The organism is Azospirillum sp. A29, from assembly GCF_042604625.1.
GTDB lineage: Bacteria > Pseudomonadota > Alphaproteobacteria > Azospirillales > Azospirillaceae > Azospirillum > Azospirillum palustre.
This window is the reverse complement of sequence record NZ_CP170467.1, coordinates 563,120-675,067: the sequence shown is the minus strand read 5'-3', so window position 1 is coordinate 675,067 and position 111,948 is coordinate 563,120. Positions and strand designations below refer to the sequence as shown.

Here is a 111,948-nt window from a genome sequence, read left to right as displayed (position 1 = left end):
GCGGTGACGGTATAGGGCCGAGATGACGACGCGCCCCGACCCGATTTACACCGGCTACCGGTTCCCCGCCGAGGTGATCAGCCACGCGGTGTACCTTTACTTCCGCTTTGCGGTGAGCTTGCGCATGGTCGAGGAGATGCTGGCGCTGCGCGGTATCACGGTGAGCCAAGAAACGGTGCGCCAGTGGGGCCTGAAGTTCGGACGCGCGATCGCCACCCGCATCCGCCAGCGGCGCCTTGCTCTGGGTGACAAGTGGTACTTGGACGAGGTGGTGATCAGCATCGCCGGCCAGAAGCACTACCGGTGGCGCGCGGTAGACCAAGCCGGCTTCGTGCTCGACGTGCTCGTCCAGAGCCGGCGCGACACGAAAGCCGCCAAGCGCCTGCTGCGCAAGCTGCTGAAAAAGCAGGGCCGAGCGCCGCGTGTGATGATCACGGATAGCTGAAGTCCTACGCGGCAGCCAAAAAGGATCTGAAGCTGCGTTGCGAGCACCGCCAGCACAAGCGCCTGAACAACGGGGCTGAGAACTCGCATCAGCCAACCCGACGACGCGAGCGGCAGATGAAGCGCTTCAAGTCGGCCCGTCAGGCGCAGCGTTTCCTATCAATCCACGAGCCGATCCATAACCTCTTCCATCTTCGCCGCGATCACCTCACCGCCTCCGAGTTCCGAGCCGCCCGCGTCCAGGCCTTCGCTGCCTGGGCCGACGTGGCCGGCGCGCCCTTGGCCGCGTAAGCACTCGGTCCATCGGCTATTTCCGGTCAAACCGCGCCGTCCCTCATCACCGCTGACAACGAGTTGACGGTGCCCTTCCGCCGCAAGTCCCGTTCACGCCGTCCTGACAGGCATATGCGGATATAGACGGTCGCAGCTCCCTGCTCTCTTTGATAGGTTATCAAAGCCGATCGCACCCGAAAGTTACGAATGCGATGAATGTAGCTGTCTAGTCACAGTAAGTAGCGACGGAAGAGCGAATTATGGCCGGAAAACATACCCATGAGGCCCAAGTTGTCGATCGAGATGACGAAGGTACTGATTTTGGCTGCTACCGGATTTTTCCGCGCTTACGAATTCTCATGCGTAACGGGAATAAAATCGAGATCGGCCCACGCGCAATTGATATTCTGTGGCTCCTCGTTAAGGCGAATGGGGAGCTTGTCACAAAAGACTATATCCTTGAGACCGTATGGTCTGGGTCCATCGTTGAAGAAAATAACTTGCAAGCACAAATGTCCGCCATAAGGCGTGCTTTACGTTCTGATCGAGACATGATTCGGACAGAGTTCGGACTTGGATATCGACTTGTCTGCAAGCAGCGCGACAATGCTGCCTCGGACCAGGTGCTCGGCAAGTCGGCAGCGCGAAGGCTTCCTATTCCGCTGACACCACTGCTCGGCCGCGACACGGAGTTGCTGGAACTTGGAAACTTGTTTGAAAAGTCCCGCCTTCTGACGATCGTAGGTGCTGGGGGTGTTGGAAAGACCAGATGTGCATTTGAATTCACCAAGCGTCTAGCTGAGCAATATGGACATGATGTGCGGCTGGTTGAGATGGCCAAAATCTCCGACGCCCCACTGGTCGAGCCATCGATCGCAAGCGCACTTCAAATCCCTAGTCTCGACATGTACCATGTCCAGCAGATCCTTGGGGGTGTCCAGACAAGCCAAATCATACTCGTTATCGACAACTGTGAACATTTATCCAACGCAATTGCCGAAGTAATTGAAGCGTTGCTGACGAATGCTCCGCAGATGAAGATCTTGACTACCAGCCAGGAACCACTGGGGCTCGGCGGGGAGCAGGTCTACCGGCTTGGTCCACTAGCCGTCCCACCGCAAAATATCGCCGATATAGAAACTGCTCTACGGTTTCCAGCCTTCGAGCTTTTTGTGGAACGCGCTTCGGCCAATGCCCACAATTTTCAAATCGATTTAGAGCTTGCCAACGCCATTTGCCATCGCCTTGACGGATTGCCGTTGGCTCTGGAACTGGCGGCAGCGCGCGTTGCAACGCTCGGGCTGAGCGGCGTCCTGGCAGCGTTGAATGACCGGTTCAACCTGCTGACGGCCGGGCGTAGGACCGCCCTTGCCAAGCACAGAACGCTCAGAGCGACCATCGATTGGAGTTATCATCTGCTCGATCAGGAAAAGAGATTGATGCTTAGACGCATATCGGTTTTTTCCTCTCCCTTTGATATCAGCGCCGTCCGTGCGGTGGCAGCGCCGAAAAATAACGATCCCTGGTATGCGGTTGACATCCTGGGGGCGCTCGTTAGCAAGTCACTATTATTGCTCGATTTGAGCCAGACAAAACCTCAGTACCGATTTCTCGAGTCCATCCGCTTTTACGCACTTGAGAAGCTGGCGGACGATGTAGAGTTGAAATGCGTCATGGAACGATATGCGGAGCACGTCCTTACTGCGGTCCGACAAGCGAACGAAGACTGGAAAACGCTATCGACAGATGAGTGGCGATCATCCCACGCCGACATTATCGATGACATCCGTGGCGCGCTTGACTGGGCATTTTCTGCCAATGGCAACGTGCAGGTTGGAACCAGTATTCTTGCGTGCGCGACACCATATTGGGTGCAGCTATCACTTCATGACGAATGCCGAAATCGCATTTCGCAGGCGCTGAAGCGGTTTGCAGGGTCTATGGCACCTAGCGAGGAGATGTCTCTTCAGGCAGCATTGGGAACTGCACTTAGCTGGGCTGTGGGGCCTGTAGCAGAGGCAGATGGCGCGTGGCAAAGAGCGCTATCTTTGGCGCAAATCCATGCAGTTACTGAGATCGAACTCCAGGCGAGGTATGGGCTGTGGCTTGTCAGTCTTAAATCCGGTCGATTTCGGGATTCGCTGTACCATTCGCAAGAAATGCTACAGTGTTCACTCGATGCCGATGATACCGAAGCGGTGGTGGTCGCCGAACGCATCGAGGGAGTTGCACAGCATTTTTTAGGCAATCATGATCTCGCGCTCGAGCTTCTTGAAAGAAGCCTTCGTTGGTTCGAGGTAAACTTACCGGCACAGAGGTTCAGGTTCGGGCTCGACCAAAACGTCGCCGGAAAATCGTTTCTTGCGCGGACGCTATGGGTTCTGGGTCGTGTCGACGAGGCAAAAGACTTGGCTGCTCGCTCCGTGTCGGAAGCGATGCAACTCGACCATGCCAATACTCTATGCTGCGCGCTTGCAGAAGGTGAATGTACGGTCCATGGCCTCGAAGGCGACGTCGAGGCGGTGAAGAGCGCAGCCGCTTCTCTTCGGCATGCGGCCCGCCAGCATGGATTGGGATTTTGGGACACCTACGGTGCGGTATTCGAAACCTGGGCGACCTTGGAGAGTGGGAAAGCCGTTCCTCTGACTGAACTCTCATCCTTGGTTCAGGCGGTCACCAGAGCCGGACTCCATCCGAAATACTCAACTCTTTTCAGTGACATTCTTCTCGCCACTCAGCGAAATGAATGGGACCATGCTCCTCTTGTGCCTATAGAAGATTTGCTCATGAAGGAAAAAGACACCGAGCGGTGTTGGGCGGATGTCGAATTCCGCCGTGCTGCAGTCCAATTGGTCGATCTTCCATCGGTGATAGAGGTCGATCTTTGGGAGGAATTAGAGAAGGCCTGCAACCAAAATGCCTCGTCATGGGCGCTCAAGATTGGCATTGATCTTGTATCCCGTGAAGCTTCAGGCGGGCCTCCTCATAAGGCGCTTCGTGTGCTCTCTGAATTGATTGAGCGACTGCCTGATAGTCCCAGCAGTCGGTACGTCAGCATTGCGCGTTCGATCTGCAAAGATCAGCTACGCGGTGCATAAATCCAATAATTTCCGCCATAGCCTGGTCTGAGCGCCAAGTGCGGTAACCTCGGTCGAGCCACCTTACATCATTTTTATGGGTTCGGTCGACGAGCCCATACGCCTCCCGGGGGTGTGCGGCCAGATGGCCATAAGGTCCATCTGCCATTCAAAATTCAGACGTCTGAAAATCAGCATCATAGTCCCTGATCCGACCAGGCAATACCTTCACCCTGTCGACCCGGCAGTTTCAGCGGTCAGGCACTTGATCGCACGACAGAGGAGATGAAGGCAGTGGCTGAACTTGTCGCAGTGTATGCCGTCCCCCACACACCAAGCTTTGTAGCAGACGCCCAGCTCAACGGAGAAAAATCGGAGGCAACGCGGTACTTTGCGGAAATTCGAAACCATCTCGAGGCCGCCAAGCCGGACGTTATCGTTACGGTAAACAACGATCATTTCAACACGTTCTTCTTTGACAATTGGCCGACATTTGCTATCGGCACTGCCGAGATGACGGCTGGACCGAACGATCACACTCCCGGCATGCCTTGGTACGATGTCCGCGTCGAGGCGACCGCCGCGAAACATATGTTGTCGAGGTTGATTGGCGCAGGATTCGATTTCTCCTCCACGGTCGATTTCGAAATCGATCACGGCGCGCTTGTGCCTCTCCATTTCCTTACCCCGGATATGCATCTACCGATCGTACCGATCTTCGTGAACTGCGTCGTGCCGCCATTGCCCGCCGCGTCAAGATGCCTTGCCCTGGGTCGTTCGCTTGGGGAGGCCATACGGTCTTGGGATAACGACGCCCGTGTTGCGGTTATCACAAGCGGATTTCTCAGCTTAGAAATCGGTGGACCGAGAGTTATGGTCGACAAGACTTTCGGTGTTCCGGACCCTTCTTGGGCGGCCTGGATTCTCCAGGAAATCAAGACCGGACATTATGACGATCTGATCTCACAGGCAACCGAAGGCCGCATGCTCGAAGCTGGCAATGTCGCCGGCGAGCTTCTCAATTGGATTGTCGCTTTAGGCCTCGTCGAGGATAGAACCCCAACAATACTGATGGATCAGCCACACTTGGGCAACGCCTTCGCTGCCTGGGATATAAGGAGTGCGCTATGAATATTTACCTCATTCACACTCTCTGCCGTCGCGTTCTTCACGACATGGAATTTCGTAAGCTTATCCTGGCATCGCCGGAGTCTGCCTTACAGACGATGCCTTTCTCCGAGGAAGAGCGGGACGCGCTTCTATCGGGCGATGTCGGCCGCTTGAACCGCGCGGGTGCATCCGGCTTCCTGCTGTTGATCCTGTCCCGGTTCGAGGTGTTCGGTTTGGCATTGCCGATATTCAATCGCCGGATGCGCACCGGGAAGCTGGAATAGCTGCCTCGATTCAATCCGGGGACATCTCAAAGAAAAAAGACAGGCGGAAGAAGCAGCTTCTTGTGGAGGAGGAGCTGGAGGAAGTCCTGTCGTCTGTAAGTTCAATAGGGAGGGTAAAATGAGCGAAGGTGAAGTTCAGGAAATAGGTCCCATCCAACGTCGAACACTCGGCAGCAGTTTTATCGGTTGGATGTTCGACGGATTTGAAACCAGCACCCTGATTTTGGTTGGCGGTATTGCCGCGATGTCTCTGCTGGTCAATCCAACGCCCGACGAAGTCAGGGTTGCCGTTGGTTATGCGATCGGCGCAACCCTTCTAGGGTGGGCTGTCGGTGGCACGATCGGAAGCATCATGGCGGATCGGATCGGCCGCAAGCTGATGCTGATGATTTCGATTGCCGGATACTCTGTACTGACGGCGCTGACCGCATTCAGCCACACATGGACGATCCTGATTGTTCTGCGCTTCCTCACGGGGGTGTTTTTGGGATCTGAGTGGAGCACCGGAACCGCACTGGTGGCCGAAACCTGGCCAGATCGGGCACGCGCCAAAGCCCTTGGCATCATGCAGTCCGGCTATGGTTTCGGCTTTTTTCTCGCTGCCGGTCTTTGGCTCTTTATCCAACCGAATTTTGGGCCGGACGGATGGCGCTTGATGTTCCTCATTGGCGTGCTGCCCGCATTCGTCCTCCTATACATCCGCCGAAAGGTTCCGGAGTCAAAGGTTTGGTTGGAGGCGGTCAAGGAACACGAGCTCGATGAGACGATTAAAGTTCAAAACGGTTCCCGCTTGTCGATGCTGTTCGGTGACCCGGAAGGATTGAAGCGCGCGGTTGCCACCTTGGTGATTGCAGGTGTGACCGTATCCGTATTCTACGGGATATCCGCGCTTATCGGCCCCTACATCGGCGGCCTTGCGGCAAAAGAGGGTCTGAATGCAAGTTCTTGGGCGGCAATCAGCGCGCTCGTATACAACGGCGGCGCCATTGTCGGCTACATAAGTGCAGGTTTCATCGCCGATCGCATTGGCCGTAAACCATACATGTTTGCCATGTTCGGTGGTGCAATTTGCGCAGGCGTAATCCAGGCCTACGTGCCTGAAACGCTGACATGGGCGTTGGTGTCGGTCTTCATTCTTGGGATGTTCACGCTCGGCGTTTTCTCCTGGATGCCGATTTATCTGCCCGAGCTTTTCAAGACGAAAGTCCGGTCAACCGCGTCGGGCATCGTCTTCAATCTCGCCCGATTGGTCTCATTCCCTCTTCCGATCATGACCGCCTTCCTGTTTTCAACTTTGGGAGGATTTCATACGACAGTCCTCTCAATGGTCTTTCTTTATGTCGTGGCGATTCTTGCACTCTCGTTCCTGCCGGAAACCCGCGGCAAGCCTCTTCCCAGATAACAATCGAAAATTCCAATAAGGAGACGTGAAATGAACCTCGAAATCGAAGACAAGGTCGCCATCGTGACCGGAGCAAGCGCCGGAATCGGCTTTGCCGTTGCGGAAGAGCTTTTCACCAATGGCGCACGCGTGCTGGTCGTCGCGAGAGACGAGGGGCGGCTGGCGGACGCTGCCAATAAGCTGGCATCGGCGGCCGCTGGTCGCTCCGGCGACGTCGTGGCCCTGGCCGCAGACGTCGCCAAGCCGGAATCGGCTCAGTTGATCGTCGATCGAGCCCTCGAAGCATTCGGCGGGATTGATATCCTCGTCAACAACGCGGGGCGCGCTCATGCTGGCGGGCTGCTGACCTCCACGGATCAAGATTGGGAGGAGATGACTGGCGTCAAACTGACATCCATGAGGCGGCTTTGCAAGGCGGCGATTCCCCACATGCAGAGAGGCGGATGGGGCCGCATCGTCAATATGTCCTCCATCGGAGGTATCCACCCCAATCCAAAGCTTTTCGTATCTCACGTACTGAGTGCAGCCATCAACAATCTGACAAAATGCCTCGCGCTGGAAGTCGCAAAAGACGGTATTCTCGTGAACGCTATCGGAATTGGCGCGGTGGCAACCGACAACTGGGCGAATAACATGGTGCCGGCGGTTCGCCGTTCGCGCCCCGAGTTTGCCGATCTGTCGGATGACGAAGTAATCGCTCGCATATCCGCCGAATGCACGCCGATCGGACGAGCGGGGACAGCCCGCGAAATCGCGGCGATCGCGGCATTCCTGAGTTCCGGCAGGAACGGCTTCGTGACCGGCGACACGATCGAGGCGTCCGGCGGCGCCGACCGCTTCATGTAATTCGATAGGCCGTTCTGACCTCGAAACGGCGAGGGAGCAGTTTGTATTGCCGACGTGCCCGGCCATCGGCCGGGCACCGAGGACGCCGTTTCGGATCACCATTCAATTCTTCGGAGTGCTGCGATGATCAAAATCAATGTCACCGCGGATGAGGCGCTTGTCTACCATCACGAACCCAGCCCTGGCAAATACCAGATTGTTGCTTCCAAGCCGTTGAGGACGCCACGCGACCTATCGCTGGCCTACAGCCCCGGCGTGGCGCACCCGGTTCGAGCCATCGGGAAATGTGCTGACGCTGCCTACGACTATACTGTGAAAGGGAATATGGTCGCGGTTATCTCCAACGGCACGGCAATTCTGGGTCTTGGCAATCTGGGTGCACTGGCGTCAAAACCCGTGATGGAGGGCAAAGCAGCTCTCTTCAAGCTCTTCGCGAATATCAATGCCGTCGATATCGAGTTGTACTCGGAAAATGTCGATGAATTGGTCAAGGCGATCCACATGATGCAGCCGACATTTGGTGGCATCAATCTGGAAGATATCAAGGCTCCTGAATGCTTCCTGATCGAAGAGCAACTCAAGATGTTGATGGATATTCCCGTATTTCACGACGACCAGCATGGAACAGCGGTCATCGTGGCCGCCGGTTTGATCAATGCGCTGACGCTTGCACACAAAACGATTGACAACACAAAAATTGTGCTCAATGGCGCGGGTGCGGCCGGAATTGCATGTTTGAAGCTTTTGCATGCGATAGGTGCCCGTCCGGAAAATACGATTTTGTGCGACTCGCAGGGAACCGTCTGGTCCGGTCGCGGCAATGGCATGAACCGCTGGAAGTCCGAACTGGCAGTCGACACCCCCGCAAGGACATTGGCTGAAGCACTCGTCAGCGCCGACGTGTTTATTGGAGTATCGGTCAAGGGCGCCCTGACAGGCCAGATGCTCCGATCGATGGCCGATGATCCGATTATCTTTGCATTGTCCAATCCTGATCCCGAAATTACCCCAGAGGAAGCTCTTGCCGCTCGCAGCGATGCGATTATTGCGACCGGCCGGTCCGACTATCCCAATCAGGTGAACAATGTGCTTTGCTTCCCATATATCTTCCGAGGAGCGCTCGACGCACGAGCAAGAGAAATCAACGACGAGATGAAAATTGCCTGCGCGTTCGCCCTCGCCGAACTGGCTCGCACGGCGGTACCGGAAAGCGTCAAGGTCCTTCACGGCAAAGATCTGGCATTTGGTCGAGATTATATTATTCCATCACCATTCGATCCGCGGTTATTGAGTGTGGTTGCGCCTGCCGTAGTTCGCGCAGCTGTTGAAACCGGAACGTCGCGGCATGCAATAGACCTTAAAGAATATCAAAAAGCCCTGAGTACCTGTGCGGCGACCGCCTATTAGCCCGGATCATTCATCAGGGTTTTGGAACGGCTGCCCGAAGGCGCGTCGATAGGTGGCACCAATGGCGGTTCCGTTGCAAAGTTTGACGGCGGATGCGGTGAGCCGCGGTATCGACACCGTCAGCCGACTGCTCCGAACAAGCTGGCGACGAAGGCCGCCTGGGTCGGCATGTCGTTGGCCGGAAGGGCGGCGACCTGCCCCTTGCGTACCATCGCCAGGATCTCGTAGCCGGCGAGCGTCCGGCGCGCGGTGTGAAAGCCCTGGAACCCGAGCCCCGGCCGGACCAGCGGCTTGATCCGTCGTTGATCCTGTTCAACAATATTATTGAGGTACTTGACCTGACGCAGCTTGGTGAAGCGCCGCAGCTCGCCGGCCTCCTTCATCGTCTTGGTCGCGCTCCGTAGGCAGCGTTCTTGTCCACGGTGAGGGTGCGTGGGTTCACCGTATGCGCCTGCTTCAGCGCCTTGCGGAAGAAGCACAGGGCGGCGGCCGCATCACGCTTGGCGCTGAGTAGGAAGTCTATTTACCCGCTCGTTCTACCGGCCGCCACCACCCTGGCCCTTTTTGCACCAACGCCCATCGGCTCCCGGCTGGCAGCATCAGGGGCTCTGTTGCGAACCCCTTGCTGTATGCGCGTAATAATGGCCACCGGCATCACTGCCGATGCTACGCTGCCTGGAGTGACGTGAACCCGCCGCACGGGATCGTTCACCCTGCCGAGAGATCGGGCAAAGCGAACTCCTGCAGGTGGCCTGATGGGTTCGCGTCCGTTCCCGGGTCTTCAGGCAGTTCGACCTTGAAGTGACGCCGCAGGACGTCGGCGACGAGCTCGTAGCACGATCCGATCCTGACAACCTCGAGCTCGGGGAAGCGTATGATCGTGGCAGAGCGCTTGTATGTATGGTACTTGCGAATACCGTAATCGACGGTGATGTCGGCGATTTCTCGAATCGCCGGCTGGATGTCGTCCACGCGGAATTTCGGCCCGGTCCCCGTCAGGTTGGCGGAGGATCCGAAGATCGGGTGCAGGTTATCCCGACTGAGCCGACAGAGTATCGCGGAACAAGGGACCGGCGTTCAGCAGCATCGCGAGGGTTCCGTTGGCGGTGCTGGTGGCCAGGAGACCAGGCGGCACGTTCCGCAGCATCGGATGTCCGGGGTCGAACGGCGCCACGGCCCCCAGCGGCAGATCGTAGTCGGACGTGATCGCCTCGATCATCTCCCGTGAACGCGTATCAAGGACGTGCAATTCACGTTGCGTGTCCAATCCGCACAGGAATGCGTTCCGCTTGTGTCCCCCCCGTCCCTTGGCCGAGTTGATTCTTTTCACCGCATCTTCGGAGCCGCCCATCAACGCGTAGCCCACGTCGTTCGGGAATATCGCGATGCCTCCATCCTTGAGAACGTCGAACACTCGCTCTGCGTCCCTACGCACGTCGATGATTGCCATGTGATGATCCTCCAACTTTCTGTGAGTGTTTTCAGTTCACGACCTGGGCTGCGATCCGCCCTTGCTGTCTGGCCTTGATCGGGACCAGCGCGAGAGCGCACACGGCCGCGATGCACAAAGAGGCGCTCATGAATGCGAATCCGGCGCCGAAGCTGCCGGTGGCTTTCACCAAGTAACCGATGGCCGTGGGGGCCAGGGTGCCCCCGATCTGGCCGGCCGTGCTGACGACTCCGGCATACGCTGCCCGCGCGCGGCCGGGAGCGAGGTCGAGCACCACAGCGCCGTAGGTGGCCAGTCCGGCGTACATGAAGAGGCCGGCGATCGAGAGGGACGCCACCGAGAGAGCGAGCGTCGCCGAGATGAAAGCTCCGAACAGTGCCAAGCACGCCAGCAGATAGACGGTCGCCAGGAAGTAGGGGCGCCCGCGACTTCCGATCCTGGCCCCCGCCCAGCCCGCCGCGAGTCCGCCGCAAAGCCCGAACAGGTAGGGGAGACCGCCGAGAATGCCGGCGCCTTTGATATCGATGTGGCGTTCCAAAGCCAGATAACTTGGCATCCAGCCCAGGAAGCCCCAGTATGCGATGCTCCAGAAGCCGTAGGCACCGCAGATGAGCCAAAGCGACGGCTCGCTGAGCACACTGCGGAAGCCGGCGTCGGTGGCCCGGTTCTCTTCGTTCTGCGCTTGTGGACTGACCGACGGCACCAGCGCGAAGTTGACCGCCGCCACTGCCAGTGCAGGGATTGCCAGCAGCAGAAACACCTCATGCCAGCCGAACGACGTCAGCAGCATGCCCACGACGGGTCCCGTCAGCGCAGGCGCGATGGCGAGCGCAGTCACCCATATCGACATGGCTCTTGGGCGGTCCTCCGCGGCGAAGTTGTCGCCAATCAGCTTGTAGGTCGCTGCGTTCGACAATCCCTCGGAAACGCCGAACAACAACCGCGCCGCGATCAGTGCAGCGACCGTCGACACAAAGCCGGTCAGACCCGTGAAAAGCGCCCAGAAGAGTGGACCGATGATCACGACGGCGCGGGAACCCCATTTGTCGGCTATGATTCCCCCGGGTATTTGCGACAGCAGGTACCCCAGGGAGAAAGAGGACAGCACAATCCCGAAGGTATCGGTGTCGATGCTGAGGGACTTCATCATTGATGGGCCGGCGAAACTCACCACCACCCGGTCGGCGTAATTCACGAATTGCATGACCCAGATGGCGATCAGAAGCTTGGCGTTTCCACTCATGGCATGCCCTCCTAAAGTTTGTTTCTGAGCTGCTTTGTTCGTTGCAACGGATGTCCGGCCTGCTCTCCTGTAAGGGCGCGGTAGGAAGCCGGCCTGGACAGGCCCGAAGCAGCCCGCGAGCGCGCCGCGGCGAAGCGGCATCGTCAAGTTGTCGGGCGTGAGCCAAGGGTCAGGCGCGATTGACAGCGAACAGGACAGGTGCGGGCCAAGCGGATTGCTCGATGCCGCAGACGTCGCACCACGTGTCGACGGTGTGGACTCGCTCAGCGCGGCAGTCGTTTGGCCGTCATGCCGGCCTCATACCCAGCCCGCGCCTCTCAGGCAAACCCACCCAGCCGCCAACTTGACGATGCCCTGTGAATGATCCCAATCACGCCACCGGATCACAACCATTCTGCCGTGGAGGCGCAATTCATCAGCCGACCGTCACACGGGAGGATGGTTTGCCGTAAAGTTCCCGGATTTTTGCTTTGAGCAGCTTTCCCGTCGCGGTGTGCGGCAATTCGTCGACGAAAATCGCGTGATCGGGAATCCACCACCGTGCCACCTTACCCTGGTAATGTGCCAGGATTTCCCGTTCCGTCAGCGTTGAACCCGGGCGACGCACGACCACCAGCAGCGGACGCTCGCTCCACCGCTCGTCGGGATGGGCGACCACCGCCGCTTCCTGCACCGCGGGGTGGGCCATGGCGATGCTTTCCAGGTCAATCGAGCTGATCCACTCGCCGCCTGACTTGATGACATCCTTGGAACGGTCGACGATTTGGACGTAGCCGTCGGCATCCATCGTCACCACGTCGCCGGTCTCGAACCAGTCAGGCGTGGCCTGAGGGGCCTCGCTCTCTCCGCGGAAATAGCCGGCGGCCACCCAGGGTCCGCGCACCTGCATGTTGCCGAACGCAATGCCGTCATGGGCAATCTCGGTTCCGTCACCGCCGACCACTCGGAACTCCATGCCGAACAGTGGGCGTCCCTGCTTGGCAGAGAAGGCGGTCTCCTGCGCGGACGTCAATATCGGCCGGTTCGGCTTCGGGCTGTTGGCAAGGCCGACGGGGCTGGTTTCGGTCATCCCCCAGGCATGCAGCACCTCGACCTTGTGGTCGCGAAACCGTGCGAACATCGCGGGCGGACAGGCGGAACCGCCGACAGCGACGCGCTTCAATGGCCCGAAGGACTTGTCGTTGGCCGCCGCCCAGTCCAGCAGTGCCATCCATATGGTCGGCACGCCGGCGGTGAAGCTCACTTCTTCATCGATGATCAGCTCGTGCAGGCTCGCCCCGTCCAGCTTCGGTCCGGGCAGGACCAGCTTGGCCCCGACCAGCGCCGCGGCATAGGGCAGGCCCCAGGCGTTGACATGGAACATCGGCACCACCGGCATCGCAACCGAGCCTGCGCCCAGCGCGAACACGTCCGGCATGCACACCGCCATCGCATGCAGCACGATGGAGCGGTGGCTGTAGAGCACCCCCTTGGGATCACCCGTGGTGCCTGAGGTGTAGCACATCGCAGCCGCTTCGTTCTCGTCGAACTGCGGCCAGTCGAACCTGTCCGGTTGGACGGCCAGCAGATCCTCGTAGCAGAGCAGGGCCGGAAGCCTGCGGGGTGTCGGCATGTGGGCGGCGTCAGTCATCACGACGATCACCTCGACCCCGGTCAGCCGGTCGGCAATCGATTCCAGCATCTCGACGAAGCTCAGCTCGACGAACAGCATCCGGTCGCCCGCATGGTTGACGATGTAGGCGATCTGGTCGGGGAACAGGCGCGGGTTGATGGTGTGGCAGACATGGCCTGCTCCCGACGCCCCGTAGTAGATTTCCAGATGCCGGTAGCCGTTCCACGCCAGCGTCCCGACCCGGTCACCGCGTCCCAATCCAAGCGCAGCCAGCGCATTGGCGAGCTGCTGGCTGCGCGTCCAGGTCTTGGCATAGGTCGTGCGATGGAGCGGCCCCTCGACCGTGCGCGAAACGATTTCGGTATCGCCATGATTGAGCGCGGCATGGCGCAGGATCGAGGAAACCATCAGCGGCACGTTCATCATGGTCGAGCGCATCGTTCACTCCCTTATTTGATGATCTTGCTGTGCGCCGGCTGCACCGCCCGATGGCTGACGCTGCCGGATCCGGTGACGCCGATCTTCTTTCCCGTCAGGGCACGGAAGCGGTAGCGCTTGCGATGCCGCCGGACAGTTGCGAGACGTAGGAGGTACCGAACCCTTCAGAGCGGATCGGCGAAGCCGTCACAACGTTTTCGGAGCGGAGCCGGACCCCGCGTGCCGGTGGCTGCGGGGGCGCACCTATGGACGTTTCCGGCTTTGGCCGGGGCATCATTGAACGTCATTCCCGCTGTTGCGGAACCCTGCTCCATTGCCGGCGAGATTCATGCTTCCCTCCCATCGGTTGTTCCGGAAAGCTGCAAGGTCACTGCGGTCGCGCCCCGCCCCCTAAGGACAAGACGCTCTTCATCCGGGCCCTCCATTGTTCGCTGGGTATAGCATTTATCATCACAACATGCAACATCATATTATACTATGTTGGATGCCTGCCCAACCTCTGCTCCGGCCGCAGCGTCGCGAGCCTTCCGCACCATCTCCTCCCCCGGGATCAGCGACTTGTCGTATATGTGGCAACAACGCGTCGGAGACTTCTGGTCGTCGATGTTGGGTCCGGCCGCTCCGGCGGGCTCCATCCGGCGAACGATATGGAAGGTGCTCAGCGCATTGCCGCAGCCGGTGTCGGCGTCGGCCCTAACCGGAATCGAGACGGCGTTGGCGAGCGACTGCGCCGCGTTGGCTTGGTCGTGCATCTACAGGATGCCGACCTTTTCGATCAGAAGCTTGCCGAACGCGTCATGGATGTTCGGAACCGGCGGCGCATTTCGCGCCTGGATCACGTCAAATAGCCGCTTACTCTTGGACCTCCGCCCCTCCGGCAGATTGGTTCACCTCGACTGCCTCGTAACGTCAGGCCGCAGCCGTTCCAAATCTCCAGGCGGGATCGATTCGTCAATTCAATCACTTCCAAACATGGATATGCCCTCGCGCGCCCCTGCTGTGATCAGGCACCAGGAACAATGCATCACGACATTTTGATTGTCGGTATTATGCCCTGAGCGGCACCTCACTCGATCTGCCCGGCCGCCTCGAATTCCAGCATCCGCCCGTTGCCGAGCTTGGTAGAGGAGATGCGGTAGCGGAAGGAATCCCAACGGAAGGTGGCGATCATCCGCTGGATCGGCCGTCCGCTTCCATCGCGCACCAGCCGGTCCAGGATGAAGACCGGCGCACCCGGCTCCAGCCCAAGCAGGGCCGCCACTTCCCCATCGCACGGGGCGGCGCGCATCTCCTGCTCGACGCTGCCGGGCTGGATGCCACGGGTGGATAGAAGGTCGAGCATCGTCGTTTTGACCAGCGCCTCGCGCGGAAGCATCGCACCGATGGCCGCCGGCACATGGGCCAGCGTATGAAGGATGGCTTGACCCCGCCGGCGCCGCACGCGCTCCACCTGAAGAACCGGCTCGTCGGCGGGAGCCTCCAGCGCCTCGGCCACCTGTGCGGTGGGCATGCGCCAAGCGTAGGACAGCACCTCCGCCTCCATGCCGCGGCCGATCTGCAGGATGGAGGCCAGTTCCTCCTCGATCCGGGTGTTAACGGCGGCAGTCAGCATGGCGGCAACACGCGCCTGCCGGCCGCGGCCACGCTCTATCAAGCCCTCGCGTTCCAACTCTTCCAGGGCACGGCGGACGGTGATCCGGCTGACCTTGTGCTCGTCCTCCAGTTCCTTCTCGCTGGGCAACAGCGAACCGGGGGCAAAGATACCGGCCCTGATGGCATCGCGCAGGGTCTGCTGCACCCGCATATAGAGCGGCTTGGCATCGGCAGCGGCCTCGTCGGAACGACTAGTCATAATATCTCCTTGAAACTTATCATGCTATATGATACGTAGGGCCAGCATGTTTCGGATAAGTCATAACATGTGATGGTTCAAGTCCGATACAGGGAACAGAACTTATGACAATGGCTCACACCCTCAGGGCACAGCTTCGCGATGGCGGGCTCCTCGTCGCTCCCGGCGTTTACGACGGCATCACCGCCCGGCTGGCAGTCCAGGCCGGGTTCGAGACCGTCTATATGACGGGCGCCTGCGTGTCGGCCGCCCGCGGCTATCCGGATTACGGCCTGCTGACCCTGACGGAAATGGCCGAAGCGGCCGGCGTTATCGCGGCCGCGGCCGGCGTGCCGGTCATCGCCGATGCCGACACCGGCTACGGCAACGAGCTGAACGCCACCCGGACTGTGCGCGAATACGAGATGCGCGGCGTTGCGGCGCTCCACATCGAAGATCAGGTGATGCCCAAGCGCTGCGGCCATCTGGACGGCAAGGAGGTGATCGGCCGCGAGGAATTCGCCGCCAAGATCGCCGCCGCCGCCGCGGCACGGCGGTCGCCGGACTTCGTGGTGATCGCGCGGACCGACGCCCGCGCCGTCGCCGGCCTGGACGAGGCGGTCGCCCGCGCCAATCTGGCGCTGGCCGCCGGGGCCGACCTCGCCTTCGTCGAGGCGCCCCAGTCATTGGAGGAGGTCGCCGCGATCCCGCAATTGGTCAAGGGTCCCTGCCTGCTGAACGTCGTCCCCGGCGGACGGACCCCCGACGTGACGATGGCCCAGGCGGCGGAGATGGGGTTCCGGGTCGCAATCCTGCCCGGCCTGCTGATCACCGCCGCCATCGGCGCCTTCGACGCGGCACTTGCCGCCTTCGCGGAATCGGAGTTCGTCCATTCCAGCACCGGGCCGAACGTCCGTGAACTGTTCGGCCGGCTCGGCGCGCCGGAATGGGACCGCCTGCGCCGCCGGTACGCCCAGGCTGAGGAGTGACGGCAATGCCCCGCACCCTGTTCGACCGCATCTGGGACAGCCATGTCGTTGCCGACCTGGGCGACGGCTGGGCCCTCCTCCACATCGACCGTCATCTTCTGCACGATCTGTCGGGAACCGGAGGACTGCAGGAGGTCGAGGCCCGCGGTCTGACGGTCCGCCGTCCCGACCTCTGCTTCGCCACGGCCGATCACGCGGTCAGCAGCGCCCCGGGCCGCACCGGAACGAGCTATGACCGGGGGGCTGCACTCTACACCGGCCTGAAGGAGCGGAGCGGGCAACTCGGCATCCCCTTCTTCGACATTGGGCGGGACGGGCAAGGCATCGTCCATGCGATGGCCCCCGAACTCGGCATCACCCTGCCCGGCACGATCCTGGTCTGCGGCGACAGCCATACCTGCACTAACGGCGGGCTGGGGGCGATCGCCTTTGGCATTGGTTCGTCGGAGCTGGTCCATGTCCTGGCGACCCAAACTCTGCGGCAGCGCAAACCCCGGCAGATGCGCATCACCCATCACGGCTCCCTGGCGCCGGGGGTTACGGCGAAGGATCTGGCTCTGCACGTCATCGCCACGCTCGGGGCCTCGGCCGGCACCGGCTTTGCCATCGAGCATGCCGGGCCGGGCATCGCCGACCTGCCGGTCGAGGGTCGGATGACGCTGTGCAACTTGTCGGTCGAGTTGGGTGCCAAGATCGCTCTGTGCTCCCCCGACGACAGGACCATTGAGTATGTCCGCGGCCGGCGCTTCGCCCCCGCCGGCGATGCATGGGAGGCGGCGCTGGCCGACTGGCGCCGGCTGCGGTCAGATGACGATGCGGTGTTCGACGCCGAGGTTCGCTTCGAGCTGGCAGAGGTGCCGCCGACCGTCACCTGGGGAACCTCGCCCGATCAGGCGGTGGCGGTGACCGGCAGCGTACCGGACCCTGCACACGCGCCCGACCCGACCAGAGGTGCTGCCTGGCAGGCCGCGCTCGACTACATGGGACTGCAGCCGGGCCAGCGGCTGGAGGGGACAAGGATCGACTGGGTTTTTATCGGCTCCTGCGCCAACTCCCGGCTGTCCGATCTCAGGGACGCCGCGCGCATCGCCCGCGGGCGCCGGGTCGCCCCCACCGTCCGCGCCTGGGTGGTGCCCGGCTCCGAAGCGGTGCGGCGGGCGGCCGAGGCGGAAGGGCTGGACGAGGTCTTCCGCGCCGCCGGGTTCGAATGGCGGGAGCCGGGGTGCAGCATGTGCGTGGCGGCCAACGGCGAGCAGGTGCCGCCGGGCGCCCGGTCGGTCAGCACCTCCAACCGCAACTTCGTCGGCCGTCAGGGACCGGGCGCGCGCACCCATCTGGCAAGCCCGGCCATGGCCGCCGCCGCAGCCGTCACCGGAGCGATTTCCGATGTCCGGAGGTTTTGAAGCAATGCAGCCGTTCAAAAGAGTCACCGGCCCCGCAGCCCCACTGATGCGCCGCGACATCGATACCGACGTGATCATCCGGATCGACCGATTGACCCAGTACACCCGCGGTCAGCTCGGCCCCTTCGCGCTGGAGGCGCTGCACGGCGACGATTTCGTGTTGTCTCGACCGCAGTTCAGCAGCGCGCCGATCCTGCTCGCCGGAGCGAACTTCGGCTGCGGCTCCTCCCGGGAGGCCGCGGTCTGGGCGCTGCAGGAGGCCGGGCTACGCTGCGTGGTCGCCGCGTCGTTCGGCGACATCTTCTTCTCCAACTGCATCCAGAACGGCGTACTCCCGGTCGTGCTTCCCGAAGCGACGGTGGAAGCGCTCGCCATGCAGGCCGCCGACGGCGCCCCGCTGACGGTCGATCTGGAGACCTGCACCGTCACCGCTCCCGACGGAACGGGGCACACCTTCACGCTCGACAAGATGCAGCGGGAAACCCTGCTGGAGGGGCTCGACGAGCTGGGCCTGACTTTGCGCTGCGTCGACGACATCGCCGCCTGGGAGCGTGCCGACGCCCTGCGTCGCCCCTGGGCGGTCCCAACCATCCGGAAGAACGCCGCATGAGTTCGGTTCACGAAATCCGATCCGACCGCGCCGCCACCGATCCCGCCGGCCCGACCGGGCGCCTCGCCACTTGGCTCGCCGGCCTGCGGCTGGCGGATGTGCCGGAGCGTGTCCGCTGGCGGGCGATCCATCTTCTGCTCGACGGGATCGGCTGCGCCTCGGTCGGCGCCCAGCTGCCCTGGTCGCGCCGTGTGGTGGAGTCTCTCTGCCGCCTGGAGGGGAGGGGACCTGCCCAGCTGATCGGCTGGAACCGCGGGGCGCCCCCGATCGTCCTGAAGCTTGCCGCTTCCTGACGCCTTGGCCAAGCGCCATAGGGCGTCTGTGCGCAGCAAGCCAACGTCAACCTTCTGGAGGCCATTATGACTGTGACGCAACTCGATTCCAGAACGGCGCTGCTTGTCATAGATCTACAGAAAATCATGGCATCGATGCCCGTCGCTCATCCCTTTACGAACGTGTTGGAGAGCGCCGCCCGTTTGGCCGGCATCTTCCGCCAACACGATCTTCCCGTGGTCCTGGTCAACGTCGTGGGGGCGGCGCCCGGCCGGACGGACCAGAGCCATTTCAGCGGCGCACTCCCGCCTGACTGGTCCGAACTGCTGCCGGAATTGAATCGGCAGCCGCAGGATCACCTTGTGTCCAAGAGAACATGGGGAGCGTTTACCGAAACCGACCTTGAGGAATACCTCAAATCCGCCGGAGTCACCCAGGTTGTGGTTTGCGGCGTAGCGACGAGTATCGGCGTCGAATCAACCGCACGCCAAGCCCATGAACTCGGCTTCAACGTTACCCTCGCCATTGACGCCATGACCGATCTCAGTGCCGAAGCGCACGCCAACAGCCTCGATCGAATTTTTCCCAGACTCGGCGAAACCGGCACAACACATGATATTGTCAATCTCCTGTCCGAGCGAACAACCTGAACTGTATGCGCCTACAGTGTATCGGCCGCGGGCGTTACAGCCCGATCGAGAACACCCCATCCATCGGTCGGCCCAGGCGTGGCGCGGCATCTGACGGAGCCGTTCATTTCGGCCGATTTTTGAGCCAGACCAGCAGCTCGCCGACGATGCCGCGGCGGAAGACCAGCACGCAGACGACGAAGATGCAGCCGATCACCACCGGCACCGGCAGGCTGGTGGAGGCGAGATAGCTTTCCAGCGTCACCACCAGCCCGGCGCCGACCACAGGCCCGAACAAAGTGCCCATGCCGCCCAAGAGCGTCATCAGCACCACCTCGCCCGACATCTGCCACGTCACGTCGGTCAGGCTGGCGAGCTGGAACACCAGCGCCTTGGTGCCGCCGGCCAGTCCGGCGAGAGAGGCCGACAGCACAAAGGCCACCAGCTTGTAGCGGTCGGTGCGGTAGCCGAGCGACACCGCACGCGGCTCGTTCTCGCGGATCGCCTTCAGCACCTGCCCGAAGGGCGAATGCACCGTGCGCCAGATCAGGGCGAAGCCGGCGACGAAGATGGCCAGCACGGTGTAGTACATGGTCAGCGGCTGGCTGAGGTCGAACAGCCCGAACAGGGTGCCGCGCGGCACGCCCTGGATGCCGTCCTCGCCATGGGTGAAGGGAAGCTGGAGCGCCAGGAAGAACACCATCTGGCTCAGCGCCAAGGTGATCATGGCGAAATAGATGCCCTGGCGGCGGATGGCGATCAGCCCGAAGACCAGACCCATCAGGCCGGCGACCGCGGTGGCGGCGATCAGCCCGAATTCCGGCGCCCAGCCCCAGACCTTCACCACATGCGCGGCGATGTAGGCGGCCCCGCCGAAGAAGGCGGCATGGCCGAAGCTAAGCAAGCCGGCGAAGCCGATCAGCAGGTTAAAGGCGCAGGCGAACAGCGCGAAGCACAGCACCTTCATCAGGAAGACGGGGTAGAGCATGAAGGGTGCGGCGACGGCGATCAGCAGCAGGACGGCGGCGATCACCGCCGTTCCGGCGCCGCGGGCAGGGCCGCGCAGGGCGACGTGGGTGGAATTGCTGGCGACGCTCATGGATCAGCGCTCCCGTCCAAAGAGGCCCGCGGGCTGGATGAGAAGAACGATCGCCATCACGACGAACACGACGATGTTGGAGGCCTCCGGGTAAAAGACCTTGGTCAGCCCCTCCAGCAACCCCAGCCCCAGCCCGGTGACGATGGCGCCCAGGATCGAGCCCATGCCGCCGATCACCACCACGGCGAAGACGATGATGATCAGGTTGGTCCCCATCAGCGGCGACACCTGATAGATCGGCGCCGCCAGCACGCCGGCCAGCCCGGCCAGAGCCACGCCGAAGCCGTAGGTCAGCGACACCATCACCGGCACATTGATGCCGAAGGCCTGCACCAGCGTCGGGTTCTCCGTCGCCGCGCGCAGATAGGCGCCCAGCTTCGTCCGCTCAATGGCGAACCAGGTGCCGAAGCAGATGGTGAGGGAGGCGACGACGACCCAGGCGCGGTAGTTGGGCAGGAACATGAAGCCAAGATTCTGCCCGCCCTTCAGCGCGTCCGGGATCGGATAGGGCTGGCCCGACACGCCGTACTGGTGGCGGAACGCCCCCTCCAGGATCAGCGCCAGACCGAAGGTCAGCAGCAGGCCATAGAGGTGGTCGAGCTTGTAGAGCCGCGACAGCATCGACTTTTCCAGCGCGATGCCGAGCAGCCCGACCACCAGCGGCGCCACGATAAGCGCCCCCCAGTATCCGATCCCGGCATAGGTCAGCAGCAGCCACGCCACGAAGGCGCCGACCATGTAGAGCGCGCCATGGGCGAAGTTGATGACGTTCAACATGCCGAAGATCACCGCCAGCCCCAGGCTGAGCAGCGCATAGAAGGAACCATTGATCAGTCCGAGCAGAAGCTGCCCGAACAACACTTGGGGCGGAACGCCGAGGAACTGGAACATGAGAGGCTCTCCCGCTCACACGCCGAGATAGGTGTGGAGCTTGTCCATGTTGGCGTTGAGCTGGTCGTTGGGGATCATGTCCACCACATGGCCTTCCTCCATCACGTAATGGCGGTCGGCGATGGTGGCGGCGAAGCGGAAGTTCTGCTCCACCAGCACGATGGTGAAGCCGCACTGTTTCAAGGCTCGCACCGCGACGCCGATCTGCTCGATGATGACGGGAGCCAACCCCTCGGTCGGCTCGTCCAGCAGGATCAGGGTGGCGCCGGTGCGCAGGATGCGGGCGATGGCCAGCATCTGCTGCTCGCCGCCCGACAGCCGCGTACCCTGGGTCGAGCCGCGGCCCTTCAGATTGGGGAACAGCTCGTGGATTTGCGGGACCGTCATCCCGCCTTCCTTCACCACCGGCGGCAGCGTCAGGTTCTCGTCCACGCTGAGGCTGGAGAAGATGCCGCGCTCCTCCGGCACATAGCCGATGCCGAGGCGCGGAATTTTGTGCTGCGCCATGCCGATCAGCTGCTGCCCCTGGAAGCGGATCGAGCCGGTGCGCTTGCCCATGATGCCCATGATGGCGCGCATGGTCGAGGTCTTGCCGGCGCCGTTGCGGCCCAGCAGCGTCACCACCTCGCCCTGCCGCACCTCCAGCGAGACGCCGTGAAGCACATGGCTCTCGCCGTAGAAGCCGTGCAGGTCGGCGATCTTCAGCATGGCCGTCCTGGTGTTCATCCCGTCAGGCATGTCCGGTCCCCCCCGTGCCCATATATGCTTCCATCACCTGCGGGTTCTTCGACACGACCTCGTAGGGCCCCTCCGCCAGGATCTCGCCGCGGCGCAGAACGGTGATGGTGTCCGACAGGTGGGCGACGACCGACAAATTGTGCTCCACCATCAGCACGGTGCGGTCGGCGGCAACGCGCTTGATCAGCGCCGCGGTGCCCTCGATGTCCTCATGGCCCATGCCGGCCAGCGGCTCGTCGAGCAGCATCACCTCCGGGTCAAGCGCCAGGGTGGTGGCGATCTCCAGCGCGCGCTTGCGGCCATAGGGCAGCTCGGCGGCGGTGTGGCCGGCCCAGGGGGTGAGATTGACCGCCTCGATCAACTCCAGCGCCCGGTCGTGCAGGTCGTGGAGCGACGATTCGGACTTCCAGAAGTGGAAGCTGGTGCCGAGCGGCCGTTGCAGCGCGACGCGGACATTCTCCAGCACGCTCAGGTGCGGGAAGACGGCCGAGATTTGGAAGGAGCGGACCAGCCCCATCAGCGCAATGTCGGCCGGCTTGGTGCGGGTGATGTCGCGGCCCTTGTAGAGGATTTGGCCGCGGGTGGGCGTCAGGAACTTGGTCAGCAGGTTAAACACCGTGCTCTTGCCGGCGCCGTTCGGGCCGATCAGCGCGTGGATGGTGCCGCGGCGAACCTGGAGGTTTACCTCCTTCACCGCCACGAACCCCTTGAACTCCTTCGTCAGGTTGCGCGCTTCCAGGATGATGTCGTCACTCATCGGCACCTCCGTCACCTCCCTCCCGTTCCCGCACCGTGCTGGCAGCCGGCACGGCGCCATCGATCCGCCATCCTCAGCCCTTGATCAGGGGGCACTTGCTTTCGGACAGAGGCAGGAAGGCGTCGTCGCCGGGGATGGTGCTGAGGATTTTGTAATAGTCCCACCGGCCCTTGGACTCGGCGGGGCTCTTGACCTCGACGAGATGCATGTCGTGGACCATGCGACCGTCGGCGCGGACCTTGCCGTTGCGAGCAAACATGTCCTCGATGGGCATGCTCTTCAGTTGGTTGACGACCGTCAGACCCTTGTCGGTGCCGGCGGCATCAATAGCCTTCAGGTAGTTCAGCACCGCCGAATAGACGCCGGCCTGGGCCATGGTCGGCATCTTGCCCTCGTGCCGCTGGCCGAAGCGTCGGGCGAACTCCCGTGTCCGCTCGTCGGTGTCCCAATACCAGCCGGTGGTGATGACCATCCCCTTGGTCACCTCGAGGCCGAGGCTGTCGATGTCGGTCAGAAAGACGAGCATGCCGACCATCTTCTGGCCGCCCTGGCTCAACCCGAACTCGTTGGCCTGCTTCACCGCATTCACGAAGTCACCCCCGGCGTTGGCGAGCGCCACCACCTGCGCGCCCGACGCCTGCGCCTGAAGCAGGAAAGACGAGAAGTCCGGCGTCGCGACCGGCGCCCGCACCGCGCCCAGAACCGCGCCACCGGCCTTCTCGACCGCGTTCGCGGTGTTGGTCTCCAGACTGCGGCCGAAGGTGTAGTCGGCGGTGATGAAGAACCATGATTTGTTGCCCTGCTGTGTCAGGGCGCGGCCGGCGCCGTTGGCGAGGGCGTAGGTGTCATAGGTCCAATGTACGCCGGTCGGCGAGCATTTCTCGTTGGTAAGTTCGGTGCTGCCGGCGGTGGAGTTCAGATGGACCCGGCCGGTCTCGCGCGTCACCTCCTGCACCGCCAGCGCCGCGGCGGAGTTGCCGACATCGACGATCACGTCGACCTGTTCCCGGTCGATCCACTGGCGGGAAATGCTGGCGGCAATGTCGGCCTTGTTCTGATGGTCGGCATGGACGACCTCGACCGGTGCACCTTTGACCTTGCCGCCGAAATCCTCGACGGCCATCTGCGCGGCGACCACTGAACCGCGCCCGGCGAGGTCCGCGTAAATGCCGGTCATGTCGTCGAGCACGGCGATCTTCACGACATTGTCGGAAACCTGCGCGTGGGCCGTGCCGATCGGTATGCCTGCCAGGGTGACGGTGGCCATGCCCGCGAGCAGGGCCGTCTTGAGCGACTTCATGCGATTATCCTCCCTATTCTTCTGCTGTTTCGAAAAAAGCTCAGGCCTCGGCGGCGTCGCGCAGCAGGCGGCCGAGCAGGAACTGGTCGCTGTCGCCATGGGCCAGACGCGTCTGGTCGGTCTGGGCGTCAATGGCGCGCTTGGTCATGCGCAAGATCAGCGGAGGGACCGTTGCCGCGTCACGGGCCAGCCGCAGGCTGTCCGCGACCACGGCGCCGTCCTCGGCGACGAGGTCGGCGAGGCCCCAGTCGAGCGCCAGCCCCGCGTCGACGCGCAAATTGGTGAACAGCATCCGCTTAGCCCGCGCCGGGCCGACCAACGATACCAGACGCGGGAGGCCGCCCCAGGCGAGGGCGAAGCCGAGCCGGGCTTCCGGCAGGCGCAGATGTGCGCCGCGCCCGAAAACCCGCCAGTCCAACGCCATCGCCAGCACCCCGCCGCCGCCGATCGTCGGCCCTTCGACGGCGGCGATGGTGAGTTGAGGCAACGTCGCCCAGGCGTCGCACAAGATCCGGCCGCGCTCGATGGCGGCATGCTGCTCCAGGACATCCCCGTCGGTCGGCCAGAGCTGTGGGTCGGACAGGTCGATGCCGCCTGAAAATACCGTGGCGGTGCCGGTCAGCACCACCACCCGTACGGTGGTGTCGGTGCACAGGTGGCGGGCCGCGTCCGTCAGCTCCGTAATCGCCGCCGCGCTCAAGGCATTGGCCCGTCCCCCACGGTCGTAGCGGACCAGCGCCACCCCGTCCGACTGCTCAACCGAAACGAAGCTCATCCCAATTGTCCCCTTCATCCCAAACCGACGGTCATCCCAGCCGGCCTTCATGACCTAACATTCTACCGAGTATGTTGCAATCTCTTGATTGGTGATGCAAACATATGGATGGCCGCCGCTGACGGGCGGTGGGCGGCCCAACGGCTAGACATCGTGGTTGGAAGAAGAGGGAGGGTTTTCGGCGATGCACGGAGATGATCGGGGGCGGATCCCCACGGCGGACGAGTGCGTCTTGCGCAATCTTCTGGAAAGACAGGCCGCGCTGCAGCCCGACGCGGTGTTCGTCGCTTTCTGGCGGGGCGAGACCTGGACCTACCGGAAGACGCTGGAGCGTGTCCGCCGCCGCGCCGCGGCCCTGCGCGCGCAAGGCGTGCGCCAGGGCGACCATGTGCTGTGCTGGATGGGGAACGGGCCCGATTTGCTAACCTCATGGTTTGCCGTCAATTACCTCGGGGCGGTCTATGTGCCGCTCAACACGGCGAGCCGGGGACGCCCGCTGGAGCACATGCTGGAGAACGCCGGCGCCGCAGTCCTCATCGCCCACACGGCGTTGGTCGGCCGCTTGGCGGAGATCGACCGGGGGGCTCTGGCTACGGTCCTCACCGTCGGCGCGGCGGAATTTGACCCGCCCGAGTTGCCCGGCGTCACCATCGCGCCGCTGGTCGACGCGCCCGCCGACGCCGGACTTGACCTGGACCTCGACCGGCCGATCCAGCCCTGGGACCCCCATGCGATCATGTATTCATCGGGCACGACCGGGGCGGCCAAGGGGGTCGTGACGTCCTACGTGCAGATTTACACGATGGGGCCGGACGCCTTCGACAGCATCACGGCGGACGACCGCTGCATGATCTGCGGGCCGATTTTCCATTGCGGCAGCACGCTCTACGTCTATTGCATGCTGGGCAAGGGCGGCTCCATGGCGATGGTTCCGGAGTTCCGGACGTCGGAGTTCTGGGACTCGATCTGCGACACCGGCAGCACGGTGGTCCTGCTTCTTGGTGTCATGGCGAGCTTCCTGCTGAAGGCCCCGCCGGGGCCGGACGACCGCGACCATACCCTGAAGAAGGTTTTCATCGTCCCCTTCGGCGACGACGCACCGCGCTTCGGCGCACGCTTCGGCGTCGAACTCCACACCGTCTACAACATGACCGAGATCGCCAGCCCCCTGACGGCAGGGCCGGAGGGGATGGTGCCGGGCCTGTGCGGCCGCGTGCGACCCTGCTTCGAGTTGCGCGTGGTCGACGGCAACGACGCGGAGCTGCCACCGGGCACGGTCGGCGAGTTGATCATCCGCTCCCATCGCCCTTGGGCCCTCGGCTCCGGCTATTACCGAAACCCGGAGGCAACACTGGCGGCCATGCGCAACGGTTGGTTCCACACCGGCGACGCCTTCCGCATGGAAGTGGACGGCCGCTTCTTCTTCGTCGACCGCTTGAAGGACGTGATCCGCCGCCGCGGCGAAAACATCTCCTCCTTCGAGCTGGAGGCGGAGATTGGCGCCCATCCGGCGGTGCGCGAGGCGGTGACGGTCGCGGTGCCCAGTTCGGTCGGCGAGGACGAGGTGCTGGCGGTCGTCGCCCCGGTTCCCGGCGCGTCAGTCGATCCGGCGGAACTGGTCGGTTTCCTGGCCGCGCGGGTGGCGCACTACATGGTGCCCCGCTACGTGCGCGTGGTGAAGGAGTTGCCGAAGACGGCCAGCGGCAAGCTCCAGAAGCACACGCTGCGCGCCGAAGGGCTGACGGAGGAGTGCTGGGACCGCGAGGCGGCAGGCATCCGCTTCAAGCGGGAAACTCTCGCCTGACAAGCCCGCGGCCTCCCAAGAACCTCGAAGCCCTTGTCCCAACGCGGGATGAGGGCTTCTCCATGTCAATGCGGCGCGTTCAGCCCCTGCATGATCGAGTCGACGATCTTGTCGGCCAGGATTTCGCGGTCGTCGCGGGTCTCGGCCGGGCGGGGGCGATACCAGATCGACAGCCAATTGATGGCGCCCAGTGCCACCTTGACCGCCACCGACACGTCGCTGGTGCGGATCGAGCCGTCCTCGACGCCTTCGTAGGCGACCCGCTTGAACAGGCTCTCGAAGTCGTTGCGCACGGTCATCAGCTCGGCCAGCGTCCGGCGCTGCTCGGGCGTCGTGGCGCCGAAGCGGTGCATCTCCACGCCCTGAACCACCACCGCTTCCAGGGCGAGATTCTCCATCATCGAGAGAGCGTGCTGGCGGAACATCGCGGCGAGGCGCCGCGCCGCCGGCTCCGGTCCCTTCATCACCGGGGTGACGGCTTCGAAGTTGCGTCTCATCCCCTCGCGGTGGACGTCGAAGAACAACTCCGTCTTCGAACGATAATAATGATAGATGCGGCCTTTCGTGGCGCCTAGACGCCGGGCCACATCGTCGATGCTCGTCGCGTGGTATCCCTGCTCCATGAAGCATTCGGCGGCGGCGGTCAGGATGTCGATGTTCCCGGTCTTGTCTATGCGGGGCGACAGCGGGTTCTTTTCACTGCACATCATCCAGTTCCAACTCAATATGTTCGTCGACGACCAACCCGTTTCGCCCGCACCGACCCGCCGCGAGGTCGCGGCGTCGGTCGGTTCGGCGAAGCTAGGACCAATCCATGCCTCAAGCAACATTTCTGCCTGGACAGGACCGGGATGCTCACATACTACTTGGTATGTTTTTTGTGCGCGGCGCAAGCAAACTTTGCGGCGACCGCATCCGATCAACGGCCAAACGGACACGGGAAGACCCTCAATGATCGAACCTGTTTCCCCTGGGGACCTGGAACGGCGCGTCGGCGGCGAGATTGGCGCGTCGCGTTGGTTCACGATCCCCCAGGAGCGCATCGACGCCTTCGCCGACGTCATCGACGACCATCAGTTCATCCATGTCGACCCCGAGCGGGCGAGCCGCGACACCCCCTTCGGCGGCACCATTGCCCACGGCTTCCTGTCGCTGTCGCTGTTGACCGCGATGGGCGCGGGCGTGCTGCCGGTGATCGCCGGAGAAGCGATGGTCATCAATTACGGCTTCGACCGCGTCCGCTTCCTGGCGCCGGTCAGGTCAGGCGCGCGGGTCCGCGCCCGCTTCGTGCTGAGCGAAGCGACCCGCCGGTCGGATCGGGAACTGGTCGCACGCTATGCGGTGACGGTGGAGATCGAAGGCGGCGGCAAGCCGGCGCTGGCGGCAGACTGGATCATCCTGACCCTCTTGAAAGAACAGGTGGACGCGGCATGAGCATTCAATCCGACGGAATCCGTTTCGACGGGCGCGTCGCCATTGTCACCGGGGCGGGGAACGGCCTGGGGCGTGGCTATGCGCTGGAACTGGCAGCACGCGGCGCCAGGGTGGTGGTCAACGACCTGGGCGGCGGGCGCGACGGCCGCGGCGCCTCGGGCGCCGCCGAAACCGTGGTTGCGGAGATCCGCGACCGCGGCGGCGAGGCCATCGCCGACGGCGCCAACGTCACCGACCCGGCGCAGGTCGCTGCCATGGTCGAGCGCACCCACGGCCTGTGGGGCCGTATCGACGTGCTGATCAACAACGCCGGCATCCTGCGCGACAAGAGCTTCGCCAAGATGGATTGGATGATTTCCGCTCGGTCGTCGACGTGCATCTGATGGGAGCGGCCAACGTCACCCACGCGGTCTGGCCGATCATGCGGGCGCAGGGTTACGGCCGCGTACTGATGACGACCTCGACCTCGGGCGTCTACGGCAATTTCGGCCAATCGAACTACGGCGCCGCGAAGGCCGGTCTGGTCGGGCTGATGAACGTCCTGCATCTGGAGGGCGTGCGCAACGGCATCCACGTCAACGCGGTCGCTCCGACGGCGGCGACCCGCATGACGTCCGACATCCTCGACGAGACGGCATTGGCCCGGCTGAACCCCGACTTCGTCACCCCGGCGGCTCTGTTCTTGGTGTCGGAGCAGGCGCCAAGCCGCACCGTGATCCTTGCCGGCGCCGGTACCTATGCCCGGCTCGTCATCGTCGAATCGGACGGCGTCTTTCTGCCGGAGGGCGAGCGCACGCCGGAAGCCGTGGCCGCCCGCTTCGCCGAGATCGCGTCGCTCGACCGCCAGCACGAGATCGACGCCGGCCTGAGCCACGTCGACCGCATCCTGAAGCGCGCGGCGGATGCCGCCGGTCCGAACGCGGACCGCGGCCAAGGAGAAGACCGGTGAGAGAAGCCGTCATCGTATCGACCGCCCGCACCCCGATCGGCAAGGCCTACCGGGGTGCCTTCAACGATACCCAGGCGCAGGCCCTGGGCGGGCACGCCATCGCCCATGCCGTCGCCCGCGCCGGGATCGATCCCGCCGAGATCGACGACGTGGTGATGGGGGCGGCGCTGCAGCAGGGCGCCACCCACATGAACTTTGCCCGCCAGTGCGCACTGCGCGCCGGGCTGCCGACCTCGGTGGCGGCACAGTCGGTGGACCGGCAATGCGCCTCCGGCCTGATGGCCATCGCCATCGCCGCCAAGCAGATCGTCGCCGACGGCATGACCGTGGCGGTCGGCGGCGGGCTGGAATCGCTGTCGCTGGTGCAGACCGAGCGCATCAACGTCGACCGCTGGCGCGATCCCTGGCTGGTCGAGCACCGCCCCGACATTTACATGGCGATGATCGAGACGGCGGAGATCGTATCGGCGCGCTACGGCGTGCCGCGCGAGGCGCAGGACGCCTACGCCGCCCGTTCCCAGGCCCGCACCGCCGAGGCGCAGGACGCCGGGCGCTTCGACGCGGAGATCGTGCCGGTCACCACCACCATGACCCGTCTCGACAAGGCGACCGGCGAGACCACCCGCCACGCGGTGACGCTGGACCGCGACGAGAGCAACCGGCCGGACACCACACTGGCCGGGCTGTCGGCGCTGAAGCCGGTGTTCCGCGACGGCCAGCAAATCCAGGAAGGGCGCTTCATCACCGCCGGCAACGCCTCGCAACTGTCGGACGGCGCATCGGCCAGCGTGTTGATGGAGGCGGGGGAGGCCGAACGGCGGGGCCTGCACCCGCTCGGCATCTACCGGGGCATCGCCGTTGCCGGCTGCGACCCGGACGAGATGGGGATCGGTCCGGTCTTCGCCGTGCCGAAGCTGTTGAAGCAGCACGGCCTGACTGTCGACGACATCGGGCTGTGGGAGTTGAACGAGGCCTTCGCGGCACAGGTGATCCATTGCCGCGACCGGCTCGGCATCCCCGACGAGCGGCTGAACGTCAACGGCGGGGCCATCGCCATTGGTCATCCCTACGGCATGTCGGGCGCCCGTCTGGTCGCCCACGCCCTGATCGAGGGCAAGCGCCGGGGGGTGCGCCATGTCGTCGTCACCATGTGTGTCGGTGGCGGCATGGGCGCCGCCGGCCTGTTCGACGTCGCCTGAGTCCCCAAGATCAAACGCGAGACAGAGAGGAACCCGAATGGACCGCAAGCACGACACCCGCGCCACCTACCCCCATTTCCAGACCATCCCGACCCGGTGGATGGACAACGACGCCTACGGCCACGTCAACAATGTGGTCTATTACAGCTACTTCGACACGGTGGTGAACCAGTACCTGATCGAGAACGGTGCGCTCGACATTGAAACCAGCCCGGTGATCGGACTGGTGGTGGACACCGGCTGCAGCTATTACGCGCCGGTCAGCTTCCCCGATCGGGTCGAGGCCGGGCTGCGCGTGGCGCGGCTGGGCACCAGCAGCGTCCGCTACGAAGTGGGACTGTTCCGCAACGACGATCCGACCCCGGCGGCCTGCGGCCATTTCGTGCATGTCTACGTCGATCGCGAGACGCGCCGCCCAGCGGCGCTGCCGGAGAAACTTCGCGCAGTGCTCGAACGGCTGGTCGCGCCGGCTGCTACCGCCTGACGCCCCTTTCCGGTGAGGATCGAGACATGACGGACTTCGTGTTCGAAACCACGCGCAAGCTGGTGTGCGAGGCGGGGGCGGCGACCCGGCTGGGCGAGATGGCAAAGGGACTGGGGATCCACTGCGTGCTGATCGTCACAGACGCCGGTCTGGTCGCAGCCGGGCTGCTGGAGCCGGTCCAGGCCGGTTTCAGGACTGCCGGGACGGTCTGCACCCTGTTCTCCGACGTCGTTGCCGACCCGCCCGAGCAGTCGGTCGCGCTGGCGGTGCAGGCGGCCCGCGACGCCGGGGCCGACGGCGTGATCGGGGTCGGTGGCGGCAGCTCGCTGGACACGGCGAAACTGGTCGCCCTGCTGACCGGTACGCCGCAGGAACTGCCGGACATCTACGGCATCGGTCTGGCCAAGGGGCCGCGCCTGCCGCTGATCCAGGTGCCGACCACCGCAGGCACCGGGTCTGAGGTGACGCCGATCGCCATCGTGACCACGCCCACCAGCGAAAAGAAGGGGGTGGTCTCCAGCCTGCTTTATCCCGATCTGGCGGTGCTGGACGCTCACCTGACGCTGGGGCTTCCGCCGCGCGTCACGGCGATGACCGGCATCGATGCGATGGTCCACGCCATCGAAGCCTACACCACCCGCCACAAGAAGAACCCACTGTCCGACAGCCTCGCACTGCGGGCGCTGATCCTGCTGGGCGGCAACATCCGCACCGTCATCGCCGACGGACGCAACGTCGCCGCGCGCGCGGCCATGCTCCAGGGCTCGCTGCTCGCCGGCATCGCCTTCGCCAACGCGCCGGTCGGGGCCGTCCACGCTCTAGCCTACCCGTTGGGCGGTCATTTCCATGTGCCGCACGGGCTGAGCAACGCACTCATGCTCGGACCGGTGCTGGAGTTCAACCGGCCGGCCGCCCAGGAACTCTATGCCGAACTCGCCCCGGCGATCCTGCCCAGCCGCTCCTTCGCCACCCCGGTCAAGGCGGCGGACGCTTTCCTCGGCGCCATGCGCGATCTGGTCGCCGCCATGCCGATGGAGCAGCGGCTGGAGCAGGTCGGCGTGCGGCGCGACGATTTGCCGATGCTGGCCACCGACGCCATGAAGGTGCAGAGGCTCCTGATCAACAATCCGCGCGAGGTCTCCTATGACGATGCCTTGGCCCTATACAGCCAAGCGTACTGACTCCAGCTCCGCAAAGCCGAGGCTCTCGTCGGTGATCTTGCCCCGGTTGGGTGGACACGAGTTCATGCAGCTCTTAGCTCGGCCTGTTCGGGGGTGATGTATCCGATGTCCGAGTGGGCGCGTGGCGATTGTAGTAGGTTTCGATGTAGGCGAACATCTCCCGGCGCCCCTGGTCGCGGGTTTTGAAACGAGTGCGGTGGACCAACTCGACCTTGAGAGTGTGGAAGAAGCTCTCCATGGGAGCATTGTCGTTGCAGCAGCCCTTGCGCGACATGGACTGCCGCATCCCGGCCGCCTGCAACAGGTCGCGGTAGTCCCGGGAGGCATACTGACTGCCGCGATCGGAATGCCGGATGAGGCACACAGGTGGCCGCTGGCGCTGGATGGCCATGTCCGGGGCCGAGGCGGCGAGTTCGGCGCGCATATGGTCGCGCATCGCCCATGGATGGCAGCAGGCGAGACCGGCTTCCGGCCATGCCTGCCATGTCGAACGATTGCCCGCGTCCTGGCGGTGCTTCCTGCCGGGGCGAGCCTGCCTCGTCGGAGCGAATGCCGCAGTCGGAGGGTTTGCCAAGCATGCGGTCTTTATGCTTCAAGGATGAACAACGCTGGGTGTTGCGGCTGTTGCCCTCCTGAATCCGTCGGGGCGGTATCGGCCCGGATGGCCGGCCGTCGGATCGGGAGGGAGCAGGGTTCATGAGCAAGCGTAACGGCACGGAGTTTCTTGCAGCCGATGTCCACGCGCGGCTCCGCACCAAAATCCTGACCTTCGAGATCAAGCCGGGCACGCGTCTGGTTGAGGACGAGATCTCGGCCAGCCTGGAGGTGGGCCGGACGCCGGTGCGCGAGGCGCTGCTGCGCCTCCAGGGCGAGGGGCTGGTCAGCCGGGAGAAGGGATGGGTGGTGGAGAGCACCGACCCCTCCCACATGCAGGCCATCTTCGAAAGCCGCATCGCCATCGAAGGCTATGCCACCCGGCTCGCCGCCACGCGGGTGACGGATGGGCATGTCCAGGAACTCGGCCAGTTGGTTGAGGAAATGGACCGCTTCGAACAGATGCCCCGCGCGCAGCTGAACCAGTTGAACCGCAGCTTCCATCGCCGCATCATCGAGTTGTCGGGCAACCAGTTCTTCGCGGATATGCATGAGAAGACCCTGTTCCACTATTGGAACATGCGTCTGCCCATCATCTTCACGAAGGAGCAGACGCAAGTCGCCAACGACCAGCACAGGCTGATCCTGGGTGCGCTGGCCGAACACCGCGAAGACGCGGCCGAGGAGGCCGCGCGGCAGCATGTCCGGACTACCTACGACATCGTCAGGGACACACTGGACGGCTTTTAAACCCGGTCAGCGGGCCGACTTGCGGATTTCCAGCACCACGCCGGCATCCCGGCGGGTGTCGAAATAGCAGAAGCCGGTGCCGTCGGCGCGGCGGCCGCGAGCGATGACGCCCAAGCCCTTCGCACGGCCCTCCGCTTCGGCGGCATCGCGGTCCGGCACTTCGAAGCCGAGGTGGTAGACGCCTTCGCCATGCTCCTCCAGGAAGCGGCGTTGCGGTGAATCCAGTTCGCCCGGATCGCACAACTGGATCTGCATGTTGGCGAGATCGACACATTTGTAGCGCATCGCCTTTGAGGCGGCTTCGTTGGGCACCTCGAACTCCAGGTACGGCCCGCCCTTGGGGTAATCGTACCAGGGGCCGACACCCAGCGATTCATAGCAGGCGACCGCCTTGTCGAGATCGCGGACGACGATGCAGACGTGGTGCAGCGTGTTGAAAAGGGACGGCATGCCGGTCTTGGCTCCTTTGATGTGTATGACTTCAACGGGCGGGAGGTTACGCCCCGTGCCGCCGCAGCGGGGCGGCCGGGCGGCGCAGCGCCGCCAGCAGGCCGCCGGACAGGATCAGGGCGGAACCGAGGAAGGCGGGGGCGTCGGGCAGTTCTGCGAATACAGCGTAGCCGAGGATCACAGACCACACGACCTGCGAATAGGAGAAGGGCGCCAGTTGTCACGCCGGATGGCTGCGGTAGGCCAGTACGATGCAGAAATGCGCCGCCGTCCAGGTCGCCGCCATGCCAGCTGCGGCAAGGGCCTGCGCGGCATCCAGCATGGTGGCGTGGAAGGGTAGGGCGATACTCGCCGCGGCGAGGCCGACGGCCACCGACCAGAGCAACGTGGTCACCGGCGAATCCCCATCGCCGATGCGGCGCGTGCACAGCATCCCGATCGCCCAGAACAGCGAGGACAGGATTGGCAGCATGACCGCCACGGTCATCCCGTCCAGCCCCGGCCGCACGACCACCGTCACCCCGGCCAGTCCGATACCGACCGCTGCCCAATGGGCCCCCGAAACCCGGTCGCCGAACAGCAGCGCCGAAAGCCCGGTCAGGATGAACGGCGACATGAACACCAGCATCGTCGCCTCGGCCAGCCCGAGATGGCGCAGGGCCGCGACCAGCAACGTCGTCGACGCCAACAGACAGAGCCCGCGGGTCACCTGGACATGCGGGCGCACGCTGCGCAGCAGGTTCGGCCGGGCGACCACGACCGGCAGCATCAGAATCACCGCACCCAGGCAGCGTAGCCACGCGATCTCGACGGGATGGACGCTCTGTGCCAGCCGCTTCGCCAGCACGTCCGACAGGCTGAACAGCAGCATTGATCCGACGATCAGCCCGATTCCACAGGCAAGCGAACTGTGCGGGGGCTGCTTCATGGAACTGGCTTTCCAAGGAGGATGAGAAGGGCGGCGGTCACGCGGGCGGGCACATCGACCGCACACGCAAGGACGGCGGCGTCACGGTCCGGTCGAACACGACGATCCAGCATTTGGACGAGATGGTCGTGCCACGCCCGGTCCGATGAGCGTCCACCGCAAGCAGCCACTCAATGACGCCGCGGGGGCTCAGCGTTCCGGCCGCGGCCGTGCCATCGGTGAACAGGATCAGGCAGGAGGTCGGCCGCTGCTCCCGCTGCGACGGCGGAGGCCCGTCCCGCACCGTTCCCCGGGCACCCGGGTAGAGGTGGGTGCCGGTGGTTTCCAGCGTGATCGTCATCCGTCCAGCGCGTCGCGGACGATCCGATGCGTCGTCGCGACATGCTCGCGCGCATGGCGTTCCGCCGCGTTGGCGTCACCGCAGGACAGGGCACTGAGGATCAGCCGGTGCTGTTCGTTCGTCACCATCGCCTGCTCCCGTGTGAAGAGGACGGGAAGGCGCATATTCCAGTAATGGAATTGGGTGCGTTCATGCATCTCCACGAAGAAAGGATTCCCGGATAGGGCGACGATGCGTTGGTGAAAGTGGCGGTTGAGCTGGTTGAGTGCTGCGCGGCTCATCGTTTCGAAACCGTCCATCTCCTCCACCAGGGCTATCAGTTCGCGGAGGTCGGCGGGAGCGGTGCGCAGCGCGGCGAGCCGTGTCGCGTAGCCTTCGATGGCGACGCGGCTTTCGAACACGCGGTCGATGCTGGCGGCGTCGGTGCTCTCCACCACCCATCCCTTCTCCCGGCTGACCAGCCCTTCGCCCTGGAGGCGCAGCAGCGCTTCGCGCACCGGCGTGCGGCCCACCTCCAGGCTGGCCGAGATCTTGTCCTCCACCAGTCGCGTGCCCGGCTTGATCTCGAAGGTCAGGATCCGGCTGCGAAGACGCGCGTGGACATCGGCCGCCAGCAGCTCGGTGCCGGCGCGCTTGCGCGCGGGATCCCGATCCGGGAGGCCTTCGGTGGTTTTGCGGTCGAGGGGGGCTGGCATGACAATATCCTTCGATCGGCCGTTCAGCCGGCATGCCGGGCGACGAACTGCCGGCTGCGTTCGTGGCGGGGCGAGGTGAAGAAGCTGCGCGCCGGCACATCCTCCACCACCTCGCCATGCACCATGAAGATCACGCGGTCGGCGAAATCCCGGGCGATGGCCATCTCGTGCGTGGCGATGAGCATGGTGTAGCCCTGCTCCGCCAGACTGCGGATGGTTGCGACCACTTCCTGCGACAATTCGGGATCAAGTGCGCTGGTCGGCTCGTCGAACAGCATGACGCTGGGGGCCAGCGCCAGGGTGCGGGCGATGGCGACGCGCTGCTGCTGACCGCCCGACAGTTCGGACGGGTAGCGGCCGGCCTTGTCGGGCAGGCCCACCTTCGCCAGCAGGTCGCGGGCCAGCGCCTCGGCCTCCGCCTTCGGCGTGCGCAGCACATGGATCGGCCCGCTCATGACGTTCTGCAGCACCGTCATGTGGCGAAACAGGTTGAAGCTCTGGAACACCATGCCGATGGAGCGGCGCTGGGCGTCGATCTCGCGGTCGGACAGCTCGTGCAGGGTGTGGCCGGCCTCGCGATAGCCGATGAGCTTGCCATGCACATAGATGCGGCCGGCGCTGATCGTCTCCAGGTGGTTGATGCAGCGCAGCAGGGTGGACTTTCCGGCTCCCGACGGGCCGAGGAGGGTAACCACCTCCCCCGGCGCGATGGAGACCGAGACGTTCTTCAGGATCTCGACCGGTCCGTAGGATTTCGAGACGCAGTCGAGCACCACGGCCGCAGCCTTGAGGGAGGTGTCCATGTCGTCCTCTTGGGGCTACCGCTGGGGGAAGGTCTTTTCGAGCACGGTCTGGATGGCGGTGGCGAAGGCCGTCATCATCAGGTACCAGAAGGCGGCGACCGCCAGCAGTTCGATGACCATGAAGTTGGACGAGTAGATGTCCGTGGCGATGCGCAGCAGCTCCAGGAAGCCGATGGCGGATGCCAGCGACGTCGATTTCAGCAGCATGATGTACTGGTTGCCGCCGGCCGGGATGATGATGCGGGCCGCCTGCGGGATGACGACGTGGCGTAGCACCTGCGCTTCGGTCATGCCGATGGCGCGAGCGGCGGCGCGCTGGCCCTTGTCGACCGCCAGGATGCCGGCGCGGATGATCTCGGCCATGTAGGCACCTTCGGCAAGGCCGAGCCCGGCAAGTGCCGCGACGAACGGCGTCACCACCGTGGTGGTCGGCGCATCGAGCAGGACGATGTCGGTGAAGGGGACCGTCAGGTAGAGGCGCTGGAACATGGTGGGCAGCGCGTTGAACCAGAACAGCAGCTGGATCAGCATCGGCGTGCCGCGGAAGAAATAGACGTAGGTAGCCGACAGACCGGCCAGGATGGGGTTGCCGCTGACCCGCATCAGGGCGACGACGAGGCCGATCACACTGGCCAGCGCCAGCGCCAAAGTTCCGAGAACGAGGGCGTTGCGGGCGCCAAGGAGTACCTGTTCGCTCGTGAGGTAGGTTAGGAATACCTCCGGGTTCATGATCTTCGCACGGATTGCCGCGACGAGGAGCATGCCCGTCACCAGAAGGACGACGGTGCTGAGGAGCCAGGCTCCCCAGCGCACGCGGTGCTTCACGCGGACGGCCCGTGGTTCGGCCATTGCGCAGCTGGCGGCCACGGTCATTTCCTCTTGCTGGCGGGCAGGTTGACGGTGATCTCCTGCAAGGCGGCGCCCTCCATCTCCCACTTGGAAAGAATGGCCTTGTAGGTACCGTCGGTCAGCATGCTCTGCGCGGCCTTCTGTACGGCGTCCTTCAGCTGCGAGGTCTTCTGGAAGCCCCAGGAGGTGATGTATGGGGTCAGGATATGGTTGCCGCCGGCGATGGCGTATTTGCCTGGCACCTGCGCCTTCATGTAGACGAGCGCCGGGAAGTCGCCGAGATAGCCGTCGACCCTCCCAAGGTCGAGCTGCATGCGGGCATCGGGTGCGGCGGGCAGCTGGTTGGCGGCGATCGGCGGTCTGCCTCCGGCGACGCAGGTCTCCGACGCCTTTTCCACCGCCGCCATGATGACGCGGCTGCCCAGCAGGGTGGCCACCGACTTCCCGCAGAAGTCCGCGAGGCTCCTGAGCTTGTCCGCTTCGCCGGCGCGAACCAGGATGCTGCCGCCGGACATCAGGTAATTGACGAAATCGACCTTCTGCTCGCGCTCTTCGGTGTCGCTGATGCCGCCCGAGGCGACATCGAAGCGGCCGGCCTCCAGTCCGGGGATCAGTGCGGCGTATTCACCATGCACGAAGGTTATGGTGAGGCCGATGCGCTTGCCCACCTCATTCAGCAGATCGACGCTGACGCCCGTCGGCTCGGTCTTGCCGTCCTGGCGGAATTCAACAGGCGGGAAGGTCTGCTGCGACCCGACGCGCAGGGTGCCGGCATCGCGGATCGGCTTCGGCACGAGGGCCGCGGCCTCGCTGACGATCTGGGCGTGCGCGGGGGCGTGCAGCGACATCGAGATCAGGCAGGCGACCACCGCCGCGATCGAAGCCGGCATGGTCCGACTGGAAGTGGCCGAAGGGGGCAGACGCATCGAAGTTTCTCCTCTGTTCCTGTTGTTCTTTGTTTGGTGTCTTTTGTCGGCGGCGATGGCGCCCCTCCGCCGGACCGCATTCTGTGGCGGCCGTTCGGTGGAGGGGCGCATGTCATCAACGCGTTTCTGCCGAGCGGCCGGGAACGGTGGACGGGTTCGGGCGGTCGGCCCGCGGGCAGGCTGCGGCCTCCTCGTACATCGCCAGCACGGAGCGGACATACTCGTCCGGGAAGCCCCAATGCTTCATGCCTTCGGGGATATGGTTCCAATAGAAGTTGGGCGGACGCATCGCCGAACCCGGCGCCGACATGCGGTAGGTCCAGCAGTCGTAGACCTTGCCATCGTCGCCGCGAACGCTGACGAAGCAGCGTTCGAAGTCGTCATAATCCTCTTCGAAATGATGGTCCGGGTGTTCGACGACGATGCCCAGCACGTTGTTGCCCCAGGCCCGGCCGGTATTGGACAGATGACACCATCCGCGATCTGCGCGGCCGGCTGCCGCGTGGAACTCCAGCTTGTGGTTCGCGACGTAGCCTTTGGTGACCACCTTCGCCTCCGGGAAGTACCGGTGCAGTTCCGGCGGATTCAACCACGTGCAGTACCCGAAATAATACATCTCAAACCCTCGCTGTGGATTTTGCGGTTCCGCAAGGCGGTCGAACGCGCCCGCCAGAACATATACATGAACGTATACGACAAAATATATCCTAACAACCGCTAATCTGCCGATGTGGACGAACACGCTGTTGAATGCTTCCGATGGCCAGGAACGCCTCGGCGGCGCCAACCCGATGGACCTCGTCGAACTGACGGTGGTCGACGTTCGGCGGCGCCGGGCTGTTGCCGGGGCCGCGCAACAGCCGCTTGCCGACAGGCTGACCGAAGACGACGCTGTTGTTCGGGGTCGCCGCTTGACGACGCTGCCCCGGGGGGCTCTGCGCCCGCTGGAAAACCTTGCAACGGAACCGAGCCGCGCGACGCTTCTCCTTATGCTGCAGGCAACGTCACGCCGGAGATTTCGGTGCAGAGGGCGGTCAGCCGGTCCTGAAGACGGGGATCCAGCGCCTGCGGGTTCGGGGACATGCGCTTCATGTGATAGAAATATTCTCCCGTCACATCCGCCCTGGGATCGTCTCCCGCGGCAAGCCACGCCTGGGTCAGATGCGCCTGATCCATGTCGTCGGGCGCGCTGGGGCCGCCCATCCTGGTCGGCACCCAGCCCGGCTCCAAGGAATTGCAGAAGGCCTCCGGCCAGCGGCGGGCAATGGCGAAGGCCAGCATCGCGTCGTGCAGCTTGCTCTCGGCGTAGGCTTGCGAGCCGTTCCAGCGCCGCTTCTTCCACAGGATGTCGTCGAGATTGGCGTCGACATGGTGATGCATGCCTGACGACAGATAGACGAGCCGCTGCGGACGGTCGATCAGGGCCGTCAGGATGTAAGCCGACAACGTGTTGATCGCGAAGACATGCGGCAGGCCGTCGGCCGTCAGACGGTGCGCCTCACGATAGCCGACAGCGGCATTGTGGATGATGGCGTCGAACCTGCCGAGTGCATTGACCTGGGCGGCGACCTCCTTGCTGCCGGCGATGGTCGAAACGTCGCCGATCACGACCGCCTCGGCCCGTGGCAAGGCTTTGCGGGCGTCCTCGGCCCGGTCGGCGTTGCGGGCATGCAGGACTACCTGATGGCCCTTTTTGATGAGCAGCTCGGCTGTCATGAGGCCGAGCCCGGTCGATGAGCCGGAAATGAAGATGCGGGACATGGAGAACTCCTTCCGATGGAGAATTTTCAGGATTGTGCGCCACGCGCGGCGCCGGCCAGGGCCGCGCCGGCCAGTGCGCAGGCCGCGCCGAACAGATACACGGCGGCATAACCGAACTGCCCGGCGATCACGCCCGCCACCGGACCCGAAACACCATAAGCGATGTCGAGGAAGGCGACGAAGGCGCCCATGGCGCTGCCGCGATTGGCGGGTGGCACCCGCTTCAAGGCTTCCACGCCGAGCGCCGGAAAGACCAGGGCGCAACCGAGGCCCGTCACCAGGGCACCGGCGAGCGCCATGACATCGGTCGGTGCCGACCAGATCATCGCCTGCCCGACGGCCTCGATCGCGAGTGACCACTGCGCGACCCGATAGCCGCCCGTCTTGTCGGGCAGGCTGCCGAAAACGACGCGCACCGCGATGAAACCGACGCCGAAGGCGGTCATGACCAGACCGGCACTGTTCCAGTGACGTGCCGCGAAATAGAGCGAGGCGAAGGCCGTCAGCCCTGACAGGCCGACCCCCTGCAGCGTCAGGCCGAGCCCCTCGCGCCAGATTTGGCCGACCACCTTGTGGAATGGCAGCCGGGGACCGGCCGGCGTGGCATAGGAGGTCCGGCGCAAGGCGATGGCGATGGAGGCGAGCGGCGCGACGATGCAGGCGACCATCGCCACCGCGAGACCATAGCCCTGGTAAAGCAGCATGCCGACCGGTGCACCGATGGCGAGCGCGGCGAACATGGCGATGCCGGTCCAGGACATCGACATACCGGCCCTCTGCGGTCCGACCGAGGCGATCGACCAGGAAACGCAACCGGTGACGAACTGGCTTTCGCCAAGACCGGCCGCCAGTCGGCCCACCACTAGGAGCGTCAGGCTAAGCCCGGGCGAAAGCCCCGGCAGGGATGCGACGAGATAGAGCAGGCCGGCGAGTGCGCCGATCGCAGCCCCCTGAAGCGCCGAGCGTTTGCCGCCATGCTGGTCGGTGACACGGCCGGCATAGCCGCGCGTCAGCACGGTCGCCAGGAACTGGATGCCGATCACCAGTCCAACGACCAAGGTGCTGAAGCCCAGCTTGTCGTGGATGAAGAGCGGGAGCACCGGCAGTGGCAGCCCGACGGCGAGATAGCCGCAGAACAGCGCCGCGATGATGCCCGGCGCGGGGCGGGAAAGGAATTGCGGCACGGTATCGGACTGTTGCGCATCCTTGACGGCAAGTGCCGGCATGGCAGCCTCCGTGTAGGTTCTCTGATGTGGAGGAAGACACCGCCCGCAAAGAGGCGGCGTCACCTTCTCTTGGGTCCCGTTCGCTCAGGCGGCCTTGGCGCCCGCGCCGGAGCGCCCCGGCCGGTAACCGCTGGCCTGGAGCAGGTGGCCGAGCGAACCGTTCACCTCGGCCTGCAGCTTGGGCAGATCGACGCCGATGAGCCTGCCCGCGCGCTTTCGGATGCCGCCCGCCACCATGACCGTGTCGACGTTGGAGCGTTCCACCGCATGGACGATGGTCCCGACCGCGTCGGTGACCGGAAAGACGGCGACGTCGTCGGTGCGCACCATGATGATGTCGGCCTGACGGCCGACCGCCAGCACGCCGATCCTGTCCTGGAGGCCGGCGGCACGCGCGCCGTTGACGGTGGCGGACTGGAGCACCGCTTCGGAGGAGATCGGCGCGGGCGCGGTCTCCTCGCCCCGGAACCGGCGATAGCGCATGGCCGAGCGCTGCTGGCCGAACAACGCATGCATCTCGCCGAACAGGTCGCTGCCGAAGGCGGTGTCGAGATCGATGCCGAGCGCAGGCGCCAGTCCGTGATCGACCGCCTGCTGCCAGGCGAAGCCCTCGTCGTCGAAACCGAAGAGAGCGTCGGAGCGCGGATTGACGGTCACATTGACCCCGGCGGCGGCGAGACGCTTCCAGGTTTCTTCCGGCAGGCGCGTGCAGTGATTGAAGATGTTGTGGCTGCCCAGCAGGCCCGGCTCGTCGAACGCCGGTCCCAGCGTCGCCAGATCGCCGATGAACTCGGTGAGGATGCGCATGTCGAGCGCACGGGCGGCCCGCCACCAGTCGATGTTGAACTGGCCGAACAGCCCGACCCGCACCAGCCCGTCACCCTGGTTCCAATTGTCGGCCAGACGCTTCAGATCGGCGGGGATATGCGCGCCCGATGCTCCCTTGTCCATCGCGGCGCCGACCATGTGAAGGGCGCGGATGCCGCTATCGTCGAGGGCGTCCAGCGCCGCGTCGGTATGTTCGGGGCTGCGCGCGCTGTGACAGGCATCGATGACCGTGGTGATGCCGGCGTCGAGGCAGGCGAGCGCCGTCAGTCTGGTGCTCAGATACATGTCGAGTGGGCGATAATGCGTGCCCAGCGTCTCGGCGACGACGTCGATATAGGCGAAGAGATCATCGACATCCGGCATCATCCGCCGCATCACGCCGAGCCACATGTGGTGGTGGGCATCGATCAGGCCGGGCAGAAGGATGCTGCCGGTGGCGTCGATCACCTGGGCGTCCGCGGCGGACAGGTCCGCCCCGATGGCAGCGATCCGGTCACCCTCGACCAGTATGTCGCCGACCGGCGGCGCGGCGGTCTCCCTGTTCATCGCGACGATCGTGCCGCCTTTGAAAAGCGTGCGGGAATTGCTGTGCGTCATGGTCCAGTCCTCATGGTCGCTTGGCGCCTTGGCTTGTGGGGCCTCGGTACCTCGCAACCGATATCGCCCGGAACCACTCTTGAATTAAGTGAGATTGTGTCAGATCATTCCTGACTGAAAATCAGGTTCCGGCAAAAGGTGGAGCGGCGCATGGCATTCGATGGACGGATTCTGTCCGGGGTCAGCGTGCTGGCGGCCGTGGTCGAAGCGGGTAGCTTCGTCAAAGCCGCCGAACTGATCGGACTCACCGACTCCGGCGTCAGCCGGTCAGTCGGTCGGCTGGAAGCGCGCTTGGGCGTTCGCCTGCTCGACCGCACGACCCGCTCGGTCTCCCTGACCGACGAAGGCCGGCGCTTCTACGAGGAGGCGAAACCTCATCTCGATGCCATCGAGGACGCCGCGGTGTCGGCCGCCGGTGCCGCCTCGGCGGTTCGGGGGCGTCTGCGGGTCGATATCGACCCCTTCTTCCTGCCGCTGGTGCTTGCCGGACGGCTCGGCACGTTCTGCGAACGCCACCCCGATCTGATCATCGAGTTCGTGACGCGCAACCATTTCGGCGATCTGGTGGCGGACGGCATCGATCTCGCCATCCGCTTCGGCCAGCCACGCGGGGCGACCGTGATTTCGCGCAAACTGATCGAGGCGCCAATCCTCACCGTGGCGTCACCCGCTTATCTCAGCCGCTACGGCAAGCCCGCGCATCCAGCGGAACTTGCGGGGCATCGCTGCCTGCAGTTCATCGACCCCTCCTCGGGGCGTCCCTTCGGCTGGGAGTTCATCCGCGGCGACGAAGCGGTCGAGGTGCCGACGACCGGGCCACTGACCTTCACCGATCCCAAATCGTTGCTGGAGGAATGTCTCGCTGGTACCGGAATTGCGCAGGTGATCGGGTGGGGCGTCGGTGCGCGGCTGGTGTCGGGCGCGCTGATCGACCTGTTCCCCGACTGGCATGGCGAACGCTTTCCGCTTTTCGTCTACCATCCCTCGCGCCAGCATCCGCCGGCCAAGGTCCGGGCATTCATCGATTATTGCGATGGGATCGTTCAAAGTCTCTAGTCTTCACCCGCTCATCGATCTCCTCGCACAACCGGCTGACCTGGCTCTTGGAGATGCCCGACATTCCCATGGCCTGAACCAGACCGTCCACCGAACGGGTCGAGATGCCCTGGATATAGGCCTCCTGGATCACCGTCATCAGCGCCTTCCCGGCCATCCGCCGCGGCTCCAGGAAGCCGGGGAAGTAGCGGTCCTTGCGCAGCTTGGGGATGCGCAGTTCGACGGTGCCGGCGCGGGTTTCCCAGTCGCGATCCCGATAGCCGTTGCGCTGGACCAGCCGCCCGGCCGACCGTTCACCATGACTGGCGCCGGTCAAACCCTGAACCTCCAGTTCCATCAGCCGCTCGGCGGCAAAGCCGATCATCTCGCGCAGAACATCCGCATCCGCGCCCTTCTCAAGCATCGCGCGAAGCGCCATCATCTCGTCGGTGATCGTGGTCATCATCGGTCGAGGTTGTGTTGTGGTGACCAGACTCTATCGAAGAACCACGATGACCGCCCCGCTATGGATAACCGGCCCGCCTGCGCCAGCCATCGAAGGGCGATGCGGAGGGCCGGCTCCCCACAGCTCCTATACCACACCGTGGGGCACGACCCAGTCCGCTATTCGTTAAGTCACATAAGCACTTCGGAACCGGGCGCTCATCCGCGGCATAAATGGCGCCTGTCGCCGCTCAGGCTGCAATGAGCCCTGAGCTTCGGTAGCTTTCGATCAGTGCATCGAACACTGAGATGTCCGATCGGCTTCGAGCAAGCAGTTGGGCTCTGTTGCAAAGTTTACCGGCAGGCGCGAGATGATGGTCACAGGCATCACCGCCGACGCTATGCGTCCTGGCGCTCGAACTGCTGGGTGATAAACTGCACGGCCTCGGCGAGCGCGCCGGTTCCAACGCTGAAGGCGCGTTCGACGAGGCGCGCCTCGCCCCGCATGTCGCGGGTGATGTTGAAGCTGGACGCTCGGCCTTTGCGGAGCGCCCGCATCACCTCAAAGCCCTTGATCGTTGCGTAGGCCGCTTTCAGGGTCTTGAAACCTCGCACCGGACGGATCAACTGCTTCAGCTTGCCATGGTCGGCCTCCACCACATTGTTCAGATATTTGACCTGTCGGTGCTCGGTCTCCTCGGGACATTTGCCCTCGGCCTTCAGCTCCGCCAAGGCCGGTCCGTAAGTTGGCGCCTTGTCGGTGTTGATGACCGTCGGCGTCTCCCACGCCTTCAGACCGTTGAGCGCCTTGGACAGGAAGCGCTTGGCGGCGGCGGTATTTCGCGTGGGAGAGAGGTAGAAGTCGATGGTGTTGCCATGCCTGTCGACGGCCCGGTACAGGTAGGCTCACTTGCCACCAACCTTCACGGAGGTCTCGTCGACCCGCCAACTGGTCGACCGCGGACAGCGCCACCGCCAGCGAAGCCGCTTCTCAATCTCCGGCGCGTAGTTCTGAACCCAGCGGTAGATTGTTGAATGATCGACCGTGACGCCGCGCTCGGCCATCATCTGCTCGAGATCACGGTGGCTGATGCCGTATCGGCAGTACCAGCGCACCGTCCAGAGTACGATCTCACCCTCGAAGTGGCGCCCCTTGAAGTCCGACACGGCTTGGCTCCCTCCAACGTCCAGCCATGCCTCCGCCTGCCGGCAAACTTTGCAACAGAGCCAAATAGAGAGCCATCACACTGCCGTACGTCTCATCTCGCCAGAATTTCAGACACGAACTCGATAAACGCTCTTACTTTCGGTGAAAGCTGCCTCGCCGAAGGGAACAGCACGGAGACGGGCGGCCCATCGACGGCATAGGCATCGAGCACCTGGACCAGTGTGCCCGACTTCAGATGTGGTTCGGCCATGTAGGTATGAAGTTGGACCAGCCCCGCGCCGGCCAGCCCGGCCTCGACAACCGCATCGTTGTTGCTGAAGGTCATTGTGCCGGTCACCGGCCGTTGGAAGGCCTCGCCGTTCTCTGCACTGCGGAACCACCAGGACGCGACACAATCGCCCTCCTGCGGCAGGCGCTGGATGCAATTATGCTGGTCTAAGTCTTCAAGGCTTTGCGGCACGCCGTGCGCGGCGATGTAGGCAGGAGCGGCACAGACGATATACCGCACGGTTCCGACCCGCCTTACCATCATCCTTTCATCGCGTGGGAAACCGATGCGCACAACGGCATCGAGCCTGGCGGCGATCGGATCGGTCAACGTATCGGCAAAGGTTGCCGTGATCCGCAGTTCCGGATGGCGGGCGGTCAGTCTGCCAAGCTCCGGCACGATCTTCAGACGGCCAAGCGCGGTCGGCATTTCGATCCTAAGCAAGCCGCTTGGCTTGGCGGCACGCTCGCGCATCTCACGTTCAGCCTGGTCTATGTCGGCCAGGATCGTGCTGCACCGCGCTAGGAATGTCTCGCCATCCTCTGTCAGCGACAGCGAGCGGGTCGTTCGCTGAAACAGGCGCACGCCAAGCCGATCTTCCAGCCTCAAGACACTCTTGCTGACGGCCGAAGGAGAAATCCGCAGTGCCCGACCAGCCGCGGCAAAGCTGCCCTGTTCGGCGACCTTTACGAAAGCGGCGATGCTGCCAAGCCGGTCCAGTCCCATAGCTCATCCACACCTTTCGGCCCCAGATTGACGAATTTCGGGAACGAAAGCGAGGACATTGACGCGCCTTATGCCACCAACCGCAATCGGCCATTTTCTGGTGATCGACACCAAGCAAAGGACTGGATCCCATGCAAATTGACCTGACCGGCAAGCGCGCAGTCGTCACCGGGTCCACCGCCGGCATCGGCCTCGCCATCGCCACCGGCCTCGCCCAGGCCGGCGCGGAGGTCGTCGTGAACGGCCGGACCGAGGAGCGCGTCCAGAGCGCCATCGCGACGATCCGCAAAGCTGCTCCCGCCGCGATCCTGTCCGGCATCGCGTCCGACCTGGGGACGGCCGAAGGCGCCGCCAGGCTCGCCGCCGGCGCCGCCGAGACCGACATTCTCGTCAACAGCGTGGGCGCCGCCCTGTTCAAGCCGTTCGACGAGTTGACCGACGAGGACTGGCTGTTCATGTACCAGCTCAACGTCCTGAGCGGCGTCCGCCTGACGAAACACTACCTGCCCGGCATGATCGGGCGTGGCTGGGGACGCATCGTCTTCATCAGCAGCGAATCGGCGCTCAACCCGCCCAAGGAGATGATCGATTACGGAATGACCAAGGCCGCCCAGCTCGCCGTCGCTCGTGGCGTTGCCGAACTGGCGGCGAAGACCGGCGTCACGGTCAACTCCGTCCTGCCGGGGCCGACGCGCTCGGAAGGGTTCGGCGCCGTGCTGGAGGGCATCGCCCGGCAGACCGGCCAGAGCATCGAGCAGGTCGAGAAGGGATTCCTCGATCAGAACCGACCAACGTCGTTGCTCGGCCGCTTCTCCACCACGGAGGAGATCGCCAACATGGTCGTCTATGTCTGCTCGCAGCAGGCCTCCGCGACCAACGGCTCCGCGCTGCGCGTCGATGGCGGCGTGGTCCGCTCGATCGCCTGATCGCGTCGACGGCGGCCGGCATGAAACCTGCCGCCGTCCCCGTTCTCCTTCCAATCCGGATGGGACACTTGAGGAGTTATCCATGATCGTCGATCTTAAGAATGCTCGCGTGCTGGTGGTCGGCGCATCCGGCGGCATCGGCAGCGCCACCGCCGATGCCTTTGAAGCCGCCGGCGCGCGCGTGGAGCGTCCCGGACACAACGCGCTCGACATTACCGACGACGCATCGGTGGAGGCGTTCTTCGCCGCGCGCGGACCATTCGACCACGTCGTGGTCGCCGCAGCGCGAACCAGGACGGGTTCGGTCGGAACGCTCGCGGTGGCGGATGCGCAAGCCTCGATGAACAGCAAGTTTTTCGGCGCCTATCGCGTTGCAAGGGCGGCACGCATCAACGACGGCGGATCGCTCACACTCGTTTCCGGCTTCCTGTCACGGCGGCCCAGCGCCAGCTCCGTGTTGCAGGGTGCGATCAATGCGGGCCTTGAGGCGCTGGTGCGTGGCCTTGCGCTGGAACGCGCGCCGGTGCGGGTCAACGCCGTTTCCCCCGGCCTCATCGATACGCCGCTCCACGCCGGCATGACGGAGGCGGACCGGCAGGCGATGTTTGACAGGGTTGCCGCGCACGTGCCGGCCCGCCGTGTCGGAAAAGCGGAGGATGTCGCGCACGCCATCCTGTTTGTCTCCACCAATCCCTTCGTCACCGGATCGACCGTGACCGTGGACGGCGGAGGCACGATTGCGGCATGAGCCGTGGCTCCCCAGGCCCGCATCGGACGGACGCCCCATCATCTGAAAAAATAATCGACGTTGCCCGGAATAATCGTGTGGCCCGCCAGTCCACCCCGTCAAGACCGCGACGAGACAGACCGAAGAGCCTCCCATGCGATATCCGATATTGGCAGCCGTCGCCCTCGCCCTGACCACGGGAATAGCGGCGTCGACGCCTGCCGGTGCCCAAACGGCCCACACGCACTCGGCCGGGCCTACCGCGGCATCGGTCTTCGAGGAAGAAGCGCCGTTCCTGGCGGAAAACAATGCCGCCATGGACAGGATGATGTCCGGTATGGCGGTGAAGCCGACGGGCGACGTCGATGCCGACTTCACGGTGATGATGATTCCCCATCATCAGGGCGCGATCGACATGGCGCTCGCCGAATTGCGGTACGGCAAGAACGAGCAGCTTCGCCGCATCGCGCAAGAGATCATCGTCGACCAGCAGCAGGAGATCGCCGCCATGCGCATGGCCCTGGGCCAGCCGCTGCCGCCGTCCGTGCCGGTGCCGACCCAGGTCTCACCGCCCCAATCCCCGTCTCAAGCACCCGCCTCGCAGACCCCTCCGTCTCCGATGCACATGCACATGAATGAGGGTCAGTCCAAATGAAGATTCGCCTGCTTCCCACCCTGGCGATGATCGCCGGCTCGATGCTTGTCGGACATCTTCCCGCCTATGCCGGGCAAGCGCCCTACGCCAGCACGGCGCCGGAATTTCCGATCAGCCACCGCGATCGCGTCTACGCGGCCGAGCAGTTCTCGAACACGGTTTCGGTCATCGATCCCGTGGACAACAAGCTGCTCGGCGTCATTCGCCTGGGAGACGCACAGCCGGCGAACTTCAGCCCGCTCTACAAAGGGCAGGTCCTGGTCCACGGCATGGGCTTCTCCCCCGACCGCAAGACCATCGCGGTGGTATCGATCGGCTCCAACTCGGTCAGCTTCATCGACACGGCCACCAATGCGGTCAAGCACGTCACCTATGTCGGGCGCTCGCCTCACGAGGCGTTCTACACACAGGACGGCAGCGAGGTCTGGGTGACGGTGCGGGGCGAGGACTACATCGCCGTCCTCGATGCCAAGACCTTCGAAGAGAAGACCCGCATCAAGACGCCCAATGGTCCCGGCATGCAGATCTTCTCGCCGGACGGTAAATACGGCTACATCTGCTCCTCGTTCAACCCGGAGACGGACGTCGTCAGCGTGGCGAATCACCAGATCGTCGCCCGCATCCAGCAGGCCAGCCCCTTCTGTCCCAACATCGCGGCGACCCCGGATGGCCGGCAGGTCTGGTTCACCCTGAAGGATGTCGGCAAGACGCAGGTCTTCAATGCCCAGCCGCCCTTCGACCTGATCAGGACGCTGGATACCGGCCCGATCACCAACCACGTCAATTTCGCGCACAACGCCAATGGGACATTCGCCTACCTCACCATCGGCGGTCTGAACGAGGTCAAGGTGTTCCGCACCGACAGCTTCGAGCAGGTCGCAACCATTCCCGTCGGCAACCTGCCACACGGCGTCTGGCCGTCGGGTGACGGCAGCCGCGTCTATGTCGGGCTGGAGAATGCGGACGGTATGGCTGCGATTGACACCATGACGAACAAGGTGATCGCGACGGTGCCGATCGGCCAGGCGCCGCAGGCGATCACCTATGTGCCCGAGGCCGTGCCTGAAGGTGCGGGAACCGACAACCTGATCCCGCTCGGGGTGGCCGGGCAGGCGACGCATCTCGACCTCGCGGTCTCGGCGAACGGAAAGCCCGGCAAAGCCGTCACGACGGTGTCGCTGTTCGACCAGGGGCTGATCCAGATTCTCCAGGCCTCCGTGACGAACCTCGAACCCAAGAAGCCCTACGTGCTGGCACTGGCCGAAACCGAAAACGGCCACGGCGCGCTGCAGCCGCTGGCCGGGTTCATGACGAATCCGGCAGGATCGGCGATCGTCAATGCGTCGGGGCCGATCCGGCAGATCGTGCAGAATACCGCGAAAGCCGAGAAGCGATATCTGGTCGTAGCCGAGGGCACGGCGGCACAGCCCGGTGCCGTCGTCCAAATCCAAGCGCGGTGACATTCGGCCGGCCCGCCCTCAAATTGGAGGCGGGCCGGCTCACGCCCCAGTATTCATGGTCGCACGATGTCCGATGATGATCGAACTGCTTGAACCCCTCATCCCGGCGCTTCGCCGATACGCGCGGTCGCTGCTTCGCGATCGCACGGCGGCCGACGATCTGGTTCAGGACTGCCTGGAACGGGCCATCGCCCACTGGAACCAGCGCCGGGTCGACGGCGACACCCGCAGATGGGTCTTCACCATCCTGCACAACCTCGCCATGACGGAACTGAAGCGCCGGTCCACGCGATCTTCGGACATCGACGTTGAGTCCGCCGAGAATTGGCTGTCGACGCCTCCGTCGCAGGAGGATGGCCTGCATCACCAAGCCCTGTTGCGTGCGCTCGAAGCACTTCCCGAGGACCAGCGCGCGGTCATTCTTCTTGTCAGCATAGAAGACCTCTCCTATGCGGATGCAGCCAGGGTTCTGGATGTGCCGATAGGGACCGTCATGTCGCGACTGGCGCGTGCGCGCGAAAAGCTGCTGAAGAGCATTAAGGAGATGCCGGCCGAACCTGCCGGACGGCCTTATTTGCGGAGGGTGAAATGATCAGCCGGCCGATCACCGAGGACGATCTCAACGCCTTCGTCGACCAGCGCCTCGATCCCGTCCGGCAGGCCGAGGTGGCGGCCTATCTGGAGGCCCATCCCGACGTAGCGGAGCGGGTTTCGGGCTATGCCGCCCAACGTGACGATCTCAGGGCCCTCCTCTTGCCGATCGCCGACGAACCGGTTCCCGCGGCGCTCAACGTCAGACACATCGCGGAACGCCAAGGGCGCCGATCCCGCTTGCCGTGGTGGGCCGCCGCGGCGGCCGCCCTATTGATAGGCTTCGGCGGAGCCGGCGGCTGGACGCTGCGGGGGGTGTCCGATCCGCCCCTGCAAGGCGTCGCCTCACTCGGCCAGGAGGCTGCGGACAATTACGTCGTCTACAGCCCCGACCGCCTCCGTCCCGTCGAACTGCGTGCCGACGCCGGCACCGAACTCGCCGATTGGATTTCCACCCGCCTGGGACGGCAGGTCGGGGTTCCGAACCTCGAAGCGTCGGGCTACCGCTTCATGGGCGGGCGTGTCGTCGCGACCCCGCACGGACCGGCGGCGCTCTTCATGTATGACGACGACCATGGCATGCGTCTGGTCATGCTGAGCCGCCCCATGACGGTCGATCGCGACGTCCCGATGCAGCCCTTGAGCCGGCCGGCTGCCAGCGGCTTTTCATGGGCGGTCAAGGGCATGGGCTACAGCTTGGTCGGTCCCGCCGATACACAGGGGCTCCTGCATCCCATCGCCGACGAGGTGCGGCGCCAGATCGGCAAAGGTGCGTAGGACAGGAGGATAACACCGAACGGTGTTGTCAACTTGGCTAGAGCAGATTCCGATCAATCCGGTTCGTAACCGCCGGCGGTGAAGAAGGCTTTGCTGTCGGTTGGTGTTCCGGTGCTGACCCAAGAGGGTCAGGCCGAAAAGGAGGATGCCGGCGAGCGTGAGGCCGAAGCCAGCCCAGGCGGGTGACAGAAGGCCGAACCCGGCGTCAATGGTCAGCCCGCCCACCCAGGCGCCCAGGGCATTGGCGGCGTTGAGCGAAGCGAGATTCATCGCCCCCATCAGGCTCGGCGCTTCCGGTGCAAAACGGGTGAGGCGCACCTGGATCGTTGGGATCGCCACCATCATCGTCGCCCCTACGCCGAACAGGGCGGGGAAGAGCAGCCAGGGATTGGCCCCACCAAAGCCAAGCCCAGCCAATATGACGAGGGCGCTGCCGTAACCCACAACGATGCCTCGCGCGGGATAGCGATCCGCCAGTTGGCCACCAATAAGATTGCCTGTGGTCATCCCCATGCCGAAAACGGTAAGTGCGATGGGGATCATGGTGGCGGAAAGATGCGTGGCATCCGTCACGATCAGGCCGATGAAGGTGTAGACGGCGAAGATGCTGCCGACGCCGACCGCGGCGACCAGCATGACGCCCCAAACGGATCCCTTGCGCAGTGCCGACAACTCCTGAACCACCGGCACGCCATTCAACGCATCGGTCTGCGGCACCCACCGATAGATCGATGCGAACGCGAAAGCCGCAAGGACAGCGACGGCGACATAGGTTTCGCGCCATCCCAGGGTTTGGCCCATGAAAGTGGCGAGCGGCGAGCCGAAGATCGTCGCGACCGTGAGGCCCGTCATGACGATCGCAAAAGCCTTGCCGGCATGCCCCTGTCCAACCACATGGGACGCAACCACGGCGCCGGCCCCGAAATAGGCACCCTGCGGCATGCCGCTGATGAAGCGGGCAACCATCAGCCATCCGAGATTGCCCGCCATGGCCGAGAGCAGATTGCCGACGACGAAGAGGGCCATGAGCATCAGCAGGAGCGTGCGCCGGTTGAGCCAGGCGGCCGCCAACGTCACCAGCGGTGCGCCGATCACGACGCCGGAAGCATAGGCGGTGATTGCGTTGGTGGCCTCCGGCACGGTGAGGCCAAGGCTCTCTGAAAAGAGCTGGATGATCCCCATGCTCGCGAACTCGGATGTGCCGATGACGAAACTGCCCAGAGCGAGTGCCAGAAGCGGCAGGGTCTTGTTCCGGACGATGGATGACGGGTGGTCGGGCGTATGGGCCGATGCCCCGGCGGGGCGATGAAGGCGTGGGTCGTCCAGCGCCAGCGATGCTGACTTGCTCATTTCAACCTCCATGACTGTATGGTGTGCCCGGCGCGATGCCCGGACATCGACGCGCTCAGTCGGCCAGACTTGCGAAGTCGGTGTATCCTTCGGCCTCGCCGCCGTAATAGGCGCTGGGCGGGGCATCGAAGAGCGGCGCATTGCGACCCAGTCGCTCGACCAGATCGGGATTGCCGATGAAAGCGCGGCCGAACGAGATCATGTCGGCATGGCCGGACATGATGGCGTTCATGGCCATTTGCCGATCATAGCCGTTGTTGGCGATGTAGCTGCCGCCGAACGCCTTGTGCAGGGCTTTGAAATCGAGCGCCGAAGACGCGTTTTCTTCGCGCAACTGACCTTCGACACAGTGAAGATAAGCAAGGCCGAGGGTGCCGATTTGCCGCACGAAATAGCCATAGGTGGCCTGCGGATCGCTGTCGAGCGGCGTCTCGCCAATCGCTGTGGAGAGCGGCGACAGCCGGACGCCCACCCGATCTCCGCCCCAGATTCCGGCGACGGCCTTCACGACCTCAATCGGAAAACGCGCACGGTTTTCGATCGAACCGCCATAGATGTCCGTGCGCACATTGGTGCTGTCGCGCAGGAACTGGTCGAGCAGATAGCCATTGGCGGCATGCACCTCGACGCCATCGAACCCGGCCTCCATAGCCAGTCGGGCGGCATGCCGATAATCCTCGATCAGGCCGGGTATTTCGTCGGTCTCCAGCGCGCGCGGCATGGAGGGGACATCGTCGCCGGCCAGCGTGTAGACCCGGCCGCTACCGCGAATTGCCGATGGCGCGACCGGCGCGGCATCATTCTCCTGCAAGCTGCTGTGCGACACGCGGCCGACGTGCCAGAGCTGGAGCACGATCTTGCCGCCTTCCCCATGCACCGCCTCGGTCACCGCGCGCCAGGCCTCGACGTGGGCTTCGGTATAGATCCCCGGTGTATAGGCGTAACCGCGGCCTTGGCGTGAAATGTTGGTGGCTTCGGTGATGATGAGACCCGCGGAGGCGCGCTGACGGTAATAATCGACGGCGAGCAGGCTATGCACGCCATCCATTCCAGTGCGCGAACGCGTCAGCGGCGCCATGGCGATGCGGTTAGAAACCGCGATGGCGCCAATGGATGTCGGTGCGAACAGGTCGGTGGCTTGCGTATCGGACATGGCGACATTCCTTTCGTGCTGACCCTGCGGACCTCTTTGGGTTGGCCTGTCGCCGATACAGATCGCATGCCTCCGCAGGATTGATTAGACAGCCGCTTTTCACCGGATTTGATATTCTGGTTCACAGATCGGGCGACATTGCGGCGCCGGCCATGCTATAAGGATTGCCGTTTCGGGAAATCGTGTCACAGGCGGGACATGGACAACCGCGCAGGCGAAATGATGGTGTTCGTTCGGGTCGTCGAGGCGGGCAGCTTTTCCGAAGCCGCTCGACTGATGCTGATGACGCCCTCAACCGTGTCCAAGCTGATCGCCCGACTGGAAGCCCGGCTTGGAGTGCGGCTCATCGAGCGCTCGACGCGCAGGTTGGCGCTGACCGAGGAGGGGCAATTCTATTATGAGCGAAGCCAGAAACTGCTCGGCCAGCTTGATGAGACGGAACAGCAGATCGCGCATGGCGGCGCGGAGGCCGAGGGCGTCGTCCGCGTCACCTCGTCGGTAAGCTTCGGCACGACAGCACTCGAAGCGCTGCTGCCCGCCTTTTTCGAGGCTTATCCGAAGGTGATCGTCGATCTTTCGCTCTCGGACGAGGTGGTCGATCTCTATCTCGACCGCACCGATGTCGCGATCCGCGTCGGCAAGCTGACGGATTCGAACCTGATGGCGCGCAAGATCGGCGAGACGAAGCGGTGCATCGTGGCGTCCCCCACCTATCTCAAGCGGCACGGCACGCCGAAGACGCCGGAAGATCTCATCCACCATAATTGTCTGGGTTTCAACTTCCGCCGCGCCATGCCGGTCTGGCCGATGCGCGAGGGCGGGCGGATCGTCGAGCGGATGCTGAGCGGATCGCTGCTGGTCAACAATGGCGACACGCTGCGCCGGATGGCGATCGCCGGCGTGGGGATCATCCGGCTGGCCGACTATCATCTGCGCGGCCCGATCGAGCGCGGCGAACTGGTCGAGCTTCTCGCCGACAGCGACATCGGCGTGGTGGACGACGTCCACGCCCTGTTTCGCGGATCCCAGTTCCTGCCGGCGCGGGTGAGAAGCTTTCTGGACTTCATGGTGCCCCGAATGCAGAAATTCCTGGAGTGATCGAGGCGACCGAGCCGCTCGGGAAACAAACCGACCAGCCTCCAGTCAACGCCGGCTCTGTCCGAGCACCTCCATGCGCATCACCTCCACGCCGCCTTCCGCCCTCCTTGGGCGCAGCGTTTTCCTGAGCCGGCGCCTGTGCGGGGATGGCAGCCATCAACAGTGCAGGGAGTGCGAGCGTGATGAACGGGATGCGCATGCGGATCTCCTCATGCCGAAGGGGGAGGGGCGGGACGGAACGGCCCGTTCCATCCCGGAAGGATCACAGGCTGGAGCGTGCACGCTGGCGCCCCGCAAGGGCATTGGCGAAGCGCTGCTTCACCGGCCCGATCGCCTTGACGAACTCGAGCTGTTCGCCCTCCGGACCCTTGCAGTAGATCAGTTCCCAACCATCGGAAGGCGCGACCGTGACCTTGTTGGTGTTGGTATCCCGCGGGGCGGCGCGCCGCTCGGCCTCGCTGCGGACGCGGATGGTGCGGTTTGCGCGCACCTGCGTCATGCCACGACGTGCGGACTCGGTCTCGAGATCGGTGACGAACGTGTTGAAGTCGACGTCATCGGCGACATGGAAGCAGATGTGCATCATCCGAGGGAATGCCGGACTCATATTCTCCAGCGGCGGCGCGAAGCTGTTGGGGCCGCCCATCGGCTGGTCGGCGTTGCGATACTGCAGAAGCTCGATCACCACATTGTCGAACTGGATGAAACGGACGTCGAGGCGTTGGTCGCCATCGCGCAGGTTCGGCACGCCGATCGTGGTCGGGTCGACATGCAACTCATTGGCGCGGATTTCCTGATCGGCGAGCAGGGTGTTCTGGACCGGATCGCCCTGAAAATCCCCGTGGCGGAACACCTCAGTGCCACCCAGCACCTCGGTATAGAACTCATAGGCCCGTTCCATATTCTGCACGGTCAGGCCGAAATGCTGAACGCCCTGAAGCCGCAGGCCGAGCGGCGCGGCATTGCGGGAGGCGGCTGGAACGCTCCCTCCGGTTTGCGCGATTGCCTGACCGCCCAAGCCGGTTGCGGCGCCGGTAGCCAGGGCGGCGCCGGTGGTGCGAAGGACGTCCCGCCTGCCGAGATTGGTGGCATCATCTTTACGCACGCTGTCCATGATCATTCTCCTTCGGTTTGATTGGGGAGCACCCGATACGGGGCGCAGGGATCCTTCCGGTCGCTGCAGGGCGTAGCGACCGGGAAAGCGTCAAGGAGGGGGAGCGTTCAGCCGGTGACGGGAAGCGGGGCCGCCGGATTGACGAGACCGGCATCGCGCAGCTCGCGCCAGAATTCCGCCGGCACGACTTCATCGAGCGCGGCGCGATCTTCGGCGATGCGGCCGGGGCGGCTGGCGCCAGGGATCACCGCGGCGACCGCGGGATTGGCGAGCGCGAACTGAAGACCGGCCGCCTTCATCGAAATGCCGTGGCGATCGGCGATCGCCTTGATCGCCGCAACTTTCGCCAGAATGGCCGGTGTGGCGGGCGCATATTCGAAATTCGGTCCACCGACGAGCGCACCGGAGCTGTAGGGGCCGCCGACCACGATCCCCAGCTCCCGCTCCGCCACTTTCGGCATGACGCGCTGGAGCGCGCGGTCATGGTCGAGCAGCGAGTAGCGCCCGGCCAGCAGGAAGCCGTCGGGACGCGGCCCTTCGAGATCGAGCAGCAGTTCGATCGGCTCGACGCGATTGACGCCCAGGCCCCAGGCCTTGATGACGCCCTCGTCGCGCATCCGGTCCAGCGCCTTGAACGCTCCGCGCCGCGCCTGCTCGAACATGGCGAGCCATTCGTCACCGTAGAAATCCTGCGCGATGTCATGGACCCAGGCGATATCGATATGGTCGGTCTTCAGGCGCTTGAGGCTGTCTTCGATCGAGCGGTATGCGGCTTCTTCCGAGTAGTCGTTCACGATCTTATTCGGACGGCCATATTTGAAGACGTCGCCCTTCTCGCCCAGATCACGGGCGCTCACATCCTCGATCTCATCGAGAATGATACGACCGACCTTGGTGCTGATGACGAAATCCTCGCGCGGCTTATCGGCCAACGCCGCGCCCATGCGGATCTCCGCAAGACCCGCGCCGTAGAAGGGCGCATTGTCATAATACCGGATGCCGTCATTCCAGGCCGCTTCGACCGTCGCGCGGGCTTCCGCTTCGGGAATGTCGCGAAACATATTGCCCAGCGGCGCAGCGCCAAAACCGAGCTTCCCCGGCAGAATATCCTTGAGTGCCATCGTCTTGAACCTTCTTTCCAGGCTGAACCCCGTGCTCAGCGTCGAAAGAAGAAATATCCGCAACGAGAAACCGGCAGTAGCCAGGCTGCAATCGCAGAACTTTGGAAGGCGCTTCACAGACGCACAGGAGGGCAGCGTGATAAGTGTCAGTTAAAGGCTCTGTTGCAAAGTTTGCCGGCAGGCGCGAGATGATGGTCACAGGCATCACCGCCGACGCTATGCGTCCTGGCGCTCGAACTGCTGGGTGATGAACTGCACGGCCTCGGCGAGCGCGCCGGTTCCAACGCTGAAGGCGCGTTCGACGAGGCGCGCCTCGCCCCGCATGTCGCGGGTGATGTTGAAGCTGGACGCTCGGCCTTTGCGGAGCGCCCGCATCACCTCAAAGCCCTTGATCGTTGCGTAGGCCGCTTTCAGGGTCTTGAAGCCTCGCACCGGACGGATCAACTGCTTCAGCTTGCCATGGTCGGCCTCCACCACATTGTTCAGATATTTGACCTGCCGGTGCTCGGTCTCCTCGGGACATTTGCCCTCGGCCTTCAGCTCCGCTAAGGCCGGTCCGTAAGTTGGCGCCTTGTCGGTGTTGATGACCGTCGGCGTCTCCCACGCCTTCAGACCGTTGAGCGCCTTGGACAGGAAGCGCTTGGCGGCGGCGGTGTTTCGCGTGGGAGAGAGAGGTAGAAGTCGATGGTGTTGCCATGCTTGTCGACGGCCCGGTACAGGTAGGCCCACTTGCCACCAACTTTCACGTAGATCTCGTCGACCCGCCAGCTGGTTGACCTTGGACAGCGCCACTGCCGGCGTAGCCGCGTCTCGATCTCCGGCGCGTAGTTCTGAACCCAGCGGTAGATTGTTAAATGATCGACCGTGACGCCGCGCTCGGCCATCATCTGCTCGAGATCACGGTGGCTGATACCGTATCGGCAGTACCAGCGCACCGTCCAGAGTACGATCTCACCCTCGAAGTGGCGTCCCTTGATGTCCGACACGGCTTGGCTCCATCCAACCTCCAGCCATTCCTCCGCCTGCCGGCAAACTTTGCAACGGAGCCACATCGTCTTCGACGACGAGGTGGCGCGCAAATTCGCCAAATGGCCGTACTTCATCTCCACCGCCCCCGGCGTCGCCTACGCCTATCTCCAGGACTACAAACGGACACGGCCGGACCTCTACCACCGCGGCAGGTCGATCGAAGAGCTGGCTGCTTCGATGGGGGTGCCCGCCCAGGCATTGGCCAAGGCGGTCACCGCCCGGGACACCGCGGCCGGCGGGCGGCCGCCGGTCGGCAAGGGGCCGTTCCATGCGCTGGGCCCGGTCAAAAGCTGGATCATCCTGACCGACGGCGGCCTGACGGTGAACCGCGACCATCAGGTGACGCGCGGCGACGGACAAGCGATCCCGGGCCTCTACGCCGTCGGGTCGGTAGGGCAGGGCGGCCTACTGCTGGAAGGGCACGGCCATCATCTGGCCTGGGCGTTTACGTCCGGCAGACTCGCGGGAATGCACGCGGCGCGGGCCAGTCAGGGGGCGCACCCCGCCACCGACGAGATCCCCGCGTCAGCCCTTTATGGCTCCTTTCGGACGCGTACGGTATGATCGGTGCCCGGCTTGTGAGAGAGCATCGATGCGCATACTGGTTATCGAGGATGCCGAGGACTTGGCCGACGCGGTCGTCGACAGCCTGCGCGGACTCGGGCATGCCGTCGATTGGGCGGCCGACGGCCATCAGGCCGAGGATCTTCTCCGCACCGAGACCTATCAATTGGTCATACTGGACGTGATGCTGCCGGGACCGGACGGGCAGGCACTGCTGGGCCAGCTGCGCCGTCGGGGGAATCGGACGCCGGTGCTGGTCACCACGGCACGGTCGCAGATCGACACCAAGATCCATATGCTCGATCTCGGCGCGGACGATTACATCGTGAAGCCGTTCGACCTGCGCGAACTGGAGGCGCGGTGCCGCGCCCTGCTGCGCCGGTCGCACGGGATGGCCTCGTCCGAGACCGTCATCGGCAATCTGGCGTTCGACACGGCGCGGCGGACGGTCTCCATCGACGGCCGGCCCCTCGACCTCAGCGCGCGGGAGTTCAGGCTGCTGGAACTGTTCCTCGGCAACATGGGGCGCGTGCTGACCAGGACCGCGCTCATCGACCAGCTCTTCGACCTGGAGCAGGCGGTCACCCCGAATGCGGTGGAGATGTCGGTTTCCCGGCTGCGGCGCAAGCTGGAGGGCGCTTCGGTGGTAATCCGCACCGTCCACGGCGTCGGCTATGTGGGTGAAAAGCAAAATGCCGAATGAGGGTCGCGCCGTGGCGGGAGGCTCGCTGCGCCGACGCCTGCTGACCCGGATGTTCGTGGTTCTCGGCGTCGTAACGCTGATTCTGTTCCTGTTCGTCCGCACTTACGCGCGCGAGGCGGCGGACAGTGCCTATGACCAGCTCCTGTCGGCCTCCGCCCTGTCCATCGCCGACGCCGTGCGGGTGGAGAACGGCGCCATCACGGTCGATCTTCCCTATTCTTCGCTCAGCGTTCTGGGCACGGCCCGGCACGACCGCGTCTTCTACAAGGTGATGGCGCCGGGCGGCCTGATCGTCACCGGCTACGAGGATCTGCCCGGCGCCACGGTGCACGACGACACGCCGGTGTTCCAGAACGCCGTTTACAGCGATGCTCCGGTGCGGATCGCGGTCACGGGGCGTTTCATCAGCGGCGTGGCGCGGTCGGGATGGGTGACGGTGGTGGTCGCCCAGACCCGTGAGGCGCGCGACCTGCTGGCCTCCCGTCTGGTCGCCAACTCCTTCGCCCCCATCGCCTTCGCCGTGGTCGTCGGCGCCCTTCTGCTCTGGTTCGGCATCCGTCAGGCGCTGGCGCCCCTGGGTTTCCTTGAATCGTTGATCCGCGCCCGGCCTCCACAGGATTTCTCCCCGATTGACGCCCCGGTGCCGACCGAGGTCGGGCAACTGCTGGCGGCGATCAACCAGTTGATGATCCGCTTCAAGGCAAACCTGGATTCCACCCAGTCCTTCCTGGCCGACGCGGCGCATCAGATCCGCACTCCCCTGGCGGCGCTGCGGTCGCAGGCCGAACTGGCGCGCCGCGAGGCGGATGTCGAGCGGCTGCGGAACCGCGTCGAGCGCATCCACCGCAACGCGGTCGAGGCGAGCGAGCTGACCACACAGCTGCTCAATCATGCGACCGTCGTCCATCGCGCCGAGGCGGTCCAGCCCCAGGTGGTGGACCTGGACGCGCTGCTCCGGCAGATCGTCCAGCAGATGGCCGGCCGGCCCGACGCGCCCCCCATCGCCCTGGCGCGCGAGCCGGCCGAGGGGGACGCGCTGCTGCACGGCGACCCCGTGACCCTGCGGGAAGCGCTGACCAACCTGCTCGACAATGCAGTCAAATACGGCGGTGCCAACCCCATCGAGGTGCTCGTGCGGCCAGGAACCGGCGATTACGGCCCGCTGGTGGAGATCGCCGACCGCGGTCCTGGCATACCGGACGGGGAGAAATCCAAGGTGTTCGAGCGCTTCAACCGCGGACGGCAGTCCAAGGGGATTGCCGGCAGCGGCCTCGGCCTTTCCATCGCCGCGGCAGTGGCGGAGGCCCATCATGCTGCCCTGTCGCTGCACGACCGCCCCGGCGGCGGGCTGATCGTCCGGCTGGAATTCCCGGCTCCCGCCCAGCCTGGCGAGGGAGCCGCGAACGGCGTCCCGGCCGGGCGGCGCCTGCTTCCCCTGCTCCTGCTCCTGCTGCTGGCGGTGGCCTTGCCGCTGGTCGCCGCCGGGCCGGTCCAGGCGCTGGAGCCGGTCTTTTATCCGGCAGCCTCGGGCCCGCCACCCGCAGGCGGCACGGAACGCCTGCGCATCGACGCGGCGACCGACCGGCCGGCGATCGAGCCGCTAATCCGGGATTTCCAGCAGGAGAACCCGACGGTCACCATCGAATTCCGGGAGATGAACACCGGCGAGCTGTACGATTCCGTCGTCAAGCGGGCCGCCGGCGATGTGCCGGACCTCGTCATCAGCTCCGCCTCCGGCCTGCAGGTGAAGCTGGTCAATGACGGGCACGCGCGGCGCTACAGCTCCCCGGCGACGCAGGCGCTTCCGGACTGGGCGAACTGGCGCAGCGCCGCCTTCGGCTTCACCCAGGAGCCGGCGGCCATCGTCTACAACCGCGATCTGGTGCCGGCGGAGGACGTGCCGCGTTCCCGCGAGGATCTGATCCATCTGCTGCGCGACCGCAAGGAGCGCTACGGCGGCCGGGTGGTGACCTACAATGTCGAGGAGAGCGGCATCGGCTATCTGTTCGCGACGCAGGATTCCGTCCTGACCAGCCAGTTCTGGCAACTCGCCGACGCGCTCGGCGAAAATCAGGCCAAGCAGATGTGCTGCACATCGGACATGGTCGACTCCATCGAGCGCGGCGAGACCTACATCGGCTACAATCTGCTGGGCTCCTACGCGCGGGAGCGGCAGTTGCACGGCTCCCATATCGGGATCGTCCTGCCGTCCGACTACACGCTGGTCATGACGCGCGTCGCCCTCATCCCGCAGCGGGCGAGCGCTCCCGAATTGGCCGGGCGCTTCATCGATTACCTGCTGTCGGAACGCGGGCAGTCGGTGGTCGCCGGCAGCACCGCCTTCTACTCGATCCAGCCGACGGTCGGCGGCCCGATGTCGGCAACCCATCTTCAGGAGGAGATGCGCGGCCCGACGCAACGGATCGGGCTCGGCCCCGCCCTGCTGGTCTATATGGACCATCTGAAGCGCGCCCGTTTTCTCCAGCAGTGGAAGGCGTTCCTGCATCAGCCCTGAAGGCAAAGACACGGCGCGGGCAAAAAAACGGCCCGGGGACGACCCGGGCCAGTTCGTGCCGATACGGGACCCGCCGGGCGGTCAGCTTCCCGGCAGCGAATGGACGTTGGCGATGAACAGGTCCTGCCAGTTCGCCGGCTTGGTCTTGATCGAGCCGACGCGGCCCATGAAGTTGGCGAACTGCATGACGCCGTTGGGGGTGGTCGAAAACTTGGTGTCCGGATCCTTGATCATCCGTTCGACCTCCTCGGCCGACAGCTTGGCCTTGGCCGACTGCACATAGATCGTCGCGGCGCGTGCCGGCTCGTCGGCGATCAGCTTGTCGGCTTCCTCCAGCGCCGCGAGGAAGGCGGCGGTCAGCTTCGGGTTGGCGTCGATGAAGCGCTTGGGCGCATAGACGAGGTCGAGCGAGATGTTGCCGAGCACGTCGACCGAGTTCATCACCCGATGCACCTGCGGGTTTTCCAGCTCCATGAAGGAATAGGGCGGCGAGCCGAGGTGGCTGTTCACCTCGGTCTTGCCGGAGACGAGCGACGTGTAGGCTTCCGGATGCGGCAGGCCGACCGTCATCGGGTCGAGCTTGGCGTAATTGTCGTCGCCGAACTCCGTGGCGACCGCCATCTGCAACACGACCGCCGACAGCGAGGTCTTAATGCCCGGCAGGGCGATCTTGTCCTTCGCCGTGAAGTCCTTCAGCGACTTGATGTTGGGGTTGTTGGTGTTGAGGTACAGCGAGGTGGCGCTGAGCCCGGCCAGCCCCGACACCTCCAGCTTGGCATTGCCCTTCACCTTCGCCCACAGCGTCAGGAAGCCCGGCACGCCGATGGCGGCGATGTCCAGATTGCCGGAGATCATGGCGTCGTTGATGACGTTGCCGCCGTCCAGTTCCAACCAGCCGACCTTGAGGTCGCCGAGGCCGGCCGCCTTGGCCTGCTTCTCCAGGAGCTTTTCATGCTCCATGACGATCATCGGCAGGTAGAGGATGCCGTAGCCCTTGGAGATGTGGACTTCCGGGGCTTCGGCGCAGGCCGGGCCGGTCGCCAGCACCCCCGAAGCCAGGGCGACGAGCGCCGTCGCCAGGACGCCGGCCCGGCGCAGGGTCGCGAATGCGGTCATGAAGAGTCCTCCCATAGGAATTCTTGCTGTTGGGATCAGTGCTGCATGCCCCAGCGGCGGATGGTGCGCCGCTCGATGGTGGCGAAGACGCCGTTCTCGACGACGAGACCGATCAGGATCACGGTGAACAGGCCGGCGAAGACGTTGGCCGTTTCCAGCTGGTTGCGGTTCTCGAAGATGTACCAGCCGAGCCCGCCGGAGCCGGAGCTGACGCCGAACACCAGTTCCGCCGCGATCAGCGTGCGCCAGGCGAAGGCCCATCCTACCTTCAGGCCGGTCAGGATCGACGGGAAGGCCGCCGGGATCAGGATGTGGCGGACCAGCCCCAGGCCGCTCAGCCCATAGTTCCGGCCGACCATGCGCAGCGTGTTGGAGACGGAGCGGAAACCGGCATGGGTGTTGAGCGCGATGGCCCACAGCACGGAATGGACCAGCACGAAGATCACGCTGCCGGAGCCGAGCCCGAACCAGATCAGCGCCAGCGGCAGCAGGGCGATGGCCGGCAGCGGGTTCAGCATGGAGGTCATCGTCTCCAGAAGATCGGTGCCGATCTGCGAGCCGATGGCGACGGTGGTCAGCAGCGCCGCCAGCAGGATGCCCATGGCATAGCCGATCACCAGCGTCTGCAGCGAGACCAGCGTGCGCGCCGGGATGATGCCGTTGCCGAGGTCGGTGACGAAGGCCTGCAGCATCGCCGTGAAGGGCGGAAACAGCAGCGGGTTGTCGAGCCAGCGGCCGTAGACCTCCCAGATCACGGCGAGCGCCAGCAGGATCAGCCCCTTGCGCAGCAGCGGCACGCGGTACAGCCGCTCCCACGCGCTCAAGGGCTTTTCGACATCGGCGATGACGGTCGAGCGGGACACGTCGCGGACGATCTCCGGACGGTCGACGAGGATGGACTGCATGGTGGATTGCATGGTCATGGCGGGCCTCAGTGGACGAACAGCATGTCGTTGATGCGGGCTTCCAGCTCCGCCTGGGCGGCGGTTCCGAGCTGCTCCGGCGGGATGCTGTTCAGTTCGGCCTTCACCTGTCCCGGATGCGGCGACAGCAGCAGGATGCGGGTGCCGACGCGGATCGCCTCCTCGATGGAGTGGGTCACGAACAGGACGGTGAATTTGGTGTCGTCCCACAGGCGCAGCAGTTCGTCCTGCATGCGGCGGCGGGTCAGGGCGTCGAGCGCGGCATAGGGCTCGTCCATCAGCAGGACGTCGGGCTCCATCGCCATGCCGCGGGCGATGGCGACGCGCTGCTTCATGCCGCCGGACAGCGTGTGCGGGAAGCTGTGCGCGAACTTCGCCAGACCGACCTTGTTGATGTAATGGTCGGTCCGCTCCGCCGCCTCCGCCCCCTTGGCACGGCCGCTGGTGGTCAGCGCGAACAGCACATTCTCGCGCACGCTCTTCCAGGGTAGCAGTTGGTCGAATTCCTGGAACACCATCATGCGGTCGGGACCGGGCTTGGTCACTTCGTGCCCGTTCAGCCGGATGGCGCCCTCCACCGGCTCCAGATAACCGCCGATGGCTTTCAACAGGGTGGATTTTCCACAGCCAGAGGGTCCAAGCAGAACATAGCGGTCGGATTTGAAGACCTGGAAATCGACCCGGTAGGTCGCGGTCACCAGATGATCCGTGGTCTTGTACTGCAAGGTGACGCCGGATACCTCCAGCAGCGGGGTAGCCGGAACCGTGGCAGCCACCGGATCGGCCGGGGCACCCACGGCACCCACAGGGGTGGGACGGACCGTCTGCGACGTCCTGCTCATCGTTTCCTCCAACACAGTCTGTCATTTTGCTAATGCCGCGCATTGCGGCTCTTGCTGACAGTATGTGGGCGAAATCTGACAGCTTCCTGACGTGACCGGTGTTGTCAGGTTGGCGAGCGGGAGCCCTCCTGCAAGGCCGCCTGATAATCAACCCGCCCCGCCGAGCACGAAATTCCGGACACTCCCAAGCCACCATGGCCGCTATGGTAGCCCGCGCGTGCATGCTGCCCTCCGCGCAGAGGGCATCACCGCCAGCAGGGGCCGGGTGGCGCGTCTGATGCGCCGGCATGGTATCCGGGGCGCCGCCGCACGCCGGTTCCGGCCCGTCACGACCGACAGCCGCCATGGCCTGCCGGTCGCTCCCGATCTACTTGGTCAAGCCTTCCAGGTGGCCGAGCCCAACCGGGTCTGGCTTGCCGACATCACCTGCCTGCCCACCGCTGAAGGCTGGCTGTATCTGGCGGTTATCCTCGACTTGGCGACCCGGAAGATCGTTGGATGGGCGACGCGCGATCATATGCGCGCCGAACTCACTACTTCGGCCCTGGTCGTGGCCATCCAGCGCCAAAGGCCAGTTGTGGGCCTCATCCAGCATTCCGATCACGGCAGTCAGTATGCCTCCCGGGATTACCGCGACCTGTTGCAGGCGGCCGGGATGCGGCAGTCCATGTCGCGCAAGGGCTGCTGCAACGACAATGCTCCCATGGAGAGCTTCTTCCACACTCTCAAGGTCGAGTTGGTCCACCGCACTCGTTTCAAAACCCGCGACCAGGGGCGCCGGAAGATGTTCGCCTACATCGAAACCTACTGCAATCGCCAACGCGCCCACTCGGCCATCGGATACATCACCCCCGAACAGGCCGAGCTAAGGTGCGCATAAAGTCAATTCTTGCATGAGCTGAGCAAGATGCCATTGCTCGTCCGCGAAACCGCCGATTGCCGGACGAGCTATGAGGTGGCCCCTCTTGTCGAGCGACCACCTCGAAAGCCCTTCAGATCACGCCGAGACGGGCATGGGGACCTGACGCCTCCTCGGCAGCCGCCGGCTTGATCCGGAACCATGCCGCATAGAGGGCGGGGAGGAAGAGCAGGATCAGCACCGTGCCGACCGCCGTGCCGCCGATCAGCGTGTAGGCCATCGATCCCCAGAAGACCGAGTGCGTGAGCGGGATGAAGGCCAGCACTGCGGCAAGGGCGGTCAGGATCACCGGCCGCGTCCGCTGCACCGTGGCTTCGATGACGGCGTGATAGTCATCGAGGCCGGCCGCCTGGTTCTCCTTGATCTGTTCGGTCAGGATCAGCGTGTTGCGCATCAGGATGCCGGCCAGACCGATCAGCCCGAGAATGGCGTTGAAGCCGAAGGGCTGGTTGAAGGCGAGCAGCATGGGCACGACGCCGACGAGGCCAAGCGGTGCCGTCAGCAGGACCATGGCCATCATCGAGAAGGACCGCACCTGAAGCATGATGAAGACCAGCATGGCGGCGATCATGACGGGGAAGACCTTGCCGAGCGCCGTGTTGGCCTTGGCGGATTCCTCAATCGATCCGCCCATCTCGATGCGATAGCCGGCCGGAAGCGATGCGATCAGCGGCTGAAGGGCCGTCATGATCTGCTTGGAGACCTCCGGCGGCTGGGTCGCTTCGTTGTAGTCCGAGCGGATGGTGATGACCGATGTCCGGTCCCGGCGCTTCATCATCGGCTCCTCCAGCCGGATGTCGGCATGGCCGATCTGGTCGAGCGGGATTTGCTGGCCGGTCCGGCTCGTCAGCGAGAAATCGGCCAGACGCGCCGGGTCCAGACGTTCACCGCCGGCGCTGCGCGCCACGATGGGGACGTTGCGGATGTCCTCGCGCACCTGGGTGACGGCGATCCCGGTCAGAAGGAACTGGAGTTGCTGCCCGACCTCGGCCGGCGAGAGGCCGATGAGGTTCAGGCGGTCCTGGTCGGGGGTGAAGCGGAGCACCGGCGTGCGGTTGCCCCAATCGCGGTTGGCCTGCCGGACATCCGGCACGCTGCGCATGACGGCGAGGGCCTTTTCGGAAATGTCGTAGAGCTTTGCCGGATCGGGGCCCATCACCCGGAATTCGACCGGGAACGGCGTGTAGGGCCCGAACACGAGCTGGGTGACGCGGACATAGGCCTCGGGCACCAGCCCCTGCGCCACCGTCTGCCGCAGCCGGTGCTTCAGGGCCTCGCGCGCCTCGGCGTCCGGGGTCAGCACGACGATCTTGGCGAAGGCGGGATCGGGCAGTTCGGGCGACAGGGCGATGAAGAAGCGGGGAGCGCCCTGGCCGACATAGCTGGTGACGATCTTCGCCTCCGGCTGATCGGCCAGCCAGCGTTCGATCTTCTCGACCGAGGCCGTCGTCGTCTCGATGCTGGTGCCTTCCGGCAGGCGGACCTCCACCAGCACCTCGGGACGGTCGGAGGTCGGGAAGAACTGCTGCTTCACGCCGCCCATGCCGACGATGGCGGCAGCGAAGGCGAGGCCGACGACCCCGCAGGTCACGATCCTGTGGCGCACGGCGAAGCTGATGATCCCCCGCAGGCGCCGGTAGTTCGGGGTGCCGTAGATCGCCTCGTGACCGCCGGGGACCGGTTTGATCGCCGGCAGCATCCTGACGCCCAGATAGGGCGTGAAGATCACCGCCACGATCCAGGAGACGATCAGGGAGAAGCCGACGACCCAGAAGATGTTGCCGGCATATTCGCCGGCGGTCGAGCGCGCGAACCCAACCGGCAGGAAGCCGGCGATGGTCACCAGCGTTCCGGACAGCATCGGCGCCGCGGTGTGGCTCCAGGCATAGGCCGCCGCCCTGATGCGGTCGACGCCCTCCTCCATCTTCACCACCATCACCTCGATGGCGATGATGGCGTCGTCCACCAGCAGGCCGAGCGACAGGATCAGCGCGCCGAGCGTGATGCGGTCGAAGAAGCGGCCGGTCTCCAGCATGATCAGGAAGACGACGGCGAGCGTCAGCGGCACGGCCGCCGCCACCACGATGCCGACGCGCCAGCCGAGGCTGAGCAGGCTGACCAGCAGCACCACGCCCAGTGCCATGGCGAATTTGATCATGAACTCGTCGACCGCCGCGGTGATGTTGACGGCCTGATCGGTCACCTTGTCGAGCGTCATCCCGAGCGGCAGCGACCGCGCGATGCCAGCCGCCCGGTCCTCCAGCGCCCTGCCGAGCGCGAGGCCGTCCCAGCCCTCCTGCATGACCGTCGCCAGCATGACGGTGGGTTCGCCCTGGTGACGGATGATGTAGGTCGGCGGATCCTCGTAGCCGCGGCGGACCTCGGCGATGTCCGACAGCTTCAGCGTCCGTCCGGCGGCGGCGATGGGCGTGTCGGCAATCGCCTGCACCCCGTCATAGGCGCCGTCGATGCGGATGAAGACCTGCGGCCCCTGGGTGTCGATGGAGCCGGACGGCGTGACGCTGTTCTGCCGTTGCAGAGCGGCAATGATGTCCTGGGCCGACACGCCGAGCGTCGCCAGCCTGGCATAGGAGAACTCGACGAAGATGCGTTCCGGACGTTCACCCAGGATGTTGACCTTCTTGACGCCGGGCACATGCAGCAGGTCCTGGCGGATCGCCTCGGCCTGCCGGGCCAGTTCGCGCATCGGCAGGCCCTTGGCCTTCAGCGCATAGAGGGCGAAGCTGACGTCGGAATATTCGTCGTTGACGAAGGGGCCGAGCACGCCGGGCGGCAGGTTGCGCGTCTCGTCGCCGATCTTCTTGCGGGCCTGATAGAACTCCTCCTGCACCCTGGCCGGCGGCGTGCTGTCCTTCAGCGTGAGCGTCATATAGGCGTAGCCGGGCCGCGTGGTCGTCTCCACCCGGTCGTACCAGCTCAGTTCCTGAAGGCGCTTTTCCAACGGCTCGGCGACGAGATCCTGCATCTCGCGCGCGGTGGCACCCGGCCACACGCTGGTGACGGTCAGGGTCTTGATGGTGAAGGAGGGATCCTCCGCCCGTCCGAGCATGACGAAGGCGAAGGCGCCCCCCGCCGCCAGCAGGAGGATGAAGAACAGGGTGACGGCCCGTTCACGGACGGCGATGGCGGAAAGATTGAGGCTCATCACCGGACCCCGCTGTCGGCGGCGGTCCTGACGCGGACCCCCTCCTGGAGAAGATGGGCGCCGAGCGACACCACCGGATCGCCGAGGCCGAGCCCGGAGATCACGGCGGTGTCGCCGCTCACCCGGACCAGCCGGACCGTCTGGAAGCGCACCGTCGAGCTGGCGCGCTCCAGGGTCCAGACACCGGTCCTCCGGCCGTCGTCCAGCACGGCGCCCAGCGGCACCTGCATGTCCGCCCGATCGGTCTGTCCCCCCGGCCGGCCGGTCAGCCTGATGGTGACCGTCGCCCCGAGCGGTGCCGCCGCGGCATCGCCGTCGAGCACGTAACGCGCCTCGTAGGTGCGGGTCTGGGCATCGGCGGCGTCCGACAGCTGGCGCAGATGCGCGCCGTAGCGCTGTCCGTCGGCGCCATAGAGGCTGGCCTCGGCCAACGAGCCGATGGGCGGCCGGATCGTTTCCGGCAGCGCCACCACCGCTTCGCGCGGGCCGGCCTGGGCGATCCGGACGACGGTCTGGCCGGCGACGACGACCTGTCCCGGCTCGCCGAGCGTTTCGACCACCGTTCCATCGCTGTCGGCCACCAGGACGGAGTAGGTCGCCTCGTTCTCGGCGACCCGGGCGTCCGCCTCGGCGCTGGCGAGCTGCGCCCTGGCGGTGTCCAGCGCGGCCTTCGCCTGTTCATGACGCTGGCGGGAGGCCCATCCGTCATTGAGCAGGCTGGCGTAGCGCCGCTCGTCCGCCTGCGTTTGAACGACCACGGCACGCGCCGCGGCAGCGGCATTGCGCTTGGCCGTCAGCGCGAGGCGCAGATCGGTCTCGTCGATGCGCATCAGCGGCTGGCCGGCCTTGACCGGCTGGCCGACCGTCGCCAGCCGTTCGATGATCTTGCCGGGGACGCGGAAACCGAGATTGCTCTGCACCCTCGCCCCGACGACGCCGGTGAAACCGCGATCCGAGCCGGCCACCGGAACCGCTGCGGCAAGCCGGACGATCGGTGCCTCCTGCCGGGGGTCGCTGACCGCCGACGCCTCCTGCGTGTGCATGGACAGCGTCACGACCGCGGCGGCGCCCAGCACCACCGTCAGAACGCCACCCACCACGACCATGGGTCTCTTTTTCATGCCCGCCGCCTCAGTCAATTTAGATTGCGTATGACATCTATATCGATTATAGAGTTCGAACGCAATCTAAATGACGGGGCGTTCAAGCGCGCCGCCGCCGCTCGCAAGGCCGATCCCAGCACAAGGAAGAAAGAGAGACTTCGATGGCAAAGACCAATCGCGGCATTGCACTGGTGACAGGCGCCTCGTCCGGCATCGGTTACGCGGCGGCCAAGGCCCTGCAAGCCGCAGGCTTCGACGTGTTCGGCACCAGCCGTCACGCGGGCGCCGAAGGCCCCGAGGGCGTCACCATGCTGACCTGCGACGTCACCGACGACACCTCCGTGGCGGCCCTGGTCGAAGACGTGATGGACGACGCCGGCCGCATCGATCTGCTGGTCAACAATGCCGGTGTCGGCCTCTTCGGAGGCGCCGAGGAATCCTCGCTCGCCCAGGCACGGGCGTTGTTCGATGTGAACATGTTCGGCGTCATCCGCATGACCAACGCCGTGCTGCCGATCATGCGGCGCCAGAAAAGCGGCAGGATCATCAATCTCAGCTCGGCGCACGGCTTCATTCCGGCCCCCTATTTCGCGCTCTACGCGGCGACGAAGCATGCCGTGGAAGGCTATTCCCAGTCGCTGGACCATGAACTGCGCACGCTCGGCATCCGGGTCACGCTGGTCGAGCCCGCCTATACCCGGACTTCGTTCGACGGGAACCTCATCAAGCCGGATCGGTCGCTCGACGCCTATGCGTCGGCGCGGGCGGGCGTGACCGTGGCCGTCGAGGACGCGATCAGGAAGGGCGACACGCCCGAAACCGTGGCCGAAACCATCGTGAAGGCCGCAACGGAGGTCGCGCCGAAGCTGCGCTACCCGGCCGGGAAGCTGGCGCGGCAGGTCAGCCTTCTGCGCCGCTTCGTCCCGGCCGCCGCCTTCGACAAGAGCCTGCGCAAGATGCTGCGACTGCCGGTCTGAACAGGCCATGCCATGGCCCGTGCCGGGAACGAGCCCGTCGCATCCGGTGCAATTAAGGAAATCCCATGAGCGCTCTGTCCCGCCAGGAGGGGCCGGCGGCCCCGGTGCCCGCCTATAAAGTGCCATCCGGCGTTCTTGACGGGCCGGTCGCACCGACGATGCTCCGCCTCGCGGTGCCGACGACCCTGGTGCTTGTCGTCCAGACTCTGGTCGGGGTGGCCGAGACGTATTTCGTCGGCTTTCTCGGGACGGATGCGCTTGCCGGGGTCGCCCTGGTCTTTCCCGTGCTCATGCTCATGCAGATGATGGCGAATGGCGGCATCGGCGGCGGTGTCTCCTCGGCCGTCGCGCGGGCCTTGGGAGCGAAGCGCCACGACGATGCCGAAGCGCTGATCTGGCACGCGGTCGTCATGGCCGGCGCATTCGGCATCCTCTTCACCGCCGCGGCTCTCCTTGCCGCACCGATCCTCTATCGGGCGATGGGAGGAACGGGACCGGCGCTGGCGGCGGCGCTCACCTATTCGGGGGTCGTGTTCGCCGGCTCCATCCCGATCTGGGTCACCGCCCTGCTGTCGTCGGCCCTGCGCGGCGCCGGGAATGTGAGGGTGCCGGCCCTGGTGATCTCGTCCGGCACCGTGCTCCTCCTCGCCCTGTCGCCGGCCCTGATCTTCGGCTGGGGGCCCGTGCCGCGTCTCGGCGTCGCCGGCGGCGGGGTCGCGGTGGTCGCCTACTACCTGTTCGCCGCGCTTGCGCTGACGCTGTATCTGCGGTCTTCGAGGAGCCTCGTGAAGCTGAGGGTCGTTCCCCTGCGGGCAAGGCTGTTCAAGGACATCCTCGGGGTGGGTTTCCTGTCGGCGATCGGCACTGTCCAAGTCAATCTCACCGTTACCCTCGTCACCGCCGCGGTCGGCCGGTTCGGCGCCGATGCCATCGCCGGGTACGGCATCGCCTCGCGGCTCGATTACATCCAGATTCCGCTGATCTTCGGGCTCGGCACCGCCATGGTCACCATGGTCGGCCACAACATCGGGGCCGGGCAGCTGGCGCGTGCGCGCCGTGTCGCCTGGATCGGCGCCGCTCTTGCCTTCGGAATGACCGAGGCCATCGGCCTTGCCGCCGCGATCTTCCCGCAAGCTTGGATCGGCCTGTTCAGCGACGATCCCCAGGTGCTGGCGATGGGCACCCTCTATCTGCGGATCGTGGCACCGGCTTACGGTGCGGTCGGGCTGGGATTGGCGCTCTATTTCGCCAGCCAGGGAGCGAAGCGCGTCCTGTTTCCCGTCCTGGCCGGCACCGTCCGCATGATCATCGCCGCCTTCATCGGCTGGGCGGCGGTCATCTGGTTCGGTGCCGGACTTTCGACCCTGTTCCAGATCACGGCCCTGGCGGCGGTTTCGTACGGGCTTCTGACGACCGCCGCGATGATGGGTGGTGCCTGGGGCCGGCATCACGCGTCCCATCCGCTACCTCGGAGACGTCCTGCGGAGTAGGTCGAGGTGGAGAATTGTGCCGGTCATCCATATCTCCTATAGATGTCAGTCAAAATCTAAGCAGGAGCGTACCATGCGTGTGAGTCGCATTCAGGCTGAGGAAAACCGGCAGACTGTGATCAACGTGGCGAGCCGTCTTTTCCGGGAGCACGGCTTCGACGGCATCGGCCTCAAGGATTTGATGGAGGCGGCGGGCCTGACCCAGGGTGCCTTCTATAAGCAGTTCACCTCTAAGGAGGATTTGGCGGCCCAGTCGTCGACGCGGGCGTTGGAGAGCGCATACTGCCGATGGTCGGCGGCGGCCACTGCAAATCCAGAGGATCCGCTTGGCCAGGTGATCGGCTTCTATCTCAGCGCCGGGCACCGCGAGGAAAAGACCGACGGCTGCCCGATCGTGGCGCTCGGTTCCGATGCCGCCAGACACGGCGCCGCGGTGAAGGCGTCATTCGAAACTGGGATCAGGACGCATCTCGACATCCTCGAACGACTGATTTCGGAAACGCAGGGCGAAGAGTTCAAAAGCAAGGCAATGGCGATTCTTTCACTGATGGTCGGTGCGCTGACGCTCTCGCGTGTTGTCAACGATCCCAGCCTTGCCCAGGCCTTTCTGGATACAGCCGCTGCGCAAGCCCGAAATATTGCCGCCGCGTGACCGGGCATGACCACACCGTGAACCGGTTGATCGGAAGGTGTTTGACCATGCCAGCAGGCACATCCGTCCGGCGGATCGCAATCCTGACGGTTGCCGGCCGAACCTTTCTTCGACAGGGCTATGCCGATGCCTCGATGGATGGCATCGCCGCCGAGGTGGGCGGCTCCAAGAGCACCCTCTATCGTTATTTCCCTTCCAAAGCGGCGCTGTTCGCAGCCTATGTCGAGGAAATCGGGACTTTGACCCGGTCCACCCTTGCCGCTGTGCAGGTGGAGGAAAAGGGAACCGAGGCTGTACTGGAGGACACGGCGCGAGCCTATCTGGACTTGATACTGTCCCCTTCAGCGCTTGCCGTGACCCGCCTCGTCATGGCTGAAACCGTTCGTTTTCCGGAGATTGGCCGCATCTTCTACGAGCGCGGAATTCGGCGCGCGGAAAGTCAAATTGCAGCCATATTGCAGCGTTTGGCAGAGCGGAGCGACGTACCCGGCTGGAACTTTCTGGCACTGCCCGGCGCTGCTGCTCATTTCCGGGCTCTCTGTGAAGCCGGTCTGCATGAGGAATGCCTGTGGGGTGTATACGGATCGGCTTCCCCGGAAGGTGTCGATAGCGTTGCCCAGCAGGCGGTCGCCCGCTTCCTGCGAGGCTGTCCGGGATAATTTCATCTTCGATTTTCAAAGTAGTGAGAAGAAGCGGATGGGATTTTCCCGTATGTCCGTCAAAGGCTGGCAAAGCGGACACTCCGATCCAGGCGAACCGGAGTGTCGCGAAAAGGAGCATATACCCATTTACCGGCCATTCAGCGCCCGCACCGCCATCGCGGCGGCGGCGGCCCGGTTCTCGACGCCGAGCTTCGCATAGATCTGCTCCAGATGCTTGTCGACCGTGCGCGGACTGAGGCCGAGGATTTCGGCGATGTCGCGGTTCGGCTTGCCGTTGGCGACCCACATCAGCACCTCCGCCTCGCGCGGGGTCAGGGACAGCTTGTCCTTCAGCAGCCTGTCTTCGCCGGCACCGGATTCCTCGGCCAACTGCAGCAGGATCTCGTCGGGGCCGGTCTGGCCGACCGGGCTGAGGCGCAGGCGGCGGCCGTCGGCGAGGGTGGCGATCACCACGCTGTCGGGCTTGCGCCCGGCGCCGCCGGCCTGACGGTCGGCCAGCCAGCGGCGCGCCTCCTCCGGCAGCGAGAGGCCGGTGGCGTGGCCGTCGGCGGAGGAGGTGCCGAAGGCGGCCTCCAGCATGCGGGTGGTCTGCGGCGTGCACCACAACACCTCGCCCCGGTGGTTGGCGGCCAGCAGGGTGCGGCCGGTGACGTCCAGCGCCGCCCGCGTGCTCTGGGCGACGCGGGCGTTGGCGAGATGGGCGTACATGCGGGCGATCAGCGTTTCGGCGACGATCGGCTTGGTGACGTAATCGACCCCGCCGGCGGCGAAGCCCTTCAGGATATGCTCCGTCTCAGTGAGGCCGGTCATGAAGATGACGGGGACATGGGCGACCTGGCTGCTGCGCTTCAGCTGGCGGCAGGTCTCGAAGCCGTCCAGCCCCGGCATGATGGCGTCCATCAGGATCACGTCGGGGGTCACCTGCTCGAGCAGGGCCAGTGCCTTGCGGCCGTCCAGCGCCACCAGCACGGTCACACCGGCCTCCTCCAGCGCGTCGGTCAGGAAGCTGAGGGCTTCGGGCGAATCGTCGACGACGAGGACGACGTCACGCGGTCTGGTTACGGATTTCATCGTCATGGCTGGCATCGTCATGGCTGTCATCGCGGTACACCGCCTCCAGCGCGGCCATATACTGGTTCAGGTCGTAATTGCTGACGAGAGTCCGCATGCGGCCGACGAAGCGCTCCAGCTCCGGATGGGCGGCGGCGATCTCGGCCAGCTTGGCCTGCATGCCGCGGACATAGCCGATGCGGCCCAGATGGATCAGCTCGGCGATGTGGTGCTGCGGCGGCAGTTCGGACGCGGCGAAATCCGCCGGGCCGTCGTCCGCGCCGGCCGGCGCGTCATACTCCCAGTCGATGCCGCGCAGCCGGCCGATGCAGGCGAGCAGCTTGGGAATGGAAACCGGCTTGGCGACGAAGCCGTCATGCGGCTGGGCCCTGTCGGCGCCGGTCTCGGCCCCCTCGCCTGTGGCGGGACGGTCCTCCCGCGTGTCGGCCGACACCAGGACGATGGTGGTGTCGCCATGGCCGGAGGCGCGCAGCCGCCTCGCTACCTCCAGCCCGTTCATGCCGGGCATCGAGATGTCGAGCAGCAGGATGTCCGGCCGGTGCAGCTCCGCCATGGCGAGGCAGGTCGGACCGTCGGTCGCCTTGAAGACGGCGAAGCCAAGCTCGGCCAGCAGGTCGGCCAGCAGGTTGCGGTGGGCGAGGTCGTCGTCGGTGACCAGCACGGTCAGGCGCGGCCCGCGATAGCCGCGGATCGGAAGATCGGGCTGAGACGAGGCGGTCGACAGCATCGCCGCCGACATCATCAGCCGCACCCGGAACAGGCTGCCGGCGCCGGGCGTGCTGGTCACGGTGATCTCGCCGCCCATCACCTGGGTCAGCAGCTTGGTTATGGTCAGGCCGAGCCCCATGCCGGGCACCATCGGGTTGGCGGCCGAGCCGCGCTCGAACGGCTGGAAGATGCGCTCCAGATCGGCCGCGGCGATGCCGGGACCGGTGTCCTCGACCTCGAACTCGGCGATCTGGCTGCGGTGGCGCACGCGCAGGCAGACGGCGCCGCTGTCGGTGAACTTGATGGCGTTGGACAGCAGGTTGATCAGGATCTGGCGGATGCGGCCCTCGTCGGTGAAGACCACCGGCGGCAGGTCCTCCGGCGCCTCGAAGCGGAAGGCGATGCCCTTGGCCTCCGCCTGGAGGTGGAACATGCCGACGAGCTGGTCGAGCAGGTCGCCGAAGCGCACCTCCGCCCGGTTCAGCTGCAACCGGCCGCTCTCGATCTTCGACACGTCGAGCAGCCCGTCCAGCAGTCCGGACAGATGCTCGGCGCTGCGGCGGATGACGCGCACCGCATCCACCCGGTGCGGCGGCATGGCCGGATCGCGCTCCAGCATCTGCGAATAGCCGAAGATGGCGCTCAGGGGCGTGCGGAACTCGTGGCCGATGCCGACCAGATAACGGCTCTTGGCGAGGTTCGCCGCCTCCGCCGCCTCCTTCGCCTTCTGAAGCTGGGCGTCGGTGCGCTCGTGCGCCTCGATCTCCCGCATCAGCAGGTCGGTCTGCCTGTGTGTCTCCTCCTGCGCCACCTTGCGGCTTTCCCGCGCCAGCACGAACAGCCAGGTGGCGACGCCGGCGACGATCATCAGGATGAAGAAGACCTTCCACAGCGTGCTGCGGATCAACGTCTGCGCCTCGGCGTTGACCGACGCGACCTCGACATAGACCAGCGACAGCACGGCGCCGATGGCGAGCGCCAGCATCAGCAGGACGCCAAGATAATGGCCGAGCCGGGCCTTCAGCGCCGTGGCGGCCCGCGGCGGCAGGATAGCGTCGAGCGCGTGGCGCAACTGCACGCCCAGCCGCGCGTCCTTCTTGCAGCCGTCGCCGCAGCGGGCGTCCAGCGAACAGCAGAGCGAGCAGATCGCCCCGGCATAGACCGGGCAGAAGGCCATGTCGTCGGGCTCGAAGGCGTGCTGGCAGATGCGGCAGCGGATCGCCTCCTCGCCGTTCCAGTCCTCGAAGGGGCGGCGGGCGATGTAGTAGCGGCCGCGGGTCGCCCAGGCGATGGCGGGGGCGGCGAGGAAGGCGGCGGCGAAGGCGAGGAAGGGCGCGCAGACCTTCAGGGTCGTCCCCAACCCGCCCAGGAAGGCCAGCATCGACAGCACCGTCGCCAGCAGCATGGCGCCGACGCCGACCGGGTTGATGTCGTAGAGATGGGCGCGCTTGAACTCGACATGGCGCGGGCTGAGGCCCAGCGGCTTGTTCACCACCAGATCGGCGACCAGCGCGCCGATCCAGGAGGCGGCGACGCTGGAATAGAGCCCGAGCACCGGCTCCAGAGTCTTGTAGATGCCCAGCTCCATCAGCATCAGGCCGATGACGACGTTGAACACCACCCACACCACCCGGCCGGGGTGGCTGTGGGTCAGGCGCGAGAAGAAGTTCGACCAGGCGATGGAGCCGGCATAGGTGTTGGTGACGTTGATCTTCAGCTGCGACAGCACGACGAACAGGCCGGTGAGGCCCAGCGCCAGCTGCGGCGACGGCGTCACATACTGGAAGGCGACGAGATACATGCGCGTCGGCTCCGCCGCCAGTTCCAGCGGCACGGCGTTCTGCAACGCCAGCACCACCAGGAAGGAGCCCAGCAGAAGCTTGATCGTGCCGATGACGATCCAGCCCGGCCCGGCCGCCACCAGCGCCGTCCACCAACACAGCCTCTTGCGGCCTTTCGCGTCGGGGTCGTAAGGCAGGAAGCGGATGAAGTCGACCTGCTCGCCGATCTGCGCCAGCAGCGAGAACACCACCGACGCCGCGGCGCCGAACAGCATCGGGTCGAAGCCGCCGGCGGCATCCGACGCCCGGCCGGGGAAGCGGGTCCAGGCGGCGAAGGCCTCGCCGTCCTGGATGGCGATGAACAGGAAGGGGAGGGCGTGCAGCGCCAGCCACAGCGGCTGGGTCCAGAGCTGGAGGCGGCTGATGACGGTGAAGCCGTAGGCGACCAGCGGGATCACCAGCAGCGAGCTGACGACGTAACCGGCGGCCAGCGGCAGGCCGAACGCCATCTCCAGCGCCGTCGCCATGATCGCCGCCTCGATGGCGAAGAAGATGAAGGTGAAGGAGGCGTAGATCAGCGAGGTGATGGTGGAGCCGATATAGCCGAAGCCGGCACCGCGCGTCAGCAGATCCATGTCCACGCCATAGCGGCTGGCGTAATAGCTGATCGGCAGGGCGCTGGCGAAGATCAGGGCGGCGGCGGTCAGGATGGCGAGGAGCGCGTTGGTGAAGCCGTAATTCAGCGTGACCGCACCGCCGATGGCCTCCAGCGCCAGGAAGGAGATCGAGCCGAGCGCGGTGTTGGCGACGCGCAGCGGAGACCAGCGCCGCGCCTTCCGCGCGGTGAAGCGCAGCGCGTAATCCTCCAGCGTCTGGTTGGCGACCCACCTGTTGTAGGTCCGCCGGACCGCGATCACCCTCTGGCGCCCCGCCATCGGCCCCATTCGCCCTCCGTGAAATCAGTTTGCGGTGCAGATTGTTTAAGATTTCCCCTGATTCGCCGGTCTCATAGTAAAATCGGCTGTTCCGTCAGTCTGTCAGAAATAAAGGCACCGAACAACAAGGGTTGAGGATCGGTATAGTCTGCGAGAGGACACGGAGGCGTCACTCGCTTTTGGGTGGTCGCGAGCGCCGGATCGAATTCGGACTGTCGCGATTTTATAACGATTTGCTGCCCGCCACCCCTATACGCAAATCCACGTATTGCTGCACCGCACCGTTCGGCCAACCATCGGGGCGTCCTGTCGCGGATGGTTCCGCCAACTCCCCCGAAAAAAAGCGCCTTTCAAAACAGCCGTCCCCCGGTTGCGGGCGGTCTTTGCAGGGCGACAACGGCCAACATCAGGAGGTTTCATGTCCTCGGACAAGATCGATGCGGACAAGCTCACCGGCGGCGCGCACTCGCCGCTCCGCCGCAAGCTCCTCCTCGGCATGGCGGCGCTGCCGGCCATCGGCCTGCTGCCGCGCGGCGCGCTGGCCCAGGCGCTGCCGACCGACGCCGTCAACACGACGAAGCTGGCCGTCACCGACAGCACGGTGAAGGTCGGCATCCTGCATTCCACCACCGGCACCATGGCGATCTCCGAGACCGGATCGGTGCAGGCCGAGAAGCTGGCCATCGCCCAGATCAACGAGATGGGCGGCGTGCTGGGCCGCAAGATCGAGGTGATCCAGGAGGACGGCGCCAGCGACTGGCCGACCTTCGCCGAAAAGGCGCGCAAGCTGCTGGTCGAGGACAAGGTGGCGGCGGTGTTCGGCTGCTGGACCTCGGCGTCGCGCAAGGCGGTGCTGCCGGTGTTCGAGCAGTACAACGGCATGCTCTATTACCCGACATTCTACGAAGGGCTGGAGCAGTCGAAGAACGTCATCTACACCGGGCAGGAAGCCACCCAGCAGATCCTGGCCGGGCTCGATTGGGTGACGAAGGAGAAGGGGGCGAAGACCTTCTTCCTGATCGGCTCCGACTATATCTGGCCGCGCACCTCCAACAAGATCGCCCGCAAGCACATCGAGATGCATGGGCAGAAGGTGGTCGGCGAGGAGTATTTCCCGCTCGGTCACACCCAGTTCAATTCGGTCATCAACAAGATCAAGCTGACCAAGCCGGACGTGATCTACGCCTCGGTCGTCGGCGGGTCGAACGTCGCCTTCTACAAACAGCTGAAGGCGGCCGGCATCGACCTGAACAAGCAGACGCTGATGACCATCTCCGTCACCGAGGACGAGATGCTGGGCATCGGCGGCGAGAACATCGCCGGCGCCTATGCCTGCATGAAGTATTTCCAGTCGCTGAAGAACCCCAACAACGAGAAGTTCGTCGCCGCCTTCAAGAAGATGTGGGGCGGGGAGAGCGTGATCGGCGACGTCACCCAGGCGGGCTATCTCGGCCCCTGGCTGTGGAAGCTGACGGCGGAAAAGGCCAAGAGCTTCGACATCGACAAGATCGCCGCCGCCTCGGCCGGCATCGAGTTCACCGGCGCGCCGGAAGGCTATGTCCGCGTCCACGAGAACCATCATTTGTGGAGCAAGACGCGCGTCGGCCGCGCCCGCACCGACGGCCAGTTCGACGTCGTCTTCGAAACCGCCGACCTGATCGAGCCGAACCCCTTCCCCAAGGGCTACCAGTAAGCGACGGCGGGGCTGAACCTGCCCCCGCTCCGGCCTTTCCCCGTCCAACGGCGGCGGGACGGAGCGAGGGCCTCTCTGACGGGAGTTCCCATCATGTTCGAGGGCTACAGCCTGGCCGAGCTCGGGTCGATCTTTGCCATGCAGGGATTCGCGGGGCTTATCCTGTTTTCCGTTTTCGTGCTGATGGCGCTGGGCCTCGCCATCATCTTCGGGCAGATGGGCGTCATCAACATGGCGCACGGGGAGTTCATGATCCTCGGCGCCTATGTGACCTATCTCTGCTCCAACTTCATCTCCAGCACCGCGCCGGCGCTGTTCCCGGCCTATTTCTTCATCGCCATGGCGCTGGCCTTCCTCGCCAGCGGGGCGCTGGGGATGCTGGTGGAGTGGGCGATGATCCGCTTCCTCTACCGCCGCCCGCTCGACACGCTGCTGGCGACCTGGGGGCTGAGCCTGATCCTCCAGCAGATCTTCCGCTCCGTCTTCGGCGCGCGCGAGGTCGGTGTGGTGCTGCCCGACTGGCTGATGGGCTCGGTCGCCGTCACCGACACCATCGAGGTGCCGATCAACGGCCTGTTCGTCATGGGCCTGACCATCGCCATCACAATCGTGATCTATGCCGTGATGTTCCGCTCGCGCTGGGGCCAGGGCGTGCGGGCGGTGATGCAGAACCGGGTGATGGCCGGCGCCGTCGGCATCAACACCGAGAAGGTCGACCGCTACACCTTCGGGCTCGGTTGCGGCATCGCCGGGGTGGCGGGCAGCGCCTTCACCATGGTGGGCTCCACCGGGCCGACCTCGGGCCAGCTCTACATCGTCGACACCTTCCTCGTGGTGGTGTTCGGCGGCGCCCAGAGCCTGATCGGCACCATCGCGTCGGCCTTCACCATCAGCCAGGCGCAGTCAACGATGGAGTTCTTCCTCAGCGGCTCGACCGCCAAGGTTCTGACGCTGCTGACCGTCGTTGTGATCCTGATGCTGCGCCCGCAGGGCCTGTTCGTCCTCAAAGTCCGCCGCTGAGGAGGCATATCCATGACGCGCACCCCACACAGTCTCCCTCGGGGCCGCCTTCTCGGGCGCATCGACGGCGACATCGCGGGCATCCTGCTGCTGGCCGCCCTGCTGATCGTCGTCCTGCCGCTGGGGCTCGACATCTTCCGGCTGAACATGGTCGGCAAATACCTGACCTACGCCTTCGTGGCGCTCGGCCTCGTGCTGTGCTGGGGCAGCGCCGGCATCCTGTCGCTGGGGCAGGGCATCTTCTTCGGCATCGGCGGCTATTGCATGGCGATGTTCCTGAAGCTGGAGGCCTCCAGCCCCGAGGCGACCAAGATCCAATCCACCCCCGGCATCCCCGACTTCATGGACTGGAACCAGCTGAAGGCGCTGCCCTGGTTCTGGGAACCCTTCCACAGCCTGACCTTCGCGACTGCCGCGGTGGTGGCGGTCCCGGCGCTGCTGGCCTTCATCGTCGGGCTGGCGATGTTCAAGCGTCGGGTCGGCGGCGTCTATTTCGCCATCATCACCCAGGCCTTCGCCGCCATCCTGACCATCCTGATCGTCGGCCAGCAGGGCTACACCGGCGGCATCAACGGCATCACGGATCTCCGCACACTGAAGGGCTGGGACATCCGCACCGACGAGGCGAAGCTGGTGCTGTATTTCGTCAACGCTGCGCTGCTGATCGGCTGCATCTTGCTCTCCCTCTATGTCCGCCGGTCCAAGCTGGGCCGCATCCTGGTGGCGCTGCGCGACAAGGAGGACCGGGTCCGCTTCTCCGGCTACGACGTCGCCAACTTCAAGATCTTCGTCTTCTGCTTCGCGGCGGCGCTGTCGGCGGTGGGGGGCGCCATGTTCACGCTCCAGGTCGGCTTCATGTCGCCGTCCTTCGTCGGCATCGTGCCCTCCATCGAGATGGTCATCTACTGCGCGGTCGGCGGCCGGCTGTCGCTGCTGGGCGCGGTCTACGGCACGCTGCTGGTCAACTGGGCCAAGACGATGCTGTCGGAAAGCTTCCCGGAGCTGTGGCTGTTCGCCATGGGCGCCCTGTTCATCGGCGTGGTGATGGTGTTCCCCAACGGGCTGGCCGGGCTCTACCAGCAGTTCATCGCCCCCAGGCTTGGCCGCCTCCTGCCCCGCACGGGGTCCGGTGCCGGCGCGCCGATCATCCCGCCGCACACCGCCGCCGACTGAGGAGGGACGGATCCCATGGCGAACCCCACCGATTACCTGCTGGCGGTCGAAGGGCTGACCGTCTCCTTCGACGGGTTCAAGGCGGTCAACGACCTGTCCTTCTACGTCGACAGCAACGAGATCCACGTCATCATCGGCCCGAACGGCGCCGGCAAGACCACGGTGCTCGACCTGATCTGCGGACGGACCAGGGCGTCCGGCGGCTCCATCAAGTTCCGCAACAGGGAACTGACGGCGATGAAGGAGCACCAGATCGTCACCGCCGGGGTCGGGCGCAAGTTCCAGAACCCGTCGATCTACGACGACCTGACGGTGTTCGAGAATCTGGAAATCTCCTATCCCCGCGGTCGCAGCGTGTTCGGCGCGCTGGCCTTCAAGCGCGACGCCGCGGTGCGCGAGCGGGTGGCGGAAATCGCCGAGATGATCTTCCTGGCAGACCATCTCGACCAGCGCGCCGAATATCTCAGCCACGGCCAGAAGCAGTGGCTGGAGATCGGCATGCTGCTGATCCAGGACCCGGAACTGCTGATGCTGGACGAACCGGTCGCCGGCATGAGCGTCAACGAGCGCAAGAAGACCGCCGAACTGCTGAACCGCATCATCCAGAACCGTTCGGTGCTGGTGATCGAGCACGACATGAAGTTCGTCGAGGACATCGCCCACCGCGTCACCGTGCTGCACCAGGGGAAGATCCTGTCGGAAGGCAGCATGGAGCGGGTGAAGAACGACCCCAAGGTCGTCGAAGTCTATCTCGGCCATTGATTGATTTGGGCCAGAGTCATTTGGGCCATTGACCGGAGGAACCGACATGCTGTCCGTCAATCAACTGCGCGTGTCCTACGGCGAGAGCGAGGTTCTGCACGGGCTCGACTTCACGGTGGCGCCGGGCGAGATCGTCGCCGTCATGGGCCGCAACGGCATGGGCAAGACGACGCTGATGAAGTCGCTGATGGGGATCGTGCCGGCCCGGTCCGGCGCCGTCCGCATCGGCGGGACCGAGATCACCGGCCTCAAGAGCTACGAGCGGGTGGCGAAGGGCGTCGCCTATGTCCCGCAGGGCCGCATGATCTTCCCGGCGATGACCGTGCAGGAGAACATCGAGACGGGCCTGACCGTCCATGGCGGGCGCAGCGTGCCGGGCGATCTCTACGAGCTGTTCCCGGTGCTGCTGGAGATGAAGGGCCGGCGCGGCGGCAACCTGTCGGGCGGCCAGCAGCAGCAACTCGCCATCGCGCGCGCCCTGGCGACCAAGCCGAAGGTCCTGCTGCTGGACGAGCCGACCGAAGGCATCCAGCCGTCGATCATCCGCGAGATGGCCCGCACCCTGCGCCGCATCCGCGACGAGAAGGGGCTGAGCATCGTCGTGTCGGAACAGGTGCTGAGCTTCGCGCTCGACATCGCCGACCGGGTGCTGGTGATCGAGAACGGCGAGATCGTCCACGAGGACAGCCGCGACCGCATCGACGAGGCGAAGGTGGCGCGGCTGCTGTCGGTCTGACCGCCCGACAGGTTGCCGTCCCTCCCCCTTTCCGCATCCCGCCTCTCCACCGCAGAGGGAAGCGCCATGACTCCTGCGAAGTCCGCATCCACCGCCTGTGCCGTGGTCGCCCTGTTGTCCGCCATGGCGGTGCCGCTGACCGGTTCGACCGGCGTGGCGACCGCCGGCCTCGTCGTTTCCGCGGCGCTGGCCGCCGCCGCCGCCGTCTTCGCGCACCGGAGGGACGCGGCGCTCGGCCCGCTCGGCACCCGCGCCGCGGCGCTGTCCGGTGCGGGCGGCGATGCGGGCGGCGACCCGGTGCGGGAGCTTGCCGACGCCCTCGACCGCATCGCTGCCGCCGCGGAGCTGCGCGACGCGCGGGAGGCGGAGCGCGAGGCCGAACGCAAGGCGACCGAGGAGCGCGCCGCCCGGCTGGAGGCGCTGACCCGCGCCTTCGAGAGCAAGGTCGGCCGGCTGGTGCAGACCGTCTCGTCGGCCGCCGCCGAGATGACCGGCACCGCCACGGCGATGAGCGAGACCGCCGGGCGCAGCAACCGGCTGTCGGCGGCGATGTCACAGTCGTCGGCCCAGGCGTCGATGAACGTCCAGACCGTGGCGACGGCGACGGAGGAGCTGTCGGCCTCGATCCAGGAGATCGGCCGGCAGGTTGCCTCCTCGGCCGCCATCGCCGGCAAGGCGGTCGCCGACACCCGCCGCACCGACACGGTGGTGCAGAGCCTGGCCGACAGCGCCGGGCGGATCGGGCAGGTGATCGGGCTGATCCAGGGCATCGCCGGGCAGACGAACCTGCTGGCGCTGAACGCCACCATCGAGGCGGCGCGGGCAGGGGAGGCCGGCAAGGGCTTCGCCGTCGTCGCCAGCGAGGTCAAGACGCTGGCCAACCAGACCGCCAGGGCGACCGAGGACATCGCCACCCAGGTCGGCGCCATCCAGTCGGCGACGGCCGAGGCGGTGGCCGCCATCCGCTCCATCGCCGGCACCATCGCCGAGATCAACGAAATCGCCGCCGCCATCGCCGCCGCGGTCGAGCAGCAGGGGGCGGCCACCGGCGAGATCGCCCGCAACGTGCAGGAGGCGGCGCGCGGCACCGAAAGCGTGGCGTCCAACATCACCGGCGTCTCGGATGCCGCCTCCGACACCGGCGTGGCGGCCGGGCAGGTGCTGGGCGTCGCCTCCCAGGTCGCCGGCCATGCCGACGAGCTGAGCCGCGAGGTCAACAATTTCCTGGCGGAGGTCAGCCTGCAGGCGGCGCTGCGCCGCCGCGCCTCGGTCGCCGGGCGGATGGCGGCGGCCACGGTGCGGCGCACCCAGGGGCTGGTGCCCGGTGCGCCGGCCACCGCCGCGGTGAACAAGAGCGGCATCGCCGTCACCGACGAGGCGGTGAAGGTCGGCATCCTGCATTCCGTCACCGGCACCATGGCGCTGAGCGAGGGCGGGTCGATCCAGGCGGAGATGCTGGCGATCCATCAGATCAACGAGGCCGGCGGCGTGCTGGGCCGGCGGATCGAGATCGCGCAGGAGGATGGCGCCAGCGACTGGCCGACCTTCGCCGCCCGCGCCGACAAGCTGCTGGCGCAGGACAGGGTGGCGGCGATCTTCGGCTGCTGGACCTCGGCCTCGCGCAAGGAGGTGCTGCCGGTGCTGGAGAAGCGCGACGGCCTGCTCTACTACCCGACCTTCTACGAGGGGCTGGAGCAGTCGAAACACGTCATCTACACCGGGCAGGAGGCGACGCAGCAGATCCTGGCCGGGCTGGACTGGGTGATGCGCGAGAAGGGGGCGAAGAGCTTCTTCCTGGTCGGGTCGGACTATATCTGGCCGCGCGCCTCCAACGCCATCGCCCGCCGCCACATTGAGGCCAAGGGCTGCCGCGTCGTCGGCGAGGAGTATGCCGAACTCGGCGACACCCGCTTCGAAGCCATCGCCGCGCGGATCAAGGCGGCCAGGCCCGACGTGATCTATGCCATCGTCGTCGGCGGGTCGAACGTCGCCTTCTACAAGCAGCTGAAGGCGGCCGGGATCGAGCTGGACCGCCAGATCCTGATGACCAACAGCGTCACCGAAGACGAGATGATGGGCATCGGCGGCGAGAACATCGCCGGGGCCTTCACCTGCGCCAAATATTTCCAGAGCCTGGAACTGCCGGCCAACCGCGCCTTCGTCGCCGCCTTCAAGGCGATGTGGGGAGCGGACAGCGTCATCGGCGACGTCAGCCACAACGCCTATCTCGGCCCCTGGCTGTGGAAGCTGGCGGTGGAGAAGGCCGGCAGCTTCGACGTGGCGCGCGTCGTCGCCGCCTCTCCCGGCATCGAGTTCGCCGGGGCGCCGTCCGGCTCCCTGCGCATCCACGAGAACCATCACCTGTGGACCCGGACCCGCATCGGCCGCGCCCGGCGCGACGGCCAGTTCGACGTGGTCTTCGAGACGCGGGACCTGATCGAGCCGAACCCCTTCCCGGACGGCTTCCGGGAGCTGGCGGCCTGAGTCCTGCCGCCTCTCCGCGCCCCCCATCAGTCCAGCAACAAGGAAGAGCAAACCATGGCTGACACCCTGATCAAGGCCGACCTGTCGCAGTCTCCCTACGAGAACGACATGATCCACAACCGCTGGCATCCGGACATCCCGATGGCGGTGACGGTGAAGCCGGGCGACGACTTCATCCTGGAATGCTACGACTGGACCGGCGGCCAGATCAAAAACGACGACGATGCCGCCGACGTGCGCGACGTCGACCTCAGCCAGGTCCATTTCCTGTCCGGCCCGGTCGGGGTCGAGGGGGCGGAGCCGGGCGACCTGCTGGTGGTCGATCTGCTGGACATCGGCGCCTTCCCGCAGCAGCAGTGGGGCTTCAACGGCTTCTTCTCAAAGCAGAACGGCGGCGGCTTCCTGACCGAGCATTTCCCGCTGGCCCAGAAGTCGATCTGGGACTTCGAGGGCATGTTTACCAAGTCGCGCCACATCCCGGGCGTGCGCTTCGCCGGGCTGATCCATCCCGGCCTGATCGGCTGCCTGCCGTCGCACGACCTGCTGGCCAAGTGGAACAAGCGCGAGCAGGCGCTGATCGACACCAACCCGACCCGCGTCCCCGGCCTCGCCAACCCGCCCTATGCGCCGACCGCCCATATGGGCCGGCTGAAGGGCGATGCCCGCGACAAGGCGGCGGCGGAGGGTGCGCGCACCGTGCCGCCGCGCGAGCATGGCGGCAACTGCGACATCAAGGATCTGTCGCGCGGCTCGCGCATCTATTTCCCGGTCTATGTGAAGGGCGCCGGCCTGTCGATGGGCGACCTCCATTTCAGCCAGGGCGACGGCGAGATCACCTTCTGCGGCGCCATCGAGATGGCGGGCTGGGCGCACCTGAAGGTGAACCTGATCAAGGACGGCATGGCGAAGTACGGGATCAGGAACCCGATCTTCAAGCCGAGCCCGATCGTCCCGACCTACAACGACTACCTGATCTTCGAGGGCATCTCGGTCGACGAGGCGGGCGAGCAGCATTACCTGGACGTCCATGTCGCCTACCGTCAGGCCTGCCTGAACGCCATCGAGTACCTGAAGAAGTTCGGCTATTCCGGCGCCCAGGCCTATTCGATCCTCGGCACCGCCCCGGTGCAGGGCCACATCAGCGGCGTGGTCGACGTGCCCAACGCCTGCGCCACCCTGTTCCTGCCGACGCAGATCTTCGACTTCGACATCAGCCCGAACGCCGACGGCCCGACCAAGTTCATCAGCGGCGATGTCGACATGCCGGTCGCCCCCGACCGCGTGTAACCGGCAGAGGAAGGAGGCGGCGCCATGCCGATGTACGACTACGAGTGCCCGACCTGCGGCGACTTCACCGAGATGCGGCCGATGGCGGAATGCAGCCTGCCGCAGCCCTGCCCCTATTGCGAGGTGCCGTCGCGGCGGGTGATCCGCAGGACGCCGGCCTTCTCCACCGTCTCCGCCGCGACGCGGACGGCACACGCCACCAACGAGCGCAGCGCCGACCGGCCGAGCCTGCTGTCCGAGGTCGGGCCGAAGCATAAGCATGGCCCGGGCTGCGGCTGCGGAAGCGGCGGCGGAAAGGGGCGGTCGGTGCTGCGCACCCCCGACGGGGCGAAGGGGTTTCCGACGGCAAGGCCGTGGATGATCAGCCACTGACCCATCGGGAACGGAGGCACCGTCAACCTGTCGGCCGACCGGTTGCCGGGGCCTCCGATGGAGACAAGGAAAGAGCAGGATGGCACCCCGCTGCCCGCGCAATCACCGGATCGTCCGGGATGGCGTCGGAGCGAAAATCGGTTGACGGTTGGCGAGAAATGGCTTGCCGGGTAGCGATCACTCCCCCGCGAGTACGATCACCCCAGCCACGATGATCGTCGTTCCAACCAAGCGGCGAACGGTCATCGGCTCACCGAGCACCCACCAGCCGGCGAGGGCGACGAGAGCGAAGCCGAATGCGAGAAAAGGATAGGCGAACGACGCATCCGCCCTGCTCAGCACCCGCAGCCAGACGAGCAGACTGAAGCCGTAGCAGGCGAGCCCGCCGAGGATGGCCGGGTGCCGGATCATAACGGCAAGGCTTCCGGTTCCCAATGGATCGCTTACGCCGAATCCCTGCCGGGCGCCCCACCGCAGCATAATCTGCGCGGACGCGTTGAGCGTCACGCTGGTCAGGATCAGACCGAGCAATATGCTGCGGCTCATCGGAGGCGCCCCATTGCACCGGGAGACGCAGGGTCGAGATGGGCGAGTTCCGCCATGCCCTCGGCGAACCCGATGCGCGGGCGCCAATCGAAGCGGTTGCACAGCCGCGAGGAATCGGCGGTGATGTGACGCACGTCGCCCAGCCGGTACTGCCCCGTCACCACAGGAGGCGGGCCGTTCAGCGCCCTGGACAGCGCCTCGGCCATGTCGCCGACCGTGCGTGGCGTGCCGGATCCCACATTGTAGGCCGCGACCCCGGTCGTCTGTCCTTCGCAGGCGGTGACGGTGGCGGAGGCCACGTCTCGGACATGCACGAAGTCCCGTCTCTGCCGGCCATCCTCGAAAACCCGCGGAGCCGCGCCGCGCCGCAGCGCGGAGGTGAAGATCGAGGCGACGCCGGCATAGGGGGTGTCGCGCGGCATGCCGGGCCCGTAGACGTTGTGATAGCGCATCATCGCGACGGCACCGCCGGTCGACCGCGCCCAATTGGCGGCGTAGAATTCCTGCGCCGCCTTGCTGGTGGCGTAGGCGTTGCGCGGGTCGAACGGCGTGTCCTCGGCGACGAGCAGGCTTTCGAGCGGCTGGCCGCACAGCGGGCAGGGCGGCTCGAACCGCTGCTGCACCAGCGCGCTTTCCAGCCGCGGCGCCGGCCGGACCCGTCCATGCTCGGCACAATGGCCGAAGCCTTCGCCATAGACCACCATCGAACTGGCGAGCGTCAGACGGGATACGCCGACGCGGGCCATCGCCACCAGAAGCTCGGCCGTGCCGACCTCGTTGGAGGAGGCGTAGTCGGGCATGTCGCCGATGGCGACGCCCAGCCCGACCTTGGCGGCGAGATGAACGACGGCGTCGACACCGGCAACGGCCCGGTCGAGAACCGCGGCGTCCCGCACGTCGCCGATCAGCGCCTCGACGCCGGCCGGCGCTGTCCAGGCCGTTGGGGTGGGGTGCACGTCGGGACGCAGCGAGTCCAGGACGCGCACCTCGTGGTCCCGGCGCAGAAGCTCGGCCAGCACATGCCCGCCGATGAAACCGGCCCCGCCGGTGAGGAGAACGCGCATGTCTTTACCTCCGAACCATGGTCTGCGTCGACCGGCCTCCGGCGTCGGCGGGCTTGGCGCCGGCGGGCTGCCGCCACGCAAGCCGAAGGAAGGTGGTCGCGATCTTCCAGGCGGCGGACAGGCTGGCGGCGAGATCGCCCGACACCTTCGAGCGGCCGCCGCGCCGGCAGCGGTGATCGACCGGGATCTCCCGGCAACGCAGGCCGGCCGCCGCCCGCATCTGCATCTCCAGGTTCCAGCCGTAGGTTTCCTCGGTCATGCCCAGCGCGCGCAGGGTGTCGACCCGCATCGCGCGCAAGGGCGACATGTCGGTGAAACGGACCCGGTAGGTCAGCCGCAGCAGTGCCCCGGCGATCCACCCCGCCACGATCTGCTGCGGCGTCATCGAGCCGCGCTCGCGTCGCCCGCGCAGGCGCGAGCCCATGACGAAGTCCGCTTCGCCGTCGGCGACCGGCCGGATGACCTGCGGGATGAAGCCGGGCACGTCGCTGCCGTCGCCGTCGAGGAAACAGACGATCTCCGTTCCGGGCCGGACGGCGGCCAGCCCGGTGGCGCAGGCGCGGCCGTAGCCGCGCACCGGCTGGATCACGACACGGGCGCCCGCCGCGGCGGCCCGCTCGGCGGTCCGGTCGGTGGACCCGTTGTCGACCACGATGACCTCGCCGACGCCTTCGGCCATCGCCTCCCGCACCACGTCGGCGATGGAGTCCTCCTCGTCGAGGCAGGGGATGACGACGGCCACGGTTTCGAGCGGCTGGGCGCTGCTCATGACGCCATCACCGTCTGGCGGCGTCGCACGAACGCGCGGGTGCGCGGCGCCTCCTGCATCGGCCGGCCCGCGGCGGAGAAGGGCGGTGGCCGGCCGTCGAGTTCATCCTCCAGCATGGCGTAGGACCGGGCATCGTCCACGTCGTACCAGGGATCGAGCGATATCACCGGAACGCCGAGCGTGCGCGCCCGTTCGAGCGTCAGACTGTAGACCGTGTCGGTGCTCCAGGGGATGTCCGCGAACAGTCCGGGATGGGGCCGCGACAGGCCGATGAGCGTGTAGCCGCCGTCGAGCGCCGGGCTGATGACGGCGTTGTCGCCGGACTTGAGCGCCTGGACCGCGGCGCGGAGGATGTGGCGCGGCAGGGTCGGGCTGTCGGAGTTGACGAGGATGGCGCCGGCATGGCCCTGCGCCAGAAGGTCGGTGATTCCCCGGTCCAGCCGCCGGCCGAGATCCCCCTCGCCCTGGAGGACCAGCCCGAATCCGTCGGGAAGCAGCTGCCGCAGCTCCTCTTCGGAGCCCGCCGGGGTATAGACCGCATAGCCGGGCGCGTCGCCCCCCTCCGACAGGCCGGCGATGGTCGCGGCCAGATCGGCGATGAAGCAGCCGGAGATTTCGGCACAGTCCTCCGGCGGCAGGGGCGGCGACAGCCGGGTCTTGGACTTGCCGGGGCTCGGCGTCTTGCAGATGATGCCCACCGCTATGGTCGTCATGGGTCGGGTCTCCGCCGGAATGAGGGAGGACTGAGTTAGCGGACGAGAGAGAGCGCCTGCTCCAGGTCGCCGAACAGGTCGTCCGGGTCTTCGAGCCCGACCGACAGGCGCAGCAGGTCGTCGGGGCAGGGCGATCCCTGGCCCTCGATCGAGGACCGGTGCTCGATGAGGCTTTCGATGCCGCCGAAGGAGGTCGCCCGCCGCCAGAGATGGACATTGGCCGCCACCTTCACCGCCGCCGCCGCTCCGCCCCTGACGCGGACGGACAGCATGCCGCCGAAGCCGCCGGACATCTGGCGGGCGGCGATGGCGTGGCCGGGATGGTCGGCAAGGCCGGGATAGAGCACGGCGGACAGCGCCGGATGGCTGGCCAGCCGGCCAGCCAGGGTTGCGGCGCTGCGGCTCTGCTCGCGCACCCGCAGATCGAGCGTCCGCAGGCCGCGCATCAGCAGCCAGGCGTCGAACGGACCGGGCGTCGTGCCGTGCTGGTCGCGGATGGCCGCGATCCGGTCCCACAAAGCCGATGGGGCCGATGCTGCCAGGGCGCCGGCGACCACATCGGAGTGACCGTTGAGGTATTTGGTCGCGGAATGCATCACGATGTCGGCGCCGCAATCGAGCGGCCGGGTCAGCACGGGCGTGACAGCCGTGGAATCGACGCAGACCAACGCACCCGCGCGGTGCGCAAGCTCGGCGACGGCGGCGATGTCGGTGACGGTCCAGAGCGGGTTGCTCGGCGTTTCGATCCAGACAATGCCGGTGCGGTCCGGCCGGATGGCGCGGCCGACGGCGTCGAGGTCGGCCATGTCGGCGAAGGTCACCTCGTGCCCGTAGCGATGGGCCTCTGCGAGCCAGACATGCAGCCCCCAATACATGTGTTGCGGAGCGACGATGTGGGTGGGCGATGCCGCCAGGAACAGGGTGGTGGCGGCCGCCATGCCCGAGCCGAAGAGCAGCGCCTCGCGGGCATGTTCCAGGTCGGCGATCTGACGCTCCGCCTGCTGGACCGACGCGTTGTCCTTGCGCCCGTAGACATGGCCGGAGCTGTAGCCGTTGTCCGCGTCGCGCATGTAGGTGGCGCTCACGTCGATCGGCGGCGTCAGCGAGGCGGCCAGGGAGCGGCCGGCGCCCAGGGCCCGCGCCGTCAGCGTGCGTGGCATCGGTGTGCGTGGCGTCAAGATTGGGGGCCTCAGGATGTTGCTCCGGTGGTCGCCGATGGGGGGTGATCGTGGGCGAAACGGGTGGCTCATGGGGGGATACGGTGGTTGGCGGCCCGTCGTTACAGCCCGGTCGGATTTATTTCGGGGCCGTGTTCAGTTGCCTGCCATCCGGGGGCCGGCAACGTAGATCCGCCACAGGTCGGGTTCGGCTTCGGCGAGGCGGTAGAGGGGGCTTGCGGCGAAGGGGTCACGGCTCCAGGCGCCGTCGAAGACCGTGACCACCACCACGTCGCAGCGATGGGTCCGTGCGAGCGCCCGGATGTCGTCCGGCGTCCCGTCGCCGGCGAAGACCCGCCGGAACTGGTCGGCGATCGCCGACCGCCGCTCGGACGACAGGGCGGCGAAGGCGATGGCCAGTTCGTTCCCGGCGAAGCAGGAGCGGCGGTCGGCGAACAGCGCCCAGGACAAATTCACCGGCCAGGGCGTCATGTCGGCGAACAGGGCGGGGTTGCTGGCGACCCGGGCGTCGGGCGGCGCATGGCGCCGGACCGCCTGCCACAGGGCCGGCGACCGCGCGAACGCGGCGGCCGAGGGGGAGGGCCTGCCCGCCAGATTCTCGGCGGCGAGGCGCAGCCCGTCGGGCAACGTCGCCGTCGCGGCGGCCATCGCCAGGACCAAAGCGAGCGCCGCCCGCCGCTCCATGCAGCGGGCCAGCCCGGCCCCGGCCGCGGCCGTCAGCACCATCAGGCCGGGCAGCACGGCACGCCAGCCGAGATCGTTGTTCACACCGGTTGTGCTGACGAGCAGCCAGCCCGTGCCGAGGCTGGCTGCCGTCAGGATGGCGAGGGCGCGGACGAGCGGGCCATCCGGCGGCGCGTCCGGCCGTGCCGCCATCCGCGCGAGAGCGATGGCCCCCGCGAGATAGACGAGCGGAAACTCGACGACCAGCAGCACCAGCCAGTAGGCCGGCAGGTCGAGCGCCCGGCCGAGCGGTTGGGGCAGGGCAGGTCCCAGCACTTCGAAGGGATCGATGGCGATGAGACGGCCGCCACCCCGGGCAACGGCGCTGCGATACTGCTCGACCAGAAGCGGGGAGGCGATGGCGATGGCGACGACCGCCGCGATGCCGCCGAGCAGGAGGAAGGTCCCCGCCCCGCCGGCCGGGCGGGAGCGTGCCAGGAAAAGGGCGCATCCGGCGGCGGCCAGGACGAAGACCACCCCGCCGACCCAGATCGAACTCTGGTAGGCCGCCGCCGCCAGCAGCGCCAGGGTGACGGTCGTGAGCGCTCCGGGCCGCCGGGCGAGCCGGACCATGGTCATCACCGCCACCACGACGCAGCCCGCGGCCTGGACATGGTGCGGGCTCCAACTCGTCTGGAACAGCCATCCGGCGAGCCCGGTGGCAGGCTGGAGCCAGTGTGCGAGCGTCTCCTCACCGACCATTGCGGCCAGGTCCGGCCGCAGCGAACCCAGGCCGCTGAGGCCAATCGCGAGGAAGGAGGCGAGGGTGCGGCCGCTGAATCGACGGGCGAGCCCGGCCATCAGCAGCAGGGTCGAGAAGGCGGTCAGCCAGCTTGCCGCCGCGTCGGCCTCCCAGCCGGTCGCACCGGTGAGTTGGGCAAGCTGTGCGGCGCCGAACTGCCAGAGATAGTAGTAAGCGACCCCGGCCGGCGCCTCCGCCCCGCCATAGACGGGGTTGACCGGCGGAACGCCCTCCCGGACGATCTGGTCGATCAGCGCGATCTTCGCGTGATCGAAGAGTGCCGGTGCCACGGCGACGCCGTCGCCGGTGAATTTCGGCAGCACCGCAAGCGCCGGTCCGGCCGCCATGATCGCGGCGGCGAGACTGACCCACAGGGTGAGGGGCGGGATGCTATGGTCGCTCCCGCTGCCGTCTCGACGGCCCCGCAGGAGCCCGGCCGCACAGATCAGGGCCACGGCGCCGACGGTCGCAACCGGCGAGAATCCGACGACGAGCGAGAGCATCAGGGCCAGGGCGTTCTGCACCGCCCAGCCCAGGACGGGCGCCAGCGCCAAGGCGACGGCACGGTCGAACGCCAGCGACCGCGCGAGCGCGTAGCCGCTGGCCATCCACAGGACAAGGCCGGTCACGATGCAGAGGGCGGCGAGGGACAGCGAAGGCACGATTTATCCGGCTTCCGGCATGGTCAAAGCCCGCTGAACCAGTTGAAGCCCTGCTTCTCCCAGAAACCGGGTGAGTAGCTGTTGGTGACCTCGATGGCACGGATCCATTTCGGGTTCTTGAAGCCGAGCTTCACCGCCGTGCGCAGGCGCAGAGGAAAGCCGAAGGGATCGGTGATCGGCTCGCCCGCGTATCTGGTGGCCAGGATGGTCTGGGGATGCAGAGCCGAGGGCATGTCGATGCTCTCCATGTAATCGTCGTTCCCGTGGAAGACGACGTATTTGGCGCTCAGATCCGCCCCCACTCTTGTGAGGAAGTCGCGGAGGTTGGGCCCCGACCATTGGCCGATGTAATCCCAGCCCTCGACGCAGATGTGCTTGATGATCTCGTCCTGTTCCGGCAGGGCGTAGATCCGCTCCAGGCTCCAGGGCCGCTTGTCGGCGATCAGTCCGCTCAGCTCCAGGTTCCAGCCGCCGATGTCGACCGGCTTCAGATCCTCGATCTCGTAATAGGCGTTGAAGCGCGGCGGCTTCACGACCTGGGACGCCGCATAGGTCGGTGCCAGCTTGTTCGGATCGAACAGCAGGGCCTGAACCCCGTCGTTGAAGCCGGACACAGCCCGGAGAACAGTTTGGACGGCATCGCGGTCGGAGATGTTGCAGCCGGTCAGCATCGTCAGGGCGCCGAGGCTGAGGGTGCCGCGCAGCAGCTTGCGGCGGTCGATCGTCTCGACGAGTCCGCGGTGTTCGGTGAGGACGCTCTGGTCCGGTCCGCGTTGCGGCCGGAAAAGCGAGGTGAAGGGGCGGCGCAGAGGCATGGTCGGCATCCGTCACGGGTTCGAGGCTTGGGAGGGCGTCGCCGGAGTCTCCCGGTCGGCATCGAGGCGCGGTCCGCCGGTCAGCATGCCGAGAAGGGTCCGCGGCACCAGGATCGCCAGCGAGACATGGACCAGGACGAACAGCACGATGGCCGTCATTCCGGCGAAATGGGCCAGACGCGCCCCCTGGAAGTCGTAGAAGAGCGATACGAGGAAAGAGAATTGCACCGGCTTCCAGATGGCGAGGCCGGAAACGACCTGAAGCGCCACCACGAGGATCACGCCGACATAGAGACTCTTCTGGACGGCGTTGTAGTGCGTGAGGTCGGCGTGCTTGAGCCGGAATCTCAAGGCGGCCACGGCCTCGCGGACCAGTTCACGCGGAGATATCGGGAAGAACAGCCGGCGGAACCGGCCGGACAGGATGCCGTAGGTCAGATAGGCGAGCCCGTTCAGCACCAGGATCCACATGCCCAGGAAATGCCATTGCAGGGCGTGCTGCGCCCATATGCCGAGCACGATCTCCTCGGGGAAATGCAGAAAGCCGAACAGAACCTCGTCGTTGTAGATCTTCCACCCGCTCATGACCATGACGATCATCGCCGCCGCGTTCGTCCAATGCATCAGCCTGACCGCAAGCGGGTGCATGATTCTTGAAGATTTCATTTTCGGTCATCTCCTTATTTACTTAGAGAATATATTATTTTCTGCGTCGAATATTGACGCGTATCGGTGGATGATCTATTTCTTTGTTCAAATCTTCCAGTTTTCCATGAGGCATCATCATGCGATCCGCCATGGCTGTCCTTTTTCTCGCTGCGATGACTCCGGGCCTGATCCGAAGCCCGGCCCATGCCGACGATGCCAAGCCCAAGCGAGCGGAGGGAGGAGCCCACACCCAGATGCAGCCGGAGACGGACAGCTCGACGTCGGAGGAGCGGATGAAGCGGCGCTTCCCGCAGAAAGTCCGGGTCGGCGATCTGCGGGGACTTCCGCTGCTCGACGAGGACGATCGTACGCTTGGCCATGTGACGGAGGTGGTTCGGATGCCGAACGGCAGGATCGTGCTGGTGTCGCGGTGCGACGACTGGTTCGGCCACGGCGGGCATCTGGTCGGCATCCCCATCGAGACGGTGGCGATCCTCGCGCGGCACCTGAATGTCCTGGACATTCCCAGGAAGGATTTCCCCTCGCTTCCCAGCTGGCAAGAGGCGGACGGCGCCGTGATCGCCGACGACGACATCATCCGCATCGCCATCTCCCGCCGTTGAGGACGGGCGCCCCTCGTTGCGCCATGCGCCATCGATGTGTCCGGTCGGCATTCCCGATCTCCGCGTTCCCTGGGGCGGGGAGACCGGTCCGTCGAGGCCGGGAGTATCCCCCTTCAGGTCCTTACGCCGCGAAGCACGGGTTCGTTACAAAGCCTGCGTGGGCAAAACACACGGAAACCGGAAACCGGAAGCCGGACGGGCGCGCAGGCCGGCTTTCTGCCGATCACGCCTTTGTGACCGACGGTGATTTCGCGATTCGGATCGGGTGCAATACAATGAAGCCTCGGCCTGACCGCCATCGCATCCGGACCGGGGGACGAGCATGTGGAACCAGGGATTGGAGCAGGAATGGGCGGACCTGATGCGTAGGGCGCTGGCAGGCGATTCCGGTGCCTACCGCCAGTTCCTGCTTTGCATCACTCCGCATCTGCGGGCGATGGCGCGGTCGCGCTGCCGGGCATTGGGGGCGCCGGACAGCGAGACCGAGGACATCGTGCAGGAGGTTCTGCTGGCGATCCATCTCAAGCGTGGGAGTTGGGATTCGTCACGGCCGATCAGTCCCTGGATCGGGGCGATCGTCCGCAATAAGATCATCGATGCGCTGCGCCGGAGGGGCCGGCGGACGAATGTGCCGATTGAGGACGTCATGGACACGTTAGCGGCCGAGGAGCAGGCCGGGGGCTTGGCGCAGCTGGACATCGACAGCCATCTGGCCACCCTGAAGCGGCGCCAGCAGGACATCGTCCGCTCGATTTCGATCGATGGCGACAGCATCCGCGAAACGGCCAACCGCTTCAAGATGACCGAGGGCGCAGTGCGCGTCGCGCTGCACCGGGCGCTGAAGTCCCTGGCGCAGTTGTGCCGGATCCAGTCGACATGAGGACGGAGGATTTGATCGACCGGCTGGCGCTCGACCCGCCGCCGCGTTTCGGCTTCAGTACGGCCTTCCTGACGGCGACCCTGCTGAGCATTCTCGTTGCCGGCGCCATCTTCCTCGCCGTGATCGGGGTCCGGCCGGACATCGGACGGGCGGCGGAGAGCCCACGTTTCCTGTTCAAGTTTGTTGCGACGATGCCGTTGGCCCTGGGCGCCCTGGGCGTCGCCCTGCGCCTGAGCCGGCCGGGAATGGCGGCTGGCGGTTGGCGGCTGGTGCTTGGCACCGTTCCCGTCCTCCTGGCGGCTGCGGTCGCGCTGGAGCTTCATCAGGTCCCGGCGACCCTTTGGCGGTCGCGCCTCGTCGGGGCCAACGCCGGCTTCTGCCTGAGCCTGATCCCTCTGATGGCTATTGGGCCGCTTGCCCTCCTGATCGGCGTGATGCGGCGGGGCGCTCCGGAGCGGCCGGTGCTGGCGGGCGGGTTCGCCGGTCTGGCAGCGGGCGGCATCGCGGCGACCTTCTACGCGTTGCACTGCCCCGACGACAGCCCGCTTTTCGTGGCGGCTTGGTATTCCGCCGCCATCCTCGTCATGGGGGTTGCGGGCTGTCTCGCCGGACGCCGGTTCCTGAAATGGTGAACCGCACCGGCGGTTCTGCGCAGGCACACGGCTTGATTCGTCGCTTAGAGTCTGTCTGATGCTTATTGAAGCACCAGACAGACTCTAAGCTTTTGGTTTTCCGTGTGATTCACGCTTCAAGCGATTCCGCTTGAACCGATCACACTCTAAAGGACGAGGTTGCGATCGGCGGAGATCAGGCGGCCGCCGTCCGGCTGGCGCCGCGCAGGGCCGGCAGCATGTCCTCGGGTTCGGGGCGGCGGGTGTAGTCCGGATTGACCTCGGCGTAGAGGATCGTGCCGTCCTGGCCGATGACGAAGCGGGCCGGCATCGGCAGGGTCCAGCTCGGGTCGCCGTTGAATGCCGGCAGGTCGTTCTTCAGCCCCTTGTAGAGTTCGACCAGATAATCGGGCAGCGCAAAGCGCAGGTCGAACGCGGCGGCGACGTCGTTGTGCGGATCCGACAGGATCGGGAAGCCGAGCGCGTTCTGGCGCACCGACTTGCGGCTGTTCGGGGCCGTCTGCGGCGAAATGGCGAGCAGGTTTGCTCCGAGCGATTGGAAGGTGGGGAGCGCCGCCTGCAACGCCTGCAGTTCCATGTTGCAGTAGGGGCACCAGACGCCGCGGTAGAAGCTGACCACCAGCGGCCCCTCCGCCAGCAGGGCGGCGGACGACACCGCCTTGCCGTCGGGGTCGTTCAACGTGAAGGCGGGGGCTTTGTCCCCGGCCTTGAGAGCACGGCCTGCGGCGTCCGAGGCGATCAGTTCGGCGGTGGCGCGGTGCATCGTCTCGATCACCGGGCGGGGGACGTTGTAGGGCGGCTTGCCCGCCTGGAAATCGGCCTTGAAGGCGTCGAGCCTGTCCTGGAGCGATATGGGAATCTCCGTCGTCGTAGGGAATGAAGGGAAATGCGGATCGACCGTTCGCGGTGGTGGAGCGGGTGAGCTGCTGGCCGGCGGGCACGATCTCGTTGACGGCTCCCCAGTCCTTCGCGGTCTTCCCTTGCAGCATCGCCGCCGATGGGAGAGTTATCGCCATTCCAATCTCCGGGCGGCAGACCGGCCGGAGCGATAACGGCAATTCCTGTCAGGAATAACGATGGACCGATTGCAGGCGATGGCCAGCTTCGTGCGGGTGGTGGAGACCGGCTCCTTCTCGGGCGCGGCCCGGCAGTTGGGGGTGGGGCAGCCGGCCATCTCCAAGACGATCGCGCAGTTGGAGGAGCGGCTGCAGGTGCGCCTGCTGCTGCGGTCGACGCACGGCCTCACGCCCACCGAAGCGGGACTCCGCTTTTACGAGCGCGCCCGGCTCGCCATCCGGGAGGCCGATGAAGCGGAACTGGAGGCGCGGGGCGCCGGTGCCGGGCTGTCGGGCCGGCTGCGCATCTCCGCCGCGACCACCTTCGCCCGGCTGCTGATCGTGCCGCGCCTGCCCGAGTTCCTGAGCCGCCATCCGGACCTGGACCTGGAGGTGATCCTGGACGACCGGGTAATCGATCTGGTTTCCGAGGGGATCGACGTCGCCCTGCGCATGGGCACGCTGTCGGATTCGACGGCGGTGGCGCGGCGGATCGCCAGCGGCGGCCGTTCGGTCGTGGCGACGCCCGCCTATCTTGCCCGCGCGGGCGTGCCGCGGACCCCGGCCGACCTCGCCGATCATGATGCGGTGGTCTATAGCCAGCTCAGCAACGGCTGGGCATTCCGGCAGGGCGGGACCGAAGCGTCGGTCATGGTGCGCGGCCGCCTACGGGTCAGCGCGGCGGAAGGGATCCGGGCGGCGGTTCTGGCCGATCTGGGGCTGGCGGTCGCGTCCGACTGGATGTTCGGTCCCGAGCTTGCCGACGGGTCGGTGCGGCGCGTGCTGGAAGACTGGACGCTGCCGCCGATCGATTTGTGGGCGGTGTTCCCCACCGGCCGGCTGGCCAGCACCAAGGCGCGCGCCTTCGTGGAGTTCGTCGCCGGCATCGTGAACGGCGAAGGGGCGCCGGCGGAGGAGGCGGACTTGGATAAAGGCCAGTACAACAGCGATCATTCCCAGGAGGCATAGGCATTAGTCGCGCAGCCCGCCTACGCGCCGCCCCTGCAATGGGTCAGGGTCCGACCCGTCGAACGCAACCGACGGAACAAGGAACCGCCACCATGAGCCAGTTCACCAGCCACACCCTCGACACCGCTCCGGATGCCGCGAAGCCGATTTTCGAGGGCGTGAAGGCCGCTTTCGGCTTTGTGCCCAACCTGCAGTCCTATATGGCGGAATCGCCGGAACTGCTGGCCGGCTACACGGCGCTGTGGGACCTGTTCTCTAAGACCACGCTCACCACGCATGAGCAGCAGGTCGTCTATCTGACCGCCAATTTCGAAAACGAGTGCCACTACTGCATGGCCGGCCACACCACGCTCGCCCGGATGCAGAAGATGGGCGAGGACGTGATCGCCGCGCTGCGCGCCGGCAGCGAACTGCCCGATACCCGGCTGGAGGCGCTGCACCGCTTCGCCACGCTGGTGGTGCGCAATCGCGGCTGGGTCGCCGACGCCGACATCGATGCCTTCCTGGCGGCCGGCTTCACCCGCCGCAACGTGCTGGAGGTGGTGCTCGGCGTCGCCACCAAGGTGATGAGCAACTACACCAACCACATCACCCACACGCCGCTCGACGCCTTCATGAAGGGCAACGAGTGGAGCAAGCCCGCCGTCGCCTGACACGGGGCACGGCGCTGTTCCTGTCCCCATCCGACAGGTCCCATTCCCACAATCGATCCATACGGAGCTGACATGATTCTCTCTGGGAAACGCGCGCTGATCACCGGCGGCTCCAGCGGCATCGGCTTTGCTACTGCCCAGGCGCTCGGCGAGAAGGGGGTGGCCCTTGCCATCACCGGCCGGCGCCCCGACCGGTTGGCTGCCGCGGTCGATGCCTTGCGGAAGGCTGGAACTTCGGTGACCGGCATCGTGGCCGATATCGCCACCACTGAGGGGCGTCGGCAGACGCTCGACCAGGCGCTCGGCGCGTTGGGCGGGCTCGACATCCAGGTCAACAACGCCGGCGGCGTCCGTGCCGGGCGGCTGGAGCACGTCACGGAGGAGGACATCCTCGCGATGATCGCCGTCGATCTGACCGCGCCGATCCTGCTGACGCGGGCCGCTCTTCCGGCGCTGCGCATCAGCGGCGAGGGGGTGGTCGTGAACGTTTCATCGGGCCTGGGGCTCGTCGGTGCGCCATTCTACGCCACTTACGCCGGCGCCAAGGCCGGTCTGGCACGATTCGGCGAGGCCTTGCGCCGTGAACTGAAAGGCGAGGGCGTCCATGTGCTGACCGTTTATCCCGGTGCCACGGACACCCCGATGATGGCATCGAACACTGCCGGCCCGGAGCTGGGCTTCAGCCGCGAGAGCGCGGAAGCCGTGGCCGCGGCCATCGTGGCAGGGATCGAAGCCGAGGCGCTGGAGGTGATCCGTGGTGGCGAAACGCGGGCGGCGATGATCGCGCTCAACCGGGACGACCCGCTGGCCATCGATGCACGGTTCCTCGACCTCAAGGCCCGCCTTGAGGTGGCGGTGAAGGGGCATGCCGCCCTGTAGGTGAGGGTCGGCAGCGGGGGTGGCGATCAAGCCGCTCACCGGCCTGTCGCAGTCTCAAGCGCCGGAGGTGTCGATCGGGTCGGCTGATTCCGGTTTGTTCAATCCGGTGAGCAGATGCTCGATGAAGCTGCGCACCTTCGGCGAGACGTGGCGGGTCGCCGGGTAGACGAAATGGATGGCCTCGTCCGTCACCTCCAGTTCGGACAGGAGCGGGACGAGGCGGCCGGCGCGGATGTCCTCCTCGACGATGAAGTCGGCCAGCCGCGCCAGCCCCAGCCCGCCCACCGCGGCATGGCGCAGCAGCCACAGGCTGTCGGCCTGGAAACTGCCTGACGGCCGCAGGATCTCGCGCCGGTCGCCGGCCATGAATTCCCATTCCGTCCGTCCGGAACCCGACAGCAGCGTCAGGCACTCATGACGGACGAGATCGGCCGGCGACTGCGGTACGCCACGCCGCTCCAGATAGTCCGGACTGGCCACCACATGGCGGCGCAACGGCCGCAGCCGGCGGGCGATCAGGCTGGAGTCGGCCAGCCGTCCGGCGCGGATCGCCAGATCGAACCCCTCCTCGACCAGCCGCTGCACGCGGTCGTTCAGGCTGACCTCCAGCGACACGCCGGGGTAACGGCGCAGATATGAGGCCAGCAGCGGCGCCACCCGCATCTGCCCGAACAGCACCGGCATGGTGATGCGCAAGGTGCCGCGCGGCTCCTCGCCCATCTCGGTCAGCGACTGTTCCGCTTCGTCCAACGCCGCCAGGATGGCACGGGCCCGCAGGCAGAAGGTGGCGCCGGCGTCGGTCAGCGCGATCCGCCGCGTCGTGCGCGCCAGCAGGCGGGTGCCCAGCCGGTTCTCCATCTGGGCGATGCGCCGGCTGATCGCCGACGCGGAGAGACCCAGCCGCTCCCCCGCCGCAGACAGGCTGCCGCTGTCCACCACCTCGACCAGCACCGTCAGATCATCCAGCCGGTCCATGCCGTCCTCCGCGCCCCGCGTCCTGCCATGTCCAGTCCCCAGGCGCATTCTTGCATTCTGCGCAAAGATATTGTGCGTGTCCCCCTATGTTTCGCAAATCCGGCTTTTGACAGGATCGGAGCAACAGACACGCCGACAGGGAAATGCCCGATGCGTCTTCAACGCCAACTCCGCAGCATCCGGGCGCAGACCGGGAAGACCCTGCCGAGGGTGCTTGCGATGATGGACCGGGTGGTCGCCGATCTGAAGGCGCGCGGGGTCGAGCTGGGGGCGTTGCGCCCCGGACTTCAGGCTCCCGACTTCGCCCTGCCGAACCATTTGGGCCGGACGGTCTCCCTCTACGAGACGCTGGAACGGGGGCCGGTCATCCTGCTGTTCTATCGCGGCGAGTGGTGTCCCTATTGTTGCGCCCAGCTCAGGGCCATGCAGCTGGCGCTGCCGCAATTGACCGCCGGGGGCGCCCGGCTGGTGGCGGTGTCGCCCGAATTGCCCGACCACAGCCTGACGCTGGCGGAGCGCAACGCGCTGGATTTCGACATCCTGTCCGACCAGGGGGCGATGGTGGCCCGCAGCTACGGCCTCGTCTTCCGTGTGCCGGACGAGCTGCGCGATCTCTACCGCGACCGCGGCCTTGACCTCAACGCCCGCCAGGGCCGTCCGCCCGGAGAGCCCTGGCAGCTGCCGATCCCGGCGACCTACCTGCTGTCGCCAAGCGGCGTCGTGCGCTTCGCCGCCATCGACGCCGACTTCACCCAACGCCCGGAGCCGCAGGCGCTCGTCGATCTGCTGCACGACCGCGTCCCGGCGTCCTGACCGGCGCCAGCCTTTCCAAAAACCCAGTCATCCCGCAACGGAGGAACACGACCATGACCGCCACCAAGACCCCCGCGAAGACCCCCGCGAAGACGTTGGCCCTGCTCCCGATCGCCGGCGCCCTGGCCGGTGCGCTTACCGGTGCCCTGACCCTGATGGCCGGCCCGGCCGCCGCACAGTCCAACATGGAGAAATGCTATGGCATCTCCAAGCCGGGCGAGAATGGCTGCGCCCATGCCAAGGGCCTGCATTCCTGCGCCGGCAACAGCAACCTGACCTTCGACGGCGGCGACTGGAAGCTGGTGAAGGCCGGCACCTGTGCCGAGGAAATGGGATCGTTGAAGCCGTTCGACGGCGCCAACACCAAGAAGAAGGGCTGAGGCGATGGCCGCGGCGGTGCCCTCCACGCTCCCCCGGCCGGTGCCGGTCGCCGCCGGCATCGGCCTGCGCGAGCCGCATCGGGAGGCGCTCGTCGCGGCCGGCGGTCCCATCCCCTGGCCCATCCCCTGGGTCGAGATCCATCCGGAAAACTATCTGGTTCCCGGCGGCCCGCGTCTGGCCGGCATTTTGCGGGTCCGCCGCGACATGGCCGTAAGCTGCCATGGCGTCGGCCTGTCGCTGGGCAGTGCCGGCGGTCTCGACCCCGACCATCTGATGCGGCTGCGCGCCCTCTACGACCGGCTGGAACCGGGGCTGATCTCCGAACATCTGTCCTGGAGCGTCACCGACGCCACCTACCTCAACGACCTGCTGCCGCTGCCCTATACCGAGGACAGCCTGGACCGGGTCCGCCGCAACATCGACCACGCCCAGGACGCTTTCGGCCGGCGCATCCTGGTCGAGAATCCGGCGGCCTGCCTCGCCTTCGCCGACAGCGTCATTCCCGAAGCCGAATTCCTGGCGGAACTGGCCGCCCGCACCGGCTGCGGCCTGCTGCTCGACGTCAACAACCTCTACGTTTCCTCGGCCAATCTCGGCTTCGACCCGTCGGCATGGCTCGACGCCATCCCGGCCGATGCGGTCGGTGAACTGCATCTGGCCGGTCACGCCCGCATGACACTCGGCGGCGAGGAGCTGCTGATCGACGACCATGGCAGCGCGGTCGGCGAGCCCGTGATGGCGCTCTGTGCCGAGGTGCTGGACCGCATCGGCCCACGGCCGGTGCTGATCGAATGGGACAACGACCTGCCGCCGCTCGACGGGCTTCTGGCCGAGGCGGGCAGGGCGCAGCGGCTGCTCGATGTCCGGATGCGGCAAGTCCAAACGCCGGCCAAGATCGCGGAGGTCCATCGTGCCGGCTGACGCGAAACTTGCTGGGTTTCAGCGCGACTTCGCCGCCTATCTGCTGCGCGGCGATCCGGCGGTCGCCGGGGCCCTGCGCCCGGATCTGCCGGCCGGGCGGCTGGCGGTCTACCGCAACACGGTGATGGGGTCGTTGGCCGCCGTTCTCGGTCATGCCCACCCCACCCTGCGCCGGGTACTGGGCGCCCAATCGGGCGAGCAGCTCTTCACCATGCTCGCCTGCCGCTTCGCGGCGGAGGCCCCGCCCCGCCTGCCAATGCTGTGGAGCTACGGCGCCGGCTTCGCCGATTGGCTTGCCGACCCGGAACCGGCCGCCGAAATCCCGGCTTGGGCGCCCGACCTCGCCCGGCTCGACTGGGCGATGCACGAGGCGCTGTTCGCCGCCGACGCCGAACCGCTCTACCTCGCCCGGCTCGCCGCCATCCCGCCGGACCAGGCGGGCTCCCTGCGGCTGGCACCGCACCCGTCGCTGCGGCTGGTGCGGTCGGGCTGGAACATCCATGCGCTGTGGAAGGATACCGCCGCGACACCGGCGCCCCTGCCGGAAGCGGTCCTGATCGGCCGGGTTCCCGGCGACGGAGACGATTGCGGCGAAGGCGAGGTGCGCTGCACCCGGCTGACCGCGGCCGACGGCGCGCTCGCCGCCGGGCTGCTGGCCGGCGCCACCCTGGATGAGGCCACCGCGGACGAGGCGGCCGCCGGCGCCGACCTCCAATCCCTGCTGGTGCTGCTGTTGCAGAACCGGCTGCTGGCCGGCTTCGCGCTGGACCGGCGCCCCTCCCTCACCGGACGCGAAGGGAACGACCCATGACGTCATCGCCCGCAAGTCCCCGGCCCCATCCCCGGACTCATCCCTGGGCGCAGCACCCCGCCCGGCTGTCGGACCTCCGCGACCATGCCGCCGGGTGGCTCGACCGGTATGCGGCCCCCCTGTTCGACCTTGCCGTCCGGCTGACGATGGCGCCGATCTTCTTCCGCTCCGGCCTGCAGAAGGTCGGCGACTGGCCGGCCACCCTCTTCCTGTTCCAGGAGGAATACCGGGTGCCGCTGCTGCCACCGGATATCGCCGCCCTGCTGGCCGCCGCCACAGAGCTGACCATGCCGGTCCTGCTGGTGCTGGGTCTGGCGACGCGGCTGGCGGCGCTGCCGCTGCTGGCGATGGCGCTGACGATCCAGTTCGTGCTGGGTGCCGCAAACCCGGCCTTCAGCAACCCGCAGCATTATTTCTGGATGCTGCTGCTCGCCGGCCTGATCGTTCGCGGCGGCGGACGGCTGTCGGTCGACCGCTGGCTCCTTCACCTCAGCCGCCGCCGGATGGGAGACCGTCAATGACCGCCGCCGAGAACAGCCGCCAGAACAGCCACGAAAACAGGTTTCCGCTTTCCGCCCACCGGCGGATCGCCCGGCTCGGCTGGCTGCTGTCGTCCGGGCTGGTCGCCGTGCTGGCGCTGGTGCTGGCGGTCAGCCTCGTCACCGTGCAGGGCATCCGGCAGGTCGACGAGCGCTGGAACGCCTACGACCTGGGCGCCGCGGCCAAGGCCGACGCCCTGTCCGACCTGCGCGGCGCGTTGGGCTTCGGCGGGGTGATCCACCGCTTCGGCGACTATCTGCTGAGCGGCGATCCCGACCGCGCCGCCGACGTCCGGCAGAGCCTGAAATCCGCCGCCGCCAATCTGGAGGTCTACCGCTATGCCGGCGAGCTGAGCGTGGCGGAAGAAAAGGCCCTCGACAGCATCGCCGCGGCGATGGCGCAAATGGCCAGCAAACTGACGGAGGCGGAGGCCGCGGTGGCGGCGCGCACCCCGCTCGACCGGCTGGCCCGCACCGCGGCACTCGACACCGCGCCGGCGGTGGCGGCGATGCGGACGCTGAACGGCGAGCTGACGCGGGCGCGCGCCGCTCTCGGCGAGGCCAACCGCCAGGGCATCGCCGGCCTGACCGGCACGGTGCTGACCGGCGGCAGCGTGGCGCTGGTGCTGCTGGTCGCCATCGCCGGCCTGTTCCTGTGGTTCACCCATCACCGCATCGTCCGTCCGCTGGCCCGGCTTGCCGCCCATATGCAGCGGCTGGCCGGCGGCGATCTGGACGGCGCCGTGCCGCTGGTCGGCCGCCGCGACGAGATCGGCGCCATGGCCGGCGCCGTCGAGGTGTTCCGCGACGGGCTGGTCCGGCTGCGCGCCGCCGGGGACCGCGAACGCGCCGAAGCCGAAGAGGCCCGCCGGCGCCAGGAGGCGCTGGAACGCAACCTCCGTTCCTTCGAGGCGGAGATCGGCACGCTGGCCGCCGCGCTGGCCGGGCGGGCCGGCACGCTTCACCGCACCGGGCAGGATCTGGCGTCCTCCTCCAGCCGGACCATCGGCAGCACGCAGGAGGTCTCGGCCGCCGCCGCCCGCACCGCCGGAACGGTCCAGGCGGTCGCTGCCGCCATCGAGGAGCTGTCGGCCTCCATCGCCGGGATCGGCCAGCGGGTGCAGGGTTCGGTCGCCATGACCACGGCGGCGGTCGAACAGGCCGACCGCTCCTCCGCCACCGTCGCCAGCCTCGCCGAGGCGGTGCAGCGCATCGGCGAGGTGGTCGGGCTGATCAACGCCATCGCCAGCCAGACCAACCTCTTGGCGCTGAACGCCACCATCGAGGCCGCCCGCGCCGGAGAGGCCGGCAAGGGCTTCGCCGTGGTGGCGCAGGAGGTGAAGAACCTCGCCAACCAGACCGCGCGGGCGACCGAGGACATCACCCAGCAGATCGCGACGATCCGCAGCGCCACCGACGGCGCGGTCGACGCCATCCAGGGCATCGGCGGCAGCCTGGAGCAGGTCTGCCGCATGGCGCAGGAGATCGCCGACGCCGTCACCCAGCAGGACGAGGCGACGCGCGAGATCGCCCGCAACATCCAGGAGACCGCCGGTGCGGCCGGCGCGGTCAGCGCCGCGATTTCCGAGGTTGCACAGGCAGCCGAGCAGGCCGGAATGGTTGCGGAAAGCATGTTCTCCTCCGCACAATCGCTCGGCAGCGAGACCAGGCGGCTGGAAGGGGCGGCGCACAGCTTCTCCCAGGCGTTGCGCGCGTGATTTCCAGAGGGTGGAGGGAAGACCGGGGTGACCGACATCGTCAGTGAAGAGTCCGGAGCCCTGCCCGGTGGCATGCATGACAGAGCAGGCCCCGGAAGCGGCTCCGGAACGGGCCGCCGGACCCTGACCATCGCCCGCTCGGCGCTGCTGCTGGCGGCGGCCCTGGTCGTCTGTCTGGTCGTGATGCTGGCGGTTGGGCTGCAACTGATGCAGGGCATGGACAGGGTGGCCGACGGCTGGCGCGATTACGATCTCCAGGCCGCCACCAGGTCGGACGCGCTGTCGGAGGTCCGCGGGCATCTCGGCCTGGGCGGCGTCATCGACCATTTCCGCGAGGGCGCGCAGGCCGGCACGGCAGGCCATGCGGCAGGCGACCATGCGGCGCTGGAACGCTCCCTGGCGCTGTCGCGGGCCAATCTTGCGATCTACCGCGACATCGTCACCCCCGGCGAGGACGAGGCGCGGGCCATCGCCGCCATCGCCGCCTTTCTCGACGCCATCCAGGTGCAGATGGAGGATCCGGCGGCGGCCATCCCGGCGGAGGCGTTCGACGCCTGCCGCCGCGACGCGGTTAAAGGGCTGGCGGCGCTGAACAGCCATTTGAGTGCGCAGCGTGCGCGACTGACCGCCGCCACCCTGACCGACATCGAGGCCCTGCAACGGCTGATGGCGATCGGCGGCGGCATCATCGCCGTGCTGGTCCTGGCGTTGGCCGGGACCGCCGTGTGGTTCACCCGCAGCCGCATCGTCGGCCCGCTCGGCCGTCTGGTGGAGGACGCCCGCCGTCTGGCCCGCCGCGATCTCGACCGTCCGTTCCAGGGCTGGGGCCGGCGGCGTGAACCGGGCTTCCGGCGGGACGAGCTGGGCCTGCTCGGCCGCAGCCTGGAGGACAGCCGGACCGCCCTGCGCGACCTGTTCGCCGCCATCGAGGAGAAGACGCGCCGGTTGGGCGAGAGCGAGCGCCGCTATGCCATGGCCGCCGCCGCGACCAACGACGGGCTGTGGGACTGGGACCTGGAGAGCGGAGACTTCTACCTGTCGGCCCGCCTGCGCCAGATGCTTCATCTGCCGGCCGACGGCGGCGATCCCGGCCTCGCCGCCCTGCTGGCCCACATCCATCCCGACGACCGGCATGCCGTGCTCGCCGCGATCCGCCAGGGCGAGCATGGAGCGGACGGCGCCAGCTTCGATGTGGAGTTCCGCGTCCTGCCGCCCAACCCGAAGCTGGATGGCCCAACGCAGGAGGACGCCACCCGCTGGCTGCATCTGCACGGCATCGTCGCCGCCGGTCCGGACGGCCGGGTGGCGCGGCTGGCCGGTTCCGCCGCCGATGTCAGCGACCGCAAATCCTACGAGGCGCGGCTGGTCCATCAGGCCACCCACGATTTCCTGACCGGTCTGCCCAACCGCGCTTATCTGCTCCACTGGCTGCGCGGGAGCCGGGCAGCGGAGGGCATCGGCCGCAGCGATCTGGCGCTGCTGTTCCTCGATCTCGACGGCTTCAAGGTGGTCGACGACAGCCTGGGCCATGCGGTGGGCGACCGCGTGCTGGTCGCGACGGCGGAGCGGATCGCCGGCCTGATGGACGCAGGGGAGTTCGTCGTCCGGCTGGGCGGCGACGAATTCGTCGTCGCGGTCCCGTCCGGGCGGGAGGCGGCGATCGCCCGCGCCCAGGGGCTGGAGACCGCCTTCCAGCGCCCGCTCTGCGTCGGCGGCATGGAACTGCGGGTCGGGCTCAGCATCGGGCTGGCGGTCGACGATGGCACCAGCGACGATCCCGATGGCCTGTTGCGCGACGCCGACATCGCGCTCTACCGTGCCAAGGAGCATGGCAAGGGGCGCACCGTGCTGTTCGACGCCTCTCTGCGCGAGGCGATCCTGATCCGCAGCCGCCTGCAACGCGATTTGACCCCGTCGCTGGAGGCCGGCGACATCTTCCTGGTCTATCAGTCGATCGTCTCGCTTCCCGACGGCCGGCTCACCGGGTTCGAGGCGCTGGTGCGCTGGCGCCACCCCGACCTCGGTCCGGTCAGCCCGGCCCAGTTCATCCCGATTGCCGAAGAGACCGGCCAGATCCTGCCTCTCGGCCGCCATGTGCTGGAACGGGCGGTGGAGCAGCTCGGCCGCTGGCGCCGGATGGCCGGGGGGGCCGCCCTGACCGTCAACGTCAACCTGTCGGCCCGCCAGATGTGGGACGAACGCTATGTCGACGACATGCTGGCGTTTCTGGCCGGCGGCCGCGCCGACGGATTGAAGGTCGAGGTGACGGAGAGCATGACCGTCGCCGACCATGATCAGGCCCGCGCCATCCTGGAACGCTTTCATGCGTTGGGCGTGGCGCTGTGCATGGATGATTTCGGCACCGGCTATTCCTCGCTGTCGCACCTCGGCAGCCTGCCCTTCGATATCGTGAAGATCGACAAGAGCTTCGTCAGCGCACTCGGCAGCGATCCCAGCCAGGAATCGCTGCTGCGCGGCATCGTCGAGCTGGCCCACCGCATCGGGCTGGAGGTCGTCGCCGAAGGGGTCGAGACCGAAGAGGAGCGGGCGGTCCTGACCCGGATCGGCTGCGACTATGCTCAAGGCTACCTGTTCGCCCGCCCGCTGTCCGTGGCCGACGCCGAAGCGCTGCTGCTTGCCGCCGGCCGACCTTGATTGGTCCATCCGAGCCGCAACGGAGCAGGATGGTGCCGCGGCCCGGGCGGCACTCACGCTGCCGGGGAGCGGCGGGCGGATCCATCGCCTCCGGCTGCGCAAACACAGGTCGGCCGTGTAGAACAGCGCGATGATGAGGACGGTGCCGAGGCCGTCGATGATGGCGAGCACCGTCAGGAAGACCTTCAGCGATGTCGGGACACGCGGCCCCAGCAGGGACAGCACGCCCAGGGCGAAGGCGATGTCCGTTGCGGTGGGAATGGCCCAACCGCTCATGGTGTCGGGATTTCCACGGAAAGTGATCGCTCGGGGCCTCCGTGACCGCAGACACCATCCGCGCCTTCCTGAACGGTCCCGGCGACATGGCCGCCCTGATGCGTGCCTTCACCGCCGTGACCGAAACCACCCAGCGGGTGCTGGCCGGGCGGCGAGAGCGCCTGCTGCGTGGTGTGTCGGAAGCAACCTCGCGCGCCCGTTCGGCGGCCGAGGCACGAGACGAGCTAACCGGCGATGCTGTCGTGCAAGTCGCTCATCAGGCGCACCCGCTCGGCCTTCAGCACGGCGGCCTTGGCCTGCTGCTGCTCGCGGGCGAAGCTGCGGCGCAGGGCATCCTCGGCCGCCGCCACCTCGCTCTTCAGGCGCTGGCTGAACTGATTCAGCACGTTCATGGTCTGGGCGAAGAGCCAGATCAGCACCCGGCTTTCCCCCAGGGAGTCGCGGGTGAGCAGAATGTCATGCACCGCGATGACCAGATTGAACAGGAAGACGCCGGCCAGCGCCGTGGCCGCGATGTCGCGCTCGCGGACCGCCACGCGCATCACCACGAACAGCACCCACAGCGCGGCGACGCACATGAGCGGAAAATAGACGGTCGTGAGCAGCCAGCGGTGCAGATCGACCGGGAGGGTGAGGAAGCTGGCGGCAACCTTGAACGGCGGCAGCAGGAAGACGCCCAGAGGGACCGGGAGCGGGCGGTGGACGAACAGCAGCGCCATGGGCAGGATAAGGCTGGTGGTCAGGAAGCGGGTGTGATTGATGAGCTGGAGCGAGGTTTCGCTCAGCACCCCATCGCCCAGGATCGCCGACAGCGACACGGCGGCGTGCGACAGGATAACGCTGCTGGTCACCAGGAAGACCTGCTCGCGACGGCAGGCGAGCCAGATGATGAACAGCGGCAGGCCCATGGTGACACCCGGATCACCGCGTTCACCGGCCAGATTGCCGGCATTCCCTGTCCTGGGCCCTGTGGGAGTCCGATATGCCCGGCGTCGGGCGGGTGGAGGATGCGGCCTCTCCCTTCGCCTTCCTCGACGTCGCCTATGGCCACACCTACAATCTGGATGCCCTGCCGGGGGTGAACGAGTGGGCCGACACCAGACTCGTCGGCCTCGGCCTCGGCCTCGGCCTCGGGCTCGACTACACGCTTGGCCGGAGCCTGCAGGGTGGGCTGAGCGTCGGCGTCGCCCTGACGGACGGGCCGGAGACCGACCGCGGCACCGTCACCGCCCAGGCCCGGCTGCTGATGTCGTTCTGACCGCCAATGCCCTCTGCCGCGTCAGCGGGCTAGGTTCAGCGGGCCAGTTCGAAGCGGATCGGCTGCGCGCCCTGC

At 65.9% G+C, this 111,948-nt stretch carries 103 protein-coding genes and 10 pseudogenes (1 of these 113 running past the window's edge); 58 read left to right on the top strand and 55 right to left on the bottom strand.

Annotated elements, in window-relative coordinates; translation table 11 throughout:
- Positions 1-22: 22 nt before the first annotated feature.
- From ABNQ38_RS31220 to ABNQ38_RS31190, 7 genes and pseudogenes are all read left to right on the top strand, one after another.
- A pseudogene (locus ABNQ38_RS31220) lies at positions 23-735 on the top strand (IS6 family transposase).
- A gap of 242 nt (positions 736-977) precedes the next feature.
- Positions 978-3,815 (top strand): winged helix-turn-helix domain-containing protein, encoded by a 2,838-nt coding sequence (locus tag ABNQ38_RS31215; protein ID WP_377810178.1) that lies wholly within the window; start codon positions 978-980, stop codon positions 3,813-3,815.
- Between the two features lie 273 nt (positions 3,816-4,088).
- Complete coding sequence (locus tag ABNQ38_RS31210; protein ID WP_377810177.1) at positions 4,089-4,925, top strand: hypothetical protein; 837 nt, start codon at positions 4,089-4,091, stop codon at positions 4,923-4,925.
- Positions 4,922-5,188: a hypothetical protein gene (locus tag ABNQ38_RS31205; RefSeq protein WP_377810176.1), complete on the top strand. Its 267-nt coding sequence runs from the start codon at positions 4,922-4,924 to the stop codon at positions 5,186-5,188. The genes ABNQ38_RS31210 and ABNQ38_RS31205 overlap by 4 nt, the downstream gene beginning before the upstream one ends.
- A gap of 118 nt (positions 5,189-5,306) precedes the next feature.
- Positions 5,307-6,590, top strand: coding sequence for an MFS transporter (locus ABNQ38_RS31200; RefSeq protein ID WP_377810175.1), 1,284 nt, complete (start codon positions 5,307-5,309; stop codon positions 6,588-6,590).
- 30 nt (positions 6,591-6,620) lie between these two features.
- Positions 6,621-7,436 carry an SDR family NAD(P)-dependent oxidoreductase gene (locus ABNQ38_RS31195; RefSeq protein WP_377810174.1) on the top strand — a complete coding sequence of 272 codons (816 nt, stop codon included), beginning with the start codon at positions 6,621-6,623 and terminating at the stop codon, positions 7,434-7,436.
- A gap of 123 nt (positions 7,437-7,559) precedes the next feature.
- Positions 7,560-8,843, top strand: a complete 1,284-nt coding sequence (locus tag ABNQ38_RS31190) for a malic enzyme-like NAD(P)-binding protein (protein ID WP_377810173.1) — start codon at positions 7,560-7,562, stop codon at positions 8,841-8,843.
- A 119-nt stretch (positions 8,844-8,962) separates the two neighbouring features.
- Here ABNQ38_RS31190 and ABNQ38_RS31185 read toward each other — a convergent pair.
- The 7 genes and pseudogenes from ABNQ38_RS31185 to ABNQ38_RS31155 all read right to left on the bottom strand — a co-directional run bounded on the left by ABNQ38_RS31185 (position 8,963) and on the right by ABNQ38_RS31155 (position 15,438).
- A pseudogene (locus ABNQ38_RS31185) lies at positions 8,963-9,303 on the bottom strand (DDE-type integrase/transposase/recombinase).
- 248 nt (positions 9,304-9,551) lie between these two features.
- Positions 9,552-9,815 (bottom strand): hypothetical protein, encoded by a 264-nt coding sequence (locus tag ABNQ38_RS31180; RefSeq protein ID WP_377810172.1) that lies wholly within the window; start codon positions 9,813-9,815, stop codon positions 9,552-9,554.
- 58 nt (positions 9,816-9,873) lie between these two features.
- Positions 9,874-10,293: a Sua5/YciO/YrdC/YwlC family protein gene (locus ABNQ38_RS31175; protein ID WP_377810171.1), complete on the bottom strand. Its 420-nt coding sequence runs from the start codon at positions 10,291-10,293 to the stop codon at positions 9,874-9,876.
- 31 nt (positions 10,294-10,324) lie between these two features.
- A complete protein-coding gene (locus ABNQ38_RS31170) occupies positions 10,325-11,536 on the bottom strand; it encodes an MFS transporter (protein WP_377810170.1) in 1,212 nt (403 codons plus the stop codon).
- Positions 11,537-11,951: 415 nt separating this feature from the next.
- Positions 11,952-13,586 (bottom strand): long-chain-fatty-acid--CoA ligase, encoded by a 1,635-nt coding sequence (locus ABNQ38_RS31165; protein WP_377810169.1) that lies wholly within the window; start codon positions 13,584-13,586, stop codon positions 11,952-11,954.
- Between the two features lie 470 nt (positions 13,587-14,056).
- Complete coding sequence (locus tag ABNQ38_RS31160; RefSeq protein ID WP_377810168.1) at positions 14,057-14,338, bottom strand: isocitrate lyase/phosphoenolpyruvate mutase family protein; 282 nt, start codon at positions 14,336-14,338, stop codon at positions 14,057-14,059.
- Between the two features lie 314 nt (positions 14,339-14,652).
- Positions 14,653-15,438, bottom strand: coding sequence for a GntR family transcriptional regulator (locus ABNQ38_RS31155; protein WP_377810167.1), 786 nt, complete (start codon positions 15,436-15,438; stop codon positions 14,653-14,655).
- A 110-nt stretch (positions 15,439-15,548) separates the two neighbouring features.
- Here ABNQ38_RS31155 and ABNQ38_RS31150 point away from each other — a divergent pair, with 110 nt between their 5' ends.
- The 5 genes from ABNQ38_RS31150 to ABNQ38_RS31130 all read left to right on the top strand — a co-directional run bounded on the left by ABNQ38_RS31150 (position 15,549) and on the right by ABNQ38_RS31130 (position 19,342).
- Positions 15,549-16,406, top strand: a complete 858-nt coding sequence (locus ABNQ38_RS31150) for an oxaloacetate decarboxylase (protein ID WP_377810166.1) — start codon at positions 15,549-15,551, stop codon at positions 16,404-16,406.
- Positions 16,407-16,411: 5 nt separating this feature from the next.
- On the top strand, positions 16,412-17,809 hold the full coding sequence (gene leuC / locus ABNQ38_RS31145) for a 3-isopropylmalate dehydratase large subunit (RefSeq protein ID WP_377810165.1): 1,398 nt from the start codon (positions 16,412-16,414) through the stop codon (positions 17,807-17,809).
- Positions 17,793-18,419, top strand: coding sequence for a 3-isopropylmalate dehydratase small subunit (gene leuD / locus ABNQ38_RS31140; protein ID WP_377810164.1), 627 nt, complete (start codon positions 17,793-17,795; stop codon positions 18,417-18,419). Before leuC ends, leuD begins: the two co-directional genes overlap by 17 nt.
- The gene (locus tag ABNQ38_RS31135) at positions 18,416-18,712 is read left to right on the top strand and encodes an MmgE/PrpD family protein (RefSeq protein ID WP_377810163.1); all 297 of its coding nucleotides are present in this window, start codon (positions 18,416-18,418) and stop codon (positions 18,710-18,712) included. Before leuD ends, ABNQ38_RS31135 begins: the two co-directional genes overlap by 4 nt.
- Before the next feature lie 66 nt (positions 18,713-18,778).
- On the top strand, positions 18,779-19,342 hold the full coding sequence (locus ABNQ38_RS31130; RefSeq protein WP_377810162.1) for an isochorismatase family protein: 564 nt from the start codon (positions 18,779-18,781) through the stop codon (positions 19,340-19,342).
- Between the two features lie 103 nt (positions 19,343-19,445).
- Here the strand turns inward: ABNQ38_RS31130 and ABNQ38_RS31125 are convergent, their stop codons facing one another.
- The 6 genes from ABNQ38_RS31125 to ABNQ38_RS31100 all read right to left on the bottom strand — a co-directional run bounded on the left by ABNQ38_RS31125 (position 19,446) and on the right by ABNQ38_RS31100 (position 24,881).
- A complete protein-coding gene (locus ABNQ38_RS31125; protein ID WP_377810161.1) occupies positions 19,446-20,420 on the bottom strand; it encodes a branched-chain amino acid ABC transporter permease in 975 nt (324 codons plus the stop codon).
- A gap of 3 nt (positions 20,421-20,423) precedes the next feature.
- Positions 20,424-21,311: a branched-chain amino acid ABC transporter permease gene (locus tag ABNQ38_RS31120; RefSeq protein ID WP_377810160.1), complete on the bottom strand. Its 888-nt coding sequence runs from the start codon at positions 21,309-21,311 to the stop codon at positions 20,424-20,426.
- A 15-nt stretch (positions 21,312-21,326) separates the two neighbouring features.
- On the bottom strand, positions 21,327-22,049 hold the full coding sequence (locus tag ABNQ38_RS31115) for an ABC transporter ATP-binding protein (RefSeq protein ID WP_377810159.1): 723 nt from the start codon (positions 22,047-22,049) through the stop codon (positions 21,327-21,329).
- Positions 22,042-22,806 (bottom strand): ABC transporter ATP-binding protein, encoded by a 765-nt coding sequence (locus ABNQ38_RS31110; protein ID WP_377810158.1) that lies wholly within the window; start codon positions 22,804-22,806, stop codon positions 22,042-22,044. Before ABNQ38_RS31110 ends, ABNQ38_RS31115 begins: the two co-directional genes overlap by 8 nt.
- A gap of 73 nt (positions 22,807-22,879) precedes the next feature.
- A complete protein-coding gene (locus tag ABNQ38_RS31105; protein WP_377810157.1) occupies positions 22,880-24,106 on the bottom strand; it encodes an ABC transporter substrate-binding protein in 1,227 nt (408 codons plus the stop codon).
- Positions 24,107-24,146: 40 nt separating this feature from the next.
- Positions 24,147-24,881: an enoyl-CoA hydratase/isomerase family protein gene (locus ABNQ38_RS31100; RefSeq protein WP_377810156.1), complete on the bottom strand. Its 735-nt coding sequence runs from the start codon at positions 24,879-24,881 to the stop codon at positions 24,147-24,149.
- Positions 24,882-25,113: 232 nt separating this feature from the next.
- Between ABNQ38_RS31100 and ABNQ38_RS31095 the strand changes: the two genes are divergently transcribed.
- Positions 25,114-26,685: an AMP-binding protein gene (locus tag ABNQ38_RS31095; protein ID WP_377810155.1), complete on the top strand. Its 1,572-nt coding sequence runs from the start codon at positions 25,114-25,116 to the stop codon at positions 26,683-26,685.
- A gap of 65 nt (positions 26,686-26,750) precedes the next feature.
- Here ABNQ38_RS31095 and ABNQ38_RS31090 read toward each other — a convergent pair whose 3' ends face one another.
- Positions 26,751-27,395 carry a TetR/AcrR family transcriptional regulator gene (locus ABNQ38_RS31090; protein ID WP_377810154.1) on the bottom strand — a complete coding sequence of 215 codons (645 nt, stop codon included), beginning with the start codon at positions 27,393-27,395 and terminating at the stop codon, positions 26,751-26,753.
- A gap of 241 nt (positions 27,396-27,636) precedes the next feature.
- On the opposite strand from ABNQ38_RS31090, the gene ABNQ38_RS31085 reads away from it, so the two are divergent.
- From ABNQ38_RS31085 to ABNQ38_RS31065, 5 genes and pseudogenes are all read left to right on the top strand, one after another.
- Positions 27,637-28,119: a MaoC family dehydratase gene (locus ABNQ38_RS31085; protein ID WP_377810153.1), complete on the top strand. Its 483-nt coding sequence runs from the start codon at positions 27,637-27,639 to the stop codon at positions 28,117-28,119.
- A pseudogene (locus tag ABNQ38_RS31080) lies at positions 28,116-29,068 on the top strand (SDR family NAD(P)-dependent oxidoreductase). The gene ABNQ38_RS31085 and the pseudogene ABNQ38_RS31080 overlap by 4 nt, the downstream one beginning before the upstream one ends.
- Positions 29,065-30,267 (top strand): acetyl-CoA C-acyltransferase, encoded by a 1,203-nt coding sequence (locus tag ABNQ38_RS31075; RefSeq protein ID WP_377810152.1) that lies wholly within the window; start codon positions 29,065-29,067, stop codon positions 30,265-30,267. Before ABNQ38_RS31080 ends, ABNQ38_RS31075 begins: the two are co-directional and overlap by 4 nt.
- 37 nt (positions 30,268-30,304) lie before the next feature.
- Positions 30,305-30,751, top strand: coding sequence for an acyl-CoA thioesterase (locus tag ABNQ38_RS31070; protein WP_377810151.1), 447 nt, complete (start codon positions 30,305-30,307; stop codon positions 30,749-30,751).
- Positions 30,752-30,777: 26 nt separating this feature from the next.
- Complete coding sequence (locus ABNQ38_RS31065; RefSeq protein ID WP_377810150.1) at positions 30,778-31,932, top strand: iron-containing alcohol dehydrogenase; 1,155 nt, start codon at positions 30,778-30,780, stop codon at positions 31,930-31,932.
- A gap of 62 nt (positions 31,933-31,994) precedes the next feature.
- Here ABNQ38_RS31065 and ABNQ38_RS31060 read toward each other — a convergent pair.
- Positions 31,995-32,374 (bottom strand): annotated as a pseudogene (locus tag ABNQ38_RS31060) (IS3 family transposase); the annotation flags it as partial.
- A 254-nt stretch (positions 32,375-32,628) separates the two neighbouring features.
- On the opposite strand from ABNQ38_RS31060, the gene ABNQ38_RS31055 reads away from it, so the two are divergent.
- Entirely contained in the window at positions 32,629-33,276 is a 648-nt protein-coding gene (locus ABNQ38_RS31055) for a GntR family transcriptional regulator (RefSeq protein ID WP_377810149.1), read from the top strand.
- Positions 33,277-33,282: 6 nt separating this feature from the next.
- Here the strand turns inward: ABNQ38_RS31055 and ABNQ38_RS31050 are convergent, their stop codons facing one another.
- The 12 genes from ABNQ38_RS31050 to ABNQ38_RS30995 form a co-directional block, all read right to left on the bottom strand.
- A complete protein-coding gene (locus ABNQ38_RS31050; RefSeq protein ID WP_377810148.1) occupies positions 33,283-33,726 on the bottom strand; it encodes a VOC family protein in 444 nt (147 codons plus the stop codon).
- A 46-nt stretch (positions 33,727-33,772) separates the two neighbouring features.
- Positions 33,773-33,907 carry a hypothetical protein gene (locus ABNQ38_RS31045; protein ID WP_377810147.1) on the bottom strand — a complete coding sequence of 45 codons (135 nt, stop codon included), beginning with the start codon at positions 33,905-33,907 and terminating at the stop codon, positions 33,773-33,775.
- A 39-nt stretch (positions 33,908-33,946) separates the two neighbouring features.
- Positions 33,947-34,654 carry a DMT family transporter gene (locus ABNQ38_RS31040; RefSeq protein WP_377810146.1) on the bottom strand — a complete coding sequence of 236 codons (708 nt, stop codon included), beginning with the start codon at positions 34,652-34,654 and terminating at the stop codon, positions 33,947-33,949.
- A gap of 37 nt (positions 34,655-34,691) precedes the next feature.
- Positions 34,692-34,994 (bottom strand): hypothetical protein, encoded by a 303-nt coding sequence (locus tag ABNQ38_RS31035; RefSeq protein WP_377810145.1) that lies wholly within the window; start codon positions 34,992-34,994, stop codon positions 34,692-34,694.
- A complete protein-coding gene (locus ABNQ38_RS31030; RefSeq protein ID WP_377810144.1) occupies positions 34,991-35,689 on the bottom strand; it encodes a GntR family transcriptional regulator in 699 nt (232 codons plus the stop codon). The genes ABNQ38_RS31035 and ABNQ38_RS31030 overlap by 4 nt, the downstream gene beginning before the upstream one ends.
- A 23-nt stretch (positions 35,690-35,712) precedes the next feature.
- Entirely contained in the window at positions 35,713-36,492 is a 780-nt protein-coding gene (locus ABNQ38_RS31025; protein ID WP_377810143.1) for an amino acid ABC transporter ATP-binding protein, read from the bottom strand.
- A 15-nt stretch (positions 36,493-36,507) separates the two neighbouring features.
- Entirely contained in the window at positions 36,508-37,359 is an 852-nt protein-coding gene (locus tag ABNQ38_RS31020) for an amino acid ABC transporter permease (RefSeq protein WP_377810142.1), read from the bottom strand.
- Positions 37,360-37,361: 2 nt separating this feature from the next.
- Positions 37,362-38,267, bottom strand: coding sequence for an ABC transporter substrate-binding protein (locus tag ABNQ38_RS31015; protein ID WP_377810141.1), 906 nt, complete (start codon positions 38,265-38,267; stop codon positions 37,362-37,364).
- Positions 38,268-38,382: 115 nt separating this feature from the next.
- Positions 38,383-39,009 (bottom strand): gamma-glutamylcyclotransferase family protein, encoded by a 627-nt coding sequence (locus ABNQ38_RS31010; protein WP_377810140.1) that lies wholly within the window; start codon positions 39,007-39,009, stop codon positions 38,383-38,385.
- Between the two features lie 245 nt (positions 39,010-39,254).
- Entirely contained in the window at positions 39,255-40,028 is a 774-nt protein-coding gene (locus ABNQ38_RS31005) for an SDR family NAD(P)-dependent oxidoreductase (protein WP_377810139.1), read from the bottom strand.
- Positions 40,029-40,054: 26 nt separating this feature from the next.
- Entirely contained in the window at positions 40,055-41,254 is a 1,200-nt protein-coding gene (locus ABNQ38_RS31000) for an arabinose transporter (RefSeq protein ID WP_377811125.1), read from the bottom strand.
- Between the two features lie 84 nt (positions 41,255-41,338).
- Entirely contained in the window at positions 41,339-42,679 is a 1,341-nt protein-coding gene (locus tag ABNQ38_RS30995) for an amidohydrolase family protein (RefSeq protein WP_377811124.1), read from the bottom strand.
- 150 nt (positions 42,680-42,829) lie between these two features.
- Between ABNQ38_RS30995 and ABNQ38_RS30990 the strand changes: the two genes are divergently transcribed.
- The gene (locus tag ABNQ38_RS30990) at positions 42,830-43,735 is read left to right on the top strand and encodes a LysR family transcriptional regulator (RefSeq protein WP_377811123.1); all 906 of its coding nucleotides are present in this window, start codon (positions 42,830-42,832) and stop codon (positions 43,733-43,735) included.
- Between the two features lie 4 nt (positions 43,736-43,739).
- Here ABNQ38_RS30990 and ABNQ38_RS30985 read toward each other — a convergent pair.
- The 3 genes and pseudogenes from ABNQ38_RS30985 to ABNQ38_RS30975 form a co-directional block, all read right to left on the bottom strand.
- Positions 43,740-44,168, bottom strand: a pseudogene (locus ABNQ38_RS30985) (transposase); the annotation flags it as partial.
- A gap of 389 nt (positions 44,169-44,557) precedes the next feature.
- Positions 44,558-45,325 (bottom strand): annotated as a pseudogene (locus ABNQ38_RS30980) (IS6 family transposase).
- Between the two features lie 92 nt (positions 45,326-45,417).
- Positions 45,418-46,320, bottom strand: a complete 903-nt coding sequence (locus ABNQ38_RS30975; protein ID WP_377811122.1) for a LysR family transcriptional regulator — start codon at positions 46,318-46,320, stop codon at positions 45,418-45,420.
- Positions 46,321-46,451: 131 nt separating this feature from the next.
- Between ABNQ38_RS30975 and ABNQ38_RS30970 the strand changes: the two genes are divergently transcribed.
- The 6 genes from ABNQ38_RS30970 (at position 46,452) to ABNQ38_RS30945 (ending at position 51,456) form a co-directional block, all read left to right on the top strand.
- Entirely contained in the window at positions 46,452-47,246 is a 795-nt protein-coding gene (locus ABNQ38_RS30970; protein ID WP_377811121.1) for an SDR family NAD(P)-dependent oxidoreductase, read from the top strand.
- A gap of 82 nt (positions 47,247-47,328) precedes the next feature.
- Entirely contained in the window at positions 47,329-47,994 is a 666-nt protein-coding gene (locus ABNQ38_RS30965) for an SDR family oxidoreductase (protein ID WP_377811120.1), read from the top strand.
- A gap of 133 nt (positions 47,995-48,127) precedes the next feature.
- On the top strand, positions 48,128-48,628 hold the full coding sequence (locus ABNQ38_RS30960) for a DUF305 domain-containing protein (protein WP_377811119.1): 501 nt from the start codon (positions 48,128-48,130) through the stop codon (positions 48,626-48,628).
- 26 nt (positions 48,629-48,654) lie between these two features.
- Positions 48,655-50,088, top strand: coding sequence for a YncE family protein (locus ABNQ38_RS30955; RefSeq protein WP_377811118.1), 1,434 nt, complete (start codon positions 48,655-48,657; stop codon positions 50,086-50,088).
- A gap of 73 nt (positions 50,089-50,161) precedes the next feature.
- Complete coding sequence (locus tag ABNQ38_RS30950) at positions 50,162-50,680, top strand: sigma-70 family RNA polymerase sigma factor (RefSeq protein WP_377811117.1); 519 nt, start codon at positions 50,162-50,164, stop codon at positions 50,678-50,680.
- On the top strand, positions 50,677-51,456 hold the full coding sequence (locus ABNQ38_RS30945) for an anti-sigma factor family protein (RefSeq protein ID WP_377811116.1): 780 nt from the start codon (positions 50,677-50,679) through the stop codon (positions 51,454-51,456). Before ABNQ38_RS30950 ends, ABNQ38_RS30945 begins: the two co-directional genes overlap by 4 nt.
- Here the strand turns inward: ABNQ38_RS30945 and ABNQ38_RS30940 are convergent.
- Positions 51,346-52,806, bottom strand: a complete 1,461-nt coding sequence (locus ABNQ38_RS30940; protein WP_377811115.1) for an MFS transporter — start codon at positions 52,804-52,806, stop codon at positions 51,346-51,348. The two genes, ABNQ38_RS30945 and ABNQ38_RS30940, sit on opposite strands and share 111 nt — an antisense overlap.
- A 55-nt stretch (positions 52,807-52,861) precedes the next feature.
- Entirely contained in the window at positions 52,862-53,959 is a 1,098-nt protein-coding gene (locus ABNQ38_RS30935; protein WP_377811114.1) for an alkene reductase, read from the bottom strand.
- A 198-nt stretch (positions 53,960-54,157) separates the two neighbouring features.
- Between ABNQ38_RS30935 and ABNQ38_RS30930 the strand changes: the two genes are divergently transcribed.
- On the top strand, positions 54,158-55,057 hold the full coding sequence (locus ABNQ38_RS30930; protein ID WP_376964490.1) for a LysR family transcriptional regulator: 900 nt from the start codon (positions 54,158-54,160) through the stop codon (positions 55,055-55,057).
- A gap of 262 nt (positions 55,058-55,319) precedes the next feature.
- Here ABNQ38_RS30930 and ABNQ38_RS30925 read toward each other — a convergent pair whose 3' ends face one another.
- From ABNQ38_RS30925 to ABNQ38_RS30915, 3 genes and pseudogenes are all read right to left on the bottom strand, one after another.
- On the bottom strand, positions 55,320-56,171 hold the full coding sequence (locus ABNQ38_RS30925) for a VOC family protein (RefSeq protein ID WP_377811113.1): 852 nt from the start codon (positions 56,169-56,171) through the stop codon (positions 55,320-55,322).
- Between the two features lie 107 nt (positions 56,172-56,278).
- On the bottom strand, positions 56,279-57,292 hold the full coding sequence (locus tag ABNQ38_RS30920) for an aldo/keto reductase (RefSeq protein ID WP_377811112.1): 1,014 nt from the start codon (positions 57,290-57,292) through the stop codon (positions 56,279-56,281).
- 216 nt (positions 57,293-57,508) lie between these two features.
- A pseudogene (locus tag ABNQ38_RS30915) lies at positions 57,509-58,278 on the bottom strand (IS6 family transposase).
- Between ABNQ38_RS30915 and ABNQ38_RS30910 the strand changes: the two are divergent.
- The 3 genes from ABNQ38_RS30910 to ABNQ38_RS30900 are packed head-to-tail and all read left to right on the top strand — an operon-like array spanning position 58,268 to position 62,103.
- Positions 58,268-58,885, top strand: a complete 618-nt coding sequence (locus tag ABNQ38_RS30910; RefSeq protein ID WP_377811111.1) for an FAD-binding protein — start codon at positions 58,268-58,270, stop codon at positions 58,883-58,885. The pseudogene ABNQ38_RS30915 and the gene ABNQ38_RS30910 sit on opposite strands and share 11 nt — an antisense overlap.
- Before the next feature lie 28 nt (positions 58,886-58,913).
- Positions 58,914-59,588, top strand: coding sequence for a response regulator transcription factor (locus ABNQ38_RS30905; protein ID WP_098738217.1), 675 nt, complete (start codon positions 58,914-58,916; stop codon positions 59,586-59,588).
- Entirely contained in the window at positions 59,578-62,103 is a 2,526-nt protein-coding gene (locus tag ABNQ38_RS30900; RefSeq protein WP_377811110.1) for an extracellular solute-binding protein, read from the top strand. The genes ABNQ38_RS30905 and ABNQ38_RS30900 overlap by 11 nt, the downstream gene beginning before the upstream one ends.
- An 81-nt stretch (positions 62,104-62,184) precedes the next feature.
- Here ABNQ38_RS30900 and ABNQ38_RS30895 read toward each other — a convergent pair whose 3' ends face one another.
- Genes ABNQ38_RS30895 through ABNQ38_RS30885 form a run of 3 tightly spaced genes read right to left on the bottom strand, consistent with a single transcriptional unit; the run spans position 62,185 to position 64,984 of the window.
- Positions 62,185-63,219: an ABC transporter substrate-binding protein gene (locus ABNQ38_RS30895; protein ID WP_377811109.1), complete on the bottom strand. Its 1,035-nt coding sequence runs from the start codon at positions 63,217-63,219 to the stop codon at positions 62,185-62,187.
- 35 nt (positions 63,220-63,254) lie between these two features.
- Positions 63,255-64,142: an ABC transporter permease gene (locus ABNQ38_RS30890; RefSeq protein ID WP_377811108.1), complete on the bottom strand. Its 888-nt coding sequence runs from the start codon at positions 64,140-64,142 to the stop codon at positions 63,255-63,257.
- An 8-nt stretch (positions 64,143-64,150) separates the two neighbouring features.
- Positions 64,151-64,984, bottom strand: coding sequence for an ABC transporter ATP-binding protein (locus tag ABNQ38_RS30885; RefSeq protein WP_377811107.1), 834 nt, complete (start codon positions 64,982-64,984; stop codon positions 64,151-64,153).
- A 187-nt stretch (positions 64,985-65,171) separates the two neighbouring features.
- Between ABNQ38_RS30885 and ABNQ38_RS30880 the strand changes: the two are divergent.
- Positions 65,172-65,864, top strand: a pseudogene (locus ABNQ38_RS30880) (IS3 family transposase); the annotation flags it as partial.
- Between the two features lie 112 nt (positions 65,865-65,976).
- Here the strand turns inward: ABNQ38_RS30880 and ABNQ38_RS30875 are convergent.
- The gene (locus tag ABNQ38_RS30875; protein WP_377811106.1) at positions 65,977-69,069 is read right to left on the bottom strand and encodes an efflux RND transporter permease subunit; all 3,093 of its coding nucleotides are present in this window, start codon (positions 69,067-69,069) and stop codon (positions 65,977-65,979) included.
- Positions 69,069-70,190 (bottom strand): efflux RND transporter periplasmic adaptor subunit, encoded by a 1,122-nt coding sequence (locus ABNQ38_RS30870; protein ID WP_377811105.1) that lies wholly within the window; start codon positions 70,188-70,190, stop codon positions 69,069-69,071. The genes ABNQ38_RS30875 and ABNQ38_RS30870 overlap by 1 nt, the downstream gene beginning before the upstream one ends.
- 143 nt (positions 70,191-70,333) lie before the next feature.
- Here ABNQ38_RS30870 and ABNQ38_RS30865 point away from each other — a divergent pair, with 143 nt between their 5' ends.
- The 4 genes from ABNQ38_RS30865 to ABNQ38_RS30850 all read left to right on the top strand — a co-directional run bounded on the left by ABNQ38_RS30865 (position 70,334) and on the right by ABNQ38_RS30850 (position 73,950).
- Positions 70,334-71,149: an oxidoreductase gene (locus ABNQ38_RS30865; RefSeq protein WP_377811104.1), complete on the top strand. Its 816-nt coding sequence runs from the start codon at positions 70,334-70,336 to the stop codon at positions 71,147-71,149.
- A 65-nt stretch (positions 71,150-71,214) separates the two neighbouring features.
- Positions 71,215-72,639 (top strand): MATE family efflux transporter, encoded by a 1,425-nt coding sequence (locus ABNQ38_RS30860; RefSeq protein WP_377811103.1) that lies wholly within the window; start codon positions 71,215-71,217, stop codon positions 72,637-72,639.
- Positions 72,640-72,712: 73 nt separating this feature from the next.
- The gene (locus ABNQ38_RS30855; RefSeq protein WP_377811102.1) at positions 72,713-73,291 is read left to right on the top strand and encodes a TetR/AcrR family transcriptional regulator; all 579 of its coding nucleotides are present in this window, start codon (positions 72,713-72,715) and stop codon (positions 73,289-73,291) included.
- A 47-nt stretch (positions 73,292-73,338) separates the two neighbouring features.
- Positions 73,339-73,950 carry a TetR/AcrR family transcriptional regulator gene (locus ABNQ38_RS30850; RefSeq protein ID WP_377811101.1) on the top strand — a complete coding sequence of 204 codons (612 nt, stop codon included), beginning with the start codon at positions 73,339-73,341 and terminating at the stop codon, positions 73,948-73,950.
- Between the two features lie 129 nt (positions 73,951-74,079).
- Here the strand turns inward: ABNQ38_RS30850 and ABNQ38_RS30845 are convergent, their stop codons facing one another.
- A complete protein-coding gene (locus tag ABNQ38_RS30845) occupies positions 74,080-75,030 on the bottom strand; it encodes a response regulator transcription factor (RefSeq protein WP_377811100.1) in 951 nt (316 codons plus the stop codon).
- Entirely contained in the window at positions 74,999-78,457 is a 3,459-nt protein-coding gene (locus tag ABNQ38_RS30840) for an ATP-binding protein (RefSeq protein ID WP_377811099.1), read from the bottom strand. The genes ABNQ38_RS30845 and ABNQ38_RS30840 overlap by 32 nt, the downstream gene beginning before the upstream one ends.
- 409 nt (positions 78,458-78,866) lie before the next feature.
- Here ABNQ38_RS30840 and urtA (ABNQ38_RS30835) point away from each other — a divergent pair, with 409 nt between their 5' ends.
- The 9 genes and pseudogenes from urtA (ABNQ38_RS30835) to ABNQ38_RS30795 all read left to right on the top strand — a co-directional run bounded on the left by urtA (ABNQ38_RS30835) (position 78,867) and on the right by ABNQ38_RS30795 (position 87,975).
- Complete coding sequence (gene urtA / locus ABNQ38_RS30835; RefSeq protein ID WP_377811098.1) at positions 78,867-80,141, top strand: urea ABC transporter substrate-binding protein; 1,275 nt, start codon at positions 78,867-78,869, stop codon at positions 80,139-80,141.
- A 93-nt stretch (positions 80,142-80,234) separates the two neighbouring features.
- Positions 80,235-81,161, top strand: coding sequence for an urea ABC transporter permease subunit UrtB (urtB, locus tag ABNQ38_RS30830; protein ID WP_174473211.1), 927 nt, complete (start codon positions 80,235-80,237; stop codon positions 81,159-81,161).
- A 12-nt stretch (positions 81,162-81,173) separates the two neighbouring features.
- Positions 81,174-82,334, top strand: a complete 1,161-nt coding sequence (gene urtC / locus ABNQ38_RS30825) for an urea ABC transporter permease subunit UrtC (protein ID WP_377811097.1) — start codon at positions 81,174-81,176, stop codon at positions 82,332-82,334.
- Between the two features lie 15 nt (positions 82,335-82,349).
- Positions 82,350-83,096, top strand: coding sequence for an urea ABC transporter ATP-binding protein UrtD (gene urtD, locus ABNQ38_RS30820; RefSeq protein WP_377811096.1), 747 nt, complete (start codon positions 82,350-82,352; stop codon positions 83,094-83,096).
- 46 nt (positions 83,097-83,142) lie between these two features.
- The gene (gene urtE / locus ABNQ38_RS30815) at positions 83,143-83,832 is read left to right on the top strand and encodes an urea ABC transporter ATP-binding subunit UrtE (protein ID WP_109095587.1); all 690 of its coding nucleotides are present in this window, start codon (positions 83,143-83,145) and stop codon (positions 83,830-83,832) included.
- A 66-nt stretch (positions 83,833-83,898) separates the two neighbouring features.
- Positions 83,899-84,954: pseudogene (locus tag ABNQ38_RS30810) on the top strand (methyl-accepting chemotaxis protein); the annotation flags it as partial.
- 159 nt (positions 84,955-85,113) lie between these two features.
- Positions 85,114-86,316, top strand: coding sequence for an urea ABC transporter substrate-binding protein (urtA, locus tag ABNQ38_RS30805; RefSeq protein WP_377811130.1), 1,203 nt, complete (start codon positions 85,114-85,116; stop codon positions 86,314-86,316).
- A 54-nt stretch (positions 86,317-86,370) separates the two neighbouring features.
- Positions 86,371-87,603, top strand: a complete 1,233-nt coding sequence (gene fmdA / locus ABNQ38_RS30800; protein ID WP_377811095.1) for a formamidase — start codon at positions 86,371-86,373, stop codon at positions 87,601-87,603.
- A gap of 24 nt (positions 87,604-87,627) precedes the next feature.
- Positions 87,628-87,975 (top strand): FmdB family zinc ribbon protein, encoded by a 348-nt coding sequence (locus tag ABNQ38_RS30795; protein WP_377811094.1) that lies wholly within the window; start codon positions 87,628-87,630, stop codon positions 87,973-87,975.
- A 177-nt stretch (positions 87,976-88,152) separates the two neighbouring features.
- On the opposite strand, the gene ABNQ38_RS30790 is transcribed toward ABNQ38_RS30795, so the two are convergent.
- From ABNQ38_RS30790 to ABNQ38_RS30755, 8 genes are all read right to left on the bottom strand, one after another.
- Positions 88,153-88,521, bottom strand: a complete 369-nt coding sequence (locus ABNQ38_RS30790) for an EamA family transporter (RefSeq protein WP_377811093.1) — start codon at positions 88,519-88,521, stop codon at positions 88,153-88,155.
- Positions 88,518-89,585, bottom strand: coding sequence for an NAD-dependent epimerase/dehydratase family protein (locus ABNQ38_RS30785; RefSeq protein ID WP_377811092.1), 1,068 nt, complete (start codon positions 89,583-89,585; stop codon positions 88,518-88,520). The genes ABNQ38_RS30790 and ABNQ38_RS30785 overlap by 4 nt, the downstream gene beginning before the upstream one ends.
- Before the next feature lie 4 nt (positions 89,586-89,589).
- Complete coding sequence (locus tag ABNQ38_RS30780; RefSeq protein WP_377811091.1) at positions 89,590-90,354, bottom strand: glycosyltransferase family 2 protein; 765 nt, start codon at positions 90,352-90,354, stop codon at positions 89,590-89,592.
- Entirely contained in the window at positions 90,351-91,067 is a 717-nt protein-coding gene (locus ABNQ38_RS30775; RefSeq protein ID WP_377811090.1) for a TIGR04282 family arsenosugar biosynthesis glycosyltransferase, read from the bottom strand. Before ABNQ38_RS30775 ends, ABNQ38_RS30780 begins: the two co-directional genes overlap by 4 nt.
- 35 nt (positions 91,068-91,102) lie before the next feature.
- A complete protein-coding gene (locus ABNQ38_RS30770; RefSeq protein ID WP_377811089.1) occupies positions 91,103-92,245 on the bottom strand; it encodes a trans-sulfuration enzyme family protein in 1,143 nt (380 codons plus the stop codon).
- 135 nt (positions 92,246-92,380) lie between these two features.
- Positions 92,381-94,372, bottom strand: a complete 1,992-nt coding sequence (locus ABNQ38_RS30765; RefSeq protein ID WP_377811088.1) for a hypothetical protein — start codon at positions 94,370-94,372, stop codon at positions 92,381-92,383.
- A 23-nt stretch (positions 94,373-94,395) separates the two neighbouring features.
- A complete protein-coding gene (locus tag ABNQ38_RS30760; RefSeq protein ID WP_377811087.1) occupies positions 94,396-95,187 on the bottom strand; it encodes a molybdopterin-dependent oxidoreductase in 792 nt (263 codons plus the stop codon).
- A 12-nt stretch (positions 95,188-95,199) separates the two neighbouring features.
- Positions 95,200-95,853, bottom strand: a complete 654-nt coding sequence (locus ABNQ38_RS30755) for a cytochrome b/b6 domain-containing protein (RefSeq protein WP_377811086.1) — start codon at positions 95,851-95,853, stop codon at positions 95,200-95,202.
- Positions 95,854-95,984: 131 nt separating this feature from the next.
- Between ABNQ38_RS30755 and ABNQ38_RS30750 the strand changes: the two genes are divergently transcribed.
- The 3 genes from ABNQ38_RS30750 to ABNQ38_RS30740 all read left to right on the top strand — a co-directional run bounded on the left by ABNQ38_RS30750 (position 95,985) and on the right by ABNQ38_RS30740 (position 97,970).
- On the top strand, positions 95,985-96,458 hold the full coding sequence (locus ABNQ38_RS30750) for a PRC-barrel domain-containing protein (RefSeq protein WP_377811085.1): 474 nt from the start codon (positions 95,985-95,987) through the stop codon (positions 96,456-96,458).
- A 322-nt stretch (positions 96,459-96,780) separates the two neighbouring features.
- The gene (locus tag ABNQ38_RS30745) at positions 96,781-97,338 is read left to right on the top strand and encodes a sigma-70 family RNA polymerase sigma factor (protein ID WP_377811084.1); all 558 of its coding nucleotides are present in this window, start codon (positions 96,781-96,783) and stop codon (positions 97,336-97,338) included.
- Positions 97,335-97,970 carry an NrsF family protein gene (locus ABNQ38_RS30740; protein ID WP_377811083.1) on the top strand — a complete coding sequence of 212 codons (636 nt, stop codon included), beginning with the start codon at positions 97,335-97,337 and terminating at the stop codon, positions 97,968-97,970. The genes ABNQ38_RS30745 and ABNQ38_RS30740 overlap by 4 nt, the downstream gene beginning before the upstream one ends.
- 175 nt (positions 97,971-98,145) lie before the next feature.
- On the opposite strand, the gene ABNQ38_RS30735 is transcribed toward ABNQ38_RS30740, so the two are convergent.
- The gene (locus ABNQ38_RS30735; protein ID WP_377811082.1) at positions 98,146-98,733 is read right to left on the bottom strand and encodes a peroxiredoxin-like family protein; all 588 of its coding nucleotides are present in this window, start codon (positions 98,731-98,733) and stop codon (positions 98,146-98,148) included.
- A gap of 313 nt (positions 98,734-99,046) precedes the next feature.
- Between ABNQ38_RS30735 and ABNQ38_RS30730 the strand changes: the two genes are divergently transcribed.
- From ABNQ38_RS30730 to ABNQ38_RS30720, 3 genes are all read left to right on the top strand, one after another.
- On the top strand, positions 99,047-99,994 hold the full coding sequence (locus ABNQ38_RS30730) for a LysR family transcriptional regulator (RefSeq protein ID WP_377811081.1): 948 nt from the start codon (positions 99,047-99,049) through the stop codon (positions 99,992-99,994).
- A 92-nt stretch (positions 99,995-100,086) separates the two neighbouring features.
- On the top strand, positions 100,087-100,647 hold the full coding sequence (locus tag ABNQ38_RS30725; RefSeq protein WP_377811080.1) for a carboxymuconolactone decarboxylase family protein: 561 nt from the start codon (positions 100,087-100,089) through the stop codon (positions 100,645-100,647).
- A 72-nt stretch (positions 100,648-100,719) separates the two neighbouring features.
- Positions 100,720-101,526, top strand: a complete 807-nt coding sequence (locus ABNQ38_RS30720; protein WP_377811079.1) for an SDR family NAD(P)-dependent oxidoreductase — start codon at positions 100,720-100,722, stop codon at positions 101,524-101,526.
- A gap of 54 nt (positions 101,527-101,580) precedes the next feature.
- On the opposite strand, the gene ABNQ38_RS30715 is transcribed toward ABNQ38_RS30720, so the two are convergent.
- The gene (locus tag ABNQ38_RS30715) at positions 101,581-102,501 is read right to left on the bottom strand and encodes a LysR family transcriptional regulator (protein WP_377811078.1); all 921 of its coding nucleotides are present in this window, start codon (positions 102,499-102,501) and stop codon (positions 101,581-101,583) included.
- Between the two features lie 150 nt (positions 102,502-102,651).
- On the opposite strand from ABNQ38_RS30715, the gene ABNQ38_RS30710 reads away from it, so the two are divergent.
- From ABNQ38_RS30710 to ABNQ38_RS30680, 7 genes are read left to right on the top strand one after another with little or no spacing between them, the layout of a single operon-like run.
- Positions 102,652-103,314 carry a peroxiredoxin-like family protein gene (locus ABNQ38_RS30710; RefSeq protein ID WP_377811077.1) on the top strand — a complete coding sequence of 221 codons (663 nt, stop codon included), beginning with the start codon at positions 102,652-102,654 and terminating at the stop codon, positions 103,312-103,314.
- Between the two features lie 53 nt (positions 103,315-103,367).
- A complete protein-coding gene (locus ABNQ38_RS30705; protein ID WP_377811076.1) occupies positions 103,368-103,694 on the top strand; it encodes a DUF2282 domain-containing protein in 327 nt (108 codons plus the stop codon).
- A 4-nt stretch (positions 103,695-103,698) separates the two neighbouring features.
- Positions 103,699-104,616, top strand: a complete 918-nt coding sequence (locus tag ABNQ38_RS30700; protein ID WP_377811075.1) for a DUF692 domain-containing protein — start codon at positions 103,699-103,701, stop codon at positions 104,614-104,616.
- On the top strand, positions 104,606-105,427 hold the full coding sequence (locus ABNQ38_RS30695) for a putative DNA-binding domain-containing protein (RefSeq protein WP_377811074.1): 822 nt from the start codon (positions 104,606-104,608) through the stop codon (positions 105,425-105,427). The genes ABNQ38_RS30700 and ABNQ38_RS30695 overlap by 11 nt, the downstream gene beginning before the upstream one ends.
- Positions 105,424-105,948, top strand: a complete 525-nt coding sequence (locus ABNQ38_RS30690) for a DoxX family protein (RefSeq protein ID WP_377811073.1) — start codon at positions 105,424-105,426, stop codon at positions 105,946-105,948. The genes ABNQ38_RS30695 and ABNQ38_RS30690 overlap by 4 nt, the downstream gene beginning before the upstream one ends.
- Complete coding sequence (locus ABNQ38_RS30685) at positions 105,945-107,684, top strand: methyl-accepting chemotaxis protein (RefSeq protein ID WP_377811072.1); 1,740 nt, start codon at positions 105,945-105,947, stop codon at positions 107,682-107,684. Before ABNQ38_RS30690 ends, ABNQ38_RS30685 begins: the two co-directional genes overlap by 4 nt.
- A 27-nt stretch (positions 107,685-107,711) precedes the next feature.
- The gene (locus ABNQ38_RS30680) at positions 107,712-110,339 is read left to right on the top strand and encodes an EAL domain-containing protein (protein ID WP_377811071.1); all 2,628 of its coding nucleotides are present in this window, start codon (positions 107,712-107,714) and stop codon (positions 110,337-110,339) included.
- A 105-nt stretch (positions 110,340-110,444) separates the two neighbouring features.
- On the opposite strand, the pseudogene ABNQ38_RS30675 reads toward ABNQ38_RS30680, so the two are convergent.
- A pseudogene (locus ABNQ38_RS30675) lies at positions 110,445-110,624 on the bottom strand (Na+/H+ antiporter NhaA); the annotation flags it as partial.
- Between the two features lie 215 nt (positions 110,625-110,839).
- On the bottom strand, positions 110,840-111,523 hold the full coding sequence (locus tag ABNQ38_RS30670; RefSeq protein ID WP_377811070.1) for a hypothetical protein: 684 nt from the start codon (positions 111,521-111,523) through the stop codon (positions 110,840-110,842).
- 74 nt (positions 111,524-111,597) lie between these two features.
- Here ABNQ38_RS30670 and ABNQ38_RS30665 point away from each other — a divergent pair, with 74 nt between their 5' ends.
- Positions 111,598-111,873: a hypothetical protein gene (locus tag ABNQ38_RS30665; protein ID WP_377811069.1), complete on the top strand. Its 276-nt coding sequence runs from the start codon at positions 111,598-111,600 to the stop codon at positions 111,871-111,873.
- 35 nt (positions 111,874-111,908) lie between these two features.
- Here the strand turns inward: ABNQ38_RS30665 and ABNQ38_RS30660 are convergent, their stop codons facing one another.
- A protein-coding gene (locus ABNQ38_RS30660; RefSeq protein WP_098737321.1) for a DUF3830 family protein crosses the window boundary here: on the bottom strand, positions 111,909-111,948 show its 3' portion. It continues 377 nt past the right edge of the window; the window shows 40 of its 417 coding nt (coding positions 378-417); its start codon lies beyond the right edge, outside the window; the stop codon is at positions 111,909-111,911.

Excerpts from the sequence above, each read along its gene's own strand:
- ABNQ38_RS30870 (WP_377811105.1), bottom strand. The coding sequence starts at position 70,190 with ATGAAAAAGAGACCCATGGTCGTGGTGGGTGGCGTTCTGACGGTGGTG.
- ABNQ38_RS31150 (WP_377810166.1), top strand. The coding sequence starts at position 15,549 with ATGGCTCACACCCTCAGGGCACAGCTTCGCGATGGCGGGCTCCTCGTC.
- ABNQ38_RS30840 (WP_377811099.1), bottom strand. The coding sequence starts at position 78,457 with ATGGGGCCGATGGCGGGGCGCCAGAGGGTGATCGCGGTCCGGCGGACC.
- ABNQ38_RS30690 (WP_377811073.1), top strand. The coding sequence starts at position 105,424 with ATGACGTCATCGCCCGCAAGTCCCCGGCCCCATCCCCGGACTCATCCC.
- ABNQ38_RS30715 (WP_377811078.1), bottom strand. The coding sequence starts at position 102,501 with ATGGACCGGCTGGATGATCTGACGGTGCTGGTCGAGGTGGTGGACAGC.
- ABNQ38_RS30860 (WP_377811103.1), top strand. The coding sequence starts at position 71,215 with ATGAGCGCTCTGTCCCGCCAGGAGGGGCCGGCGGCCCCGGTGCCCGCC.
- ABNQ38_RS31215 (WP_377810178.1), top strand. The coding sequence starts at position 978 with ATGGCCGGAAAACATACCCATGAGGCCCAAGTTGTCGATCGAGATGAC.
- fmdA (WP_377811095.1), top strand. The coding sequence starts at position 86,371 with ATGGCTGACACCCTGATCAAGGCCGACCTGTCGCAGTCTCCCTACGAG.
- ABNQ38_RS30905 (WP_098738217.1), top strand. The coding sequence starts at position 58,914 with ATGCGCATACTGGTTATCGAGGATGCCGAGGACTTGGCCGACGCGGTC.
- ABNQ38_RS30780 (WP_377811091.1), bottom strand. The coding sequence starts at position 90,354 with ATGAGCAGCGCCCAGCCGCTCGAAACCGTGGCCGTCGTCATCCCCTGC.
- ABNQ38_RS30850 (WP_377811101.1), top strand. The coding sequence starts at position 73,339 with ATGCCAGCAGGCACATCCGTCCGGCGGATCGCAATCCTGACGGTTGCC.
- ABNQ38_RS31090 (WP_377810154.1), bottom strand. The coding sequence starts at position 27,395 with ATGATGTGCAGTGAAAAGAACCCGCTGTCGCCCCGCATAGACAAGACC.
- ABNQ38_RS30730 (WP_377811081.1), top strand. The coding sequence starts at position 99,047 with ATGGACCGATTGCAGGCGATGGCCAGCTTCGTGCGGGTGGTGGAGACC.
- ABNQ38_RS30865 (WP_377811104.1), top strand. The coding sequence starts at position 70,334 with ATGGCAAAGACCAATCGCGGCATTGCACTGGTGACAGGCGCCTCGTCC.
- urtC (WP_377811097.1), top strand. The coding sequence starts at position 81,174 with ATGACGCGCACCCCACACAGTCTCCCTCGGGGCCGCCTTCTCGGGCGC.
- ABNQ38_RS30790 (WP_377811093.1), bottom strand. The coding sequence starts at position 88,521 with ATGAGCCGCAGCATATTGCTCGGTCTGATCCTGACCAGCGTGACGCTC.
- ABNQ38_RS30925 (WP_377811113.1), bottom strand. The coding sequence starts at position 56,171 with ATGGACAGCGTGCGTAAAGATGATGCCACCAATCTCGGCAGGCGGGAC.
- ABNQ38_RS31195 (WP_377810174.1), top strand. The coding sequence starts at position 6,621 with ATGAACCTCGAAATCGAAGACAAGGTCGCCATCGTGACCGGAGCAAGC.
- ABNQ38_RS31005 (WP_377810139.1), bottom strand. The coding sequence starts at position 40,028 with ATGTCCCGCATCTTCATTTCCGGCTCATCGACCGGGCTCGGCCTCATG.
- ABNQ38_RS30910 (WP_377811111.1), top strand. The coding sequence starts at position 58,268 with ATGTCCGACACGGCTTGGCTCCATCCAACCTCCAGCCATTCCTCCGCC.
- ABNQ38_RS30760 (WP_377811087.1), bottom strand. The coding sequence starts at position 95,187 with ATGCCTCTGCGCCGCCCCTTCACCTCGCTTTTCCGGCCGCAACGCGGA.
- ABNQ38_RS31025 (WP_377810143.1), bottom strand. The coding sequence starts at position 36,492 with ATGGACACCTCCCTCAAGGCTGCGGCCGTGGTGCTCGACTGCGTCTCG.
- leuC (WP_377810165.1), top strand. The coding sequence starts at position 16,412 with ATGCCCCGCACCCTGTTCGACCGCATCTGGGACAGCCATGTCGTTGCC.
- ABNQ38_RS30890 (WP_377811108.1), bottom strand. The coding sequence starts at position 64,142 with ATGACCATGCAATCCACCATGCAGTCCATCCTCGTCGACCGTCCGGAG.
- ABNQ38_RS31040 (WP_377810146.1), bottom strand. The coding sequence starts at position 34,654 with ATGAAGCAGCCCCCGCACAGTTCGCTTGCCTGTGGAATCGGGCTGATC.
- ABNQ38_RS30710 (WP_377811077.1), top strand. The coding sequence starts at position 102,652 with ATGCGTCTTCAACGCCAACTCCGCAGCATCCGGGCGCAGACCGGGAAG.
- ABNQ38_RS30795 (WP_377811094.1), top strand. The coding sequence starts at position 87,628 with ATGCCGATGTACGACTACGAGTGCCCGACCTGCGGCGACTTCACCGAG.
- ABNQ38_RS30705 (WP_377811076.1), top strand. The coding sequence starts at position 103,368 with ATGACCGCCACCAAGACCCCCGCGAAGACCCCCGCGAAGACGTTGGCC.
- ABNQ38_RS31170 (WP_377810170.1), bottom strand. The coding sequence starts at position 11,536 with ATGAGTGGAAACGCCAAGCTTCTGATCGCCATCTGGGTCATGCAATTC.
- ABNQ38_RS31155 (WP_377810167.1), bottom strand. The coding sequence starts at position 15,438 with ATGACTAGTCGTTCCGACGAGGCCGCTGCCGATGCCAAGCCGCTCTAT.
- ABNQ38_RS30720 (WP_377811079.1), top strand. The coding sequence starts at position 100,720 with ATGATTCTCTCTGGGAAACGCGCGCTGATCACCGGCGGCTCCAGCGGC.
- ABNQ38_RS30940 (WP_377811115.1), bottom strand. The coding sequence starts at position 52,806 with ATGAGCAAGTCAGCATCGCTGGCGCTGGACGACCCACGCCTTCATCGC.
- ABNQ38_RS30725 (WP_377811080.1), top strand. The coding sequence starts at position 100,087 with ATGAGCCAGTTCACCAGCCACACCCTCGACACCGCTCCGGATGCCGCG.
- ABNQ38_RS30685 (WP_377811072.1), top strand. The coding sequence starts at position 105,945 with ATGACCGCCGCCGAGAACAGCCGCCAGAACAGCCACGAAAACAGGTTT.
- ABNQ38_RS31030 (WP_377810144.1), bottom strand. The coding sequence starts at position 35,689 with ATGCCAGCCCCCCTCGACCGCAAAACCACCGAAGGCCTCCCGGATCGG.
- ABNQ38_RS30735 (WP_377811082.1), bottom strand. The coding sequence starts at position 98,733 with ATGCACCGCGCCACCGCCGAACTGATCGCCTCGGACGCCGCAGGCCGT.
- ABNQ38_RS31200 (WP_377810175.1), top strand. The coding sequence starts at position 5,307 with ATGAGCGAAGGTGAAGTTCAGGAAATAGGTCCCATCCAACGTCGAACA.
- ABNQ38_RS30670 (WP_377811070.1), bottom strand. The coding sequence starts at position 111,523 with ATGGGCCTGCCGCTGTTCATCATCTGGCTCGCCTGCCGTCGCGAGCAG.
- ABNQ38_RS30965 (WP_377811120.1), top strand. The coding sequence starts at position 47,329 with ATGATCGTCGATCTTAAGAATGCTCGCGTGCTGGTGGTCGGCGCATCC.
- urtA (WP_377811098.1), top strand. The coding sequence starts at position 78,867 with ATGTCCTCGGACAAGATCGATGCGGACAAGCTCACCGGCGGCGCGCAC.
- ABNQ38_RS30945 (WP_377811116.1), top strand. The coding sequence starts at position 50,677 with ATGATCAGCCGGCCGATCACCGAGGACGATCTCAACGCCTTCGTCGAC.
- ABNQ38_RS30740 (WP_377811083.1), top strand. The coding sequence starts at position 97,335 with ATGAGGACGGAGGATTTGATCGACCGGCTGGCGCTCGACCCGCCGCCG.
- ABNQ38_RS30990 (WP_377811123.1), top strand. The coding sequence starts at position 42,830 with ATGGCATTCGATGGACGGATTCTGTCCGGGGTCAGCGTGCTGGCGGCC.
- ABNQ38_RS31125 (WP_377810161.1), bottom strand. The coding sequence starts at position 20,420 with ATGAGCGTCGCCAGCAATTCCACCCACGTCGCCCTGCGCGGCCCTGCC.
- ABNQ38_RS30855 (WP_377811102.1), top strand. The coding sequence starts at position 72,713 with ATGCGTGTGAGTCGCATTCAGGCTGAGGAAAACCGGCAGACTGTGATC.
- ABNQ38_RS31100 (WP_377810156.1), bottom strand. The coding sequence starts at position 24,881 with ATGAGCTTCGTTTCGGTTGAGCAGTCGGACGGGGTGGCGCTGGTCCGC.
- ABNQ38_RS31115 (WP_377810159.1), bottom strand. The coding sequence starts at position 22,049 with ATGCCTGACGGGATGAACACCAGGACGGCCATGCTGAAGATCGCCGAC.
- ABNQ38_RS31190 (WP_377810173.1), top strand. The coding sequence starts at position 7,560 with ATGATCAAAATCAATGTCACCGCGGATGAGGCGCTTGTCTACCATCAC.
- ABNQ38_RS30930 (WP_376964490.1), top strand. The coding sequence starts at position 54,158 with ATGGACAACCGCGCAGGCGAAATGATGGTGTTCGTTCGGGTCGTCGAG.
- ABNQ38_RS31000 (WP_377811125.1), bottom strand. The coding sequence starts at position 41,254 with ATGCCGGCACTTGCCGTCAAGGATGCGCAACAGTCCGATACCGTGCCG.
- ABNQ38_RS31105 (WP_377810157.1), bottom strand. The coding sequence starts at position 24,106 with ATGAAGTCGCTCAAGACGGCCCTGCTCGCGGGCATGGCCACCGTCACC.
- ABNQ38_RS30665 (WP_377811069.1), top strand. The coding sequence starts at position 111,598 with ATGCCCGGCGTCGGGCGGGTGGAGGATGCGGCCTCTCCCTTCGCCTTC.
- ABNQ38_RS30755 (WP_377811086.1), bottom strand. The coding sequence starts at position 95,853 with ATGAAATCTTCAAGAATCATGCACCCGCTTGCGGTCAGGCTGATGCAT.
- ABNQ38_RS30900 (WP_377811110.1), top strand. The coding sequence starts at position 59,578 with ATGCCGAATGAGGGTCGCGCCGTGGCGGGAGGCTCGCTGCGCCGACGC.
- ABNQ38_RS30875 (WP_377811106.1), bottom strand. The coding sequence starts at position 69,069 with ATGAGCCTCAATCTTTCCGCCATCGCCGTCCGTGAACGGGCCGTCACC.
- ABNQ38_RS31130 (WP_377810162.1), top strand. The coding sequence starts at position 18,779 with ATGACTGTGACGCAACTCGATTCCAGAACGGCGCTGCTTGTCATAGAT.
- urtB (WP_174473211.1), top strand. The coding sequence starts at position 80,235 with ATGTTCGAGGGCTACAGCCTGGCCGAGCTCGGGTCGATCTTTGCCATG.
- ABNQ38_RS30885 (WP_377811107.1), bottom strand. The coding sequence starts at position 64,984 with ATGAGCAGGACGTCGCAGACGGTCCGTCCCACCCCTGTGGGTGCCGTG.
- ABNQ38_RS31160 (WP_377810168.1), bottom strand. The coding sequence starts at position 14,338 with ATGCACGACCAAGCCAACGCGGCGCAGTCGCTCGCCAACGCCGTCTCG.
- ABNQ38_RS30700 (WP_377811075.1), top strand. The coding sequence starts at position 103,699 with ATGGCCGCGGCGGTGCCCTCCACGCTCCCCCGGCCGGTGCCGGTCGCC.
- ABNQ38_RS31035 (WP_377810145.1), bottom strand. The coding sequence starts at position 34,994 with ATGACGATCACGCTGGAAACCACCGGCACCCACCTCTACCCGGGTGCC.
- ABNQ38_RS30970 (WP_377811121.1), top strand. The coding sequence starts at position 46,452 with ATGCAAATTGACCTGACCGGCAAGCGCGCAGTCGTCACCGGGTCCACC.
- ABNQ38_RS31205 (WP_377810176.1), top strand. The coding sequence starts at position 4,922 with ATGAATATTTACCTCATTCACACTCTCTGCCGTCGCGTTCTTCACGAC.
- urtA (WP_377811130.1), top strand. The coding sequence starts at position 85,114 with ATGGCGGCGGCCACGGTGCGGCGCACCCAGGGGCTGGTGCCCGGTGCG.
- ABNQ38_RS31135 (WP_377810163.1), top strand. The coding sequence starts at position 18,416 with ATGAGTTCGGTTCACGAAATCCGATCCGACCGCGCCGCCACCGATCCC.
- ABNQ38_RS30785 (WP_377811092.1), bottom strand. The coding sequence starts at position 89,585 with ATGCGCGTTCTCCTCACCGGCGGGGCCGGTTTCATCGGCGGGCATGTG.
- urtD (WP_377811096.1), top strand. The coding sequence starts at position 82,350 with ATGGCGAACCCCACCGATTACCTGCTGGCGGTCGAAGGGCTGACCGTC.
- ABNQ38_RS30845 (WP_377811100.1), bottom strand. The coding sequence starts at position 75,030 with ATGACGATGAAATCCGTAACCAGACCGCGTGACGTCGTCCTCGTCGTC.
- ABNQ38_RS31070 (WP_377810151.1), top strand. The coding sequence starts at position 30,305 with ATGGACCGCAAGCACGACACCCGCGCCACCTACCCCCATTTCCAGACC.
- ABNQ38_RS30955 (WP_377811118.1), top strand. The coding sequence starts at position 48,655 with ATGATCGCCGGCTCGATGCTTGTCGGACATCTTCCCGCCTATGCCGGG.
- ABNQ38_RS31015 (WP_377810141.1), bottom strand. The coding sequence starts at position 38,267 with ATGCGTCTGCCCCCTTCGGCCACTTCCAGTCGGACCATGCCGGCTTCG.
- ABNQ38_RS30775 (WP_377811090.1), bottom strand. The coding sequence starts at position 91,067 with ATGACGACCATAGCGGTGGGCATCATCTGCAAGACGCCGAGCCCCGGC.
- ABNQ38_RS30950 (WP_377811117.1), top strand. The coding sequence starts at position 50,162 with ATGATGATCGAACTGCTTGAACCCCTCATCCCGGCGCTTCGCCGATAC.
- ABNQ38_RS31050 (WP_377810148.1), bottom strand. The coding sequence starts at position 33,726 with ATGCCGTCCCTTTTCAACACGCTGCACCACGTCTGCATCGTCGTCCGC.
- ABNQ38_RS30920 (WP_377811112.1), bottom strand. The coding sequence starts at position 57,292 with ATGGCACTCAAGGATATTCTGCCGGGGAAGCTCGGTTTTGGCGCTGCG.
- ABNQ38_RS30960 (WP_377811119.1), top strand. The coding sequence starts at position 48,128 with ATGCGATATCCGATATTGGCAGCCGTCGCCCTCGCCCTGACCACGGGA.
- ABNQ38_RS31165 (WP_377810169.1), bottom strand. The coding sequence starts at position 13,586 with ATGCGCTCGACCATGATGAACGTGCCGCTGATGGTTTCCTCGATCCTG.
- ABNQ38_RS31110 (WP_377810158.1), bottom strand. The coding sequence starts at position 22,806 with ATGAGTGACGACATCATCCTGGAAGCGCGCAACCTGACGAAGGAGTTC.
- ABNQ38_RS30995 (WP_377811124.1), bottom strand. The coding sequence starts at position 42,679 with ATGACGCACAGCAATTCCCGCACGCTTTTCAAAGGCGGCACGATCGTC.
- ABNQ38_RS30750 (WP_377811085.1), top strand. The coding sequence starts at position 95,985 with ATGGCTGTCCTTTTTCTCGCTGCGATGACTCCGGGCCTGATCCGAAGC.
- ABNQ38_RS31085 (WP_377810153.1), top strand. The coding sequence starts at position 27,637 with ATGATCGAACCTGTTTCCCCTGGGGACCTGGAACGGCGCGTCGGCGGC.
- ABNQ38_RS30895 (WP_377811109.1), bottom strand. The coding sequence starts at position 63,219 with ATGACCGCATTCGCGACCCTGCGCCGGGCCGGCGTCCTGGCGACGGCG.
- leuD (WP_377810164.1), top strand. The coding sequence starts at position 17,793 with ATGTCCGGAGGTTTTGAAGCAATGCAGCCGTTCAAAAGAGTCACCGGC.
- ABNQ38_RS31055 (WP_377810149.1), top strand. The coding sequence starts at position 32,629 with ATGAGCAAGCGTAACGGCACGGAGTTTCTTGCAGCCGATGTCCACGCG.
- ABNQ38_RS31065 (WP_377810150.1), top strand. The coding sequence starts at position 30,778 with ATGACGGACTTCGTGTTCGAAACCACGCGCAAGCTGGTGTGCGAGGCG.
- ABNQ38_RS30935 (WP_377811114.1), bottom strand. The coding sequence starts at position 53,959 with ATGTCCGATACGCAAGCCACCGACCTGTTCGCACCGACATCCATTGGC.
- urtE (WP_109095587.1), top strand. The coding sequence starts at position 83,143 with ATGCTGTCCGTCAATCAACTGCGCGTGTCCTACGGCGAGAGCGAGGTT.
- ABNQ38_RS31175 (WP_377810171.1), bottom strand. The coding sequence starts at position 10,293 with ATGGCAATCATCGACGTGCGTAGGGACGCAGAGCGAGTGTTCGACGTT.
- ABNQ38_RS30975 (WP_377811122.1), bottom strand. The coding sequence starts at position 46,320 with ATGGGACTGGACCGGCTTGGCAGCATCGCCGCTTTCGTAAAGGTCGCC.
- ABNQ38_RS31120 (WP_377810160.1), bottom strand. The coding sequence starts at position 21,311 with ATGTTCCAGTTCCTCGGCGTTCCGCCCCAAGTGTTGTTCGGGCAGCTT.
- ABNQ38_RS30745 (WP_377811084.1), top strand. The coding sequence starts at position 96,781 with ATGTGGAACCAGGGATTGGAGCAGGAATGGGCGGACCTGATGCGTAGG.